This is a genomic window from Phenylobacterium sp., assembly GCF_025351295.1.
GTDB lineage: Bacteria > Pseudomonadota > Alphaproteobacteria > Caulobacterales > Caulobacteraceae > Phenylobacterium.
In genome coordinates this window covers 1-81687 of record NZ_JANXWD010000012.1, presented here as the reverse complement: position 1 = coordinate 81687, position 81687 = coordinate 1, and the positions used below count along the sequence as shown (strand labels likewise).

The following is an 81687-nucleotide window of genomic DNA, read 5'->3' as shown; positions in this document are numbered from 1 at the left end:
GGTTTCGCCGCCCGACGCGCTCTAATTCAAAGAGTTAGAGCCTTTTTATCTGGTTCAAGTGACTCCACTTGAACCAGAAACGCTCTAGCGGCGGCGGGATGCGCCATCCAAAATCTAGCGCTCGACCTTCGGATCCAGCTTCCGCGCCTGTTTGAGGTCGCGCTCCGCGCCGGCCTTGTCGCCGAGTGCGGCCTTGGACTGCGCGCGCCACATCCAGGCGTGGGCGGCCTCGGGGGCGAGCGCGATACCCGCGTCCAGGGCCTCCACCGCCGACAGGTGGTCGCCGAGCTGGTTGTAGATATAGCCCTTCTGGATAATGGCGCCGGCGTTCTCCGGGTTCGCCTTCAGCACCGCGGCGAGGTCGCGCAGCGCGCGGTCCGATCGGCCCTGGGCGAGGTAGACCCTTGAGCGCAGGTAGAGCAGGTCCTCGTCGCGCGGCGACAGGGCCGCGGCGGCGTTGAGGTCGATCTCCGCCTGCGGCAGGCGCCCGGCGTTGAAGTGCAGTTCGCCGCGGTTGTAGAGCGCCGGCACGGACTTCGGCTGGATCGCCAGGGCGGCCTCGAAGTCGCGCAGCGCGGCGGCGTCCTTGCCGGCGTCGCCCTGCAGGCGCCCGCGCGCGATCAGGGCGTCGACGCGTTTGGGATTGAGCTTGAGCGCTTCGTCCAGGGCCCGCCGGGCGCCGCCGGTGTCGTCCCGCGCCTCGAGTATGTAGCCCAGCTGCACCCAGACATTGACGTCGCGCGGCGAGACCGCCAGGGCGGCGCGATAGTCCGCCTCGGCCTTGGCGAAATCCCCCTTCTCGCCATAGGCGAAGCCGCGCCCGGTGAGGGCCTCGGCGTTCTTCGGATCGATCGCCAGGGCCGCCGCATAGGCCTTGAACCCCTCGTCCTCGCGCTTGAGTTCGATCAGCTCCCAGCCCTCGCCAGCCAGGGCATCGGCGAACCTGGCGTCGAGCGCGAGGGCCCGCTTGAACGATTCCAGGGCGGCGTCATGGTCCTCCAGGTCGGACAGCACCCAGCCGCGCTCGTAGTGGGCCTCCTTGAAGGCCGGCGCGCGGGCCAGCACGGCGTCGAAATCGGCCAGGGCGCCCTTCGGGTCGTCCGCGTCGCGCTTCGCCTCGCCACGCGCATAGTAGGCCGAGGAGTCGTCCGGGTGCGCCTTGATCGCCGCGTCCAGCGCGGTCATCGCTTCGGCCGGCCGCCCGGCGGCGCGCAGCGCCTTGCCCAGGCCGGTGGCGGCCGGCTGGTCGTCCGGGTGGCGCGACAGCAGCGCCTTGTAGCTCACCGCCGCCGCGTCGTACCGGCCAAGGTCCATTTCCAGGTCGGCGCGGATCGAAGCCGCCAACCGGTTGTCAGGGTCGGCCGTCTCGGCGGCGACCGCGTCCTTGAGCCCGGCATCCACCCGCCCCAGTGCGCGCAGGCTGATGGCGCGGCCGATCAGCAGGTCGGCGTCGCCAGGCGCCTGACGCAGCGCCTCGCCATAGGCATCGACCGCCTCGGCGTCGCGCCGCACGAACCGCAGGCTGTCGGCCCGCATCCGCAGACCGAGCGGGGTCAGCGGCCCCAGCTTGCGCGCCGCCTCGATGTCGGCGAGGGCGGCCGGGTAGTGGCTCAGGGCCGTGTGGGCCATCGCCCGGTGCAGGTACAGCGTCGGGTCGTCGGAGCCCGCCGCGAGCGCCAGGTCGAGGTCGGAAATGGCCCCCGCATAGTCGCCTCGCCCCGCCCGCAGGTCCGCGCGATTGCTTAGGGCGTAGCGGTCGGAAGGCCTGAGCTTCAGGGCAGCGTCGAAGTCCGGTCCCGCCTCGTCCGACCGCTTCATGTCGACCAGCACCTGGCCGTGGACGATCAGCGCGTCGACGTCGTCCGGCCGTTCCTTGACCAGGCGGGCCGCCTCTTCCAGCGCCTCGGGCATCCGGTGGAGGCCCTCCAGGACCAGCACCCGGTACATCCGCGCGGCCTTGCGCCGGGCCGGGGCCAGGGCGTCGTCGGCCAGGGCCCGGTCGCAGGCGGCCAGCGTCTCGGCGCCCGACTTGCCGCGCGTGCAGAGTTCGACGGCGTCCAGCTCCCGCGCCGTGGCCGCACCGGCGACGAACAGGGCCAGGACCGCGGCGGCCCAGCCGCCACCTGTGCGCCGGCTCATGAGGTGGGCTCCTGGCGCGGCGCAGGCGTCACCAGGACGGCGATCGGCGGGGCCTTCAGCCAGTCGGCGGCGGCGCGGCGCACGTCGTCCAGGGTCACCGCCGCCGTCCAGGACCGCCCGTGGACGTATTCCTCCAGTTCCGCAGGGTCGTCGGCCGCGTTGAGGGTCTCCAGCCACCACGCGTTGCCGGACTGTTCGGCGTCCATGTGGGCCAGGATCGGCCGGCGCGCGGCCTCCAGGTCGGCGGCGGAGATGTTGCCCGCCTGCAGTCGCCTGGCCACCGCCCGCGCCTCGGCCTCGACCACGGCCAGGTCGGCGGGCGTCGATTCCACCTGGGCCCAGAGATAGCCCTGGTCAGAGGCGTCGCGCAGATAGGCGCCGGCCTCCGGGGAATAGCTCTTGCCCAGCCGCTCGCGCACCTGGGCCACCAGCTGGTCCTCCAGCACCGACCCCAGCAGGAACAGCGCATACTCATCCCGCCGGGTCTGGGCGCCGGGTACGAACAGCGGCCAGAACAGGCCCGCCATCGCCTTGTCGCGCGCCCCGTCGTGGGTGACCCGGATCGGCTGCGGCGCGTCCGGCGGGAAGCGCATGAACCAGGTGTCCGGCCGGGTGCGCGGCGCAGAGCGGCGCGGCGGCAGGGCGGCCAGGGTCCGGCTCATGGCCTCGATCGCGGCGGCCTCGCTGACGTCGCCCACCAGACTGACCTGCAGCGGCGCGCCGGTGATCGCCGGCCTCAGGATCCGCGCGAAGTCGGCGCTGCGGGCGGCGCTGGCCGTGGCCAGCGGCAGGCGGTTGATCGGCGCGCCCGGTGTGATCGCCTGGGTCAGGGCCTGGCCCATGACGTCGGAGGGATCGCTGCGCAGCTTCTGGAACGTGGCCTCGACATTGTTGGGGATCAGCGCGTCGACGCTGGGCCGGAAGCCCGGATCGGTGAGATAGGCCGCCAGGATGTGGAGCTGTGCCTCCAGCCCCGAGGCATAGGCCTCCCCGCCCAGTTCGAAGGCGTGGTCGCCGACATCCAGGTCGACATCCCAGGCGGCGCCTCGCGTCAGGCCCTGCAGCTCGGCCAGCGACATGCGGCCGAGGCCGCCAGCCTTGAAATAGGTCGAGGCCAGGAGGGCCAGCTGGTAGTCGGCGGCGGGGATTTCACTGCGCCCGGCGCCGAAGCGCACCTTGACCAGCACATGGCCGCCCTCGAAGGCGGTCGGCTTGAAGTTCAGCACCACGCCATTGGAAAAAGTCAGGCGGATGAAGCCGGGATCGGCCACCACCTCGCGCTTCACGACCCGGCCCGGCCGGCCGAAGGTCTTGTAGGGCCATTCGAGGTCGGCGGCGGCGACCGGGGTCGCAGGCGCCGGATCGCGGGTCCAGGCGGCCCGGATCGGCGCCTCGACCAGGGGATCAGGCGAGGTCACCCGCACCAGCGGGCCCCAGCCCGACCAGTCGGCGCGGAAGGCGGCCAGCAGGTCCTGCGGCGCGAGGTCGGCGACGACCTGGTTGAACGCGCGCATCGCCTCGCGGCCGTGCAGCAGCGGCTTGCCGTCCAGCATCGCGTACATCAGCGCGTCGGCGCGGTCGTTGTCGGCCTGAGTGACGTCGTCGGCGATGCCGCCGCGCAGGCCCGCGCGGGTCTCTTCGATGGCGCCTTCCAGCTCGGCGTCGCTGGGCCCGTCCCGCTCGAAGCGGCGCAGCTCCGCGCCCACCAGCGACAGGGCCTCCTCCGTCCGCCCCTTGGCCGGGACCAGGCCGACGCATTCGGTGGCGGCGTCGGGCGCGACATCGCCATAGACCCGGGTCTGCAGGATCGCCGGCGACGGCCGGTCGGCCAGGGGCTTCAGCCGCTGTTCCAGCACCGCGTCCCAGAGCTCGGAAAGCGTCGACTGGCGCAGCGCCGCCTCAGCCGCGGCCGTTTGCGCCGGCGCGTGGATCCGGCAGACGCTGGCGCCCAGCGGCGCATGCGGATCGATGCGTACGAAATAGTCGGCGGCCCGCGCCCCCTGCGGCGGCAGCCGCGGCGCCCTCACCCCGGCGGGGCCCCGGCCCGTCCAGCCGGAGAAGGCGACCTTCACCCGGGCCTCGAGCACCTCGGCCGGGGCGTCGCCGACCACCACCACCACCGCATGTTCGGGGCGATACCAGCGGTCGTAGAAGGCCCGTAGCTGGGCCGGCGTGGCCTGGCGGACGATTTCCACCGAGCCGGCCGGATCGCGGACGTTCGAGCGCAGGCCGCGATAGGTGAAGGCGTCGACGGCCGCGCGCCACTCATCGCCGGCGTCGCTGCGCGCCTCGCGTTCCGACAGCACCACGCCGCGCTCGCGGTCCACCGCCGCCGGCTGGAACAGCATTCCCTCGGCCACGTCGCTGAGCCAGAGGAAGGCGGCGTCCACCTGCGCCGGCTCGGAGGTGGGCAGGTCCAGGTGGAAGGTGGTGGCGGTCAGGCTGGTGTAGGCGTTCTGGTCACGGCCGAAGCCCACGCCCATCCGCGCGAAGGTCCCGGTCAGGGCGTTCTCGGCGAAATTCCGGGTGCCGTTGAAGGCCATGTGCTCGACGAAATGGGCCAGGCCGCGTTCGCCGTCGGCCTCCTCATAGGCCCCGACGTCGATCCCCAGCCGCACCGACAGGGCGCCCTTGCGCGTGGCGCTCGAGACCACCGCATAGCGCAGGCCGCTGGCCAGCCGGCCCTGATGGATCTCCGGGCCCGCCTGGGCACGGGCGCGCGTCGGCCCTGACAGGCCGACCAGCATCGCCAGCGCCGCAAAGGCCCACACCAAACGCCACATAGCGCCCCCCAAGACGCACCTCTCCGATCAACCTAGGTGCGGAACCTAGCGGGAACAAGGCCCACCGCGCAGGCCACCCGTTTTGTCGCGTCCTGGCGGCCTCCGGCGCACGAACTTGCCGCCGAACGGTGCAAATCCGGTGAAGTCCGGACGGAACTTTCGCGCGAAAGCCGCCATTCTGCGGCCATGAGCGCAGACCCCATCGAACGGAAGGCCCCGCCCCAGACGCGGGCGGACTGGACCATCGACCAGGGGTGGGCCGGCTACACCGCCGCCGAGCACCAGGTCTGGATCACGCTTTATGAGCGGCAGACGAAGCTGCTGCCCGGCCGCGCCTGCGATCCGTTCCTGAAGGGCCTCGACGCCCTGGACCTGCACCGCGCCGGCATCCCTGTGTTCGCGCGCATCAACGAGGGACTGAAGCGGCTGACCGGCTGGACCGTGGTGGCCGTGCCCGGCCTGGTGCCCGACGCCGTCTTCTTCGACCACCTGGCCAACCGCCGCTTCCCGGCCGGCCAGTTCATCCGCCGCGCCGACCAGCTGGACTATCTCCAGGAGCCCGACGTCTTCCACGACGTGTTCGGCCATGTGCCGATGCTGACCGACCCCGCCTTCGCCGACTACATGCAGGCCTATGGCGAAGGCGGCCTGCGGGCGCTGGGCCTGGGCCAGCTGCACAACCTGGCCCGGCTCTACTGGTACACGGTGGAGTTCGGCCTGCTGCAGACGCCGGCGGGCCTGAGAATCTACGGCGCCGGCATCGTCTCCAGCCACGCCGAGTCGATCTTCGCCCTGGACGACCCCTCGCCCAACCGCCTGGGCTTCGACCTGGCGCGGGTGATGCGCACCCCCTACCGGATCGACGACTTCCAGCAGGTCTATTTCGTGGTCCCCTCGCTGCAGGCCCTGGTCGACGCCACCCTCAGCGACTTCGGCGGCCTCTACGCCTGGCTGGAAGACGCCCGCGACCTCCCCATCGACGCCGTCCTGCCCACCGACCGCCTCATCACCCCCGGCGCCCAGGCCTACGCGCGGAACGGCGGGCGGGCTGGCGCCTAATAATCCCGCCGCCAACGCACCGCCACGCGGTTGCCCGCCTGGCCGGCGATGCGCGACAGGATCGAGAGGTTCTTGCGGATCCGCCACTCGACCTGGGCCGACGGGCCTTCGCGGCCGCCGCCGGTCAGCTCCAGGTAGACGTTTTCGGTCAAGTACTTGCCGCCGGAGACCGTGACGCCCGACTGGTCGGTGCCCCCGAACGCCAGCCGGTCGAGGCCGGCGAAGCTGCGCAGGTTGCCGATCACGTCCAGGCCGCCGCCGCCGGTCAGCGACGACAGGGCCGAGGCCAGCTGGGCGGCCTCCACCGGTGACAGCTGCGAGGCCGAGCGCTCGAACAGCACCTTGGCCAGGATTTCGTCGTTCGGCAGGCTGGGCGTCGAGGCCAGCGTGATCTCCGGTTTCTCCGCGGTGCCGCGGATCTTGACGGTGACGGTGAGCGTCGGGTCGTCGCGCGTGGCGTCCAGCTGCAGGCGGATGTTCTGCGCGTGGCTGGCCAGGTAGACCACGCTGCGGTCGTCGAACTCGAAGCGCTTGCCGGCGAAGTCGTAGTCGCCGCGTACCACCCGCGCCGTGCCGGTCAGCTGCGGATCGGTGGTCGTGCCGCCGACGTGGGCGTCGAGCGACAGCTCCACGTCCAGCCCCCGGCCCCGCAGCATGATCCGGCGCGGGGCCTTCAGCTTGACGTCCAGCGCCCAGCCGTCGCCACGCTTGTAGGCCCCGGCGAAGGCGGTCGGCAGGTCCTCGGGGCGGTGCACTTCGCGCACGTCCATCGCCACCACGCCGGTCGGGGTCAGCGGGTTGGCGGCCACGTCGGCGCGGTCGATGGTAAGGTCGCCGGTCAGCTTCACCTTGCCGTCCGCGGCGCGGTTGATGACCGCCTGGCCCGAGGCCGAGGCGGCGGCGTGCTCGTTGTCGATCAGCCGGAAGCCCTTCAGGTCCAGGCGGAAGCTGGACACCCCCTCCCGCGCCAGGCTCATCCGCCCCTGGCCGCTGACCTGCCCACCGTGGCCGTCGACGCCCTGCGCCTGCGTGACGTTGACCGAGTCCTCGGTGAAGGCGGCTTTCACCGCCACATCGCGCAGCGACAGGCCGGTGGCGCCGTCGTCGAACCGGCCGCGCTCCACCGAGACCTGGCCGGTGGCCTTCGGGTCGGCGAGGGTGCCGCCGATCGTGCCTTCGGTGTGGACCAGACCTGACAACGCCCGCTCGCCGCCGATCGCCAGCTCCCAGAGCGGCCGCACCTCACCGTCCGCGAAGAACTTGCCACGCATCGGCCGTTGCCGGGCGATGGCGACGCGGAACGGGGCGGCCGAGCTCTCGGTGGGCAGCACCAGGCTGGCATTGGCCTTGAGGCCCTGCGCGCTGGTGGTGGCGACATCGAGGGTCAGGCTGTCGCCCGCCAGCCGGCCCTTCAGCGTCCCATCGATGCCCTGGGCCTGCGGAGCGCCCTTGCCGCGCGCATTGGCCAGCCGCGCGTCGAGCGTCCCCTCCAGCCGGCTACCGCGGCCCTGCACCGCCAGCGTCGCATCGATCCGCCCGTCGAAGTCGGCGTCGAACAGATTGAGCCCCATCCCCGCGACCTTGGCGTGGACGTCGGCGTCCTCGCCGCGCAGCACCCCGTCCAGGTCCAGCCGCCCGCCGTCCGAACCCACCAGCCGCACCCGTGCGCTCTGCTCTGGCCCGCCGATCCGGAAGGTCGCCGTCTCGGCCGTGTGCAGGTCGCGGCCGCCCAGGACGCCCATGCCGTCGAAGCTGATCAGGTAGCCAGGGGCGGCCTCGTTCAGCACGCCCTTGCCGCCGATCGTCCAGGCCCCCTGCCCCGAGGCGCCCTTGGCCTCGGCCGTGAACGGCAGGTGGGCCATCGGCCCCTCGGCGGTCAGGCGCGCCGAGCGGATGGCGATGGTCGAACCGGCGGCGCGGACGTTCTCGGCCCTCAGGTTGAGCGCCGCGCGGGGCCCGCCGGCGGCGTCCGTGACCTTGGCCGTCCCGCTCACCCGGCCGGCGTCCAGCAAGGCGCCCGCGCCGATGTCGAGGGTCAGGTCCGCCGCCGAGGGACTGTTCCGCCGCAGCGACAGCGACCCCGCCGCCTTCACCCCGCCGGCGTCGACGGTGAGCTCGGTCAGGTCGACCCCGCCCTCGGGGAAGCGAAAGGCCGAGCGCGCCCTGGCCGGGCCGTAGGGGCTGGCGGCGGTGAGCGCGATCACCCCGTTCGACCCGTCGGCCTCGCGCTGGAAGGTGAGCGACAGCCGCGCGGCCTTCAGGGGCAGGCGCGGCACGTCCACCTGGTCCAGGTCGGCCACCAGATCCAGCCGTGGCGCGGCCAGCGTGCCGGTGACGCCGCCGCTGCCCTTCACCTTTCCGGTGATCTCGACCGGGCCGGCGCGGAACGGCCCGGTGGCGATCCAGTCGGACTTGAACGCCAGGGCGCCGGTCTTCTCCATCACCCCCGCCGCCGAGGCATCGAGGGCCGCGCCGTCCAACTGGCCCTTGGCCACCGCCAGCCGACCGTCCTGCCAGTTCGCCTGGACCTGCAGCCGCGGCTTCGGCCCCAGCAGCCGGTCGAGCTCGGCCAGGCCGGTGGCGAACTGGTCGCCCTTGGCGTCCAGGGAGAAGGTCCACGGCGCCGTCCCCTTTGCCTGCGACGCCGCCCAGACGAGGTTGGCCGCCCCCGCCGCCCCGGTCCCGGCCGCCGCCAGGTTGGAGACGTCGGCGCTGCCCTTGACGTTCACGGCGCCCAGCAGGCTGCGCCCGCCGCTGGCCTGCACCTTAAGGCCGCGACCGGTGACCTCCAGGCGGCGCAGCAGCAGCTGGCCGTTGTCCAGCCGCTCGGCGTCCAGCACAGCCAGGGGCGCCCCGCCCAGGATCGCCGCGGCGAGGCCGGCGCCCTGACCGCCCGCGCCGGCCAGCGTGGCTTTCAGGCTGTAGCTGGCCTTGGCCCGCGCAACTTCGACCGGTCCGGAGATCCGCGCGAGGCCATAGCCGCCCAGGTCCAGGTCGGCCACCGCGCCGGAACCGGCGAACCGCCAGGCCTGGGAAGTTCCGGTCACCACCCCGGTGACCCGCGCCGCGCCCAGCTTCGGCCCGCCGGTGAGCCGCGACAGCAACGGCGCCTGGGCGTCCAGCCGCATCCCGCCCGGCGCCAGCGCCCGCCTGCCAAGATCGCCGGCCCCCCAGGCATGCAGGCTGAGCGCATCGGAAGCCACCTTGGCGTCGAGGGCGTAGACCCCATCGCCGGCCTTGCGCCCGGCGATCCCGAAGGTCAGGTCATGGCCGAACCGCTCGGCATAGGGCCGGGTCAGGGCCGAGGCGGTGAGCAGCAGCCGCCCGCCGGCCTGGCCGCCGGCCGGGGTCCAGGCGCCGCGGGCCATCAGCGGCGCCAGTGCGCCCGAGGTGGCGCTGGCGGTGAACTGGCCCTGCGAGACCGTGCCGCCCGCCCTGATGTCCAGCTTGAACGGCTGGTCGGCCGCCAGGCCCACGGCGCCGGCCAGGGCCCCGCCCCGCGCCTCCTCGGCGTCTGCCACCAGCCGCAACGGCCCGGTGACGCCGGCCACCAGATCGACGTCGAGGTGATCGCCAGGGTGCAGCACGCTCTTGGCGGAGAGCTTGCCGCTCCGGCCGCCGGCCCGTTCGACGTCCAGTTGCAGGGCCAGGTCGTAGACGCCGCGCGTGTAGCTGAACGCCGGGTCCAGCTCGATCCGCGCGCGGGCCTTGTCGATGTGGAACGAAACCGGCAGGCCCCGGTCGGCGGTCTTGGCCGCCAGGGTGGGCCGTCGGATCACCCGGACGCTCTGCGCTTCCACCAGATCGGCTTCAAACCGTCGCCGCAGGAGTTGTGCATAACGCCATGAGAGATGAAGGTTCTTCGCCTCCAACCATACGCCCCGCTCGTCACGGATCGTCAGCCGGCGGACCCGGAAGTCGCGCCAGATGTCGCCGCTCAGGCCCTCCAGCTTGAGCTTGCCCAGCCGGCCGATCTTCAGCCCGTCGGTGCGCGCCTCGATCATCAGCCGCACCTGCGGGATCAGCACGCCGTAGCGGGTGGTCGCCACCACGCCCAGCAACAGCACCAGGATCGTGACCGCGATCGCCGTGATCGCCTTGGGCAGCGCGGCGCGCTTCCGGGCCGTCGCGACCGTCTCCATCTCGACAGAGGGCTCGGCGGGAGGCCCTGGGGGCCCGATGTCGCCCGCGTCGGTCAAAAGCTCTGCCCGATGCTGACGTAGGCCTGCAGCAGCGGCTCGCCGCGCCGCCGCACCACCGGCGTCGCGAAGTCGATGCGGATCGGCACGATGCCCAGATTGTAGCGCACGCCAAACCCGGCCCCGGCCGCCAGGGTATTGAAGTCCACAGGACCGCCCGAGCCCACGGCGCCGGCGTCGACGAACACCGCCGCCGACCATTTTTCGGTGATGTCGCGCCGCACCTCTACCGACGATTCCGCCAGGAACACCCCGCCCTGGGGCGTGCTGTCGGCCAACCGGGGCCCCACCGCCTGGAACGGGAACCCGCGCACCGACCCGCCGCCCCCGGCGTAGAACCGCTGCGAGGCCGGGATCTGGTCCACCGTGCCGTTGAGGATCCGCCCCAGCCGCAGCCGCCCAGCGATCACCGTGTGGCCCGTCTTGTCCAGCGGCTGGTAGTAGGTCCCCTGGGCCACCGCGCGCAGGTACGGCAGGTTGGTGTCGCCGACGATCACCGTCGGCTCCAGCCGCGCCGACAGCCGCCAGCCGGAGGTCGGGCTCAGCGGGTCGTTGGAGCGGTCCAGCAGCAGGTCGCCCAGGGCCTTGACGGTAATCAGGTTGCGCCCGAGCGAGGTGAGGGTTCCCGCCTTGATCTCGTCGGTCCGGCTGCCGTCCACCGAGGCGCCAACGGTGACATAGGAGGTCAGATAGGCGCTGTGGCCATAGCGGCGCGTGACGTCGGCGTGCACGCCGACGCCCGTCTCCTTATAGGCGTCGGTGACCACACGGTAGACCGCGGCCCCGGTCTTCAGGGTCTGCTGCGGTCGCAGCCATTGCGGCAGGGTCAGGTCGACGCCCGTCCGGCTGTCGCGGATCGAGACCTGGCCATAGAGGGCGATGGTGTCGGCGCGGGACAGCAGGTTGTAGTGCGTCCAGCGCACGTTCACCCCGGCCCCCTCGCTCGTGGAATAGCTGGCGCCGCCCTCGATAGTGCGCGGCTTGCGCTCCGCCAGCGCCACCACCACCGGCCGCAGTCCCGAGGCGCTGGTCTGGTCTACCGGGGCCAGGGCCACGGTGACGGAATCATAGACCCCGGTGTCCAGCAGCCGACGCTCCAGCTCCGCGACGTCGTCGGGGTCGTAGGGGTCGCCCGCCGCCCACGGGGCCAGGTGGCGGACCCACAGCGGGTTGGTCCGACTGCCCGGCGCGATGTCCAGGCCCTCCAGGTGCACCAGCAGGCCGGCGGCGATGTTGTAGGTCGGCGTCACCGTCTTGTCGGCGTGGTCGACCACCACGTCGCGCGGGTACGCCACGGCGTCGGCATAGCCGCGTTTCTGCACCGCGGCGACCACCCGGCCCTCGGCGGCGATGATGTCGGCGGCGCGCCCCGGACCGCCCGGGGGCAGCGACAGGGCCCTGACCGCGGCCGCCTGGGCGTCGCCGTTCGGCGGCTTGCCCGTCCAGGCCAGGGTCGCCTCGCCCAGTAAGAACCGCGGACCCGGCGCGATCTGCACCAGTGGCCGGGGCGGATCGGCCTCGCTGACGTCCGGATCGACACGATAGGCGTAGTAGCCCTCGGAGCGCAGGGCGGCGATGGCGTCCTCGGCGGCGGCGCGGGCCCGGCGGCGGGCCTCGAAGCGGTTCTCGATCGGCCGGTCGGTGTCGCCGATCACCTGGGTGACGATGGCGCGCAGCTCCGGGTCCATCTCGCCCTGGACGACGGCGCGCGGTTCCGCCGCCTGGGCCGTGGCCGGCGCGCACAGGGCCGCCGAGGCGGCGACGGCGTACAGCAGTCGACCCAAGCCTAGTTCCTCGCAAGCGCCCCGCCAGCCGGTGTAGCCCGCGCCGCCCGGCCCTGTCATCCGCCCACGGACGCGGCGCCCAATCCCTGGGCAGCCGCGTTGTCGCAGGGGCTCCGGCGCCGAATTTCGACGCCGCGCTTCCGGCCCGGCCCTAAGCAGCCTACAGATTCAACCCAGGTTGCGGGCGGGGAGGCACGGGACAGTCGTGAGCGTCAGACGGGACGAGCCGCCGGCGGAAACGACAGGCGTCGCCAGGCCTTACGACGAGATGCGGCTCGCCGCCGGCGGGGTCCATCCGCACTACGCCGCGCTCGACGCCCGCCTGGCGACCCTGACGCCGCAGGAACTGGCCGAGCGCCAGCGGACGCAGGAGCGGTTCTTCCTGCTGCAGGGCATCACCTTCACCGTCTACGGCGCCGAGAGCACCACCGAGCGGATCATCCCCTCCGACATCCTGCCGCGGATCATCCCTGGGGCGGAGTGGTCGCGGGTCGAGGCCGGCCTGATCCAGCGCCTGCGGGCGCTGAACATGTTCCTGGCCGATATTTATTCGGAACAGCAGATCCTGATGGACGGGGTGGTCCCGCGCGAACTGGTGCTGAACGCACCCTCGTACCGGCGCGAGATGCAGAACCTCTACGTGCCGTATAAGGCCTACGCCAACGTCTGCGGCTCCGACCTGATCCGCCAGCCCGACGGCGAGTTCGCCGTGCTGGAGGACAACCTGCGGGTGCCGTCCGGGGTCTCCTACATGCTGGCCAACCGCGAGGCGTCGCGGCGCGTCTTCCCCGGCACCTTCCGTTCGGCCGGCGTACGGGCGATCGACCGCTATCCTGACCTGCTGCTGGCGACCTTGAAGAGCATGGCGGCCGACTGGCGGCCCAATCCGCAGGTCGTGGTGCTGACGCCCGGCGTCTACAACTCCGCGTACTACGAGCACGCTTACCTGGCCCGGCTGATGGGCGCGCCCCTGGTCGAGGGCCGCGACCTCGTGATCCACGACAACATGGTCTACATGCGCACCACCACGGGCCTGCGCCGGGTGGACGTGATCTACCGCCGGGTGGACGACGACTTCATCGACCCGCTGACCTTCCGGCGCGACTCGTCGCTGGGGGTGGCCGGCCTGTTCAACGCCTATCGCGCCGGCAATGTGATGATCTGCAACGCCCCGGGCACCGGTGTCGCCGACGACAAGGCGGTCTATGCCTACGTCCCCGAGATCATCCGCTACTACCTCAACGAAGACGCCATCCTGCCCAATATCGAGACCTATCTGTGCCGCGAGCCGGCCCAGCTCAGCCATGTGCTGGCCAACCTGGACAAGTTCGTGGTCAAGGCGGTGGGCGCGTCGGGCGGCTACGGCATGCTGGTGGGGCCGCACTCCACCAAGGCTCAGCAGGAAGAGTTCGCCGCCGCGCTGCGTGCCGACCCGGCCAACTACATCGCCCAGCCGACCATCCAGCTTTCCACCGCCCCCTGCCTGATCGACGGTGAGGTCGAGGCGCGCCACGTTGACCTGCGGCCGTTCATCCTATCCGGCGAGAAGATCGTGGTGACGCCAGGCGCCTTGACCCGCGTCGCCCTGCGCAAGGGCTCCCTGGTGGTCAATTCCAGCCAGGGCGGCGGCTCCAAGGACACCTGGGTGCTCTCCGAATCGAAGGGTGAACCGCGATGATGCCCGCCCGCGTGGCCCTCTTCCCCCCCGCTCATCCCGGCGAATGCCGGGACCCAGATGGACTGGCTGAGGCCGGCGTTTCGATCGGCGCGGTGTTTGTCCCGTCCACGGCAGCGTTCGTCGATCTAGATCCCGGCATTCGCCGGGATGAGCGGAGGTAGGGGCATGATGCTCGCCCGGGTCGCCGACAGCCTCTACTGGATCGGCCGCTACGTTGAGCGGGCGGAGCACAATTGCCGCCTCTCCGACGTGATGCTGAACGCGACGCTGGACCGCTCGGAGGCCGCCACGCAAGTGGCGCGGATCGCCCTGGCCGCCGTCGGCGACGCCGACCTGGCCAAGGCGCAGAACCCCTATGACGCGGCCCGCGCGCTGACCCTGGACCGGCAGGACAGCGCCTCGATCTATTCCTCGATCGCCCATGCCCGCGAGAACGCCCGCCAGGTGCGCGACCAGATCACCACCGAGACCTGGGAACGGCTGAACCTGATCTATCTGCGGATGAGCGATCCGGACGCCGCCAGGGCCTTCGGGGATGGCTCGCAGCAGTTCCTGCACGACACCATCGCCGACCTGCACCTGTTCAAGGGCGCCGGCGACGCCACCATGAGCCATGGCGAGGGCTGGAGCTTTCTGCTGCTGGGCGTCTATCTTGAGCGCGCCCAGCTGATCGGATCGCTGCTGGAGGTGGTGTTCGGCGACGGCCGCCGCCGCCGCCCGGTGGGCGACCACTTCGCGCTGACCAGCGTGCTGCGCATGGGCTGTGCGCTGGAGCCCTATCTGCGGGTCTACACCGCCGACATGCAGCCGCGGTACATCCTGAACTTCCTGATGCTGGACGCGGACTTCCCGCGCTCGATCCGCTTCTGCACCCAGGAGATCGAGAACCACCTGGCCGCGATCACCCGCCACGCCGGCCTCTCCGGCGCCGCCGGGCCGGAGCGTCTGGCCGGGCGGCTGCGGGCGCGCCTGCAGTACATCGATATGGAGGAACTGGTCGCCCAGGGCCCCACCGCCTTCCTGAAGACCGTGCTGGACGAGTGCGCGGCCATCCACGACAGCCTCTACGACGCCTTCGTGGCCTACCCCCTGGAAAGCCGGCTGCCGGCCTGAGGAGTTCGCCCTTGCTGCTCGAGATTCGCCACGTCACCCAGTACCGCTACGCCGCCCCGGTGCGCGAAAGCGTCATGGAGGTGTGGATGCAGCCGCAGAAGAGCGCCAGCCAGCGCCTGGTCAGCTTCGACCTGGAGTTGGACCCGCCGGCCCAGCTGTTCTCCTTCGCCGACACCTTCGGCAACCCGGTCTACCACTTCGACGTGCCCCAGCCGCACGAGCGCCTGACCATCACCGCCAACGCCGCCGTCGAGACCCAGCCGCCGCCGCGCCTGCCGGAGGAGCTGGACATGGGCGAGTGGGACCGGCTGCGCTCGGCCTACCTGCGCGGCGACAACTTCGACTACCTGCATCCGCACGGGTTCGCCCGCGAGACCGCCGCGCTCCGACAGTACGCCCTCGACCGCGACATCGAGGCGCTGCGCCAGTCCGACCCGCTGACCGCGCTGCGGGCCCTGTCGGCGCTGATCTCCAGCTCGTTCGGCTATGAGAGCGGCGTCACCCGTGCCGACAGCCCGATCGACGACGTGCTGCGGACCGGCAAGGGGGTCTCCCAGGACTTCGCCCACGTGATGATCACGCTGTGCCGCTCATGGGGCATCCCGGCGCGCTACGTCTCGGGCTACCTGTTCACCGACCGCCGCAAGGGCGACCGGTCGGAGTCCGACGCCACCCACGCCTGGGTCGAGGTGTTCCTGCCCAGCCTGCGCTGGGTCGGGTTCGACCCGTCCAACAACTGCGAGGCCACCGAGCGCCACGTGGCCTGCGCCATCGGCCGGGACTATTCCGACGTCCCACCCTCGCGCGGCGTCTACAAGGGCGACGCCGATCACCAGCTGGCCGTCGGGGTCTCGGTGCGCAAGGCCCGCGCGGCGATCAGCGAGCCGGAGTTCCTGCGCACCACCCGCCAGTCCGGGCGGCCCGGCGCGTCGCGGGGCGCCGCCATGGCCCACCAGCCGCGCCTGCACCAGATGCAGCAACAGCAATCGGAATAGGGTTCGGCCGAGCAAGGACGCGCCGACGGGCCGTCGTAGCCCGCCGCGGCAGGGTGACTGTAGGCGCCACCCTATCGCTCGGGCGATGACGACCCAAAAAGGGGGGAACCCCCTACAGCTTCGGGCGGTCCGACAGGTCCTGGCCGGTGATCTGGTAGTGGACCAGTTCGGCGATGTTGGTGGCGTGGTCGCCGATCCGCTCCAGGTTCTTGGCGATGAACAGCAGATGCGCGCCGTCACCCACCGAACCCGGGTCGCCGATCATGCCGGCGACGATCTCGCGCAGCACGCCGTCGTGGCGCTCGTCGATCTCGGTATCCTTCAGCCACACGGTGTAGGCGCCCTGGGCGTCCTCCTGGCGGAAGGCGTTGACCACCGCGGCCAGTCGGTCGGCGACCATCCGGCCCAGCTCGGCGATCGGCTGCACCTGGACCTCCGAGGCCGCGGCCTCCATCCGCCCCACCCGCTTGCCGATGTTCTTGGCCAGGTCGCCGCAGCGCTCCAGCTGCATGGCGATCTTCATCGCCGCGATCGGCCGGCGCAGGTCGTCGGCCATGGGCTGGCGCAGCGCGATGAAGCGCACGGCGTTGCGCTCGATCTCGGCGTCCTGCAGGTCCAGCGCGTCGTCGCCGCGCACGACCTTGATCGCGTCCGCCAGGTCATGCCGGGTGAACACGTCGACCGAGGCCCGCACCTGAGCCACCGCCAGGTCGCCCATCGCCGCCACCGCGTGGCTCAGGCCGTCGAGGTCGGTGTCGACCGCCTTCAAGGTATGGGACATGGCAGTCACTCCTAGCCGAACCGGCCGGTGATGTAGTCGCGGGCCCGGCTGGTGACCGGGCTGGTGAAGAGCTGTTCGGTCTCGCCGAACTCGACCAGCTGGCCCAGGTACATGAAGCCGGTGTGGTCGGAGAGGCGCGCGGCCTGGCCCATGTTGTGGGTGACGATGACCACGGTGTACTCGGACTTCAGGTCGGAGATGGTCTCCTCCAGCCGCGCCGTCGAGATCGGGTCCAGGGCCGAGGCCGGCTCGTCCAGTAGCAGCACCTCGGGCTTCACCGCGATGCCGCGGGCCACGCACAGCCGCTGCTGCTGGCCGCCGGAAAGGCTGAGGCCGGACTCCCTGAGCTTGTCCTTGACCTCGTCCCAGAGGGCGGCGCGACGCAGGCTTTCCTCGACCCGGTTGGCCATGTCCTGGCGCGAGAGGCTTTCGTACAGCCGCACGCCATAGGCCACGTTGTCATAGATCGACATCGGAAAGGGGGTCGGCTTCTGGAACACCATGCCGATGCGCGCCCGGAGCGCGGCGACGTTCACCCGCGGGTTTAGTATGTCCTCGCCGTCCAGCAGCACCTGGCCGGTCGCCTTCTGGCCGGGGTAGAGGCTGTACATCCGGTTGAGCGTCCGCAGCAGGGTGGACTTGCCGCAACCGGAGGGGCCGATCAGGGCGGTCACCGCATTGGCGGCGAAGGAGACGGTAACGTCGAACAGCGACTGCTTGGCGCCGTAGAAGAAGTTCAGGTCCTTGATGGCGAGCTTCACCGTCTCCGGCGCGATCTCCAGGACGGCCGTTTCCGGCGGGCTTTCGAGTTGGGCGTTCATGAGCGGGCAGATCCCCGGAGGATGGTGCGGGCGACCATGGTCACGACGAGCACCGTGGCCGTGATCAGGAGGGCGGCGGCCCAGGCCAGGCGGCGCCAGTCATCATAGGCGGTCAGCGCGAAGTTCGCGATCACCACCGGCAGGTTGGCGGTGGGCTTGGTCAGGTCCAGGCTAAGGAACTGGTTGTTGAGCGCGGTGAACAGCAGCGGCGCGGTCTCGCCGCTGATCCGGGCGAAGGCCAGCAGGGCGCCGGTCAGCATGCCGCTCTGGGCCGCCTTCCAGATCACCGCGAAGATGGTGCGCCAGACAGGGGCCCCCAGGGCGACACTGGCTTCGCGCAGCGCGACCGGCTGCAGGCGCAGCACATCCTCGGTGGTCCGGGTGATCACCGGCGCGGCGATCAGGCCCAACGCGACGGCGCCGGCCAGGCCGGAGAAGCCCTTCAGCGGCGCGACCAGGATCTCGTACACGAACAGGCCGACCAGGATCGACGGCGCCGACAGCAGCACGTCGTTCAGGAACCGCACCACCTTGCCGTAGCGGCTCTCGCGAGCGAACTCCGACAGCCAGGTGCCGGCCAGCACGCCCACGCTAACCGCGCCCAGCATCGCCAGCGTGCACATCATGAGCGAGCCCAGGATGGCGTTCAGCAATCCGCCCTCGTTGCCCGGCGCCGGGGTGGACTTGGTGAAGATGTTGAGGTCGATCCCCCCGCCGTTCGGCTTGAAGAACCCACCCCCGCCCTGCTTCACCAGCGCCCAGAGGATCGCGGTCAGGGCGACCAGGGCAATCCCGGTCGCGATCCAGCAGAAGGCCAGGAAGGCGATCTCGCCCAGGCGGCGCGACAGGCGCGGGGCGGCGTTGGCCATGCTCATAGGTTCGCCTGCCGTCCGATCAGCAGCCGGGCCATGGCCAGGACCGCGAAGGTGATGATGAACAGCACGAGACCCAGCAGGATCAGCGAGGACACGTGCAGCGCCCCGGTGGCCTCGGTGAATTCGTTGGCGATGGTCGACGCGATGGTCGATCCCGGCGCGAACAGCGAGGTCGGGAAACCGTGGCTGTTGCCGATCACGAAGGTCACCGCCATCGTCTCGCCCAGCGCCCGGCCCAGGCCCAGCATAACCGCCCCGATGGCGCCGGTGCGCACATAGGGCAGGCTGACCTTGCGGATCACCTCGAAGGTGGTGGACCCCAGGCCATAGGCGCTCTCGCGCACCGTCGGCGGGATGGTGTTGAGCAGTTCGCGCATGGTCGCGGCGATGAACGGCAGCACCATGATCGCCAGGATCACCGAGGCGGTGAAGATGCCGGAGCCGTTGGGGATGCCGCTGGTCAGGGTCGCGAGCAGGCTGCCCGGCTTGGCCGACATCATGATCGGCACCTGGATGTGCTGGGCGAACCAGGGCGCGAAGACGAACAGGCCCCACATGCCGTAGACGATGGAGGGAATGCCCGCCAGAAGCTCCACCGCGGTGCCGATCGGCCGCCGCAGGATCGGCGGGCAAAGCTCGACCAGGAAGATGGCGATGGCGAACGACAGCGGCACCGCGAAGGCCAGCGCCAGGGCCGCGGTTATCAGGGTGCCGGTCACCGCGCCGGCGGCGCCATAGACCTCCTGCACGGGGTCCCACTCGGCGCTGATCAGGAAGGCCGGGCCGAACTTCGCGATCGCCGGCCAGCCGCCGATCACCAGCGAGATCACGATCCCGCCCAGGGCTGTCAGCAGGAAGGTGGCGGCCGAGAAGCAGAGGATCTCGAACGCCCGGTCCAGGGTCGCGCCGCGGGCGGAGCGCGGAGCCGCGGCGACATCGATGTCGGCGATCGCGGTCATCGGCTCATCTCAAGCTTGCAGAACACGCGCTACCCCTCGAACCCGGCGATCCTGAGCACGCTCTATCGGGGCCGCGTGACACTTCGGCGAAGGTTGCATGACGGTTCGATGACTTCGGCGGCGCGCTGGAACGTGGCCTCCAGCATCGTCCGGGCCTGGGTGATCGCCCTGCCCGCCTCCGGCCTGGTCGCGGCGAGGTTCTACGACCTGGCCCGCCTTCGGGTAGCGCTCCTCTCCCCCGAGCGCAGCGAGAGAGGGAGAGGGTAGGAAGAGGGCCGGCTGGGCTTCGAAGTCTCTCCCGTCGGTGATGCGAGGGCCCGCCGCGGCGGCGTGACGGGGCCCTGGCTGGACCAATGGCGGATCACGTTTCACGCGCCGGCCCTCTCCGTACCCTCTCCCTCTCGGCTTAGCCGGGGGAGAGGAGGCGTTAGATCGTCCCCATCGCCGTCCACATGGCCATGGCCAGCCCCAGGGCGCGCATGTCGCCCATGGTCGTGGGCATCATCTTGTTCATCACGTAGGCGAAGGTCGTGCGGGCATCCATGTCGATGATGATCAGCGATCCGCCGTAGCCGCCCCAGTACATGGAGTTGGGATTGGGCAGCGGCAGGACGCCCGGCAGGCCGAAGCCCAGGCCGAACCGCGCGGGAACGTCCAGGATCAGGTCGCGCCCCTCGACCTGCAGCTCCAGCGCCTTGCGGCAGCCGGCCTCGGACATGAAGCGCTTGCCGTTCGCCACGCCGCCATTGGCCAGGATCGTATGGATCTCGGCCACCGAGCGCGCATTGCCCGTGCCGCCAGCCGCCGGGATCTCGGCGCCGCGCCAGCCGCGGGTCTTGGTGGCGGAGACGTCGATGCCGGGGTTGTTGGACATGTTGCGCATCAGTTCAGTCTGGTTGCGCATGTCGGCGGCGCCGCCGCCGGGCGGTGGGGGCAGGAGTTCGGCGACGCGGTGGTCCTCCGAGGCCGGCAGGCCAATGTGGAAGTCCGCGCCGAGCGGCTCCGCGATCTCCTCGCGGAACACCGTCCCCAGCGACTTACCGGTGATCCGCCGGACCACCTCGCCTACCAGATAGCCCTGGGTCAGCGCGTGGTAGCCGGGCGCCGTGCCGGCCTCCCAGAACGGCGCCTGGGCGGCGAGCAGGCTGGTGGCCTTCTCCCAGTCGTAGAGGTCCTCGGTGGTGATCGGTTCCTTCCAGCCGGAGAGGCCCGCCGAATGGCTCATCAGGTGGCTGACCTTGATGTCGGCCTTCCCGTTCGCCGCGAACTCCGGCCAGTACCGGGCGACCGGCGCATCGAAGTCCAGGTCGCCGCGGTCGGCGATCAGCAGCGCCGTCAGCGCCGTCATGGTCTTGGTCGTCGAATAGACGTTGACGATGGTGTCGCGTTCCCAGGCCCGGGTCTTGGCGGGGTCCGCGTAGCCGCCCCAGAGGTCGACGACCGTCTCGCCCTCCACCGTGGCGCAGAACGAGGCCCCGATGTCCTCGCCCTTGCTGAGGTTTTCCTCGAACTGGGTCCGCGCCGCCTCGTAGCGGTCCTGCGTCAACCCTTGCACCGAACCGTCGGCCATCTCGCGCCTCCCTGGCTTTCGCCCATCGTGACAGGCCGGCGCGGCGGAAGCCTAGCCAAAAAGCATCATGGCCGGCTGGCAGCGCCGGAGTCGTCGATAGCCGCGGTCTGTCAGGCGGCCAGGACCGCCTTCTTCGCCGCGGACACCAGGAAGCCGGACCGAGTGAACCCGTGGGTCTCCGCGAACCGATCGATCAGCCGCAGGTCATCCTCGGGGATCGTGATGTTGATCCGAACGACCTTGGCCGCCGTCACCGGCAGATCGACGAGGATCGCAACGCCGTCACGGCTGTCCGGATCGCGCATCACCGCTTCAAGCGAAGAGGGCTCCGGCACGGCTTCCCCGTCTTCGCTCATTCCCTCGACATGCAGGGCCAGGGCCTCGGCGGCCATGGCGCGGGCCTCGTCCAGGGTCGCGCCGGCCGAAACGCAGCCGGGGAAATCGGGAAAAGATACGCCGTAGTCGCTGTCGGCGTCCTTGTGGATCAGGGCGATATAGTTGGCCATGGCTACCTCAACTTCGATCGGCCTGCTTCTCCATAGAGCGAAGCGTGCCCAGGGGAATGTCCCGCTTCGGATGCGGGACCGTCACCCGGCCAGGCTTCGCGTCGTGACGAAACTGCTTGTGGGAACCCATTTGGCCGACTTCGTACCAGCCGGCGGCATGAAGGGCCCTGATAACGCCCCGACTATCCATGTGTATTAATACACACTTCGACCTGTGTCACGCGAGTCGACACATACACACCGATACGCATCGGCTCGGGGCCAGCATCCACCAAAAAAACATGGCCGGCGCTGAGGCCGGCCATGTCACCCCTTCGATAGAGATCGAGGTCTAGCGGTAGACGGGCTTGCCGTCCGGACCGACGACCCTGGCCCAGGACTTGCGGACCATGTCCTTCACCGCCGCCGGCATCGGCAGGTAGTCCAACTGCACCGCCGCGGCGTCGCCGTTCTTGTAGGCCCAGTCGAAGAAGGCCAGCACGTCACGGCCCTTGGCGGCGTCTTCCTGTTTCACCCGCACCAGGATGAAGGTGGCCGCCGTGATCGGCCAGGCGTCGGCGCCCGGCTGGTCCAGCAGCAGCAGGTAGAAGCCCGGGGCGGCCTTCCAGTTGGCGTTGGCCGCCGCGGCGCTGAAGTTGGGCGCCGTCGGCTGCACGAACTTGCCGGCCTTGTTCTGCAGTTGCGTGTAGGTGAGCTTGTTCTGCTTCGCGAAGGCGTATTCGACATAGCCGATCGCCCCCGGGGTCTGTTTCACATAGGCCGCGACGCCGTCGTTGCCCTTGCCGCCCAGGCCCACGGGCCACTTCACCGAGTCGTTGGCCCCGACTTCGCTCGCCCAGTGGGCGGCCTTCGAGGCCAGGTAGGTGGTGAACACGAAGGTGGTGCCCGAGCCGTCCGAACGGTGCACGACGGTGATCGGCAGGTTCGGCAGCTTGACGCCCGGGTTGGACTTCACGATCAGCGGATCGTTCCAGGTCTTGACCACGCCGCGGTAGATGTCGGCCAGCAGCGGGCCGGTCAGCTTGACTTCGCCCGACGAGATCCCGGGCAGGTTGACGACGGGCACCACGCCGCCGATGACCATCGGGAACATGGTGAAGCCGTTGGTGGCCAGGTCGTCCGGCTTCAGCGGCTTGTCGGTGGCGCCGAAGTCGACGGTGCCGGCGGTGATCTGGCGGATGCCGCCGCCGGAGCCGATCGCCTGGTAGTTCAGCTTGGCGCCGGTCTGGGCGCGATAGGTCTCGGCCCACTTGGCGTAGACGGGCGCCGGGAAGGTCGCGCCGGCGCCGGAGATGTCGCCGGCCTGGGCCGCGCCGGCCCCTGCCAGGGTCGCTGCCGCGAGGATCGCGGTCAGGTAGCGTTTGAACATGGGAACCCCTCGTCGAAGGCGCGGATCGCGCACCCGTTCAGGGCCGGTGTATTGAGGTCGCGCGAAGCTCCGATGACATTCGCTCGTCAGTTTTGTGACAGTGACGACCGCAAGACGATTGTCACAAATATGAAGCCGGTTTTTTACCGGGCTGTCGCAATCGGAGCCTAGGAACCGCGCCTGTGAAGCTGCCGAACGGGCGGCCAAAGAGGGGTTCTATAATGGGCATGTCACTCAAGCGCGGCGCATCCGCGTGGCTCTCCGCGAGTCTGGCAGGCGTACTGTTGTGCGGTGTCTCGACGGTGGCGCTGGCCGCGCCGGCCACCGCCGCCAGCGACGCCAGGCTGCAGACCATGCAGTCGCAACTGGACGATCTGCGCGCGCAACTGAATCAGATGCGGGCCGCCGGCTCGCAGACCAATGCCCAGGACACCAGGCTGGCCGCCATCCAGCAGCAGCTGGACGCCATGGCCCAGCAACTGGTCGACCTGAAGGGGGCCCAGACCGCCGACGCCGGCGCCATCGCCACCCTGCAGACCCCGCAGGGCGGGTTCACCATCCCCACCCTGCCGAACGGCAAGCCGGCGCTGGCCACCGCCGACGGCCGCTTCACCGCCAACATCAAGGCGATCGTGATGTTCGACGCCGGCAAGTCGTTCCAGAAGAACAACCTGCCCGCCTCGGTCACCAATCGCGACCTGAACGAAGGCACCAACTTCCGCCGCGCCCGCTTCGGCATCGACGGCAAGCTGTTCCGCGACTTCGACTACGCCCTGATCTACGAATTCGGCGGCTCGGGTGGCGAGGACGCCGGCCACATCCAGGAAGCCTGGGTGCAGTACACCTACCTGAAGCCCTGGCGGATCAAGGTCGGCGCCTTCGAGCCCAACATCGGCCTGGCCGCCGCGGTCTCCACCAGCCAGATGCCGATGCTGGAACGCCCGGCCCCGGCCGAAATCGCCCGCAACGTGGCCGCCGGCGACAGCCGCAGCGCCGTCCAGCTGCAGGCCAACGGGGTGATGGGGGCCGGCGACTCGGGCCTCGCCGCCCGCTGGTTCGTCTCCACCGCCTTCACCGGCAACACGGTGGGCACGATCAACTCCACCGGCAGCTCGGCGGCCCAGCCGTTCGGCGAACAGACCGCCTGGATCGGCCGCCTGGCCGTCGCGCCGTTCTCCAGCACCGACTGGCAGGGCCACCTGGGCGTCAACGCCCAGTACGTGACCCAGCCCAACGACGCCGGCGCCGCGGCCAACCCGCGCTATCCGATCACGTTGCGCGACCGTCCAGAACTGCGCATCGACGGCACCCGCCTGGTGGACACCGGCGCCATCGACATCAAGACCGCCTCGGTGCTGGGCGCGGAAGCCGGCTTCTCGACCGGGCCGTTCCTGGTTGAGGCTGAGTACTTCCGCTACAAGCTCGACCGCCGCAACTCGATCGCGCCGAACCCTCACTTCAAGGGCTACTACGTCCAGGGCGTGTGGGTGCTGACCGGCGAGACACGCCCCTATAATCCGGGTGAAGCCCGCTTCGACGCGCCGAAGATGAACTACAACTTCAACGCCGAAGCCGGCACCTGGGGCGCGTTCGAACTGGCCGCGCGCTATTCGGTGGTGGACCTGAACTACCGCGAGGGCGCGCTGGGCACGACCCCGGTGCTGGGCGCCGTGCGCGGCGGCGAGCAGAAGGTCTCCAGCGTCGGCGTCAACTGGTACCTGAACCCCTCGATGCGGATGATGCTCGACTTCCAGCACATCGACATCGACCGGCTGGGCGCCACCGGCCTGCAGACCGGCCAGAAGTACAACGCCCTGGCGGCCCGGGCGCAGTTCAACTTCTAGCCTCAAGTCCCCTCTGACCCTCAAGGGCCGCCGCGCTTCGGCGCGGCGGCTTTTCTTGGTGTTCGCAAGACCGTCACGGCCCCGACATGCCGCGCCGGTAGCCTGAGGATCGCGAGACCCCCTCGCAGATCTCTCCACGTCGGCCCCCCGAGGCCGCTTCGGCCGCGACCAATCCCCTCTGGTCGCGGCCGCTTTTTTGCGTGGGGACCAAGGGGTGACCCTCGCAGGGGATCGCGCCAGGTGCTCCCAATCTTTCCCCCGCTAGCGGGGGAAATGTCGCCAATGCCGAAGGCGGGCGACAATGGGGGAAGGTGGGCGGCGTGTACGGTCACGCCCACTTCCCCCATCAACCCTCGGCTTTGCCGTCGGGCCACTTCCCCCATAGGGGAAGGATTGGGGCGCTTGCTAGGCGGCGATGGGCGCGGCGCGGACGGCCGGCTGGACGGCCAGGGCCTTGCGCGCCTCAAGCCAGTGGACGATCTCCATCGCCCCGTCGAAGCGTTCGACGATGGCGGTGCAGCTCTCCACCCAGTCCCCGTCGTTCAGGTAGAGCACCCCGCCCATCTCGCGCATCTCGGCCTTGTGAATGTGGCCGCAGATCACGCCGCAGACGCCGCGCCGGCGGGCCTCGTCGGCCATGGCGGTTTCGAACTGGTCGATGAAGGCCACGGCGTCCTTCACCCGGTGCTTCAGGAAGGCCGAAAGGCTCCAGTAGCCCAGGCCCAGCCGCCGCCGCGCCCAGTTGAAGTGGGTGTTGAGGGCCAGCAGGGCGCGGTAGCTCCAGTCGCCCAGGAAGGCCAGCCACCGGGCATTCTGCACCACCCCGTCGAACTCGTCGCCATGGGTGACCAGGTAGCGCCGCCCGTCGGCCGCCTCATGGATCGCATCGCGCGCCACCACCACGCCCCCGAAATGGATCCCGCAGAAATCGCGGATGACCTCATCGTGGTTGCCAGGGATGTAGACGACGCGGACACCCTTGCGCGCCAGCCGCAGGATCTTCTGGACGACGTCGTTGTGCGCCTGGGGCCAGAACCAGCCGGAGCGCAGCTTCCACCCGTCGACGATGTCGCCCACCAGGTAGAGCGTCTCGCACTCCAGCTCGCGGATGAACTCCAGCAGCAGCTCGGCCTGGCAGCCGCGCGTGCCCAGGTGGATGTCGGAGATGAACGCCGTCCGGCAGCGGACGGCAGGCGAGAAGTCCGGCATCTTGCGTCCCCCAACGGATGGCCGGTGATGAGCGGTACGGAGAGTCCGTGACGATGGGATGACGAACCGCTTCTTACGACGTCAGCCCTCGGTATCCAGCGCATACCCCGCCGAGCGCACCGTACGGATCAGGTCCGGGGCGTCGGGAATCCGCAGGGCCTTGCGCAGGCGCCCGACGTGGACGTCCACCGTGCGGACCTCGACATAGGTGTTGGCCCCCCAGACGGCGTCCAGCAGGCGTTCGCGGCTGAACACCCGGCCGGGCCGCTGCATCAGGAAGTCCAGCAGGCGGTACTCGGTGGGGCCCAGGTGGATGTCCTGGCCGGCGCGGGTCACCCGGTGGCGGGCGCGGTCCAGCAGCAGGTCGGCGTACTCCAGGCGCTCGTCCACCAGCTCGGGCCGGGTGCGGCGCAGCAGGGCGCGGATGCGGGCCACCAGCTCGCTCATGGCGAAGGGCTTGACCACATAGTCATCGGCGCCGGTCTCCAGGCCGCGGACCTTGTCGGTCTCCTCGCCGCGCGCGGTCAGCATCAGCACCGGCGTGCGCCGCGTCTCGGCCCCGGCGCGCAGCTGGCGGCAGACCTCGACGCCGGAGACCTTCGGCAGCATCCAGTCCAGGATCACCAGGTCCGGCGGCTCTTCGGCGACGCGCAGCAGCGCCTCCTCGCCGTCGGCCGCCCGCTCCACGCGGAAGCCTTCCTTCACGAGGTTGTAGTCGAGGAGGGTCGCCAAGGCGTCCTCATCCTCCACCACCAGAACGTAGGGGGTTACGATGGCGAGGTCTCCGTATCGGGCAGGCTGACCTTGGGCCGTTCGCCCGTCAGTTCCTCGCCGGTCATCTGGAAGTGCAGGATCTCGGCGATGTTGGTGGCGTGGTCGCCGATCCGCTCGAGGTTCTTGGCGACGAACAGCAGGTGCGCGCCGGCCGCCACCTGGCCCGGGCGGCTGGTCATCAGGGCCAGCAGCTCGCGGAACAGGCTTTCGTAGTGTTCGTCCACCTCGCCGTCACGGCGCCAGACGTCCAGCGCCGGCTCGACATCGCCGGCGGCATAGGCGTCCAGCACCTCGCGCAGCCGCGCCGAGACCAGCCGTCCCATGCGCTCGATGGCCCCGGTCAGCGGCAGCAGCGGCTCGCCGGCCGAGAGCACTAGGCTGCGCTTGGCGATGTTGCGCGCCAGGTCGCCGCAGCGCTCCAGGTTCATGGCCAGCTTCAGGGTCGAGATGGCCCGGCGCAAGTCGGCCTCGCCGGGATGGTGGCGGGCGATCAGGGCCACGGCCCGGCGCTCCACGTCGCTCTGCATGGTGTCCAGGCGCAGGTCGCGGATGATCAGGGCCTGGGCCAGCGGTACGTCGCGGCGCACCACGGCGTCCACCGCGTCGACCACCTGCGCCTCCGCCAGGCCGCCCATGCGGATGACCTCGGCGACCAGCTGGCGCAACTCGGACTGCAGGCTACGGTTCACTCAGCCCCTCGCTCTCTGAAGGCGCAAACTAATGCGGTCCTACGACAGTTTTGCGACGCTCAGCTTTGCGCGGGCGCAATCGGCAGATAGACGCTGAACGTGCTGCCCTCGCCCTCGGCGCTTTCGACCGCGAACCCGCCGCGGTGGCGGTTTACCACGTGCTTGACGATGGCCAGGCCCAGGCCGGTGCCGCCACTGCGCTGGCCCTCGACGCGATAGAACCGTTCGGAGAGGCGCGGCAGATGCTGGCGCGCGATGCCGGGGCCCTCGTCGGTGACCCGCAACACCACATAGGCCTGCCGGTCGGAACTGTCGGGCGAGAGCAGGGACAACCCGACGCCGGTGCGGCTGGGCGCGCGCGCCGCCTCCAGCGACGGGGCGGCCACCAGGGCCACGGCGACCCGGCCGCCGCGCGGCGTATACTTCACCGCGTTGTCCACCAGGTTCTGGATCACCTGGACCAGCTGGTCGCGGTCGCCCGTCACCGACGTCGCGTCGGGATCGGCGGTGACCGCGATGGTCACCCCGCGCTCGGCGGTCAGCGGTCGGATGGCGTCGGAGACGTCCTGGATGGTCCGCGCCAGGTCCACGCGGCCGGACGGGGCGATGTGCTCGTTCAACTCGATGCGGCTCAGCGACAGCAGGTCGTCCACCAGCCGCGCCATCCGGGTAGCCTGCTGGGCCATGATCCCCAGGAATTTCTCCCGCGCCTCGGTGTCGTCCTTGGCGTGGGTGCGCAGGGTCTCGACGAAGCCAGCCAGGGAGGCAAGCGGAGTGCGCAGCTCATGACTGGCGTTGGCCAGGAAGTCGGCGCGCATGCGCTCGGTGCGCCGCGCGTCGGTCTCGTCGCGCAACATCACCACCAGCTGGCGCAGGCCACCCTCCCCGGTCTCCAGCGGCCGGGCGAAGGCGCGCCAGAACCTGGGCTGGACACCGATGGTCTCGAAGGCCACCTCGGCGTTGGTCGAGGTGGCCAGCGCCCCCTCGATGGCCTCCAGCACCTCCGGCCGGCGCAGGGCGGCGCCCAGCGGCGCGCCGGCCAGCTCGATGCGGAAGACCTCGCGGGCGGCCCGGTTGCCGTAGGCGATCTCCGGCGGCTCGCCGTCGGCGCCCTGCACCAGGATCACCGGCTCGGGCAGCAGCTCCAGGATCAGCTGGGCCGCCGGGCCGGCGCCGGGCCTGTCGGCGAGGTCGGACATGCGTCAGGTGACCGGAATGCCGAGTTGCTGGGCCGCCTGGCGCAGGGCCTGCTGGTCGCCCGGCGAGCCCGCGAAGGCGCGGCTGGCGTCGCGATAGGCGGTCGCCGCCTGGTCCGGCTGGTTCAGCACCATGCGGGCGCGGATCAGCTGCTCCCAGCCGGCCCGGTCGCGCGGGTTCTGCTTCAGCCTGGCGGACAGGCCGTTGACCATGCCCTGGATCATCTGCTGGCGATCGCCGTCGCTCATGCCCTGAGCGGCGGCCACCTGCTGCTGGGTGGGCCCGCGCGGACCGGAGTCCACGGGCCCGGCGGGCACCGGACCGGCATCCACCGGACCGGCCGCCATGGCCGGCGGCAGGCGCCCGGCGATGTCGAGGTTGCGCTCGGTGGCCACCTTGACCACGAAAGCCCGCACCTCCGGCGCCCAGGGCGCGTTCGGGGGGGCGGACTTCAGCAGGTCGATCCAGTCGTCCATGGCGCCCTTGTGGTCGCCGGCCTGATCCTTGGCCACGCCAAGGTAGTAGCGGGCGCGCGGGTCGGCGGCATCGGCGGCAACAGCCCTGCGGAACACATCCTGGGCGGCCGGGGTCACCTGGCCGTCGGCGGCCAGCACCGTCGCCTCGCCCTGGGCGGACAGGTATTCGGCGTTGCGGGGCGAGAGCGCCGCAGCCTTACCGTAGGCGCTCGCGGCGTCGGCGTTGCGTCCGGTCTGCAGATAGGACCAGCCCAGCATCCGCCAGCCCTCGGCGTTGTCCGGGTGCTGCTTCATCTGGGTTTCGAGCTGGGCGATCACGCTGGCCGGGTCGCCGTGCGGCGAGCCGTCCTGCGGCCCGCCGGCCGGGACCGCGCCGGCCTGGGCGGTGGCGACGCCGCCCGCAGCCTTCAACCCCGGCTTGCCCAGGAAGGCATAGAGGCCGGTGCCGGCCAGGGTGACGATCGCGACCGTGCCCAGGGCCACGAACAGCAGCGTACGCTCGCTGAGCGGCCGGGCCTGCGCCTCGGACCTGCGGCCCTCCGCCAGCACCCGGCGCTTCAGGTCGCTCTTCAGCGCGTCGGCCTCCGCCCCCTCCAGCACCCCGGTCGCGGCCTGGGTCTCCAGCTCGCCCAGCTGCGCCTTCAACACGCCCAGGCTGTCATTGCGCTCGGCCTTGGGGGCGTCGGCGCGGCGCACCAGGGGTATCGTCAACCCGACGGCCGCGAACACGGTCATCAGGGTCAGGATAATCCAGAGAATCATTCAACGCGCCTCGTCACGCTCAAGCAGTTCGGCCAACTCGGCCTCCTCCGACACCGTCAGCGCCGCAGCCTTGGCCGGCGAACGGCCCCGGATGTAGACCGCCGCGCCCGCCCCGCCCAGCAGCAACACCGCCAGCGGCCCGAACCACAGCGCCAGGGTGTCGCCGCGGATCGGCGGTTTCAGCTGCACGAAGCTGCCGTAGCGGGCCACCAGGAAGGCCACCGCCTGGTCGTCGGTGTCGCCGGCGGCGATCCGCTCGCGCAGGATGATCCGCAGGTCGCGGGCCAGGGCCGCGTCCGAATCGTCGATCGACTGGTTCTGGCAGACCACGCAGCGCAGGTCGCGGCTGAGCGAATGGGCGCGGGCCTCCAGTTTCGGGTCGCGCAGCTGCTCGTCCGGCTCCACCGCCGCGGCAGAGCCGGCCAGCAGGGCGAGGGCCGCCGCGGTGGACAGGATACGCCTCACGATTCCGCCTTCAGCCGCTGCATCAGGGGCCCGATCTTCTGCGACCAGTCCTCCTCGGTGATGGCGCCGACGTGGCGATAGCGGACGCGGCCCTGCTTATCGATAATGAAGGTTTCGGGAACGCCGGAGACGCCCATGTCGATGCCCGTGCGCCCGCTGCGGTCGTTGCCGACCCGGAGGTAGGGGTCGCCGCGGTCGATCAGCCACTTGTTGCCGGCCTCCGGCTCGTCCTTCCAGTCGACGCCGTGGATCGGCACGCCCTCGGCGCGCAGCCGCATCAGCATCGGGTGCTCCGCCCGGCAGGCGACACACCAGGACGCGTAGTAGTTCAGCAGCACCGGCTCCCCGCCCAGGTCGCCGGTCCGCAGGCCCTGGTCGCCCGGGCGCACGGCCGCCAGGTCGAACGTCGGCACGCGTTTGCCGATCATCATCGACGGCAGCAGCGTCGGATCGCGGTGCAGGCCGGCGAAAAACACGCCGATCAGCACCGCGAAGGCCAGGATCGGGGCGATGAACAGCAGGCGACGCATCACTCGGCCGCCACCGGCTGCGCCAGGACCGCCGGCTTCACCGCCGCGCCCAGCCGCAGCCGCCGGTCGCTGAGCGATACCGCCCCGCCGAACGCCATGGTCATCCCGCCCAGCCAGATCCACACGATCAGGGGATGGTTCCAGAGCCGCACCACGATGCCGGACGCCGATTCCTCACCCACCGAGACGTAGAGGTTGCCCCAGGGCCGCACATGGATGCCCGCCTCGGTGGTCTGCGACTGGGCCGACGGATAGAACCGCCGCTCGCTGGAGAGGGTGTAGGGCGCGCCCTTGCCCTTGACCGTGAACCGCGCCTGGCGGGCCTCGTAGTTGGGGCCCTGGACGGTCTCCAGGGCGCTCAGAGTCAGGGTGCGGCCGGCGAAGGCCACGGTGTCGCCCGGCTGCATGCTGAGCACCTTGTCGGAATGCCAGGCGGTGACGCCGGTGATCCCCAGCACCACCAGGCCCAGGCCGGCATGGGCGAAGGTCAGGCCGAACAGCGCCCTGGGCGTCGTGCGCACGGCACGCAGCAGATAGGCTCGCCCGGTCCACCAGCGCCGGCCCAGGATCGTCGCCGCGCCCGCCCCCAGCCAGGCCGCCAGGCCCAGGCCGAAGGCGGTGACCACGAACTTCACCCCGGCGAGGATCAGCGCCGCGACCACCACCACGCCGGCGATGGCCGCCGGGACCCGCAGGCGCCGGAACGCGCTGCGCACGGTGTCGCGCTTCCAGTTCAGCATCGGCCCGAACACCGCCAGCGCCAGCAGCGGCACGGCCAGCGGCGCGAAGGTCCGCGCATAGTAGGGCGGCCCGACCGAAATCTTGTCGCCGTTGAACATCTCGATGAACACCGGGCTGAAGGTGCCCAGGAACACCGTGGCGCACAGCGCGGCCAGGAAGACGTTGTTGAGCGTGATGCCGCCTTCCCGCGAGAGCGGCTGAAACAGCGCGCCAGAGCGGATCGCCGGGGCCCGCCAGGCGTAGAGCGCCAGCGACAGTCCGGTCGTCACCCCGATGATGCCCAGGACATAGACGCCCCGCTTCGGGTCGACCGCGAAGGCGTGAACGCTGGTCAGGATGCCGGAGCGGACCAGGAAGGTGCCGACCAGGCTGAGCGAGAAGGTCAGGATCGCCAGCAGGATCGTCCAGCTGACCAGCGCCCCGCGCCGCTCCAGCACCATGGCCGAGTGCAGCAGGGCGGTGCCCAGCAGCCAGGGCATCAGGGAGGCGTTCTCCACCGGGTCCCAGAACCACCAGCCGCCCCAGCCCAGCTCGTAGTAGGCCCAGGCGCTACCCATGGTGATGCCGGCGGTCAGCGGGATCCAGGCGGCCAGCACCCAGGGCCGCACCCACCGGGCCCACGCCGCGTCGACGCGGCCCTCGATGAGCGCGGCGACGGCGAAGCAGAAGGCCATCGAGAACCCGACATAGCCCAGATAGAGGGTCGGCGGATGGAACACGAGGCCGGGGTCCTGCAGCAGCGGATTGAGCTCCTGGCCCTCGAGCGGGGCCGGGTCGAGGCGCAGGAACGGGTTGGAGGTGAAGATCAGGAAGCTGAGGAAGGCCGTGCCGATCAGCCCCTGGATGCCCAGCACCCGGGCCTGCAGCGTCTCGCGCAGGGTTCGGCCGAACACGGCGACGCCGGCGCCATAGATCGCCAGAATCAGCACCCAGAGCAGCATCGAGCCCTCGTGGCTGCCCCAGGTGGCTGCGAACCGGTAGGGCAAGGGCTGGCTGGTGTTGCTGTGCTCGGCCACCAGGGCGACCGAAAAATCGCAGGTCACATAGCCGTAGGCGAGGCATCCGAAGGCCAGGATTACGAACCCCGCCTGCAGGCGCGCGGCGGCCCGGCCGACCGCCATCAGCACCCCGTCGCCCCGCCATGCCCCCCAAAGCGGCGCCACGGACTGGACGAGCGCGAGCAGCAGCGCGAGAATCAAGGCGAACTGACCGACTTCCGCCGACATGGACTTTGTGCTCCCCTCCGACCCGTGGCGCGTGTTACCGCGTTCGCTCCAGATCGGAAATCTTACTGTGCAATAGCCGGGCGGAGGCGTGAAAGTATAGCGGTGCGGTCCAGATGGGCCGGGGCGTTGGGGGCGTTGGGGTATGGCTGAACTCTATAAGGTCGCGATCATCGGATCCGGTCCCGCCGGACTGAGCGCGGCTGCGCATGCCGCCAAGAAGGGCCTGAGCCACGTCCTGCTGGAGAAGACCGACCACCTCTCCGACACCATCTTCCGCTACCAGAAGGGCAAGCACGTCATGGCGACGCCCGTCGTCCTGGTGCTGCGCGCCGACGCCGAGTTCGACGCCGGCAAGCGCGAGAAGATCCTGCAGCAGTGGAATGACGACATCGCCGCGGCCGGCGTGAACGTGAAGTTCAACGCCGACGTCAAGGCGATCACCGGCGACAAGGGCAATTTCACGATCGAGCTAACCAAGGGCGAGCCGGTCAACGCCGAGACCATCGTCCTGGCCGTCGGCACCCAGGGCAACCCGAACCGCATGCGGTGCGACGGCGGAGCCCTGCCCCACATCCAGTACCAGCTGGACGATCCGGGCGAGTATACCGACGAGCACATCTTCGTCATCGGCGGCGGCGATGCCGGCATCGAGAACGCGATGGGGCTGATCGCCGACTCCGGCCAGAACAACACGGTCACCCTGGTCAACCGCGGCGCGGACTTCCCCACCGCCAAGAAGCCGAACGTGGACGGCCTGCTGGCCGCCCGGGACGCCGGGCGGATCAGCGTCCTGACCGAGTGCAACACCAGCCTGGTGGAGACCGGCTGGGTCACGGTCGACACCCCCCAGGGCTCCTCGCGCTACAAGTGCGACCGGATCATCGCCCGGATGGGCGCCGCCCCGCCGCGCGCGTTCGTGGAGGCGGCCGGCATCCAGTTCTCCGGCCCCGACCGCAGCGCCTTCCCAACCCTGTCGCCGATCTTCGAGAGCACCAAGGCCGGCATCTATGTGATCGGGGCGCTGGCCGGCTATCCGCTGATCAAGCACTGCATGAACCAGGGCTACGACGTCATCGAGTTCATCAGCGGCAACAGCCAGCTTGAAGCCGCCGACGAACCGTTGCTGCAGGCCAAGCTGAAGAACCTGCCCGGCAACCGCTCGGTGGCCGATTGGCTGGAGTTCCTGCGCAGCCACGTGGAGATCCTGAACGGCCTCTCGCCGCTGCAGATGCGGGAATTCCTGCTGGAAATGGACGTCAGGGCCTACAAGGCCGGCGATGCGATCTTCGTCCGCAACGACAGCGGCTCCTCGGTGTTCGGCATCGCCGAAGGCTCGGTGAAGGTCGAGGTCGATCCCGCGAACCCGAACATCACCGTGTCGATCCCGGCCAGCGAGATCTTCGGCGAGGTGGGCCTGATCTCGGGCCGCAAGCGCGGCGCGACGATCCGCGCGGCCGAGCCGACGATCTGCGTCGAACTGCCCCGCATGCTGGCCCTGAAGCTGATGTCCCAGGTGCCGCAGGCCCGCGAGACCGTGCAGCGCATCACCACCGAGCGGCAGGTGCTGCAGATCTTCAAGTCGGGCCTGACCCCCGCCGACATCAAGGATGTGCTGGCCGGGGCCGAGGTGATCGACGTCAAGCCCGGCGAGGCGATCATCAACGAGGGCGACCTTTCGGACGACCTCTACATCATTCGCTCGGGCTCGATGATCGTGGAGAAGAACCTCGGCGGGAAGCCGGTGTTCATGTCCTACGTGCCCGCCGGGTCCTATTCCGGCGAGATGGCGATGATGGAGCGCCGGCCGCGGTCGACGACCGTGAAGGCCGCGATCCGCTCTACAGTCGTCAAGCTTCCGGCCGAACCATTCCGTGCGCTGCTGGCCCGCAAGCCCGAGCTGGCCAAGCGGATGCAGTCGGAGATGAAGGCCCGCCAGGAGATCAACGCCTTCATCGAGAGCCAGAAGGAGGAGTTCGGCGGCGCCGTCGACATGTACTCCTCGGTCGCCAACTTCCTGATCAAGCAGGGGATTGGCGAGGCCACCGACGTGCTGCTGATCGACGAGAGCCTCTGCGTCGGCTGCGACAACTGCGAGAAGGCCTGCGCCGACAGCCACGACGGCCTGTCGCGCCTCAACCGCGAGGCCGGCACCACCTTCGCCAACATCCACGTGCCGACCTCGTGCCGGCATTGCGAGCATCCGCACTGCATGAGCGACTGCCCGCCCAACGCCATCCGGCGCGGCCCGGACGGCGAGGTGTTCATCAACGACACCTGCATCGGCTGCGGCAACTGCCAGCGCGCCTGCCCCTACGGCGTGATCCAGATGGACAAGCCGCCGCCCAAGAAGCCCAGCCTGTTCGCCTGGATGCTGTTCGGCGCGGGACCCGGCCCTGGCCAGCCGGACTACGAATGGCGCAAGAAGGCGGCCAAGGCCGGCGGCGCCGAATCGCCGAAACTGGCCATCAAGTGCGATATGTGTTCGGGCAAGGCCGGTGGCCCGGCCTGCGTGCGGGCCTGCCCGACGGGAGCGGCGATCCGGGTCACACCCGACGCCTTCCTGTCCGTGGCGCGGATCGAGAGGGGCGGCAACTAGCTCGTGTCACACGCTGGGGGGCAATCAGAGCGCGTGCGGCAGAGAACCCACGAAGGGTTCCTGCGCCACAAGCATTTCAGGTTCGCGCAGATCGCGACGGCGCTCTGCGTCGCGGCCGTGGGCGTCTACTTCTTCACCGCCGCACGCATGTCCGAGCCGCCCAGCGGCGGCAGCTGGATCGGCTACGTGCTGGGCACGATGAGCGCCGGCCTGATCGTCTGGCTGTCCTGCCTGGGCATCCGCAAGCGGGTGATCACCGCCGGGCACTATTCGCTGAAGGCCTGGGTCTCGGCGCATGTCTATCTGGGCCTGTCGCTGATCGTGCTGGCCACCCTGCACACCGGCTTCCAGTTCGGCTGGAACGTCCACACCCTGGCGTACGGCCTGATGATGCTGGTGATCGCCTCGGGTGCGATGGGCATCTGGGCCTATGCCACCCTGCCCCAGCGCCTGCACGGCAACCGTGGCGAGACCACCCGCAAGCAGATGCTGGAGGGCATCGAGAGCCTGGACCGCCAGATGCACGACGTGGCCCAGCCGCTCGACCGGGCCGGCGCGGAGATCGCGCGGTTCTCCATCGACAAGACCGAGCTGGGCGGCGGCTTCTGGAAGCGGCTGACCAACAGCTATGGCGACTGCGCCAACAAGCGCGCCCTGGCGCGACTGCGCGCCCTTCCGCACTCGGCCAGCGCGAAGCAGGCCGAGGCGATCACCAAGCTGGAAAGCCTGATGCAGCAGAAGGCCGAGGTTCTGGGGCTGGCGCGACGCCAGATGCAGATCACCGCCCTGCTCGAGGGATGGCTCTTCGTGCACATCCCCGCGACCTTCGCTCTGCTGGCGGCGCTTACCGCGCACATCGTCAGCGTCTTTGCGTACTGGTGAGATGGCTCAGGAATTCCACCTCAAGCTGATCACCGAGCGCGCCGGCGGCGGCGACCCGATCATCCGTGAGCGGCATCTGCCGGGCCCGGAGCTGTCGATCGGCCGCGACGCGGCCAGCGGCATCCTGCTCACCGATCTGTCGATCGATCCGCAGCATGCGAAGATGCGGTTCGCCGGACCCGGCCGGGTCACCATCGAATCGGTCAGCGGCCTGCCGTTCAAGGTCGGCGGCCGGTCTGTCCAGCGGGCCGACCTCGACCTCGCCAGCCACCCGGTGGTGGCCTTCGCCGACTACAGCCTGGCTTTCGAGGCCGGCCCCGAGGGCGGGGCGGTCATCACCGTCACCCACGCCGAGGACGAGCATCACCCGACGCCCAGCATCTTCTCGCTGCGCTCGCCGCTGTTCGGCCGTCGCAAGATGGCCTGGGTGTTCGGCGTGGGCATCTTCGTGGTCTGCCTGCTGGTCCCGATGATCTTCGTCGGCGTGCTGTCGCACCTGCAGATCCACCCGGACCAGCAATGGTCCACCGGCCACCTGTCCAAGTCGCACGCCTTCCTGGAGAGCGACTGCAAGGCCTGTCACACCAACAAGTTCGTGGCCGTGCGCGACGAAGCCTGCCTCGCCTGCCACCAGGCCGGCCTGAAGCCGGACGGCAAGGCCAAGGTCCTGGCGCGCTCCCGGGACGGCGGCAGCGCGTTCGAACCCCTGCTGATCGTCGACCACGCGGCCCACGACAAGCTGAGCAAGGCCACGCCGTTGCCGGCCGGGGTCGGCCCGAAGATCGCCGCGGTGTTCCAGCGCACCTTCAACCACCCGAACGACCGTTGCGCGAGCTGCCACGTCGAGCACTCCAAGGCCGACGCCAAGCTCGCGAGCGCCGACCCGAAGGCCCCGCTCAGCGACAAGCCGCAGATGATCGTCGTCCAGGACTGCAAGAGCTGCCACAGCCAGCTGAAGATGCGCCTGGGCAAGACCGAGCTCATCGACACGCCGGACTGGCGTCGCCACCCGGCGTTCCGGCCGCTGATCATGACCTCGGCCGAGGGGGCGAAGCCGACGTTCCAGCGGATGGCGCTGACCAGCGCGCCGCAGGAGAAGAACGGCCTGATCTTCCCGCACCGCATGCACCTGGACCCGACCGGCGGGGTGGCCCGCGAGGCCATCGCGCTGGGCAAGGCCCGCGGCTACGGCGCGCCGCTGGAGTGCGCCGCCTGCCACCAGCGCGACAAGACCGGCAAGGGCTTCGCGCCGATCCAGATGGAACGCGACTGCGGCGGTTGCCACTCCCTCGCCTACGCCCGGGTCGGCGGCCAGTTGAAGCTGTTCCCGCACGGCGAGGTCGAGAAGACGATGCAGATCGCCGCCGGCGGCTTCGGCGGCGGGGTGGGCGGCGCGGACCGCATGCGGCCGGGCACCATCCGGTCCAGCGCGTTCGGCGCCTATGCCGCGCCGTCGGCCGTGAGCGGCTCGCCGTTCCAGCGCGGCGGGGCCTGCTTCGACTGCCACGCCATCACCTGGACCCAGACGGCGACCGGACCGATGCCGCATGTGCAGGCGGTCAAGCTGGCGAACCGCTACATGACCCGCGGCGCCTTCGACCACGATGTACCGGAGCACGGTGGCCCGGGCCACGCCAAGGCCGGTGGCTACAAGTGCGCCGACTGCCACAAGGCGGCGGTGTCCGACCACGCCAGCGACGTCCTGATCCCGGACATCGCCAAGTGCGCCGCCTGCCACGGCCAGCCGAAGACCAGGACCGCGGCGGCCAGCGACGGCGAGTGCGCCACCTGCCACAGCTTCCACGCGCCGGGCCTGCCATCGCCCAAGCCCGGCCACCCGCCGCTGGAGACCCTGCGCTGGAGCGAGATGTCGGCGAAGCCGGCGGCGGGGGCTTGACCGCGCCGGTCAGACGCGTCGGATCGGGCCGGGATATCCGCCGATCTGACGATCTCCGCTAACGAAAAGCAGATCCTCCGCAATCGCCTGAGCGATCAGCAGCCGATCGAAGGGGTCGCGATGAATGGTCGGCAATGTGGCTACCCCCACCACATGCTCGCTGGTGATCAACAGTTCCTGGAAGCCGTTCATCATCAATCGCTGCCGAAACACCCGGGGCTCCGTCCGAAATTCCGGTCGGCCAAGACCGTGCTTGATGGCGACCTCCCAGACACTGACGACGCTGAATACGAGCGTGTTTTTCGGGTCTTCAATCATGTCACGGGCGACCCGGGACAGGCGATGCGGCGCGCCGGCCGCCCAAACCAGCAGGTGTGTGTCGAGCAGGAGCCTCACTCTTCGCCGTAGAAAAGTTTCTCGATCTCGTCCTGCGCAAAGGTGTTGAAGTCCTCCGGGATAGTCATTTCGCCTTCCATGAAGCCCAGCCGTCGCTTGCCCTGGGGCTCGGTCGGACCGACGGCCACGACCGTGACCATCGGCTTCCCCGCCTTGGCGATCACGAACGGCTCGCCGTTGACCGCGCCCTCGATCAGGCGGGACAGGTGGGTTTTGGCCTGGTGGATATTGACGGTCTTCATGGGTGAACCAACTGGACTAAGTCCGGTTAGTCTACTCGCGGCCCAGCCCGCGTCGCAAACGAAAACGCCGCGCCCTGCGGCGCGGCGTTCCCGAGTTCAGCGGTGGGTTCGCGGGGTCAGACCACCCCGAAGGCCAGCATGGCGTCGGCCACCTTCTTGAAGCCAGCGATATTGGCGCCGCGGACGTAGTCGGTGACCTTGGAGCCCGCACGGCCGCCGTATTCCACGCAGGAGGCGTGGATGCCGGCCATGATGTCCTCCAGCAGGCGCTGCAGCTCCTCTTCTTTCCAGGAGATGCGGGCCGAGTTCTGGCTCATCTCCAGGCCGGAGACCGACACGCCGCCGGCGTTGGCGGCCTTGCCGGGGGCGAACAGGATCTGGGCGTCCTTGAAGACGTGCACGCCTTCCAGGGTGGTCGGCATGTTGGCGCCCTCCGACACCGCGATGCAGCCGTTCTTGACCAGGGTCCTGGCGTCATCGCCGGTCAGCTCGTTCTGGGTGGCGCAGGGCAAGGCCAGGTCGCAGACCACGCCCCACGGGGTCTTGCCGGCGACGAACTCCGAGCCCTTGAACTCCTTGGCGTATTCGGAGATGCGGCCGCGGCGCTTGTTCTTCAGGTCCTTGATCCAGTTGACCTTCTCCTGGTCGATCCCGGCCGGATCGTGGATGAAGCCTTCCGAGTCGGAGAGCGTCAGGACCTTGCCGCCGAGCTGGTTGATCTTCTCGGCCGCGTGGGTGGCCACGTTGCCGGAGCCGGAGATCACCACCGTCTTGCCTTCGATCGAATTCTTCTGGGTCGCCAGCATGTTGCGCAGGAAATAGACCGCGCCGTAGCCGGTGGCTTCAGTGCGGATCAGGCTGCCGCCGTATTCCAGGCCCTTGCCGGTCAGCACCCCGGTGAACTCGTTGGTCAGGCGCTTGTACTGCCCGAACATGTAGCCGATCTCGCGGCCGCCCACGCCGATGTCGCCGGCCGGCACGTCGATGTCTGCGCCGATGTAGCGGTAGAGCTCGTTCATGAACGACTGGCAGAAGCGCATCACCTCATTGTCCGACTTGCCCTTCGGATTGAAGTTCGCGCCGCCCTTGCCGCCGCCCATGGGCAGGCCGGTGAGCGCGTTCTTGAAGGTCTGTTCGAAGGCCAGGAACTTCAGCACGCTTTCCGTCACCGACGGGTGGAAGCGGATGCCGCCCTTGTAGGGGCCGATGGAGTTGTTGTTCTGGACCCGCCAGCCGCGCTGCACGCGGATGTTGCCCTTGTCGTCTTCCCAGCAGACCCGGAAGCTGATCACCCGGTCCGGCTCGGCGATGCGCCGCAGGATCTGGTAGCGGTGGTACTGTTCCTTGTCCTGGATGAAGTCGAAGATGTCCTCCGCGACTTCCTGCACCGCCTGGGCGAATTCCGGCTGCCCAGGGTTGCGCCGTCGCACGCCCTCGATGAAACCGCCCAAGTCAACGTGATCGCTAACCGCCATGTTTGCCCCCTATGGCCGGCGAAACCCTTTCGCCGGACGCTCTTGCCAATGGACCTAACTACGAAATCCGGCGGGACTTAAGCGCAAATCAGCGCGCAATGTCCAAGCTTGGTTGATGGCCCCTTCACAAGTCGCTGGAATTTGCAGACAACTCTCAGGCTGGGATGGGGGCTACATATGACCAAGGCGTCTGATCTGTTCGTGCAATGCCTGGAAGAGGAAGGCGTGTTGCACGTCTTCGGGGTTCCAGGGGAAGAGAATCTCGACTTCCTGGACAGCCTGTCCCGGTCGAAGAAGATTCAGCTGATCCTCACCCGGCACGAGCAGGGCGCGGGCTTCATGGCCTCGACCTATGGCCGCCACACCGGCAAGGCCGGGGTCTGCGTGGCCACCCTGGGTCCGGGCGCGACCAACTTCGTCACCGCGGCCGCCTACGCCCAGCTGGGCGGGATGCCGATGATGATGCTGACCGGCCAGAAGCCGATCAAGAAGTCCAAGCAGGGCCGGTTCCAGATCCTCGACGTGGTCTCCATGATGGGGCCGCTCACCAAGTTCACGCACCAGCTGGCCTCGGCCGACAACATCCCCTCCAAGGTCCGCGAGGCGTTCCGCCTGGCCCAGGAAGAAAAGCCCGGCGCCGTGCACATCGAGTTCCCCGAGGACATCGCCGACGAGCACAGCGACGAAAAGCCGATGCCGCGCAGCAATGCGCGCCGCCCGGTGGCCGACGAGAAGTCGATCCGGGCCGCGGCCAAGCGGATCGAGGCGGCCAAGGCCCCGATCCTGGTGATCGGCGCCGGCGCCAATCGCACCATGACCAGCCGGATGCTGGCCCAGTTCATCGAGAAGACCGGCATCCCGTTCGTCTCCACCCAGCTGGGCAAGGGGGTGGTCGACGAGACCAGCCCGAAGTTCATGGGCTGCGCGGCGCTGTCGGCCGGCGATTTCGTGCACCGCGCCATCGGAGCGGCGGACCTGATCGTCAACATCGGCCACGACGTGATCGAGAAGCCGCCGTTCTTCATGCAGGCCGGCGGCACGGAGGTGATCCACATCAACTTCCGCTCGGCCGAGGTCGATCCGGTCTATTTCCCGCAGTACGAGGTGATCGGCGACATCGGCAACGCCATCTGGCAGCTGAAGGAAGACATCCTGCCCCAGGCGGGCTGGGACTTCTCCCACATGTACAGGGCCCGCGCGGCCGAGGTGGCCCACACGGCGGCGGCGGAAGGCGACATGCGCTTCCCGATCTATCCGCAGTATCTGGTCTCGCAGATCCGCAAGGCGATGCCGGACAACGGCATCATCTGCCTGGACAACGGGGTCTATAAGATCTGGTTCGCGCGGAACTATCCGGCGCGGATGACCAACACCGTACTGCTGGACAACGCGCTCGCCACCATGGGCGCGGGCCTGCCCTCGGCCATGGCGTCGTCGATGGTCTATCCGGACCGCAAGGTCATGGCGATCTGCGGCGACGGCGGCTTCATGATGAACAGCCAGGAGATGGAAACCGCGGTCCGCCTGAAGCTGAACATCACCGTGCTGATCCTCAACGACAGCAGCTACGGCATGATCCGCTGGAAGCAGGCGAACATGGGCTTCAAGGACTGGGGGCTGACCTACGGCAACCCGGACTTCGTGAAATACGCCGAGAGCTACGGGGCCAACGGCTATCGCGTCGAAAGCGCCGAGACGCTGCCCGCCCTGATCAAGAAGTGCCTCGATACCCCTGGCGTGAACCTCATCGATTGCCCGGTGGACTATTCGGACAACGATCTGATCCTGAACAAACAGATCAAGGAACTGAGCGCGGCGGTCTGAGCCTGCCGAAAGGACAACCAGACATGGCCGCCCTGAAGGACTCCTATCCGCTTTACCTCGCCAACGAGGCCCAGACCCCGAACCTCGATCTGGAGGTCACGGACAAATATACGGGCAAGGTGGCGACCCGCGTGGCCCTGGCCAACGCGGCGATCATCGACGCCGGCATCGCCGCGACCGTCGAGGCTGCCGAGCCCATGGCCCGGATGGCGTCGTACGAGCGCCAGGCGGTGCTCCAGCACTGCGTCGACCGCTTCACCGAGCGGTTCGACGAACTGGCTTATGCGCTGTGCATCGAGGCCGGCAAGCCGATCCGCGACAGCCGCGGCGAGGTCGGCCGGCTGATCGACACCTTCCGTATCGCCGCGGAGGAATCGGTGCGCATGACCGGCGAGGTCCAGCCGCTGGACATCTCGCCCCGGGCGCGCGGCTACCAGGGTATGTGGAAGCGAGTGCCGATCGGTCCCTGCTCGTTCATCTCGCCGTTCAACTTCCCGCTGAACCTGGCGGCGCACAAGATCGCCCCGGCCCTGGCGGTGGGTTGCCCGTTCGTGATGAAGCCCGCCTCGCGCACGCCGCTGGGCGCCATCATCATCGGCGAGGTGCTGGCCGAGACCGATCTGCCCAAGGGCGCCTTCTCGATCCTGCCGGCGACCCGTGACGGCGCGGACCTGTTCACCACCGACGAACGGCTGAAGCTGCTCAGCTTCACCGGCTCGCCCGGCGTCGGCTGGGACCTCAAGGCCAGGGCCGGCAAGAAGAAGGTGGTGCTGGAGCTGGGCGGCAACGCCGCGGTGATCGTCGACGCCGATACCGACCTGGACGACGCGGTCGAGCGCATCATCTTCGGCGCCTTCTATCAGTCCGGCCAGTCCTGCATCGGCGTGCAGCGGATCATCATCCACGCCTCGATCTACGACGAACTGCGCGACCGCCTGGTCGCCAAGGCCAAGACCCTGATTGCCGGCGACCCGCACAACGAGGACACCTTCGTCGGCCCGATGATCGACGTGAAGGAGGCCAGCCGCCTCGACAGCTGGATCCAGGCCGCAAAGGCCGACGGCGCCACGCTACTGTGCGGCGGCAAGCGCGAGGGCGCCATGCTGGAGGCCACCCTGATGGAAGGCGTCGGCCGTTCGCAGGCCCTCTACGCCGAGGAAGCGTTCGGGCCGGTGGCGATCCTGTCGAAATTCACCAACTTCAGCGACGCGCTGGCCGAGGTGAACGACTCGAAATTCGGGTTGCAGACCGGCGTCTTCACACGCGACCTCTACAAGATGCTTGAAGCGTGGGATCATCTGGATGTGGGTGGCGTCGTCATCGGCGACGTGCCCAGCTATCGTGTCGACAACATGCCTTATGGCGGGGTGAAGGATTCCGGCCTGGGGCGCGAGGGCGTTCGCTTCGCCATGGAAGATATGACGGAAATTCGCAACCTGGTCATCCGCCGCCGCTGAGCTTGCGTATCTCACTTGGGACAATGCTCGCTGCTTGGGGAGGCGGCTTTTTGCTAACGATCGCTCAGATCACCGACCTCCACGTGACAACGGAGAAAGACGCGCTGAATCAGCGGCGTAATGAAACACGCCTGCGTCAGGTCCTGAACACGATCCATGCCTTGCGTCCGCGTCCCGTGGCGATCATCGCCAGCGGCGACCTGATCGATCGCGGCGAGAAGGAAGAATACGACGAGCTGAAGCGGGTGATGTCCGGGTGCGAGATCCCTGTGCTCTACGCGCTGGGCAACCACGACGGCCGCGACACCTTCCTCGAGGTGTTCCCCGAATACCGCGACAAGCTCGATGAGAACGGCTTCCTGCAGTACGTCGTCGACTACCCCGGCGTCCGTGTCGTCATCTGCGACACCCTGGAAGGGCCCAACGAGGGCGAATACGACGCGCCGCGCGCCGCCTGGCTGGACCGCACGCTGAACGAAGCGCCCGATACCCCCACCTGCGTCGTCTTGCATCACCCGCCGATTCCCAGCGGCATCCAGTGGATGGACCCCGACCCGAAGTCGCCCTGGATCCTGCGCCTGCACGACGTGCTGAAGGGCCGCGAACAGGTGCGCATGCTGCTGTGCGGCCATATCCATCGCGCCTTCTCCGGCGTGTTCGCGGGCCACGCCCTGCTGGCCGCGCCGGCCACCTCGATCCAGCTGACCCTCGACCTCTCCGAGGTCGACATGCACAAGCCGGACGGCCGCGAGATCCTGGTCGAGGAGCCGCCGGGCTTCGCGCTGCTGATGGCGCAGGGCGGCGAACTGACCAGCCACATCTGCCTGGCCGGCTCCTACAAGCCGGCGGTCACCTACAACTTCCCGTTCCGGAAGCAAGCCTAGCGCCATGGCGGGGCCGCGGCGGGGGATCGTGGGCGCGCTGCTAGCCGGCCCGGATCGAGTTCGCGCGGTCGGCGGCAAGACCTGGGCGGACATCGTCGTCACCATCGGCGTCGCGGTCGCCGCGACCGCGGCGGCCCTGGCGCTGAACGTCACCACCCCGATGCGGTTCGCGGAGAACCTGACCTACGACCTGCGCCTGTCGGCCGGGGCGCCGGCCGCCAAGCCGGACTTCGTGATCATCAAGATCGACGACGCGGCCACGGCCGCCATGGCGGACGCCTCGCCCTGCCACTGCCTGGCGCCGATCAACAAGGCCTGGCTGGGCGACCTCATCGCCAGCCTGGACGCCAAGGGCGTCAAGGCGATCGCGGTCGACTACCTGCTGGACACCTGGGAGGCCGGACCGTCGGGCGGCCCGCTGGACAGCCCCGAGTTCAAGGACTTCGAAGCGCGCATCGCCAACGTGAAGGCCCCGATCATCGTGGCCGTCGATCCGAACCGCAAGGCCGGCGTCGACTATCCGGTCTCGAGGAAGCTGCGCTACTCCGACGCCCGCGCCCTCACCCACACCGACTACGACGACGTCATCCGCCGCTACGATCCCAAGCCCGGCGCGCTGCGGTCGCTGGCCGCCGAGACCGGCGTGGCCGCGACGGGCATGACGCTGCCGACCAAGCCGTTCGCGATCCGCTACCGCCTGCCGGACAAGGATGCGCGGGCCGAAAACGCCGGGTCGATCAGCCCGGCGTTCTCCGCGGCATTCGCCGAGTTCGCCCCCGCCGACAAGCTGAAGGGCAAGATCGCCTTCATCGGCAGCAACACCCGCTCGGCCACCGTCGATTCGGACACTCCGAAGGAGGACATGCACGCCACGCCGTTGCGGTTCCGGGCCGGTCACCAGCAGGGCACGCCGGGGGTGGAAGTCCATGTGCACGCCCTGTCGCAGATGCTGGACGGCGACCGGGTAAAACTGCCGGGCTGGCTGTGGGACTCGCTGATCGTGCTGCTGGCCGCGCTCGGCGGCGCGCTGCTGGGCCGCTCGACGCAGAAGTGGTGGATGTCGGTGGGGATCGTGGTGCTGTTCCTGGCCGGCGGCGGGGCCCTGGCCTATGTGCTCTACCAGCGCTTCGCCCTGATGGTCCCGATGACCGCGCCGGCCATCGCGTTCGCCTTCGGCTTCTTCATCCTGAGCCGCCTGGCCGCCGCCGAACTGCAGAACCAGCGGGCCTTCTATTCCTCGACGCTGGAACGCTATCTGGCGCCGCAGGTCATCGACCGGATGGTCGATGGCCGCGAGGAGGTGAAGATCGGGGCCGAGGAGCGCGAGATCACGGTGATGATCTCGGACCTGGAGAACTTCTCCAACCTGGTCGCCAGCCTGGACCTGGAGACCTTCGAAGGGGTCATCAACGAATATTTCGACGGCATCATCGACCTGCTCTGGAAGCACGAGGCGATGATCGACAAGATGACCGGCGACGGCATCATCGCGATCTTCGGGGCCCCGGTGCCGGCCGAGGACCACGCCGACCGGGCGCTGGCCTGCTGCCGCGACATCGATCTCTACGCGCAGGAGATCCGCCAGAAGATGATCGCCCGCGGCATCAACTTCGGCCACACCCGCATGGGCCTGTCGTCGGGCATCGGCCTGGTCGGCAACTTCGGCGGCGAGCGGCGGTTCAACTACACGGCCTATGGCGAGGTGGTGGTCATCGCCGCCCGGCTCGAGGCCGCCAACAAGACCTTCGGCACCCGCATCCTGTTCAGCGGCGACACCCTGCGCCTGGCCAAGCGCCACGTGCCCATCCGCGCGGTCGGCGAGATCGACCTGAAGGGCGTCCCCCTCCCCATCCCCGCCTACACGACCCCCACGGAAGACGCCCCCGCGACGTAGGCGGCCGTGCGGCCAGTTTGCGCCTTCCTGTCCCCTGCGGGAGAAGACCGTCAAAGCGAAGCCTGATGGACGAGGAGTCGCTCGCTCTCTCCATAGTCCCGCTCCTCCCCGCGAAGGTGAAGCGGCGCGGCTCCTACCGACCGGCCTGCGCTGTTGAGGTGATCCGCGGGCCCATCCAGGCCGACATGTCCGGGGCGTCGGTGACCCGGTACGGGCGGCCCCAGGCGTCGTTGAAGAAGCCGTTCATCTCTTCGCGGTTCAGGGGCCGTGAGCCCAGGCGGCCGAAGACGGCGATCTGGCCGCCGGTCTCGTCCACCGCGCGGTCGCGGTCGAGACCCTTGGAGAGCGCCATCGCCGGGCCGGCGGTCTTGGCCCAGGCGATCAGCTCGGGCTTCGGGGCCGGCGAGAAGCCGTAGAAGTTCGGCTGGCTGGCCGGACTGGTCAGCTGCAGCACCTTCAGGCCGTTCCTGCCGTCGGCGACATAGGCGAACAGCGAGGCGTTGGTCGACCCCACGATCACATCTTCAGCGTCGTTCAGCGCGCCGCCGGCGTCGAACTTCTGGTAGATCTTCGGCCGTTCGGGCGCCTTGACGTCGACGATGACCAGGCCGTCCTTCTTGGCCGCGACATAGGCGTAGGTCCGCGCCACATAGACCCGCCGCGCGTCGGCCAGGGGAACGGTGGCGCCCTCCACCAGCCTGGGCTGATCCATGTGGCTGACATCCAGCAGCTCCAGGCCGCGGGCGTCGGTCACCCAGAGGTAGCGGAACTGCAGGGCCGAGGCGCGCATGTCCGGCAGGGCCACCACCGACTTCAGCACCGGCTTCAGCGGGTCCTTCAGATCGACCACCACCAGGCCAGCGTCGGCGGCGATGTAGGCGTAGGAACCGCCCAGGGTGACGTGGCGCGCGCCCTTCAGCACCCCGTTCGGGTTCCAGGTCACGGCCCGCTTCAGGGTGTTGTTGCGCGGATCGCCGTCGGTCAGCCGGTTCACGTTGATGAGGATCAGGCCTTCCTCGGAGTCGGTGACCACGGCGTAGGAGTAGATCGGCAGGAACTCCTGCTCCTGGTTGGCCTGGAGCAGGCTCTGCTCGTCGCCCTGCCGCGGCAGGCCGCCGGCGTTGAGCGTCTTCATGTGCTCGTTGCGCAGCGGGGCGATGCTCTGGTTGGTCGGCAGCGCCACGCAGGTGGCGTTCTTGCTGACCACCTGGGTGTTGTTGCCCAGCGGCGAGAACGGCGCCGTGATGATCTTCTCCGAGATGCCCTTGTTGGAGATCGAGGCCACGTCGAAGGCGCGGAACCCGCCCTTGCCCTGGGCGACGTACATATATTCGCCGCGCAGCTGCAGGCAGTGGGCCGCGCCGTCGGTCTTGTGGACCGAGTTGACGATGTCCTCGTAGGCCTCGGCCTCGCCGCCCTTCAGGCCCTTGGCGAACGGCTTGCCGCGCCGCCAGGTCTTCAGCTCGCGCTTGTTCTGGTCGACGTGCAGCTTGTAGAAGTCCGGATAGGCGTACTTCTGCAGGTAGGAACCGAATACCGCCTGCGGCTCGCTCCACTCGGAGACCCGCACCGCCTCGACGCCGTCGTCCATGCCGACCCAGGCATTCTGGCCGACGAAGTTCACGAAGTTGGTCCCCAGCAGCATCAGCTGGGCCATGATCGCGTTGTTGTCGTTCTCCGCCGACACGTGGCAGTCCGAGCAGGTCTTGGTCTCGGTCTTGCGCACGGTGTGCGGGAAGTGCGGGGCGAACGCCTGGCTGGAGAAGCCCGACGCCGCGATCGGCGGCTGCTGGTTGTAGATCCGCTCGCGGTTGACGTTGGTCGACGACAGGATCAGCGCCGAGGACGAGCGGATGGGCGCGATGGTCCAGCCCTTGGTCGTCATGTGCTTGCCCAGCTGGAACATGTCGTCGCGGGCCACCTGCGGGTTGTAGGTGGCGTAGTTCCGCGTCTCCTCGCCCTCGTACTTGTGGGTGACGGTCTTCCAGTTGGCCTCGATCGGGAGGTGGCAGCCGGCGCAGGCTGTGGTCCACGAGGTGTGGCAGGCGAAGCATTCCATGTTGTCTTCGGTATGGGCGCGATTCTCCTTGGCCACGCCGGGGCCCCAGGCCATCGGCTTGCCGTCCTGGCTGATCTTGGACATCAGCTTGGCGCGGGCGGCCTTGGCGTTGAAGTCGGGGCTGGCCGGATCGACCGAGTCCTTCACCAGATGGACGCGCCACTCCAGGTTCGGGTCCAGCAGCGAGCGCTGGATGAGCACCTGGCGGCCACCACGCTCCACCCACTCGAACCGCCGCTGGCCGTCGGGGTTGCGCAGCAGGCTGAGGTCATTGCCCTTGGGGTCGGCGGCCGGACCGGATGTCCGCAGCGTCGGATAGTCGGACGTCGTGCCGTGGCAGTCGCGGCAGCGGACTTCCACCGCATTGGCGACCTCGCCGAAGATCATGCCGGACCCGTGGCTGTCCTGGGAGAAGTGGCAGTCGGCGCACTGCATGCCCTTTTCGGCATGGATATCCATCATGTGGACGGCCTTGCCGGCGTTGATGGCCGGGTCCTCGCCCTTGGTGTCGACGAAGCCGTCGGCGATCTTGTCGGTCCTGGGATAGAGGTCCTTCGGCCACTTGGCGGGGCCCTGGGCGGTCACCGGGTCGCCCTTGGCGTCCAGCAACTGGCCCTCGCGGTCGCGCTTGAAGATGCCGCGGAAGTTCCAGCCATGGCCGTGGTAGTCGGCGAACTGGGTGTCGTTCAGCTTGCCGTTAAGGTCGAAGACGTTGCGCAGGAAGTCGAGGTCGGCCCAGTTGCCGCGCGGCGCGGCGCCCTCGGGGTTGCGGTCCAGGACCTTCCGGATTTCGGCGGTGGTCGGGTACTTCTGCCGCTCGGGCCACATGAAGGGCGCGTCGGACTCGTAGTCCCACATCGTGTAGCCGAGGTAGGTGTTCACGAACATGTTGGGCTGGTGCATGTGGCAGTTCATGCACTGGGCGGTCGGGATCGAGCGCGTGAAGGCGTGCTGGATCGGGTGGCCCGACTCCTCCTTGTTGATCGTCGGGTCGACCGTGAAGCTCTGCCCGTCGCGGCCGAACCGCGCGTAGGTCAGGCTGGCGTTCACCTGGCGGTTGTTCGCATAGACCACGTGGCACGAGGCGCAGCCCGACTGGCGATAGTCGCCCGGCTGGTCGTTGGTGCCCATGAACCACGTGAAGGGGTCGTTGAGGCGGGTCTTGTGGATGTTCAGCAGCGGGATCGCGACGCGCAGGCCGGTGCCAGGGCCGCGGTTCGACTGCTTGAGGTCCGGACGGCCCGGCTCCTCCAGCCGCTGGATCGAGCCCGTAGCGTCGGGCAGGCCGACCTCGGCGAACTGGGTGTTGATGTTGCGCCCGCCGCGCTCGAAGACGCGGAAGATGTCGCCCGGCGGCGTCACCTGCCAGGTCGGCGCGGGATAGAGGATCGGCAGCGCGCCACGCTTTGCCTCGGCGGCGGTCACGGTGCCGGGCGTCACGCCGGCGGCCTTCAGGCTCGCGGGCTGGCCGTCGTGGGTATAGGCCTCGCCCAGGACGTAGTTCTTGAACGGCAGAATACCATTGTTATACGAAGCGCCGCCGAAGAACATCGCCCCGGTGGACATCAGCGAGCGTTCCGCCCGCTCGATCAGCTCCATGTGGCAGGCGCCGCAGGCCTGGCGGGCGACACGGTAGTCCGACGGATTCACGAACCGCACGAAGGCCGGCGATTCCTTGTTGAGCAGCGTGTAGCTCTGCTTCGGATTGGCCGAGCTGGGGAAGTTCCAGGTCTTGGGGAAGCGCGGCAGGACGTGGGCCTGGTCGCGCAGGTCGGCATAGGCCTTGGACTTCGCGTCCATTCCGGCCGGGGCCACGACCGTGGCCACGCCGCCGTGGCAGTCGACGCAGCCCAGCTTCACCGCCTTGGAGATGTGCATGCTGGCCGCATCGGACTTCAGGTGGCAGCTGATGCATCCACGGCTGGCGTCCGTCACATGGACGTCGTCGAAGTCGATCCGGGCGGCCGGCGCCTCGACATAGTGACGCGCCACCGGCTTCTCCGGCTCGGAGGCCTTGAGCGTCAAGGGCATGAGCAAGGCCAGCGCCGCCAGCGCCCCCATCCTCAGCCGTTTTCCCCACGCTTTCAGCATCTTGTCCCTAGAACGTCAGAATGGCGTTGATCAGTATGGAATAGTAGCGCTTGTCGCGCTGGGCGTTGGTGAACAGGTCCTTAAACCCCTTGCCCGGATCGAACACGGCGCCCGAGACGCGGAACACCAGGTTCTGGGTCATCAGCGGCCGGTAGATCGTCGACACCGACGCATCCCAGCCCAGCGACTTCGGGATCGAGCCTTCCTGGCGCGACGCCTGCACGACCGCAGTGTTCACGAACCCCAGGTGGTTGAGGTTGGTGGTGATGCGCAGCTGGGGCGTCACGTCGAAGTCGGCGCCGACGCCGAACAGCGTCGTGCCCGGATTGTTGAAGTTCGACTGCCCCTCTTCCTTCGAGGGGCGGAGCGCGTTCAGCACGCCGTTGCGGTTGTTGATCGCGATCACCCGACCGCCACCGGCGAAGGGGATGGTCTGGCGGATCCAGTAGCTGGTGTCGGCCCCGGCGAACTGCGGGTTCTCGAACACCGCGTCGAAGCCGCGTTCGGTGTTGTCGTAGGGGTTCTTGTCGCCCGACGCGTAGAGGCCGTTCAGGCGCACCCGGATCCAGTCGAAGTCGATCGACGGCTCGACGGCGACGAAATAGGCGCGGATGTCCGCCTTCTTGCTGGTGAAGATCGAATTCCGGTCCTCGCCGATCGCATAGTAGGCCGAGCCGGTGAAGTTGATCCGACCCCAGTGGCCGTCGGCGTTGTAGCCCAGATAGGTCACGTCGTAGTCGCGGCCGCGCAGGTTGCCGATCAGCGCCGGCCGCTCCGGGAAGCCGTTCCGGTCGACGTGGATCTGTCCCGCCTCGCGGTTGCGGTTGTACACCACGGTCAGCTGCGAGGTCAGGCCGGGGACCGGCAGGTCCTGGCGGTACACGTTGGCGACGAAGACATAGTCGTCGCGCAGCCGCTGGGTGACGTCATTCAGGCCGGAATTGGTGTCCTTCTCCAGCCGCCAGAAGGCCGCCAGATTGTACTGGAAGCGGTTGTTGTCGCGGTTGCCGAACAGCCGCACGCCCAGCTGGTTGTCCTGGAACAGGAAGCCGCGGAAGTCGGTCGAGAACGGCTGGATGCCGATCCGCACGCTGTCGAAGTCGTAGCGGTCGGAGACGTTGCGGATGTGGTAGTCGAGGAAGGCTTCCTGGACCCCGATGAAGGCGTCGTTCCGATGGCTCGGCTGACTGGGCCGCACGTCCAGGACCCGCCGCTCCGGTACGTCGACGTAGTTGTCCTGGGCCGCCAGGGCGACGCGGAACTCATATTCCGGCGGCTTGTAGGCCGTGGAGCCCTTCACCAGCGAGGCGGCCACGATGAACGTCTGGGCCAGGACCAGGCTGGTGTTCTTGCCGAACACGTCCAGGCTGCCGGCCCGCTCGGTGGTCTGCACGCCCACCGGGATCGGGAAGCTGCGCGGCTCGATGACGGTGTCCGAGATGGCGCTGGCGTTCAGGAACCAGTCGCGGGTCCCCTTGATCGGGATGTCGCCCTTCAGGAAGTTCTGGTTGTAGGGGTCGAACCAGCGCGGATGACTGACGCCCAGGGCCCCCGCCAGGCGCCAGCGGTCCGGCACCGGGATCTCGTCCTTCGGGAAGGCCTCGGGCGGCGGCGCGCGCACGGCGCCCGGGTTCTGCTGGGTGATCGGCGCCGGATAGGTCTCGACGCGGCCGGGCCGGCGGCGGCCATCCAGCGGCTTGTCGTCGGTGGGCGGGGCGTCCGCCGCCGGGGCCGTCACCTGGGGGGGGGCCTGGGCCGGTTCCTGGGCCGCCGCGTCGTGTCCGGCCACGGCGGCGGAGGCCGCCGGCGCGCGGCCCGGATCCTGCTCGGCCTTGGCCTGCCCCGCGAAGGCGGCGACGGCGCTGAGCGCAAGGAAGGAGGACCTGCGCATGCCTATTTCCCCTGGCACACGTTCTGATCGTTGGTGTCGAGGAAGGGCGCGAACGGACAGCCCACGTAGCGCAGCCGGGTCTGGGTCGGTCCGACCAGCAGCTGGTCCGCACGCATGGACATCGGCGCCTCGCCGATCGTGCCGACGCGCTGGCCGCCGTTGTAGAGGCCCAGGAACGAGATCATGTCGTCCTGGTCGATGCCGTCGCCGGAGACGCCGATCGCCCCCACCAGCTGTGTGCCGCGATAGATCGGCACCGAGCCGGAGAAGATCTGCATACCGTTCTGCAGCCGGTTCTGGCCGGGCGCCACCTGCGGCAGGTTGGTGCAGACGGTGGGCGTGTCGGTCGCCGTGGCCCCGGTGACGAAGCCCAGGTGGGCCGCCAGGTTGGTGACGATCAGCGAGGCCTGCAGGCCGGTGGCCAGCGGGCTCCACAGAGTGATCGGCCGCGAGAACGGCCCGTTCGGCCGCCCGACTTCGCCATCGGGGAAATAGGGCCGCGACAGGTTGCCGATCGACTTGGCGGCGAAGGCCGTCTTGCCGGTCAGGAAGGTCGGATCGGGGACGAAGTCGCGGGCCTTCTGGACGAAGCCGCGGACATCCGAATCCGGATCGGCCAGCAGGTCCGAGGCGGCGTTCGGGCCGGACATCAGCGCCACCGTCCGCGCCTTCTGGGCCGAGACGTCGATGCCGAAGATCGGGGCGTCGGGCGCCCGCACCAGTCCCAGGATCTGGCCGCGGCTGTCGACCACGGTGATCGACACCTGGGCGCGGCTGTCCAGCGGGCGGCGGATCTGGCCGCGCGCCCGGCTCATGATGGTGAAGGCTTCCTCCAGCACCGCCCGCACCTCGGTGTCGGTCAGCGGCGCCAGGCCGTCGGCGCCGTCGGTGCCGCCACGGATCGGGAAGCGGTTCTGGCCCGAGCCGTTGGTCAGGACCATCGAGCTGGGGATCGAGAACTCGGCCGTGGTGGCCAGCCGCAGGCCCGAGGCCTCGGTTCCATAGACCGTGCCGGCCAGCGCCCCGCCGCCAGGATAGTAGCCAGCGACCGCCGTGAAGGTCCCCGTCCCGGCCGGCAGGCTGGCGAAGGCCGGCGCGCTGGCCGGCGTGGTCTTCAGCGAGCCGTCGGTGGTGTCGGTGTAGCGCAGCGCCGTGCCGTCCACGGTGATCCGGTCGGCGCGCTGCGCGATGGGCGCGTCAAAGCCGGTGGTGCCGGCGATGGCGATCGCCTCCTCGGCGTCGTCCTCGACGTCCAGGATGTTCTTGTCGAAGCCGTAGTCGCCGTCGCCGACCACCCCGATACCGCCGACCAGCACGCCGTTCTTGTAGAGCGGGAAGCCGCCGGGGTCGGCCGAGAGGCCCAGCGGCGACCGGCGCGGGCCGACGGTGGTGTTGGCGGTCCGTGTGGTGACGTCGGAGCACGGCAGCGACGAGAACTGCACGCCGAACAGCGGCCCGGCTTCCAGCCCGACGGTCGAGGGGCTGGGCGGGAAGTGTTCCTGGACGATCTGGCTGGCCGTGCGGGTCGAGAACGCGTTGCCGCCGGAGGACGACAGATAGGCGCCGGTGATGGCCTTGGCGATCGCCGCCCCGGCCGCCGGCACCACCAGGCCCTGGGCGTCGGAGTTGACGCCGGTGGGGCCAGGCCGGGTGAGCGTGGTCGGCTTGGCGCCGGCCATGCTGTAGACGGCCAGCACATTGCCGGGCCGGTCGGTGATCGCGATCACCACGGGCAGGTTGCGGGCCTTCGCCTCGGCCACGGCCTGGGCCAGGATCTGCTGGATGTCGGCGACCGAGAGCGATTGCGCGCCGGGCAGAGTGTAGACACCGGCGGCCGGCGGCGGCGTGGGCGCGACGACGGGAATGCTGCTGCCGCTGCCTCCCCCCCCGCAGGCTGCGAGCGCCAAAGCGGCCACGAACACGGCCAGACGCGACACCACCTTCATTTCAGCGACCTCGCAGCCTGGGCGACCTCGGTCAGGGCGGCGCGGAAGGCCTCGGGCTTGTAGGCGTTGGGCTCGCGCACCTGGGCATAGGCCGCAGCCAGGCTGGGCCGGATGCGGTCGACCGCGCCGCGATCCGCCTGGCCGGAGCTGACCAGGGCGTTCAGCAGGGTGTCGGCCGCCATCACCGCCTGGGCGCTGCCCGTATAGTCGGTGTAGCGCCGCGAGACCTCGCCGGTCAGCACGGCGTCCAGGATCGCTAGGGTCTCGCGCCGGGAGAAGGCGTGGCCGGCGAAGGCGTCGGAGAGCGCCCGCGCCGAGCTCGCCAGCCGGCCGGCGGCGCGCACCGACTCGCCCTTGTCTCGCGCCAGGGCGGCGTGGAAGGCCTTGGAGTCGGCGTCGAACCGGGCGGCGAGGCTGGGCGAGACCGCCTGGGCCGCGGCCGAGAGCATGATCATGTTCTCGTCGTTGAACGGCGGCTGGCCGGACGGGATCGGCCGGCCCGGATTGGCCTGCCACTTCGGGCGCGCCGTCGGGTCGTCTTTGATCTCGCGGTGGCAGCTGTGGCAGTCGAAGAAGTAGAACTCCGGGAAGGCGCCCTGCCCCCGGCCGGGTTCCGAATAGAGGCTGAGCGCGCGGTCGACCGCCATGGCCTGGCCGACCGCCCAGGTCTTGACCCCGCCGGCGTAGGCCTTGCGCTTCACATAGTCGGCGTCGACGTCCCAGTGCTGCTGCAGGCTGGAGAACAGGTCGAGTTCATAGGACACCCGCGGGTGTCCGGCGGCCATGATCTGGTGGGTGACGAACTGGCCGGGCTTGGAGCCGCCGAAGTGGCAGTCCAGGCAGAGGCTGGCGCGTTCCTTGGGGTTCTCCAGCGGGCGCATGCCGGCCGCCACATTGGCGGCATGGCTGCCGCCGACCGTGCGGTGGCTGGCGAGCCAGCCGGACGAACCGCCGTGGCAGGCCTCGCAGCCGACGCCGTCCTCGATGTGGAACTTCGCGCCGCGCAGGGCCGCGGGGGCCGGATCGCTGTGGCAGCCCAGGCATTCCTTGGCGCTCTGCGCGGGGCCCAGCCCCATCTTGCGGGCGATGGCCTGGGCGCGGGGCTCGGTCAGCACGCGCCAGGCGCGGCTGTGGGCGCCGGCCGGGCTGGACGGGTCCTGCCAGGTGATCAGTTCGTTCTGCCGCACCGTGACGCCCGAATCGACCTGGCGGCTGTGACAGCTGGAATCCGCGCAGGAGGCGACCCCCTCATGGACGCCATGGCCGGCCGGCGGTTCCGGCGCAGCCACGGCCGCGCGGCCCGCCAGGACCGCGAACGCGGATACGGCGATGGCAACGGTCACGCAAAGCGCGCCGATCACTCGCGACGCTCGTGCAGCCCCCATTGTCCCTCCCCCGGCGCAGCCCCCACAGTCTTAGCGGGCTCATTCCGGCTTAGGTAGCCTGAATAAGCCCGGATCGGACCAAATCCCGGGGCCGGCGCCTAGCCCCCTCGGCGTAGACGGTTGCACAGAGTCAGCGCTTAACACCATGATATCCGGTAGGTGCTAGGGTTCGGGAACTTGGGGTTTGGGGTGCGTTTGATGTCTGGGCGTGAGGGAAAGGCGCATCGCGCCGGCCTGGGATCGCGCGTCGGCCTGATCGCGCTCGCGGCCACGGCGCTGGGGCCGCCGGCGGTGTCCCGGGCCCAATCGCCGCCGCCGCCTTCGGGGGCGGCTCCCGGGACCAGCGCCGCCGAACTCAATCCCGCCGCCCGCGTTTCGCGTCCGCCACCGAGGCGCGCGACGGGGGCCTTCGCGCCGGAGCCGCCCGGCCCCTGCCCGCTTGAGGGCTCGACGGTTCAGGTGACCCTGTCGTCCGTCGCCTTCAGGGGTGCGACCGCGCTCAGCGATGCGCAGCTTCGCGACGCCTATGCCGAATATATCGGCAAGCCGCAGCCGGTGTCGGTGATCTGCGCCATCCGCGACCGCGCCGCGCGAATCGTTTTCGACAGCGGCATCCTGGCCCGGATCGAAATCCCCGAGCAGCGGATCGCCGGCGGCGCCCTGGTGCTGGAGGTCGTCGAGGCCCACGTGGTCAACGTCCGGGTGCGCGGCGACGTCGGCAAGGCGCAGGCGGCGGTCGAGCGCTACGCCGAGAAGCTGCGCGGCATGAAGCCCTTCGACATGGCCCGGGCCCAGCGCTACCTGCTGCTGGCCTCCGACGTGCCGGGCGTGCGGGTGCGCGCCGCCGTGCGGCCCTCCACCAGCCCCGAGCGCGGGGCCGTCGATATCGACCTGACCGTGACCCGCGAGGGGCCGGACGTGTTCGCCAACGTCCAGAACACCGGCTCCAAGCAGGTCGGCCGCTGGGGCGGCCTCGTGCGGGGCGAGCTCGCCGGCTACACGGCCTATGGCGAGAGCACGGCGCTGACCGCCTTCCACACCTTGGACTCCAACGAGCAGTGGCTGGTCCAGCTGGCCGAGAGCGCCCGTTTCGGGGCCGAGGGCGCGGTGGCCCGCGGCTCGCTGACCTATGGCGAGAGCCGGCCGGGCGACGTGCTGAAGCCGCTGGACCTGAAGAGCAAGTCGGTGGTCGGCAACCTCGAGGGCGCCTATCCGATCGTCCGCTCGCGCAACCGGAACCTCAACCTCGCCGGCGGCCTGGACATCATCGACCAGAAGACCGACGTGGCCGGCGGGACGCCGCTCAGCCACGACAAGCTGCGGGTGTTCTACCTGCGCGCCGACGGCGACTACCGCACCGAGCTCGCTCAGCGGCCGGTGCTGGCCAGCGGCGCAATCAGCCTGCGCAAGGGCGTCTCGTTCCTGGGCGGCAGCGAGGCGGGCGACGCGCTGCTGACGCGGGCGGCGGCCAAGCCGGACGCTTGGGTGGTCAAGGGCCAGGGCGGCCTCGACATCGCGATCACCGGGCGCCTGACCGGCTCGGTCCGCGGCCAGGCGCAGTATTCCAGCAGCTCGCTGCTGCCGTTCGAGCAGATCTCGGTGGGCGGGCTCACCGTCGGCCGCGGCTACGACCCGGCGGCGCTGCTGGGCGACAAGGGCGTCTCCGCCGCGTTCGAGCTGCGCTACGGCCCGCTGCAGCTGCATCCCAAGGTGCAGGTCGCGCCCTACGCCTTCTTCGACGCCGGCTATGTGGCCAACAACCACGCCGCGGCGCTGCAGATCGAAACTGGCAGGACCCTGAAGTCGGTCGGCGCCGGCGTGGTGTTCCGCCTGTTCAACCGCGCCAATGTCGAAGTCACCTATGCCCACCCGCTGGACGCCGTGCGTCCCGGCGGTTCGCGTCCTGGCGACCGTGTGCTGATCCAGCTCACGGCAAGTCTGCTATGATGCGACGGGGGAGTACCCATGGATAAGCTTACCCGTACCCATCCAGGCCCCGGGACCGCTCGGCAACGCTTCCTGTCGCGGACCGCCCTGTGCGGCGCGCTCTATGGCCTGCAGGCGCTGCTGCCCTCCGCCGCCCAGGCCCAGTCCAGGCCGCCGACCGACCCGATGCCGCCCGCCACATCGACCTTGACCCTGCCGATGGGCGGGCTGGCCGAGGTCAACGCCGGCGGCGGGCTGCCGGTCATCACCGCCGCCACCGGCCAGCTGGACGTCGCCCTGCACGCGCCGCGCACGGTGCTGAGCTGGACCACCTTCAACGTCGGGACGGAGGCGAGCGTCAACTTCACCTTCGACGCCCGCAGCTGGATCGTCCTCAACAAGATCGTCGGGCTGGCGCCGTCGAAGATCGAGGGGATCGTCACCGGCAAGGTCGGCGGCGTGTTCGGCGGCAATATCTGGTTCGTGTCCCAGAACAGCATCGTCTTCGGCCGCGGCGCGCAGGTCGACGCCGGCGGCATCCTGGCGGCGATCGGCACGCCGTACGTCGCGGGATTCCTCAACCCGGCCAACACCCTGTTCTCGTTCTCCGGCTCCGACGCCCTGCCCGGGTCGCGGCTCTATGTGCTGACCGGCGGCCAGGTGAACGGCCACGGCGGCCTTGTGGCCTTCGCCGGCCCCGGCATCGTCACCCGCGCCAACGCCACCGTGACCGCCGACGGCGGCGGCAGCGTGCTCTATGGCTCGGCCAAGACCTTCCAGATCCGCCTGGCGCCCGGGGCCGGCGGCGACTTCGACCTGGTGGACTTCATCGTCCCCGACGCCAGCGGCGGCAGCGAGGACAGCGTCGCGGCCGACCTGGCCGGCGACACCAAGGCCAACAGCGTCTTCGTCGCGGCGGTCTCCAAGTCGGCGATCGGCAGCGCGGTCATCAACCTGGAAGGCATGATCACCGCCCAGGGGGCGACGGCGGACGGCGGCGACATCGTGCTGTCGGGGGGCGGCGGCATCCTGAACCGCGCGCCGGGCCCCACCCTGATCGACGCCGCGCCCACCGACATCTACCTGAACAAGGCCACCGCCCTGCGGGATCTGCAGATCCGCAACGTCGGCCACATCTACGCCCGCCCGTGGTTCCGGCCGCTGGACGAGACCAAGGACCCGCCGACCCTCGACGAGGACGCCAACCCGCCGCCGCCGGTTGACGCCTGCACGGATCCCAACGGTTGTGGCCCGCCGCCGGACCCGTGCAGTTTGAATTCTTGCGCCCCCTTGGGCGTCGACATTACCGGCTCCCTCGCCAGCCTGTTCAATCCCTCTTCCATCTCCAGCATCACCCTGGGCCGCGACGCCAGGATCGGGGCGACCGCCAGCATCGAGCTGGGCCGCATCGTCGCCAACCGCGACATCTCGGTCACCGGGCCGGACGTCAGCGGCAACAGCCTGATCGCGGCCGGCGGCCTCAGCGTCACAGCGACCGACGGCGACGTCGCCCTGGCCGGCGTGGGGGTTAGCAAGAACGGCCTGGTCACCAGCACGCTTGGCGACGTGAAGATCGACGCGATCTCCGCGCCGCAGAAGCTGACCGTCAGCGCCGGACGCGACATCGTGCTGGGCGACGGGACCTCGGCGGTGGCCGGGCTGGTCACCCTGACCGCGGCCCAGAATGTCACCCTCAACCTGGCCGCCGCCAAGATCGACACGGTGACCGCCGGCGTCACGGCCGACCTGCGCGGCGGCGCCCTGGACATCGGCACGGTCACCGCCCCGCGCCTGCTGGCCAAGGCCGACAGCGTCCGGATCGGCACGGCCACCAGCAGCGGCGACGTCTATGTGATCGGGCTGAACGGCGACGCCATCGTCGGCTCGGCGACCGCGGGCGACGACGTCTTTGTGCTGGCCACCCACGGGACGGCCTCCCTGGGCTCGGCCACCTTGACCGGCGCGGGCGCGGACGGCGTCAGCGTCGACTTCGACGGCAACCCCGACGTCTCTGGCAACGGCCGCGTGGTGCGCGTGGAATCCGTCGATCTCGACGCCAGGCTGGGCCTGGGGACCGGCGCGGTCACCGGCTCGACCGCGATCCAGGTGAAGGCCGGCCGCGACGCGATCGTCGACGTGGCCAAGGACCTGCCGGGCGGCTTCTCGGTGATCGGCGCGCGCGATGCGACGCTGAGGGCGCCGAGCGCCAGGCTGGACACCCTCACGGCCGGTCGCGACCTGACCTTCGCCACCACCGCGGGCGACCTGACCCTCACCGCGCCCCTGGTCGCCACCCGCAACATCTCGATCAGCGCCGGCGGGGCGTTGAAGGTCGGCGACGTCCGGGCCGACGCCGGCTCGATCCTGCTGAGCGGCTCCACGGTCACCGCCGGCAGCGTGACCGCCAGCGACGACCTGACCCTGAAGGCCACCGCCGGCGGGGTGGTCACCGCCAGCTTCAAGGCCGGCCGCGACCTGATCGTGCAGGGCTCGACGCTGTCGCTGGGCTCGTCGATCGGCCCGGTGACGCGAGATCTTTCCATCACCTCGCTCGGCAACTTCACCTCGACCACGCCGCTCAGCGCGGGCCGCAACCTGACGGTGGACGTAGCCGGCACGGCGGTGCTGGGCCAGACCACGGCGGTCGGAACCCTGCGGATCGTGGCGGGCGACCTGGACCTGACCGGCCTGGCCACGGCCGCCAACGCCGCCATCGAGTCCAAGACCGGGGCCATCCGGGTCGGTGGCGCGGCCGGCGGCGCCGGCGGCGGGCTGGTCCTGGACAGCAACGACTTCGGCCAGCTGCGGGTCGCGGGGACGGTGAAGATCTATGCCGGGTCCACCACCGGGACCGCACGCGGCGACCTGACGCTGCAGAGCCTGACGGTGACCCCCGCCAACACGCCGTCCATCGCCTTCCTGGTGGGCCCCGCCAACAACGCCCTGGTCCAGGGCGTCGCCGCCCCGACCGCCAGCGGCGGGATCCTCAGGATCGGCGACGCCACCGACCTGACCTGGCGGCCGGGCTCGATCCTGGTCACTGGCGGCCTGGGCGCGGCGACCTATGCCGGCGCGTCCTACACCGACGTCCGCGCCTTCGACGAGGTCCACCTCGCGGCCCGCAATGACATCCTGCTGGGCTCGGCGCGGTTCATCGGCCTGATCCAGGCCACGGCGGTGGGCGACATCGACACCGCGTCGGGCAAGCCGGCCGGCGTGGCGCCGATCGCCGGCGAGGCCTCCAGGGTGTTCGTCTCGGCCGGCCGGCTGGAGGTCTCCGCCGACAACAAGGTGGTGCAGCAGAACACCGCCCCGCTCGGCAGCGGGGCGACGGTCGGGGTGTTCTTCACCGGCAAGTCCAACCCGGCCCTCGTCATCGACCCGCCCAGGGTGCTGGAGCTATGGGGCGCGTTGTCCGGCCCGGACGGCAAGGTGCTGGGCAGCGCCGCGGCGGGCGGCGCGATCACCTTCGTGGTGGTGGACGCCACCGGCGCGCCGGCCCCCAAGCCCGCGGACGCCCGGTACAAGTTCAACAGCTGCGACGTCGGTACGTCCAACTGCACGGTCGCCATCGGCGGCGGCGGCAGCAGCGCGGGCGGCGGCGGCGGCGGCGGGTCCGCCGACCCCCTGGTGTCGCAGACCAACGCCGGCATCCTGGCTGCCCGCGACGCGCTTGGCCCGTCGCCCCCCGGCGCCCGGGGCTCCCAGTCCTCCTCCGCCTCGGAGAGCTCGGCGGAAGCCGGCCAGGCCCAGGTCTCGCCCGATATCGTGACCAGCCCGCCGGTGCTGCTGGCGGTGGCTGCGGCAGACCCTGAGGAGATCGTCCTCGACCCCGTCGTCACCGGGACCGGCAGCGAAGAGATCTGGCGCAAGCGCAGGCAGGACAAATGACGCTCAAGAGCCTCTTCCTCGGCGTCGTGGGCGCAGTCCTGCTCGGCGCCCTGCCGCAGGCCGCCGCCGCCCAGACCCGCGCCGACTTGATCCCCCTGGGCAGCAGCGCCGCCTCGGGCGCGGTCTGCCAGGCGGTGCGCGACTATGACGATCCGGTCGTCCAGGCCGCCGGCCGCCGCGCCTGGGCCATCCGCTGCCGCGGCTGGGAGGGCAGCCTCGGGCGCCTCTACGCCATCGAGAAGGCCGCCGACTCCTCCGCCTGGCAGACCGCCCTCACCGCCCGCGCTGACTGCGCCGACACCAAGGCCGCCACCGTCGCCGGCCTGGGCGGCGTGACCCGCCGCACCTGCCACAGCGCCGGCGGCAAGGCCCCCTATCTCGCCTACGACGCGCGCAAGGGCGGCGGCTTCTACGCGGCTGAGGGCGCGGCGCAGATCGCCGATGTGCTGGAGACTGGCCTCAAGGTGGTGTCGGGCGCCGCGAAGCCGCCCGCCGCGTCGCAGGTCCAGACCTCCGCCGCCAGCGCCGAGATCGCCGCCGACTTCGGCGGGTCCACCGGGGGCCTCGCCCGCGCCCAGGCCGCCGCCGCCGCCGACCCCGCGCGGCTGCGGGCCCGCGCCTACGTCCAGAACAACGAGTGGCGCTTCGAACAGGCCGAGACCGACTTCCAGGCCCTGGTCTCCGACGCCGAGGCCCGCCACGCGCCGCCGGCCGAGATGGGCGAGGCGCTGCTGAACCTGGCGCTGAACGTCTCCAACAACGGCCGCTTCGCCGAGGCCGACCGCCTGTTCCGCGACGCCGACGTCCAGGTCGATGCCGCCAACGATCCCTTCCTGACCGCCCAGGCGCGCACCTATCGCGCGCTCCACCTGCGCAACGCCGGCCGCTTCGCCGAGGCGGTGACCGCCGCCCAGTCGGCGCTGCGGGCCAGCGACCAGGTCCGCCAGGCCCGCGGCATGACCGGGGCCGGCGGCGGCGCCAATGTCAGCCAGGCCAGCAACGGCGACCTCGCCATCGGCGGCGACCTCTCCGCGGCGCTCAACACCCGCGCCGCCGGCCGCGACGTGATGGGCGGCAGCAAGGTCTCGCTGGCCGACCGCCTGGCCGTGCAGGACGCCCAGGCCCTGGAGGTCGTGGGCTCGTCCCTGGCCGCCCAGGGCGAGACCGCCGGGGCCCGCGACGCCCTGAACCGCGCCGGCCGCATGCTGACCGCGGCCGAGGGCGACGGCGCCCTCAATGTCTGGCTGCGCGCGCGCATCGAGGCCGACCTCGGGCAGATCGAGCTGGAGTCGGGCCAGGCCGCCGCGGCCGTCGGCCGCTACGCCAACGCCGTGAAGACCATCCGCCTGCGCCACGCCGGCACCGCCGCCGAGGCCGGCCTGCTGCTGGACCTGGGCCACGCCCAGGTGGCGGCCAAGCAGGACGACGCGGCCCTGGCCACCTACCAGCGGGCCTTCGACCTGTTCCAGTCGCAGCGCGGCGCCCTGGGCGCCTCGGCCGACGACGCGGCCCCCTACTTCGACCTGCTGCTGGCCCGCATCGCCAGCGAGCCGGCCAAGGCCGACGCCTATCGCGCCCGCTTCTTCAGCGCCGCCGAGAGCGTGGTCTCCAACGCCACCGCCCAGACGGTCTCCAAGCTGGCCGCCCGCGTGGCCTCCGGCGACAGCGCCGTCACCGGCCTGGTCCGCGCCCTGGACGACACCCGCCGCGAGCTGCGCGCCGCCGAGGCCCAGGCCGCCAACCTGCAGGCGACCAACGCCTACGTCGGCCAGGAGCGCGCCGACCTGGAGGCCCGGCTGAAGAGCCTGCAGGGCCAGTCCGATACCCTGGAAAGCCAGCTGCTGGCCGCCAACCCGCGCTATTCCCAACTGGTCTCGTCGCAGGCCTCGATCGGCGACCTGCAGAAGGCGCTGCGCAAGGACGAGATCTACGTGAAGATCCTCCTGCTCTCGACGCGGGCCTATGGGGTCATGGTCTCGCCGGGCGGCGCCAAGGCCTACGCCATCGACCTCAACCGCGGCGCCGCGGCGGTGCAGGTGAACGCCCTGCGCGCGCCGTTCGAGAACGAGGACAGCCTGCCGCCGTTCGACCTGGCCCGGTCCTACGCCCTGTTCCAGCAGCTGTTCGGCCCGATCGCCGGGGAGATGGCCGGCGCCCGGCACCTGGTCTACGAGCCGGACGGCGGGCTGATCGCCCTGCCGGTGGCGACCTTCGTCACCGCCGACCCGTCGGCCCTGCTGGCGGTCACCCCGGCCGGCAAGGACCCGGACTATCGCAAGGTGGCCTGGCTCGGCGCCCGGACCGACTCGGCCCTGGTGCTCTCGGCGGCCAGCTTCATGCAGTCGCGGGCCTTCGCGCCCTCCAAGGCCCGGCAGAACTTCCTGGCCTTCGCCGACCCCTCGACCCCCGCCAAGAGCGACCCCAACGCCTATGCCTCGGTGGTCAAGCGCTCGGTCAGCATCCGCAGCAGTCGCGACGTCACCAACGTCTGCGAAAACACCCGCCTGGCGCTGCTGGAGATGCCGGCGCTGCCCGACACGGCCGACGAGGTGCGCCAGGTCGGCGCCAGCATCGGCTCCGGCCAGGGCGAGCAGATCGTCACCGGCAAGGCCTTCACCGACGACACCGTCAAGGCGCGCACCGACCTCTCCGACTACAAGGTCATCTACTTCGCCACCCACGGCCTCTTGCCGCAGCCGTCGGCCTGCCTGCCGCAGCCGGCGCTGATGACCTCGCTGGGGACCGGCGACAGCGACGGCCTGCTGGACTCCAGCGAGATCCTCGACCTGAAGCTCGACGCCGACCTGGTCGTGCTCTCGGCCTGCGACACCGGCGGGGCCGGCGGCGACGACGCCTCGGCCACCGGCCTGCAGGGCGGCGGCGAGGCCCTCGGCGGCCTGACCCGGGCGGTGATCTACGCCGGCGGCCGCTCGCTGATCGTCTCGCACTGGTCGGTGGACTCGGTGGCCACGGTGCGGCTGATGACCGGCATGTTCTCCGCCGGATCGCCCAGCAAGGCCGAGGCGCTGCAGAAATCCCAGGCGGCGCTGCAGGCGACCGAGCAGTACTCGCACCCCTATTTCTGGGCGCCCTTCACCATCGTCGGCGACGGCGCGGCCCCGCTGCCCGGCGGGTCGGCGCGCACGGCCGATCGCTGAACGCCGGCCTCGCGACACGCCCATGGCGAATGCCGCGATCCAGCTGAACACCGAGCCGTATGACGCCGCCATCGCGCGTCCGATGGGCCGCAATTCCGCCGGCGAAGGCTTCCTGCGCGGGTTCCTGAAGTACGCCGACGTCGACCGCTTCCACCTCTGGAACGTGCACGACCAGGATCGCGGCGAGCTGGACGCCCTGCTCGAACGTCTGGGGCCCCCATCGCGGCCGGTCGAGTGGCTGGGCCGCGGCGACCGACACCGCCTGGCCGAGGCCGGGGCGCTCTACATCCCGACCCCTGAGCTGCGCCAGGAAGCCTGGGCGCGGCGGGCGTCCGGCGGCACGGCCTATTCCCTGACCGGCGTCACCCACACCATCGCCGAGACCTATATCCTCGACGAGATCTCCGGCCTGCTGCTGGCGCCGCTGGAGCCCTGGGACGCGCTGATCTGCACCTCCGAGCCCGGGCGCAAGGCGGTAGAGACCCTGCTGGACGGCGTCGCGGACTACCTGCAGGTGCGGTTCGGGGCCAGCCGTATTCCGCCGGCCCAGCTGGTGACCATCCCGCTGGGCGTCCACGCCGACGACTTCCGGCTGGACCCGGACGCGCGCCGGCGCTGGCGCGAGCAGCTGGGCATTCCGCAGGACGCGCCGGTCGCCCTGCACCTGGGCCGCTTCAGCGTCGGCACCAAGATGCACCCCGGCCCGATGGGCCTGGCCCTGCAGGACGCCAGCCGCAAGCTGGGCCAGCAGGTCTACTGGATCATGTTCGGCGGGGCTCGCCGGCCGGAGGAGGAGGCGGCGTTCCAGGCCGCCGCCGCGGCCTTCTGCGAAGACGTCCAGATCCGCCGGGTCGACGACACCTCCGCCGCGGTGCGCGACGAGATCGTCTCGGCGGCCGACGTCTTCTTGTCGCTGTCCGACAATATCCAGGAGACCTTCGGCCTGACCCCGCTGGAGGCCATGGCGGCCGGCCTGCCCTGCGTGGTCAGCGACTGGGACGGCTATCGCGACACCGTTCGCCACGGGGTCGACGGGTTTCGCATCCGCACGCTGACGCCCCGGCCGGGGCTGGGCTCGGACCTAGCCTATGCCTACGCCCACCGGCTCACGAACTACGAGACCTATGCCGGATCGGCGGCCCTCTTCACCGCGGTCGACGTGGGCGACGCCGCCGAGGCCCTGGCCACCCTGTTCGCCGACCCGGATCTGCGCCGCCGCATGGGCGAGGCCGGTCGGGCCCGCGCGCGCCAGGTGTTCGACTGGCGGGTGATCATCCCGCAGTACCAGGCGCTGTGGGCCGAGCTGGAACGCCGGCGCAAGGCCGCGCCGGAACAGCCGCCGCTCGACAACCCCTTCCGCCTCGACCCGTTCCGGATGTTCGCCGCCTATCCGACCGGACCGCTGACCGGCGCCGAGCTGGTCGCCCTGGCCCGCCCGTTCGCCCCCGGCGAGGCGGCGGAGATCATCGGCCGCCCCTCGGTCTGGAACCTCGCCGCGCGGCTGCCGGAACTGGACGAGGTGGAATTCCTGCTGGCCGCGCTGACGGCCGGCCCGTGCCCCGTCGCCCTGCTGCTGGAGGGCTTCCCGCCGGAACGACGGCCGTTCGTGGAACGCGGAATCCTGTGGCTGGCGAAGTTCGGCGTCCTGCGTCTGCGCGACATATCCGCGCGTAGCTAGCATCGACAATTCGCTCGTTCAGGTATCGTTCAGGGCCCCCATGTGCTATTCAGCGGGACTGCGCACCACCAAGCTAAGACGACCTACGGGGGTTAACTGAATGCGTAAGACAATTCTCGGCCTCGCTCTGTCTCTCGCCTTTGGCGGGGCGGCGCTGGCCAGCGACTACATTGTCGTGAACTCAACCGATCCGAGCATCAAGCGCGGCCAGGCCTACGACGCCGGGACCAAGGTGCCACTCGGCGCCGGCCAGAGCGTCACCCTGATGCGCGCCTCCGGCGAAATCACCACGCTGCGTGGCGCCGCGGCCGGCGTGACGGTGCCCGGCGCCAAGCTCGCCAGCGCGGACACCGCGCGTTTCGAGACCCTGCGGGCCCTGGTCCAGCCGCCGCCCGAGGGCCGCACCTTCGGAGCCCGCCGCGGCGGCATCTGCCCCGCCGTGGAAGCCCTGGTGACCCTCGACGACATCGTCCAGGTCGCCGAAACCAGCGGCTGCAAGACGGTGGCCCGCGCCGCCCTCGAAGCCTACCTGGCCAAGACCGGCGCGCCGCCGCAGACCAACTGACGGCGCGACAGACCCGGAACCGAACCGGCCGGTGGGACACCTCGCCGGCCTTTTCCGTGCGCGGTGAACCTGGCGGTTTGAGGCTTGCGAAGGAAACGTTGGTATCCGATCTCTAGAGGTCCAAGTGATGGGCCTCGCGAAGCACATCCGAACGCATGAACAGTCCCCGGCGTACATCGCCTGATTGGTATCGATCCGTAGCGGCGGGCGCTGGCGGCGGCATGATGCAATTGCACTATGCTGCCGGGTGAATCGACCGGAGCCGCCACTTGAGTGGACCGGGCTCTAGATCAAGGCTGGGCGCCGGGTGCCGGCGTCGCGCCCCCCGCCTTCGCCCCACGGGCTACGGCGCGGCAGCCATCGCTGGCGAAGTCAGCGAAGGCTGGTAGGCCGGGTGAGGTTCGAACTCACGACCATCCGATTAAAAGTCGGATGCTCTACCACTGAGCTACCGGCCCCCGACGCGGGTGTCCAAGAAACGGACGCCCGGGTGAAGCGGCGCGGAACCTAGAGGGCGAAACGGCAAAGTGGAAGCCGCATTCGCCGCCGGGCTCTTAACAGCGCGACGTCTGGGGTTATGGTGACGCATGCCCCAGCTCATCCGCCACCCCGGCGTCCTTCGCCTGACCCTCGCCAGCGCCCTGGTCGCCGCACTCGCCACCGGCGCCGCCGGCCAGACCAGCACCGCGCCCAAGGCGTCGGCCAGGGCCGCTCCGGCCAGGCCTGCGCCAGCGCCCGAGCCGCCGCCGGTAGCGCCAACCGAGCAGATGAAGACCTCCGACGATGTGAAGCAGGGGAGCGTCCAGGGCGCGGCCACCACGCCGCTGCGCGACCTGAACGTGTCCAAGACCAGGATTCCCGACATCCTGCTGCAGGCGCTGGCCAATCCCTACGACCGGCCGCCGCCCAAGTGGAAATGCCCGACTCTCGTCGCCCTGATCCGACCGCTCAACGAGGCCCTGGGACAGGACATCGACACCCTTCCGGCGGGTGACGAGAACCTGATGGATCGCGGCCGGTCGACCGCTTTGGGCGTGGCCGGCGACATCGCCGCCAGCGCGATTCCGTTCCGCGGTGTGGTGCGCAAGCTGTCCGGGGCCGAGAGCCACGACAACCTGGTGCAGTCGGCGATCATCGCCGGCAACGTGCGCCGCGGCTATCTGAAGGGCCTGGGCGAGGCCAAGGGTTGCTCGCCGCCCGGCACGCCCTCGCATGAGCGGTCCGGCGCGGCGCCGATCGTCGACAGCCAGCGGCCGGCGTTCAAGCCGAAGTTTCCGACCCGCGAGCCTGACGAGCCACAAACGAGCGGCGGAAGCCCTCCAGCCGGCCCTGGGAAATCGCGGCCCTGAGTTCGGCCATCAGGGCCTGGAAGAAGGCCAGGTTGTGCCAGGAGAGCAGCACCTGGCCCAGGATCTCGCCCGACTTCACCAGGTGATGCAGGTAGGCCTTGGAATAGTCGCGGCTGGCCGAGACGTGGCTGGCGGGGTCCAGCGGGCTGTCGTCGTCGGCGAAGCGGGCGTTCTTCAGGTTGACCGACCCCTCCCAGGTCCAGGCCTGGCCGTGGCGGCCCGAGCGGGTCGGCAGCACGCAGTCGAACATGTCGACGCCGCGGAACACCGCCTCGACGATGTCGATGGGCTTGCCGACCCCCATCAGATAGCGCGGCCGCTCGGCCGGCAGCAGGGCGGGCGCGAAGTCCAGCACCTCACACATAGCCTGATGCCCCTCGCCTACCGCCAGCCCGCCCAGCGCATAGCCGTCGAAGCCGATCTCGATCAGCCGTTCGGCGGATTCGCGGCGCAGCGGTTCCGACAGGCCGCCCTGCTGGATGCCGAACAAATCTTGGCTATCACGTTCGCCGAACGCGTTCTTCGAACGCTGTCCCCATCGGGCCGACCGCCGCATCGCCTCGGCGGCGCGGTCCTCGGCGACCGGCAGCGCCACCAGTTCGTCCAGCTGCATGACGATGTCGGAGCCCAGCAGGTCGGCCTGGATCTCGATGGATCGCTCCGGGGTCAGCACATGGCGGCTGCCGTCCAGGTGGCTCTGGAAGGTGACGCTCTCCTCGGTGACCTTGGCGATCTTCGACAGCGACATCACCTGGAAGCCGCCGCTGTCGGTCAGGATCGGCTTCTCCCAGCGCATGAACCGGTGCAGGCCGCCCAGCCGGCGCACCCGCTCCGCGGTCGGCCGCAGCATCAGGTGGTAGGTGTTGCCCAGCAGGATGTCTGCGCCGGTGTCTGCCACCTGCTCCACCGTCAGCGCCTTGACCGTGCCGGCCGTGCCAACCGGCATGAAGGCCGGCGTGCGGATCTCGCCGCGCGGGGTGGCCAGGACGCCGGTCCGCGCCTTGCCATCGGTGGCCGCCACCTGGAACGGGAAGGCGCCCATCAGGCGGCCCGCCACAGCAGGCTGGCGTCGCCGTAGGAATAGAACCGGTAGCCGGTGGCGATGGCGTGGGCGTAGGCCGCGTGCATGGCCGCCTGGCCCGCGAAGGCGCAGACCAGCATGAACAGGGTCGACTTCGGCAGGTGGAAATTGGTCATCAGCCCGTCCACGGCCCGGAACCGATAGCCGGGGGTGATGAAGATCGCCGTCTCGGCGCTGAAGGCCTGGATCTGACCGTCCGCATCGGCCGCGCTCTCCAGCAGGCGCAGTGAGGTGGTGCCGACGCAGACCAGCCGGCCGCCGGCGGCGCGGGCGGCGTTCAGGCGCTGGGCGGTCGCGGCGTCCACCTCGCCCCATTCCGCATGCATGCGGTGCTGGGCGAGGTCCTCGGTCTTCACCGGCAGGAAGGTGCCCGCGCCCACGTGCAGGGTGACCCGTTCGACGGCGACGCCCATGGCCTCCAGGCGCGCCAGCAGCTGCGACGTGAAGTGCAGGCCGGCGGTCGGCGCGGCCACCGAGCCGTCCTCGTCGGCGTAGACCGTCTGGTAGTCGGCCCGGTCCCGGTCGTCCTGCGCCCGCTTGGCGGCGATGTAGGGCGGCAAAGGCATTACGCCCCGCTCGGCGATGGCGGCCGTCAGGTCCGGGCCGCCCAGGTCGAAGGCCAGGGTCACCTCGCCGCCCTCGCCCTTGGCGCGCACCGTGGCGTCAAGGGCGCCCAGCATGCAGGCACGGTCGTCGCGCTCGCCGAACGCGATCCGGTCGCCCACCGCCAGTTTCTTGCCCGGGCGCATGAAGGCGGTCCAGAGGTGGCCGGCGAGTTGGCGGTGCAGGGTCGCCTCGACGGCGATCCGGCTCTCGCCGCGCAGCCGCCGGCCGGTCAGCCGCGCCGGGATCACCCGGGTGTCGTTGACCACCAGCACGTCGCCGGCCCGCAACTGGCCCGGCAGGTCGCTGACCGCCACATCGCGCAGCGCGGCCCCCGGCGCGACCAGCAGCAGGCGTGCGGAATCCCGCGGGCTGGCGGGCCGCAGCGCTATCCGGTCCTCCGGAAGGTGGAAATCGAAGTCGGCAAGCTTCATGAAGGGCGAGGTGAAGCGCATGCGGGACCGGCCGCGTCAAGGTTCAGGGGGCCGAGCAGGTCTTGCGGCAGGTGTTATCGGTGCTCTTGCGGTACGCGGCCCTGGCCGCGGGCGCCCTCGCCGCGGTCGGCGGGATGCTGGCGCAGGGCGGCCGGTTCAGCCCGCTGCTGGACATGCTCACGCATTTCGCGCCGATCTATGCAGGGCTGGCGATCGCCGCCCTGCTGGCCGCCGGCCTCGGAGGCCGGCCGCGCCGCGCCGCGCTCGTGCTCGCAATGGTCGGCCTTGGGGCCAGCGCCGCCCTGCTGGCGCCGGAGTACCTGCGCCCCGCCGAACCGGCCGCGCCCGCCTCGGCCCCAGGCCAGCTCAAGGTGATCCAGTTCAACGCCTACAAGCGCAATGCCGACATCGGTCGCGTGGCCGACTGGCTGATCGCCCAGAACCCGGACATCGTCACCCTGCAGGAAGCCCGCCACGACCTGCGCGACCTGCTGCTCAGGCGCACGGGGTGGTCCGTCGCCGGCGCCCACGAGCACGTGATGATCTTCAGCCGCGCCAAGCGCATCGGCATGCGCCGCCCGCCGCTGGGGCCGACCGCGTTCACCTATCTCAGCGCCACCTTCGCCAGCGCGAGCGGGCCGTACGAGGTGATCACCACCCACCTGGACTGGCCGAACGGGCGGTTCTTCCAGGGCCAGCACGCCGACCTCGCCCGCCTGACCGCGCAGATCCCGCGCCGGCGGATGATCCTGACCGGCGACCTCAACACGACACCCTGGTCGTTCACCCTGCGCCGCACCGACCGGGCCCTGGGCCTGGCCCGGCGCGACCGGGCGCTGTGGAGTTATCCCGCGCGGCTGGGCCGCTGGGACTGGCCGCTGCCGGTCCTGCCCATCGACCACATCTACGCCGGACCCGGTTGGCGGGTGGTCAGCCTGACCCGCGGCCCGAATCTGGGCTCCGACCACTATCCGCTGGTGATCGTGCTGGCCCCCGTCGCGCCACGCTGAGCGGCGCGCCGGCTCAGGACAGCCTCACGCGTCGGCCGCCACCTTCATCGAGACGATCTTGCCGGGGCTGCGCGGCGGCTCGCCGACCGGCAGGGCCTCGACATGCTCCATGCCCTCGGTCACTTCGCCCCAGACGGTGTACTGGCCGTCGAGGAAGCGGGCGTCGTCGTTGCAGATGAAGAACTGGCTGTTGGCCGAGTCCGGGCTGGCGCTGCGGGCCATCGAGCAGACGCCCTTGGTATGCGCCGCCTTGGAGAATTCGGCCTTCAGGTTGGGCTTTTTCGAGCCGCCCATGCCGCTGCCGGTCGGGTCGCCGCCCTGGGCCATGAAGCCCGGGATGACGCGGTGGAAGACGACGCCGTCGTAGAACCCCTCCCGCGCCAGCTCCTTGATCCGCGCCACGTGCTGGGGCGCCAGGTCGGGCCGCAGCTTGATTGTCACCGGCCCACCTTCGAGCGTCATGACCAGGGTGTTTTCGTCGTCCATCACTTCACCTCAACTGGAATGTTCACGTCGCAGGCCGTGAAGTTCGCCCCGCCGGCGGCCTGCGCCCGGGCGATCTCGGCCTTGAACCATTTGCCGGCCGGATCGATCACGCGGATCTTCGGGCGGTCCTTTTCGGGCATGTCGCTGAGAACGCGCAGGGTCAGCATCCGGTCCTGCGGGTCCGGCGGCGGTTCGCCGGTCTTGATGGCGGTCACCACGCTCTGGCCCGCGATCACCCGGCCCCATGCGGTATATTTGCGCTCCAGCTTCGGGAAATTGGCCCGCATCAGGAAGAACTGGCTGTTGGCGGAGTTCTCCTCGTCGCCGCGCGCCGCGCCGCCCACGCCCAGGCAGTAGAGCGCATAGCCCGAGACCTTCCCATCCTTGGTCATGGGCGCAAGCATCATCGACTGGGTGGTTACCGCCACGGACTTGATGAAGCCCACCTCGGCGACGCTCTGGTCCACCGCCAGCACGAAGGGCGAATCGGGCCCACGGCGGAACAGGAATTCGGCCTTCACATTGGGCTTGGTCGAGCCGCCGGTGCCGCGGTTCTCGGGGTCGCCCGTCTGGTCCATGAAATCCTCGATGACCCGGAAGAAGGTCTGGCCGTCGAAGAAGTGCTCTCGCGCCAGTTCTCGCATCCGCCCGGTAAATTCCGGCGCGATCTCGGGGACCATCTCGACGATGATCCGGCCCTTGTTGGTGTCGATAACCAGGATGTCGTCGGGGTTGGGCGTGCGCCAGTCGGCGGCCGTGGGGCCTGAGGGCTTGGCCGGGGCGGCGGCCGGCTTGGCAGTCGCGGACGCGGGCTTGGGCGCGGCGCCGGCGGAGACGGACATCGCGGAAACGGCAACCGCGGCGATGGCGGCCGCGAACAGGGCGGTTCTGGTCTTCATGGGGTCCTCCTAGCGGGCCGCCGCGGGCTCCGCCAGGGCTCAGCCGCGTCCGACCTTCTCCAGCAGCCGGGCCCTGATCGCCGGACTGACGAAGCTGCCGATCTCCCCGCCCAACTGCGCGATCTCCTTCACCAGGACCGAGGCGATGGCCAGGTGACGCGGATCGGCCATGAAGAACACCGTCTCGATCTCGCGGTCGAGCTGCTGGTTCATGGCGGTCATCTGGAACTCGAACTCGAAGTCGGAAATCCTCCGCAAGCCGCGCACGATCACCGTGGCCCCGACGCTGCGGGCGAAGTGCATGGTCAGGCCCTCGTAAGGCTGAACGACGATCTCCGCCTTGCTGCGGAGCGGCGCGACAGCCTCCTCGACGATGTCGACCCGCTCCTCGAGGCTGAACAGCGGCCCCTTGCCGACATTGATCGCCACGCCGATCACCAGCCGGTCCACCAGCTTGACGGCGCGGGCGATGACATCGGTGTGGCCGTTGTGGATCGGGTCGAACGTGCCTGGATAGAAGCCGACGCGATGCATGCCCTGGAGGTCCCCAACACAACCTCTCGCCCTTTCGCCGCACGGCAGGCGTCTGGCAAGGGGAAAATCGCCGTCCGCCGAATTCAGGCGCCCCGGCGCGGAACCTAGCTTTAGCGAGCCGCGGCAATTGCTCCCCCGTTGGGGGAGCTGTCAGCGAAGCTGACTGAGGGGGTCCGCTCAGAACTCTACTCATCTACCCCAGAGGCGCCGCGAAGTCTTCGGCAGCGCCATCGTGGAGGACCCCCTCCGGCGCTTCGCGCCACCTCCTCCAAAGGGGGCGGAACAATCGCCGCTAGGCTTCCGGCGCTGGGGCTTCCGGCCCCTCCGCCTCGTCGTCCTCACCGGCGTCGGCGAGGCGTTCGACCGAGACCACGTGCTCGTTCTCGGCCGTGCGGAAGACGATCACGCCCGACGTGTTGCGGCCAACCATCCGCACCTGGCTGACGGGCGTGCGGATCAACTGGCCCTGGTCGGTGACCAGCAGGATCTGGTCGAACTCGTCCACGGGGAACGACGCGGCCAGACGGCCGCCGCGCTTGGTAAGATCCTGGGCCAGGAGGCCCTGCCCCCCGCGGCCCGTGCGACGGAATTCATAGGCCGAGGTCCGCTTGCCATAGCCTTCGGTGGAGACCGTGAGGATGACCTCCTCGGCCGCGCCCAGCTCGGCGAACCGGTCCAGCGACAGGGCCTCGTCGCCCGATACGTCCTCGTCGTCCGGCGCCGCGACGTCCTCGACTTCATCGGCCTCGCCGGTCGTGGCGCGGCGATTGGCGTTCGATTGTTTCACATAAGCCGCGCGTTCGGCCGGCGTCGCCGGGACCGCGCGCAGGATGGCCATGGAGATGACGCTGTCGCCGTCGCCAAGGCGGATGCCGCGCACGCCGGTCGAGTCGCGGCCGGCGAACACACGGACGTCCTCGACCCTGAAGCGGATACAGCGGCCGAGCGCGGTGGTGAGCAGGACGTCGTTGACCTGAGCGTTGCAAACGGCGACGCCGACGATGCTGTCGCCCTCATCGAGCTTCATGGCGATCTTGCCATTGCGCTTGATGCCGATGAAGTCGCTGAGCTTGTTGCGCCGCACGCCGCCGGAGCGGGTGGAGAACATGACGTCGTACTGGTCCCAGGTCGCCTCGTCCTCGGGCAGCGGCAGGATCGAGGTGATGCTTTCGCCGGGCTCGATGGGCAGCAGGTTGACGAAGGCCTTGCCGCGCGAGGTGGGCGTGCCGACCGGCAGGCGCCACACCTTCAGCTGATAGGCCTTGCCGCCCGAGGAGAAGAACAGCATCGGCGTGTGGGTGTTGGCGGAGAACACCCGGGTGACGGCGTCCTCCTCCTTGGTCGCCATGCCCGAGCGGCCCTTCCCGCCCCGGTGCTGGGTCCGGTAGATGCTGAGCGGCGTGCGCTTCACATAGCCGCCGTGGGTCACGGTGATGACCATGTCCTCGCGGGCGATCAGGTCCTCGTCCTCGACGTCGGCGTCGCCCTCGACGATCTCGGTGCGGCGCGGAACGGCGAAGTTGGCGCGGACCTCGACCAGCTCCTCGCGAACGATGGCCATGACCCGCTCGCGGGAGGCCAGGATGTCCAGGTAGCCCTGGATGGAGCCGGCCAGGGTCTGGGCCTCGGCGAAGATCTCGTCGCGGCCCAGGCCGGTGAGGCGCGAAAGGGTCAGGGCCAGGATCGCCCTGGCCTGCTCGTCGGTCAGCCGGATCAGCCGGCCGTCCGCGCCGTCGATCACCAGGGTGCGCGGGTCGGCGATCAGCTCGACCAGGGGCAGCATGTCGCCCGCCGGCCAGTCCTTGGCCACGATGCGCTCGCGAGCCTCGGTGGGGTCCTTGGACGAGCGGATGATGTGGATAAACTCGTCGATATTGGCCACGGCGATCGCCAGGCCGACCAGCACGTGGCCGCGGTCGCGGGCCTTGGAGAGTTCGAACTTGGTGCGGCGGACCACCACCTCCTCGCGGAAGTCCACGAAGGCGGTGATCATCTCGCGCAGGCCCATCTGGATGGGCCGGCCGCGGTTCAGGGCCAGCATGTTGACGCCGAACGAGCTCTGCAGCGGCGTGAACCGGTAGAGCTGGTTCAGCAGCACGTCGGGCGAGGCGTCGCGCTTCATCTCGATGACGATCCGCATGCCCTGGCGGTCGCTCTCGTCGCGCAGGTCCGAGATGCCCTCGATCCGCTTCTCGCGGACGAGTTCGGCGATCCGTTCGACCAGGCCCGCCTTGTTCAGCTGGTACGGGATCGAGGTGATGATGATCGCCTCGCGATCCTTGCGGATCTCCTCGACAGAGGCCTCGCCGCGCATGATCACCGAGCCGCGGCCGGTCATCAGCGCCTGGCGTGCGCCGGTGCGGCCGATGATCTGGCCGCCGGTGGGAAAGTCGGGGCCCGGCACGATGTCCAGCAGGGTGTCGAGGCTGACGTCCGGGTCGTCCACATAGGCCAGGCAGGCGTCGACGATCTCGCCAAGGTTATGCGGCGGGATGTTGGTGGCCATGCCGACCGCGATGCCGCCCGCCCCATTGACCAGGAGATTCGGGATGCGCGACGGCAGCACCACCGGCTCGCTCTCGGAGCCGTCGTAGTTGTCCTTGAAGTCGACGGTGTCCTTGTCGAGGTCTGCCAGGATCGCCATCGCGGCCCGGGTCATGCGGCTCTCGGTGTAGCGCATGGCGGCCGGCGGATCGTTGTCCACCGAGCCAAAGTTGCCTTGCCCGTCGATCAGCAGCAGGCTCATCGAGAACGGCTGCGCCATGCGCACCAGGGTGTCGTAGATCGCGACGTCGCCGTGCGGGTGGTACTTGCCCATCACGTCGCCGACGATGCGCGCGGACTTTACGTACGAACGATCCGGCGTGTGGTTGTTCTCGCCCATCGAGAACAGGATCCGCCGGTGCACGGGCTTGAGCCCGTCGCGAACGTCCGGCAGCGCGCGGCTGACGATCACGCTCATGGCGTAGTCGAGATACGAGCGCTTCAGCTCGTCTTCGATGGCGACAGGGGCGATGCCCCCGCGCCCGTCTTCGGGTGGGGTCGTGGTGTCGTCGGTCAAGGGAGGGAAATCGCCGTTCGAATCGGACTGGTTAGATGGAAACTTCGAATAGCACCCGGAAGGGGCGTACGCCACCTCGTGCGCGTACACGCACATGCGCACGCGTGAGCGCGCTCGCACATGCGCGAGGCTGTGCATGGTCTGGCCCCGCCTGCGCAGGTGACCGGCGGGCCGCGACGCTCTAGTTTGGCGCCATGCCGCTTCCTCTCGGCCAACCGGCTCCGTTTTTCAGCGCGCCGACGCCCTCCAGCACCGACTTCGTCTTCGACACCGCCGGCGGGCGCTACGTCCTGCTGCTGTTCCTGCCGACCGAGCCCGCGCCGCGGGTGGCGGCGCTGAAGGCGCTGGCGGCCAACCAGCGGCTGTTCGACGACGTCCAGGCCAGCGCCTTCGTCATCCTGCGCGAGGCCGCCGGCGCCCAGGGCCTGCAGGATCTGCGCGGCCTGCGCTGGATGTTCGACCGCAGCGGGGCGATCAGCGACCGGTACGGCCCGGAGCCGCACTGGCTGGTGCTGGATCCGACGCTGCGCGTCCTGACCAGCGCGCCGATCGAAGACGCTGAGGCGATCTTCGCCCAGCTGGCCGCCCTGCCCGCCCCGGCCGGACACGCCGGCGTGCCGCTCCACGCGCCGGTGCTGATCGCGCCCCGGATCTTCGAGCCCGAGCTGTGCCGCGCCCTGATCGAGCTGCACCAGGCCGACGGCGGCCGCTTCACCGGCGTCATGCGCGACGACGGCCCGCGCACCGTCGCGGTGATGGACGAGCTGAAGAAGCGCCGGGACATCCTGGTCGAGGCGCCGGAGTTGCAGGAGGCGATCCGCGAGCGTCTGGAACGCCGCCTGTTCCCCCTGGTGCGCCAGGCCCTGGGGTTCACGGTCACCCATACCGAACGTCTGCTGGTGAGCTGCTACGACGCGGCCGACGGCGGGGTGTTCCACGCCCACCGGGACAACACCACCCAGGGCACCGCGCACCGGCGCTTCGCCTGCTCGCTGAACCTCAACGACGACTTCGAGGGCGGCGACCTGCGCTTCGCCGAGTATGGCCCGGCCACCTACCGGCCGCCGGCGGGCGGGGCGATCGTGTTCTCCTGCGGCCTCATGCACGAGGCGACGCGGATCGCCGCCGGGCGCCGCTACGCCTTCCTGCCGTTCTTCTATGACGACGCCGGCGCCAGCCTGCTGGCCGCCTACCGGGCCCGGGTCGCCAAGCTGGAGCCCGCCCGATCATGACCGAGTCGGGCCGCTGGGCCCTGCCGCCGCTCGCGCCCGGCGAGTTCGCGCCGGAATTCGCCACCGCGAGCCGCACCAACGCCCGGTTTCACTTCTCCACCCTCGCGGGACGCTATGTGCTGCTGGCCTTCATGCCCCGCGACCCCGTGCGTCGCGCCGCCGCGCTGGCCGCGTTCGCGACGGTGCGGGCGCTGTTCGACGACGTGCAGCTGACCGCCGTCTTCATGGCGACCGAGCCCGACGCCCGCGAGACCACGCTCGACCTGATCCCTGGCCAGCGCTGGTTCTTCGATCCCGCGAACGCGGTGGGGCCGAAGTATCGGTCCGGCGAGGCGGACCCGGCCTGGCTGCTGTTCGACCCGTCGCTGCGGCTGCTGGCCCGGACGCCGATCGAGTCCCCGGCGGACCTGTTTGCGAGCCTGGGCCAGCTGCCACCGGTCGGGGCGCACGGCGGCCTGCCGATGGTGGCGCCGGTGCTGATCCTGCCGCGGGTGTTCGAGCCCGAGTTCTGCCGCCGGCTGATCGACTATTACGAGGCCCGCGGCGGCGCGGTCTCCGGTGTCATGCGCGACGTGGACGGCAGGACCGTGGGCGTGCTCGACAACATGAAACGCCGCCGCGACCTCCAGATCGCCGAGCCCGAACTGCGCCGCGAGGTCATCGGCCGGCTGGAGCGCGGCCTGATGCCGATGATCGGGCGCACCTTCCAGTTCCGCGCCACGCGTATCGAGCGCTATCTGATCGCCTGCTACGACGCGGTGGAGGGTGGCTACTTCCAGGCGCACCGGGACAACGAGACCCTGGGCACCGCGCACCGCCGCTTCGCCGTCTCGATCAACCTGAACGCCGAGGAGTTCGAGGGCGGCGACCTGCGCTTTCCCGAGTTCGGCCCGCGCACCTACCGACCGCCGACCGGCGGGGCGGTGGTGTTCTGCTGCAGCCTGCAGCACGAGGCGCGCCCGGTGACCCGAGGCCGCCGCTACGCCTTCCTGCCGTTCCTCTACGACGAGGCCGGCGAGCGGATCCGCGAGCAGAACCGCGCCTTCATGGCCGGCCCCGGCGCGGTGGTCGACAACCGCTAAGCTCCGGTTCATCCGGCGCAGGCCACGGTGACGCCGAAATCAGCCCCCAGAACAGCAGCCCCAGAGACCGCCCGCCGATGAAACGCCTCGCCCTCCTCGCCCTCGTCCTGGCCGCCGCCTGTCCCGCCGCGGCGGCCCCGCCGATCCAGCCGGGCTATTGGGAATCCACCAACAAGCTGCTGTCACCGATCAAGCAGTCGTCCACGGACCGCCGCTGCATCACTCCTGCCGACGTGGACAAGTTCATGGCCGGGCCGTCGAACCGCCACTACGCCTGCACCTATCCCACCAAGCTGATTGCGGACGGCCGGATCACGCTGAAGGGTGTCTGCGTCAGCAAGAAGGGCCAGAAGGTCGCGGTGAAGGGGGCCGGGACCTACACCCCGACCAGCTTCATGCTGACCGCCGACGTGGCGACCGAGTTCTTCGGCCTCGACATCCAGGGCCGCGCCACCACGGAGGCGCACCGCATCGCCGACGCCTGCCCCGCCCCCGACACGCCACCTGCGACGCCGCCTGCCAGCCCGGCGGCCGAAAAGTGAGCGGCGCGCCGGAGCGGGTGACTTACGCGGGCTACCTGGGCCTGGACGAACTGCTGAGCGCCCAGCACCCGCGCACCGACCGCCACGACGAGCTGCTGTTCATCATTATCCACCAGACCAAGGAACTGTGGCTGCGGGAGGTGATCCACGAGGTGCGGCTGGCCAAGCGGCTGATCCGCGCCGGCGAGGTCGAGGGGGCGTACAAGGCCCTGGCGCGGGTATCGCGCATCCAGTCGATCATGACCCAGTCGTGGGACGTGCTGGCCACCATGACGCCGGCCGACTACCTGAGCTTCCGCGGCGGGCTGGGGACCAGTTCCGGCTTCCAGTCGTGGCAGTTCCGCACCCTCGAATATCTGCTGGGCCTGAAGGACGCCGCCTTCCTGAGCTTCCAGGACGAGGGGTCGCATGCGCTGGCCGAGCTGCAGTCGGCCCTGGAAGCCCCCAGCCTCTACGACGACGCCCTTTGCCGCATGGCCGCCCACGGCCTGCACCTGCCCGCCGAGGTGCTGGCGCGCGACGTCACCCAGCCGTACGAACCCTCCACCGCGGTCGAGGACGCCTGGCTCGCCGTCTACAGCGACACGCCGCGCTACTGGGAGCTCTACCAGCTGGCGGAGAAGCTGGTGGACCTGGACGACGCGCTGCTCACCTGGCGGCACAAGCACGTTCTGACCGTCGAGCGCATCATCGGCGGCAAGCGCGGCACCGGCGGCAGCGACGGCGCGAGCTACCTGAAACGCACCCTCGAACGGCGGTGTTTTCCGGAGCTGTGGAGCGTGCGGGCGCGGCTTTAGGGGGACGACGACCCGCCCCCCTGCTCACAGGTGTAATCCCGGGGTGGATCGGCGAACGCCGCCTAGAACGGGATCTCGTCGTCCAGGTCGTGGGAGAATTCCTCGCGCGGCGCGGCGGCGGCCGACTGGCGCGGTCCCGCCGAGGAGAAGTTGCCGCCGCCACCGGCATAGCCGCCGCCCTGGCCCTGCTCGGCGTCGCCGCGGCCGTCCAGCATGGTCAGTTCGCCGCGGAACTTCTGCAGCACGATCTCGGTGGAGAACTTCTCCACGCCCGACTGGTCGGCCCATTTGCGGGTCTGGATCGAGCCCTCGACATAGACCTTCGCGCCCTTCTTCAGGTAGTTCTCGCAGACCTTCACGATGTTCTCGTTGAACACCACGACCCGGTGCCACTCGGTCTTCTCCTTGCGCTCGCCGGAGGTCCGGTCGCGCCAGGTTTCGGAGGTGGCGATCCTGAGATTGGCGACCCGGTCGCCCGAGCCCAAAGACCGGATTTCGGGATCGGCCCCGAGATTGCCGATCAGGATCACCTTGTTGACGCTGCCCGCCATGTCGATCTCGCCTGTTGTTTCCGTAGGAAGCGGGCTGATGCCCAAGGCGCAAGCTAGCGCGCCCTCCCAAGTATCACAAGCCAATGTTCTATCTTTGTTCCCGGCCGTCCACAGCTCATTGCTGCGGCATGGCGCTCGGGATCGCGAGGCGGCCATCACCGGTGCGAACCAGGGCCACGTAGCGCGGCCCCTCCAGCGACGTGGAGGTCATCACCCCTTCCCGCACCAGGAACAGGAAATTGGCCTGGTAGGCGCCGTAGATGTCCTGGGTATTGCCGCCCATCTTCAGGAACTTGATCCGCATGGCCTCGAGGTTGGCGGCGCAGACCTCCAGGCTCGAGGCCTGGACCAGCTTGTTGTACTTGAGCGAGCCGTCGCGCTGCGGGACCACGTGGTAGCAGATGCCCGCATCGCCCGGCGGGGTGGTCTTATTCGTGCAGGCGCAAAGCGCCAGGGCGGCGGCGGCGAGGACGAGAACGGTCTTGGCGGTCATGGTGCGAACCTAGCAGCGCAAATCACACTCGTCATCCGGCGCCTCTAGCCCGTGGGCGGCAGGCTGCAGTCCGCCGGCTGCAGGATCAGGGTGCGGAAGCTCTTGTTGTCGTCCGAGACCTCAACCTTGCCGGTCACCAGGCGCAGGGTCTGCTGGCCGAAGCGACCGTAGGTGGCCCCGCCCGGCTTCTCGCAGCGGCCGGCGAACAGGGCCTGGACGCAGGCGTTGAGATCCATGTCGGCCAGCCGTCGCCACCGCCCGCCCCCATGGCGCCAGCACGCCCCGCCGCCGGCAGCCAGCGCCGGCGCGGGCTCCGTCGTCTCGGGCGCGGCGGCGAGCGCCTCGGGCGCGGGGGGCTGTTCCTGCACGGGCGGCAGCGGGGTTAGGGTCTGGCCGGCCTGGTCGGCGGCGGCCAGGGCGCCGGTCTGGTCGAGGCCGACGTCCAGGGCGTCGGTGGCGACGCCGTTGCGTCGGGCGCATTCGCGGAGGCTGAGCTCGCCGGCGAACCGGCCCTGCACGAAGCAGCGCAGGGGTTTGCCCGGATCGATGCGGGCGTCGCCGGCGCCGCTGCTGTCGATGACCAGCCCGGCTTCTGAGGCCGCAGGCGCGGTTTTCGAGCCGCGGTCGCCCGAGACCAGCGCCCAGGCGATGCCCAGGCCAGCGAACAGCGCCACCACGCCGCCCACCGCGATCAGCGGCAGCCGACGGCGCGGTCCCGGCTCCGGGGCTTCGGGGGGTGTCTCCATGCGGTCTCGCTAGTCCTAGAGCCTTTCTGGTTCAAGTGGACTCACTTGAACCAGAAAGGCTCTAACTCTTTGAATTAGAGCGCGTCGGGCGGCGAAACCGGATCCA

Annotated in this window: 60 protein-coding genes and 1 tRNA gene; 24 read left to right on the top strand and 37 right to left on the bottom strand. The window is 69.9% G+C overall.

From position 1 onward, the window contains the following. Positions 1-114: 114 nt before the first annotated feature. Positions 115-2139: a tetratricopeptide repeat protein gene (locus Q0R13_RS01905; RefSeq protein WP_293898628.1), complete on the bottom strand. Its 2025-nt coding sequence runs from the start codon at positions 2137-2139 to the stop codon at positions 115-117. Continuing rightward, positions 2136-4922: an insulinase family protein gene (locus Q0R13_RS01900; protein WP_293898625.1), complete on the bottom strand. Its 2787-nt coding sequence runs from the start codon at positions 4920-4922 to the stop codon at positions 2136-2138. Before Q0R13_RS01900 ends, Q0R13_RS01905 begins: the two co-directional genes overlap by 4 nt. A gap of 186 nt (positions 4923-5108) precedes the next feature. Here Q0R13_RS01900 and phhA point away from each other — a divergent pair, with 186 nt between their 5' ends. Beyond that, positions 5109-5981: a phenylalanine 4-monooxygenase gene (gene phhA, locus Q0R13_RS01895; RefSeq protein ID WP_293898622.1), complete on the top strand. Its 873-nt coding sequence runs from the start codon at positions 5109-5111 to the stop codon at positions 5979-5981. Here the strand turns inward: phhA and Q0R13_RS01890 are convergent. Beyond that, positions 5978-10123, bottom strand: a complete 4146-nt coding sequence (locus tag Q0R13_RS01890) for a translocation/assembly module TamB domain-containing protein (RefSeq protein ID WP_293898619.1) — start codon at positions 10121-10123, stop codon at positions 5978-5980. The genes phhA and Q0R13_RS01890 overlap by 4 nt on opposite strands. Positions 10124-10176: 53 nt before the next feature. Further along, the gene (locus tag Q0R13_RS01885) at positions 10177-11964 is read right to left on the bottom strand and encodes an autotransporter assembly complex family protein (RefSeq protein ID WP_293898616.1); all 1788 of its coding nucleotides are present in this window, start codon (positions 11962-11964) and stop codon (positions 10177-10179) included. Positions 11965-12232: 268 nt separating this feature from the next. Here Q0R13_RS01885 and Q0R13_RS01880 point away from each other — a divergent pair, with 268 nt between their 5' ends. The 3 genes from Q0R13_RS01880 to Q0R13_RS01870 all read left to right on the top strand — a co-directional run bounded on the left by Q0R13_RS01880 (position 12233) and on the right by Q0R13_RS01870 (position 15750). Further along, positions 12233-13642, top strand: a complete 1410-nt coding sequence (locus tag Q0R13_RS01880) for a circularly permuted type 2 ATP-grasp protein (protein WP_293898635.1) — start codon at positions 12233-12235, stop codon at positions 13640-13642. Between the two features lie 165 nt (positions 13643-13807). Then, the gene (locus Q0R13_RS01875) at positions 13808-14755 is read left to right on the top strand and encodes an alpha-E domain-containing protein (RefSeq protein ID WP_293898613.1); all 948 of its coding nucleotides are present in this window, start codon (positions 13808-13810) and stop codon (positions 14753-14755) included. A gap of 11 nt (positions 14756-14766) precedes the next feature. After that, positions 14767-15750 (top strand): transglutaminase family protein, encoded by a 984-nt coding sequence (locus Q0R13_RS01870; protein ID WP_293898610.1) that lies wholly within the window; start codon positions 14767-14769, stop codon positions 15748-15750. Positions 15751-15862: 112 nt separating this feature from the next. Here Q0R13_RS01870 and phoU (Q0R13_RS01865) read toward each other — a convergent pair whose 3' ends face one another. Genes phoU (Q0R13_RS01865) through pstC form a run of 4 tightly spaced genes read right to left on the bottom strand, consistent with a single transcriptional unit; the run spans position 15863 to position 19186 of the window. Next, positions 15863-16531 carry a phosphate signaling complex protein PhoU gene (phoU, locus tag Q0R13_RS01865; RefSeq protein ID WP_293898607.1) on the bottom strand — a complete coding sequence of 223 codons (669 nt, stop codon included), beginning with the start codon at positions 16529-16531 and terminating at the stop codon, positions 15863-15865. Between the two features lie 11 nt (positions 16532-16542). Next, positions 16543-17352, bottom strand: coding sequence for a phosphate ABC transporter ATP-binding protein PstB (gene pstB / locus Q0R13_RS01860; RefSeq protein WP_293898604.1), 810 nt, complete (start codon positions 17350-17352; stop codon positions 16543-16545). Next, positions 17349-18227 carry a phosphate ABC transporter permease PstA gene (gene pstA, locus Q0R13_RS01855; RefSeq protein WP_293898601.1) on the bottom strand — a complete coding sequence of 293 codons (879 nt, stop codon included), beginning with the start codon at positions 18225-18227 and terminating at the stop codon, positions 17349-17351. Before pstA ends, pstB begins: the two co-directional genes overlap by 4 nt. Beyond that, on the bottom strand, positions 18224-19186 hold the full coding sequence (gene pstC / locus Q0R13_RS01850) for a phosphate ABC transporter permease subunit PstC (protein WP_293898598.1): 963 nt from the start codon (positions 19184-19186) through the stop codon (positions 18224-18226). The genes pstA and pstC overlap by 4 nt, the downstream gene beginning before the upstream one ends. A 108-nt stretch (positions 19187-19294) precedes the next feature. On the opposite strand from pstC, the gene Q0R13_RS01845 reads away from it, so the two are divergent. Beyond that, positions 19295-19453, top strand: coding sequence for a hypothetical protein (locus tag Q0R13_RS01845; RefSeq protein ID WP_293898595.1), 159 nt, complete (start codon positions 19295-19297; stop codon positions 19451-19453). Positions 19454-19613: 160 nt separating this feature from the next. On the opposite strand, the gene Q0R13_RS01840 is transcribed toward Q0R13_RS01845, so the two are convergent. From Q0R13_RS01840 to pstS, 4 genes are all read right to left on the bottom strand, one after another. Next, the gene (locus Q0R13_RS01840; RefSeq protein ID WP_293898592.1) at positions 19614-20756 is read right to left on the bottom strand and encodes a serine hydrolase domain-containing protein; all 1143 of its coding nucleotides are present in this window, start codon (positions 20754-20756) and stop codon (positions 19614-19616) included. Between the two features lie 110 nt (positions 20757-20866). Beyond that, entirely contained in the window at positions 20867-21262 is a 396-nt protein-coding gene (locus Q0R13_RS01835) for a type II toxin-antitoxin system HicB family antitoxin (protein WP_293898590.1), read from the bottom strand. Positions 21263-21269: 7 nt separating this feature from the next. Next, on the bottom strand, positions 21270-21452 hold the full coding sequence (locus tag Q0R13_RS01830) for a type II toxin-antitoxin system HicA family toxin (protein ID WP_293898587.1): 183 nt from the start codon (positions 21450-21452) through the stop codon (positions 21270-21272). Positions 21453-21593: 141 nt separating this feature from the next. After that, entirely contained in the window at positions 21594-22631 is a 1038-nt protein-coding gene (gene pstS, locus Q0R13_RS01825; RefSeq protein WP_293898584.1) for a phosphate ABC transporter substrate-binding protein PstS, read from the bottom strand. Positions 22632-22852: 221 nt separating this feature from the next. Here pstS and Q0R13_RS01820 point away from each other — a divergent pair, with 221 nt between their 5' ends. Continuing rightward, the gene (locus tag Q0R13_RS01820) at positions 22853-24475 is read left to right on the top strand and encodes a porin (RefSeq protein WP_293898581.1); all 1623 of its coding nucleotides are present in this window, start codon (positions 22853-22855) and stop codon (positions 24473-24475) included. 405 nt (positions 24476-24880) lie between these two features. Here Q0R13_RS01820 and Q0R13_RS01815 read toward each other — a convergent pair whose 3' ends face one another. From Q0R13_RS01815 to Q0R13_RS01780, 8 genes are all read right to left on the bottom strand, one after another. After that, a complete protein-coding gene (locus Q0R13_RS01815; protein ID WP_293898578.1) occupies positions 24881-25684 on the bottom strand; it encodes a UDP-2,3-diacylglucosamine diphosphatase in 804 nt (267 codons plus the stop codon). A gap of 81 nt (positions 25685-25765) precedes the next feature. Beyond that, positions 25766-26458: a phosphate regulon transcriptional regulator PhoB gene (gene phoB / locus Q0R13_RS01810; RefSeq protein ID WP_293898632.1), complete on the bottom strand. Its 693-nt coding sequence runs from the start codon at positions 26456-26458 to the stop codon at positions 25766-25768. Beyond that, positions 26452-27147 carry a phosphate signaling complex protein PhoU gene (gene phoU / locus Q0R13_RS01805; RefSeq protein WP_293898575.1) on the bottom strand — a complete coding sequence of 232 codons (696 nt, stop codon included), beginning with the start codon at positions 27145-27147 and terminating at the stop codon, positions 26452-26454. Before phoU (Q0R13_RS01805) ends, phoB begins: the two co-directional genes overlap by 7 nt. 59 nt (positions 27148-27206) lie before the next feature. Then, a complete protein-coding gene (locus Q0R13_RS01800) occupies positions 27207-28346 on the bottom strand; it encodes an ATP-binding protein (RefSeq protein ID WP_293898572.1) in 1140 nt (379 codons plus the stop codon). Positions 28347-28349: 3 nt separating this feature from the next. Continuing rightward, positions 28350-29582, bottom strand: coding sequence for a c-type cytochrome biogenesis protein CcmI (gene ccmI / locus Q0R13_RS01795; RefSeq protein WP_293898569.1), 1233 nt, complete (start codon positions 29580-29582; stop codon positions 28350-28352). Next, positions 29583-30047 (bottom strand): cytochrome c-type biogenesis protein, encoded by a 465-nt coding sequence (locus Q0R13_RS01790; RefSeq protein WP_293898566.1) that lies wholly within the window; start codon positions 30045-30047, stop codon positions 29583-29585. Then, complete coding sequence (locus tag Q0R13_RS01785) at positions 30044-30577, bottom strand: DsbE family thiol:disulfide interchange protein (protein ID WP_293898563.1); 534 nt, start codon at positions 30575-30577, stop codon at positions 30044-30046. The genes Q0R13_RS01790 and Q0R13_RS01785 overlap by 4 nt, the downstream gene beginning before the upstream one ends. Beyond that, entirely contained in the window at positions 30577-32544 is a 1968-nt protein-coding gene (locus Q0R13_RS01780; RefSeq protein ID WP_293898560.1) for a heme lyase CcmF/NrfE family subunit, read from the bottom strand. Before Q0R13_RS01780 ends, Q0R13_RS01785 begins: the two co-directional genes overlap by 1 nt. Positions 32545-32686: 142 nt before the next feature. Here Q0R13_RS01780 and Q0R13_RS01775 point away from each other — a divergent pair, with 142 nt between their 5' ends. Genes Q0R13_RS01775 through Q0R13_RS01765 form a run of 3 tightly spaced genes read left to right on the top strand, consistent with a single transcriptional unit; the run spans position 32687 to position 37919 of the window. Next, complete coding sequence (locus Q0R13_RS01775; protein WP_293898558.1) at positions 32687-35140, top strand: cyclic nucleotide-binding domain-containing protein; 2454 nt, start codon at positions 32687-32689, stop codon at positions 35138-35140. Between the two features lie 33 nt (positions 35141-35173). After that, on the top strand, positions 35174-36022 hold the full coding sequence (locus Q0R13_RS01770) for a hypothetical protein (RefSeq protein ID WP_293898555.1): 849 nt from the start codon (positions 35174-35176) through the stop codon (positions 36020-36022). Between the two features lies 1 nt (position 36023). Continuing rightward, positions 36024-37919 carry a cytochrome c3 family protein gene (locus tag Q0R13_RS01765; protein ID WP_293898552.1) on the top strand — a complete coding sequence of 632 codons (1896 nt, stop codon included), beginning with the start codon at positions 36024-36026 and terminating at the stop codon, positions 37917-37919. A gap of 9 nt (positions 37920-37928) precedes the next feature. Here Q0R13_RS01765 and Q0R13_RS01760 read toward each other — a convergent pair whose 3' ends face one another. From Q0R13_RS01760 to gdhA, 3 genes are all read right to left on the bottom strand, one after another. Then, positions 37929-38315, bottom strand: coding sequence for a type II toxin-antitoxin system VapC family toxin (locus Q0R13_RS01760; RefSeq protein ID WP_293898549.1), 387 nt, complete (start codon positions 38313-38315; stop codon positions 37929-37931). Next, on the bottom strand, positions 38312-38557 hold the full coding sequence (locus Q0R13_RS01755) for a type II toxin-antitoxin system Phd/YefM family antitoxin (RefSeq protein WP_293898546.1): 246 nt from the start codon (positions 38555-38557) through the stop codon (positions 38312-38314). Before Q0R13_RS01755 ends, Q0R13_RS01760 begins: the two co-directional genes overlap by 4 nt. Before the next feature lie 116 nt (positions 38558-38673). Then, positions 38674-40032: an NADP-specific glutamate dehydrogenase gene (gene gdhA, locus Q0R13_RS01750; protein WP_293898544.1), complete on the bottom strand. Its 1359-nt coding sequence runs from the start codon at positions 40030-40032 to the stop codon at positions 38674-38676. 177 nt (positions 40033-40209) lie between these two features. On the opposite strand from gdhA, the gene Q0R13_RS01745 reads away from it, so the two are divergent. From Q0R13_RS01745 to Q0R13_RS01730, 4 genes are read left to right on the top strand one after another with little or no spacing between them, the layout of a single operon-like run. After that, positions 40210-41856 carry an acetolactate synthase large subunit gene (locus Q0R13_RS01745; RefSeq protein ID WP_293898541.1) on the top strand — a complete coding sequence of 549 codons (1647 nt, stop codon included), beginning with the start codon at positions 40210-40212 and terminating at the stop codon, positions 41854-41856. A gap of 23 nt (positions 41857-41879) precedes the next feature. Then, a complete protein-coding gene (locus tag Q0R13_RS01740; protein ID WP_293898539.1) occupies positions 41880-43313 on the top strand; it encodes an aldehyde dehydrogenase family protein in 1434 nt (477 codons plus the stop codon). 23 nt (positions 43314-43336) lie between these two features. Beyond that, the gene (locus Q0R13_RS01735) at positions 43337-44197 is read left to right on the top strand and encodes a phosphodiesterase (RefSeq protein ID WP_293898537.1); all 861 of its coding nucleotides are present in this window, start codon (positions 43337-43339) and stop codon (positions 44195-44197) included. 28 nt (positions 44198-44225) lie between these two features. Beyond that, positions 44226-46091 carry a CHASE2 domain-containing protein gene (locus Q0R13_RS01730; protein ID WP_293898534.1) on the top strand — a complete coding sequence of 622 codons (1866 nt, stop codon included), beginning with the start codon at positions 44226-44228 and terminating at the stop codon, positions 46089-46091. 133 nt (positions 46092-46224) lie between these two features. On the opposite strand, the gene Q0R13_RS01725 is transcribed toward Q0R13_RS01730, so the two are convergent. From Q0R13_RS01725 to Q0R13_RS01710, 4 genes are read right to left on the bottom strand one after another with little or no spacing between them, the layout of a single operon-like run. Next, positions 46225-50241, bottom strand: a complete 4017-nt coding sequence (locus Q0R13_RS01725) for a hypothetical protein (RefSeq protein WP_293898531.1) — start codon at positions 50239-50241, stop codon at positions 46225-46227. Positions 50242-50248: 7 nt separating this feature from the next. Further along, positions 50249-52132: a hypothetical protein gene (locus Q0R13_RS01720; protein ID WP_293898528.1), complete on the bottom strand. Its 1884-nt coding sequence runs from the start codon at positions 52130-52132 to the stop codon at positions 50249-50251. 2 nt (positions 52133-52134) lie between these two features. After that, positions 52135-54069, bottom strand: coding sequence for a heme-binding protein (locus tag Q0R13_RS01715; RefSeq protein ID WP_293898525.1), 1935 nt, complete (start codon positions 54067-54069; stop codon positions 52135-52137). A gap of 5 nt (positions 54070-54074) precedes the next feature. Continuing rightward, the gene (locus Q0R13_RS01710; RefSeq protein ID WP_293898522.1) at positions 54075-55421 is read right to left on the bottom strand and encodes a multiheme c-type cytochrome; all 1347 of its coding nucleotides are present in this window, start codon (positions 55419-55421) and stop codon (positions 54075-54077) included. 501 nt (positions 55422-55922) lie between these two features. Here Q0R13_RS01710 and Q0R13_RS01705 point away from each other — a divergent pair. The 5 genes from Q0R13_RS01705 to Q0R13_RS01685 all read left to right on the top strand — a co-directional run bounded on the left by Q0R13_RS01705 (position 55923) and on the right by Q0R13_RS01685 (position 66681). Beyond that, positions 55923-57410 carry a ShlB/FhaC/HecB family hemolysin secretion/activation protein gene (locus tag Q0R13_RS01705; RefSeq protein ID WP_293898519.1) on the top strand — a complete coding sequence of 496 codons (1488 nt, stop codon included), beginning with the start codon at positions 55923-55925 and terminating at the stop codon, positions 57408-57410. 18 nt (positions 57411-57428) lie between these two features. Further along, complete coding sequence (locus tag Q0R13_RS01700) at positions 57429-61280, top strand: filamentous hemagglutinin N-terminal domain-containing protein (RefSeq protein WP_293898516.1); 3852 nt, start codon at positions 57429-57431, stop codon at positions 61278-61280. Then, the gene (locus tag Q0R13_RS01695) at positions 61277-64438 is read left to right on the top strand and encodes a CHAT domain-containing protein (protein WP_293898513.1); all 3162 of its coding nucleotides are present in this window, start codon (positions 61277-61279) and stop codon (positions 64436-64438) included. The genes Q0R13_RS01700 and Q0R13_RS01695 overlap by 4 nt, the downstream gene beginning before the upstream one ends. 22 nt (positions 64439-64460) lie before the next feature. Continuing rightward, positions 64461-66116, top strand: a complete 1656-nt coding sequence (locus Q0R13_RS01690) for a glycosyltransferase family 4 protein (protein WP_293898510.1) — start codon at positions 64461-64463, stop codon at positions 66114-66116. A gap of 100 nt (positions 66117-66216) precedes the next feature. Further along, entirely contained in the window at positions 66217-66681 is a 465-nt protein-coding gene (locus tag Q0R13_RS01685; protein WP_293898507.1) for a hypothetical protein, read from the top strand. A 383-nt stretch (positions 66682-67064) separates the two neighbouring features. On the opposite strand, the gene Q0R13_RS01680 is transcribed toward Q0R13_RS01685, so the two are convergent. Beyond that, positions 67065-67139 (bottom strand) — tRNA-Lys (locus Q0R13_RS01680). 129 nt (positions 67140-67268) lie between these two features. Here Q0R13_RS01680 and Q0R13_RS01675 point away from each other — a divergent pair. Further along, the gene (locus tag Q0R13_RS01675) at positions 67269-68030 is read left to right on the top strand and encodes a hypothetical protein (RefSeq protein WP_293898504.1); all 762 of its coding nucleotides are present in this window, start codon (positions 67269-67271) and stop codon (positions 68028-68030) included. Here Q0R13_RS01675 and tgt read toward each other — a convergent pair. Both tgt and queA read right to left on the bottom strand, forming a co-directional pair. Continuing rightward, complete coding sequence (gene tgt / locus Q0R13_RS01670; protein ID WP_293898501.1) at positions 67942-69072, bottom strand: tRNA guanosine(34) transglycosylase Tgt; 1131 nt, start codon at positions 69070-69072, stop codon at positions 67942-67944. The genes Q0R13_RS01675 and tgt overlap by 89 nt on opposite strands. Beyond that, a complete protein-coding gene (queA, locus tag Q0R13_RS01665) occupies positions 69072-70148 on the bottom strand; it encodes a tRNA preQ1(34) S-adenosylmethionine ribosyltransferase-isomerase QueA (RefSeq protein WP_293898630.1) in 1077 nt (358 codons plus the stop codon). Before queA ends, tgt begins: the two co-directional genes overlap by 1 nt. 80 nt (positions 70149-70228) lie before the next feature. On the opposite strand from queA, the gene Q0R13_RS01660 reads away from it, so the two are divergent. Then, complete coding sequence (locus Q0R13_RS01660) at positions 70229-71158, top strand: endonuclease/exonuclease/phosphatase family protein (protein ID WP_293898498.1); 930 nt, start codon at positions 70229-70231, stop codon at positions 71156-71158. Positions 71159-71182: 24 nt separating this feature from the next. Here Q0R13_RS01660 and Q0R13_RS01655 read toward each other — a convergent pair whose 3' ends face one another. The 4 genes from Q0R13_RS01655 to gyrA all read right to left on the bottom strand — a co-directional run bounded on the left by Q0R13_RS01655 (position 71183) and on the right by gyrA (position 76138). Next, positions 71183-71644 carry a peptidylprolyl isomerase gene (locus Q0R13_RS01655; protein WP_293898495.1) on the bottom strand — a complete coding sequence of 154 codons (462 nt, stop codon included), beginning with the start codon at positions 71642-71644 and terminating at the stop codon, positions 71183-71185. After that, complete coding sequence (locus tag Q0R13_RS01650) at positions 71644-72543, bottom strand: peptidylprolyl isomerase (protein WP_293898492.1); 900 nt, start codon at positions 72541-72543, stop codon at positions 71644-71646. Before Q0R13_RS01650 ends, Q0R13_RS01655 begins: the two co-directional genes overlap by 1 nt. 39 nt (positions 72544-72582) lie before the next feature. Next, the gene (coaD, locus tag Q0R13_RS01645) at positions 72583-73077 is read right to left on the bottom strand and encodes a pantetheine-phosphate adenylyltransferase (protein ID WP_293898489.1); all 495 of its coding nucleotides are present in this window, start codon (positions 73075-73077) and stop codon (positions 72583-72585) included. Between the two features lie 292 nt (positions 73078-73369). Further along, positions 73370-76138 (bottom strand): DNA gyrase subunit A, encoded by a 2769-nt coding sequence (gene gyrA / locus Q0R13_RS01640; protein ID WP_293898486.1) that lies wholly within the window; start codon positions 76136-76138, stop codon positions 73370-73372. A 194-nt stretch (positions 76139-76332) separates the two neighbouring features. Between gyrA and Q0R13_RS01635 the strand changes: the two genes are divergently transcribed. From Q0R13_RS01635 to Q0R13_RS01620, 4 genes are all read left to right on the top strand, one after another. Next, entirely contained in the window at positions 76333-77370 is a 1038-nt protein-coding gene (locus tag Q0R13_RS01635; RefSeq protein WP_293898483.1) for a 2OG-Fe(II) oxygenase, read from the top strand. Then, positions 77367-78452, top strand: coding sequence for a 2OG-Fe(II) oxygenase (locus Q0R13_RS01630; protein WP_293898480.1), 1086 nt, complete (start codon positions 77367-77369; stop codon positions 78450-78452). Before Q0R13_RS01635 ends, Q0R13_RS01630 begins: the two co-directional genes overlap by 4 nt. A gap of 77 nt (positions 78453-78529) precedes the next feature. After that, positions 78530-78994 (top strand): DUF3617 family protein, encoded by a 465-nt coding sequence (locus Q0R13_RS01625; protein WP_293898477.1) that lies wholly within the window; start codon positions 78530-78532, stop codon positions 78992-78994. Next, on the top strand, positions 78991-79791 hold the full coding sequence (locus tag Q0R13_RS01620; RefSeq protein WP_293898474.1) for a tryptophan 2,3-dioxygenase: 801 nt from the start codon (positions 78991-78993) through the stop codon (positions 79789-79791). Before Q0R13_RS01625 ends, Q0R13_RS01620 begins: the two co-directional genes overlap by 4 nt. Positions 79792-79853: 62 nt before the next feature. Here Q0R13_RS01620 and ssb read toward each other — a convergent pair whose 3' ends face one another. The 3 genes from ssb to Q0R13_RS01605 form a co-directional block, all read right to left on the bottom strand. Next, entirely contained in the window at positions 79854-80342 is a 489-nt protein-coding gene (gene ssb / locus Q0R13_RS01615) for a single-stranded DNA-binding protein (protein WP_293898471.1), read from the bottom strand. A gap of 115 nt (positions 80343-80457) precedes the next feature. Beyond that, positions 80458-80835, bottom strand: a complete 378-nt coding sequence (locus Q0R13_RS01610) for a hypothetical protein (RefSeq protein ID WP_293898468.1) — start codon at positions 80833-80835, stop codon at positions 80458-80460. 44 nt (positions 80836-80879) lie between these two features. Then, the gene (locus Q0R13_RS01605; protein WP_293898465.1) at positions 80880-81581 is read right to left on the bottom strand and encodes a hypothetical protein; all 702 of its coding nucleotides are present in this window, start codon (positions 81579-81581) and stop codon (positions 80880-80882) included. Positions 81582-81687: the final 106 nt, after the last annotated feature.

Excerpts from the sequence above, each read along its gene's own strand:
- Q0R13_RS01905 (WP_293898628.1), bottom strand. The coding sequence starts at position 2,139 with ATGAGCCGGCGCACAGGTGGCGGCTGGGCCGCCGCGGTCCTGGCCCTG.
- Q0R13_RS01900 (WP_293898625.1), bottom strand. The coding sequence starts at position 4,922 with ATGTGGCGTTTGGTGTGGGCCTTTGCGGCGCTGGCGATGCTGGTCGGC.
- phhA (WP_293898622.1), top strand. The coding sequence starts at position 5,109 with ATGAGCGCAGACCCCATCGAACGGAAGGCCCCGCCCCAGACGCGGGCG.
- Q0R13_RS01890 (WP_293898619.1), bottom strand. The coding sequence starts at position 10,123 with ATGGAGACGGTCGCGACGGCCCGGAAGCGCGCCGCGCTGCCCAAGGCG.
- Q0R13_RS01880 (WP_293898635.1), top strand. The coding sequence starts at position 12,233 with ATGCGGCTCGCCGCCGGCGGGGTCCATCCGCACTACGCCGCGCTCGAC.
- Q0R13_RS01875 (WP_293898613.1), top strand. The coding sequence starts at position 13,808 with ATGATGCTCGCCCGGGTCGCCGACAGCCTCTACTGGATCGGCCGCTAC.
- phoU (WP_293898607.1), bottom strand. The coding sequence starts at position 16,531 with ATGTCCCATACCTTGAAGGCGGTCGACACCGACCTCGACGGCCTGAGC.
- pstB (WP_293898604.1), bottom strand. The coding sequence starts at position 17,352 with ATGAACGCCCAACTCGAAAGCCCGCCGGAAACGGCCGTCCTGGAGATC.
- pstA (WP_293898601.1), bottom strand. The coding sequence starts at position 18,227 with ATGAGCATGGCCAACGCCGCCCCGCGCCTGTCGCGCCGCCTGGGCGAG.
- pstC (WP_293898598.1), bottom strand. The coding sequence starts at position 19,186 with ATGACCGCGATCGCCGACATCGATGTCGCCGCGGCTCCGCGCTCCGCC.
- Q0R13_RS01845 (WP_293898595.1), top strand. The coding sequence starts at position 19,295 with ATGACTTCGGCGGCGCGCTGGAACGTGGCCTCCAGCATCGTCCGGGCC.
- Q0R13_RS01840 (WP_293898592.1), bottom strand. The coding sequence starts at position 20,756 with ATGGCCGACGGTTCGGTGCAAGGGTTGACGCAGGACCGCTACGAGGCG.
- Q0R13_RS01835 (WP_293898590.1), bottom strand. The coding sequence starts at position 21,262 with ATGGCCAACTATATCGCCCTGATCCACAAGGACGCCGACAGCGACTAC.
- Q0R13_RS01830 (WP_293898587.1), bottom strand. The coding sequence starts at position 21,452 with ATGGATAGTCGGGGCGTTATCAGGGCCCTTCATGCCGCCGGCTGGTAC.
- pstS (WP_293898584.1), bottom strand. The coding sequence starts at position 22,631 with ATGTTCAAACGCTACCTGACCGCGATCCTCGCGGCAGCGACCCTGGCA.
- Q0R13_RS01820 (WP_293898581.1), top strand. The coding sequence starts at position 22,853 with ATGGGCATGTCACTCAAGCGCGGCGCATCCGCGTGGCTCTCCGCGAGT.
- Q0R13_RS01815 (WP_293898578.1), bottom strand. The coding sequence starts at position 25,684 with ATGCCGGACTTCTCGCCTGCCGTCCGCTGCCGGACGGCGTTCATCTCC.
- Q0R13_RS01800 (WP_293898572.1), bottom strand. The coding sequence starts at position 28,346 with ATGTCCGACCTCGCCGACAGGCCCGGCGCCGGCCCGGCGGCCCAGCTG.
- ccmI (WP_293898569.1), bottom strand. The coding sequence starts at position 29,582 with ATGATTCTCTGGATTATCCTGACCCTGATGACCGTGTTCGCGGCCGTC.
- Q0R13_RS01785 (WP_293898563.1), bottom strand. The coding sequence starts at position 30,577 with ATGCGTCGCCTGCTGTTCATCGCCCCGATCCTGGCCTTCGCGGTGCTG.
- Q0R13_RS01780 (WP_293898560.1), bottom strand. The coding sequence starts at position 32,544 with ATGTCGGCGGAAGTCGGTCAGTTCGCCTTGATTCTCGCGCTGCTGCTC.
- Q0R13_RS01775 (WP_293898558.1), top strand. The coding sequence starts at position 32,687 with ATGGCTGAACTCTATAAGGTCGCGATCATCGGATCCGGTCCCGCCGGA.
- Q0R13_RS01765 (WP_293898552.1), top strand. The coding sequence starts at position 36,024 with ATGGCTCAGGAATTCCACCTCAAGCTGATCACCGAGCGCGCCGGCGGC.
- Q0R13_RS01755 (WP_293898546.1), bottom strand. The coding sequence starts at position 38,557 with ATGAAGACCGTCAATATCCACCAGGCCAAAACCCACCTGTCCCGCCTG.
- gdhA (WP_293898544.1), bottom strand. The coding sequence starts at position 40,032 with ATGGCGGTTAGCGATCACGTTGACTTGGGCGGTTTCATCGAGGGCGTG.
- Q0R13_RS01745 (WP_293898541.1), top strand. The coding sequence starts at position 40,210 with ATGACCAAGGCGTCTGATCTGTTCGTGCAATGCCTGGAAGAGGAAGGC.
- Q0R13_RS01740 (WP_293898539.1), top strand. The coding sequence starts at position 41,880 with ATGGCCGCCCTGAAGGACTCCTATCCGCTTTACCTCGCCAACGAGGCC.
- Q0R13_RS01735 (WP_293898537.1), top strand. The coding sequence starts at position 43,337 with ATGCTCGCTGCTTGGGGAGGCGGCTTTTTGCTAACGATCGCTCAGATC.
- Q0R13_RS01725 (WP_293898531.1), bottom strand. The coding sequence starts at position 50,241 with ATGCTGAAAGCGTGGGGAAAACGGCTGAGGATGGGGGCGCTGGCGGCG.
- Q0R13_RS01720 (WP_293898528.1), bottom strand. The coding sequence starts at position 52,132 with ATGCGCAGGTCCTCCTTCCTTGCGCTCAGCGCCGTCGCCGCCTTCGCG.
- Q0R13_RS01700 (WP_293898516.1), top strand. The coding sequence starts at position 57,429 with ATGGATAAGCTTACCCGTACCCATCCAGGCCCCGGGACCGCTCGGCAA.
- Q0R13_RS01695 (WP_293898513.1), top strand. The coding sequence starts at position 61,277 with ATGACGCTCAAGAGCCTCTTCCTCGGCGTCGTGGGCGCAGTCCTGCTC.
- Q0R13_RS01690 (WP_293898510.1), top strand. The coding sequence starts at position 64,461 with ATGGCGAATGCCGCGATCCAGCTGAACACCGAGCCGTATGACGCCGCC.
- Q0R13_RS01685 (WP_293898507.1), top strand. The coding sequence starts at position 66,217 with ATGCGTAAGACAATTCTCGGCCTCGCTCTGTCTCTCGCCTTTGGCGGG.
- Q0R13_RS01675 (WP_293898504.1), top strand. The coding sequence starts at position 67,269 with ATGCCCCAGCTCATCCGCCACCCCGGCGTCCTTCGCCTGACCCTCGCC.
- tgt (WP_293898501.1), bottom strand. The coding sequence starts at position 69,072 with ATGGGCGCCTTCCCGTTCCAGGTGGCGGCCACCGATGGCAAGGCGCGG.
- queA (WP_293898630.1), bottom strand. The coding sequence starts at position 70,148 with ATGAAGCTTGCCGACTTCGATTTCCACCTTCCGGAGGACCGGATAGCG.
- Q0R13_RS01655 (WP_293898495.1), bottom strand. The coding sequence starts at position 71,644 with ATGGACGACGAAAACACCCTGGTCATGACGCTCGAAGGTGGGCCGGTG.
- Q0R13_RS01650 (WP_293898492.1), bottom strand. The coding sequence starts at position 72,543 with ATGAAGACCAGAACCGCCCTGTTCGCGGCCGCCATCGCCGCGGTTGCC.
- coaD (WP_293898489.1), bottom strand. The coding sequence starts at position 73,077 with ATGCATCGCGTCGGCTTCTATCCAGGCACGTTCGACCCGATCCACAAC.
- Q0R13_RS01635 (WP_293898483.1), top strand. The coding sequence starts at position 76,333 with ATGCCGCTTCCTCTCGGCCAACCGGCTCCGTTTTTCAGCGCGCCGACG.
- Q0R13_RS01630 (WP_293898480.1), top strand. The coding sequence starts at position 77,367 with ATGACCGAGTCGGGCCGCTGGGCCCTGCCGCCGCTCGCGCCCGGCGAG.
- Q0R13_RS01625 (WP_293898477.1), top strand. The coding sequence starts at position 78,530 with ATGAAACGCCTCGCCCTCCTCGCCCTCGTCCTGGCCGCCGCCTGTCCC.
- ssb (WP_293898471.1), bottom strand. The coding sequence starts at position 80,342 with ATGGCGGGCAGCGTCAACAAGGTGATCCTGATCGGCAATCTCGGGGCC.
- Q0R13_RS01610 (WP_293898468.1), bottom strand. The coding sequence starts at position 80,835 with ATGACCGCCAAGACCGTTCTCGTCCTCGCCGCCGCCGCCCTGGCGCTT.
- Q0R13_RS01605 (WP_293898465.1), bottom strand. The coding sequence starts at position 81,581 with ATGGAGACACCCCCCGAAGCCCCGGAGCCGGGACCGCGCCGTCGGCTG.